The organism is Streptomyces sp. Isolate_45, assembly GCF_024721315.2.
GTDB lineage: Bacteria > Actinomycetota > Actinomycetes > Streptomycetales > Streptomycetaceae > Streptomyces.
The window spans coordinates 1-106,833 of the sequence record NZ_JANFAK020000008.1 but is presented as its reverse complement, the minus strand read 5'-3'; the positions used below and the strand labels follow the sequence as shown (position 1 = coordinate 106,833).

The following is a 106,833-nucleotide window of genomic DNA, read 5'->3' as shown; positions in this document are numbered from 1 at the left end:
CCCCCCCCCCCCCCCCCCCCCCCCCCCCCCCCCCCCCCCCCCCCCCCCCCCCCCCCCCCCCCCCCCCCCCCCCGCCCTTTCCCGAACGGAGGTCCCTCACCATGCTCTCCAACGTGCGCGACAAGGCCGGGCGAACCGCGACCCTGGCCGGGTCCACGCTTCTCACCTGGGGCCTGCTGGCCCCCGACGTCATCCCCGGCCCCGGCCTCCTCGCCACCACGGCGGCCGCCGGAATCGGGCTGGCCACGAACAGCAGGGTTCGGCGGGCCCCCAACGGCGTGCGGGGCACGGCCATCGCGCTCTACGCCGCCCCCCACGCCGGGGTGGCGGGCCTGCTGGTCTGTGAACTCCTGGCACCTGCCGGCGCGATGTCCCACCTCGTCCAGGCGGGCCTGATCGCCCTGTGGAGTGGTGCCACCTGGTGGATCCGTCCCGGTCTGCTGGCCCGGGAAGTCGCCGAGGAAGCGGTGACGCAGGAGGTCGCCGAAGTATCCGAGCCCGAGGAAGAAGCTGTAGTTGACGAGCCCGACCCGGTGTACGCCTCCCCCGAAGCCCAATGGTGGGCCGAGGAGATCGCCACCGACGGTGGCATCGCCCCGCACACCGTGCTGCTGGCATTCCGCAAACTGACCCCGGAATGCCTGGCGCTCATCATCGGCGCCGCCCAACGCGGAATGCCCGTACCGGAAATGTCCAAGGCCGGGCTGTCGGCCAAATTCGACGTGCCCGAGGAACTGATCGAGACCGGGCCCGTGCCCGGTCGTGGTGCCAACGTGGCGCTCGTCATCGTCGGCCACCGGCCGCAGCTCGCCGAACCCGAGGTGGACGTCGACCGCGACGAGGAGACCTGGGCCGAAATCGCCGAGGTCGCGATTCCCGGGGTCACGTTGGTGGAGGCCAACACCTACGAACTGCGAAGGGAACTGATCTGATGGCCGACGTGCTCAAGGAGTTCGTCCTGCGAACTCCCGCCGGCGGGGTGAAGAGATACGACCACGATGCGCTGTGCGACCTCCTCGAAGTCGACGACCGATCGCGGGTCATCTTCGAGCAGGGCGCAGGACGTGAGGCGGTCGTGCGGATCTACCCGTCGAATCCGCTGATGCATATGGCGGAGATCAGCGTCGATGACCTGCTGATGGACGACCGCGGCCGCATCACCCTCGGCACGTACTACGACGGAGCGCGCCTCCGATTCAGGCTCTTCGACCCCAAGACGGGCAACGCCCAGAGGGGCGCGATCTTCGGGACCACGGGCGCCGGGAAGTCCCGACTGCTTCAAGCGATCCTGGCCGCCTGCAAACGCTCTGGCATCGTCGTCCACCTGGCCGACCTCAAGTCGGGCCAATCGGTGCCCGAGGCCAGGGGGCAAGTCGCTACCCGGGTCACCACGCAGTACGAGACGATCCTCATGCTGCGCGGCCTGGTCGCCGAGGCGCAGCGCCGCATGGTCGCCTACGCCGAGATGGGCCGCTCGGGCTTCGTCATCAACTCCCCCGACCCGCTGACTTACGGCATCGTCGACGAAGCCAACCGGCTCCTGGAGAAGAACGCGCCCTTCCGCGCCGAGGCTGCCTACCTCATCAAGGAACTCGGTCGCACGGGCCGCAGCGTCGGCGTCGGCATCATCATCGCCGCGCAGGCGGGCCACCTCGACGAACTCGGCGGGTCGGACACCCTCCGCGCCATGCTCAAGGAAGGCGAAGTGATCCTGCTTCGCTGGAGCAGCAGCATGATGCAGCAGCTCGTCGGCGACGGCCTCATCCCGCGCGGCGCGGCACTCCAGCCGATCCCCAAGGTCGTGGGCGAAGTACGGCGCGTGCGCCGGTTCAACGAGTCGGCCGACGACGAGAACGACGACGTCAATAGTCAGGGGATGCTCTACCACCTGACCGGGACCCGCCCCACCAGCATGGCCCGGACCTACGTCGTCGGCTCCGTCGCCCCCTGCCCGGGCTACGACCCCCTGATCCTCGCCCTGTACGGCGACCGCCCGCCGCCCGGCGAACCGATCGACCTGATGGCGTTCGTGACCGAGCAGGAACTCGCGGCGGCCAACGGTGACGACAGCGCGAGCAACACCCCCGCAGACGCCTCGCCCGACGTCACGTCGATGACGACCGCCCAGCGGATCGTCGCCGTACTCGCCCGCACGCCGGACGGCCTGAGCGAGCCAGACCTCCTGGAAGCCCTCAACGCCGACGGCGGCCGCGAGATCCGCCGCGGGACCCTGCGCACCACCGTCAGCACCCTGCGAAACGAAAACCTCCTGGCCCGACCCGACGGCACGGGACGCATCGTCCCGGCCCCGGCCAGCTGATCCCACCGCAGCACCAGGGCCCCGGAGACCGCTCCGGGGCCCTCCTCACCCTCCGGCACGAAAGGAGCACCGGCATGGTGCCCGAGCGCAACACCCCGATCAGCGACGAGTCCGAGGCGGCCGCCGAGGCCCGGCGCCTCATCGAGGACGCCTACCGCCCCGCCCCCACCGTCCCGACCTCCTACCGAGACGACACGCCCCTCCCGCTCGTCGGCACCGCCCCGCCCCACCCCCAACCCGGGCGGCCGCCCATGAGTCAGCGCGCCGCCGACGCCAGCGGCATGATGCTCGCCGCCGGCTACACCTCCGTGCTGCTCGGCGGCTCCGCATCCCTCGTCCTGTGGGTCGCCGGCCACGTCGACCCGCTCGTCGTCGCCCTCGTCGTCGGAGCGCCCGTCGCCTTCCTCGGCGTACTCTCCCGCGTCTTCAAGAGCGCCAAGGCCGTCGTCGCGGCCGCCCCGACCGAGCACACCCACCTTTACACCGGCACGGTCATCCAGGACCACCGCCAGAGCACCGCGATCAGCACCACCCGCGGCCTGGTCGTCCGCACCCACAACGACCTCCACAACTGACACCCACCCACGCGCGGAAGGGCCGACATGTTCGTCATCCCCAGCACCCGCAAGAACCGTGAACTCAACACCACCATCCAGACCCTCCACGACCGGGCCGAAACCAACCGCCGCTGGCACTCGGAAGCCCAGCAGCGCATCGACCAAGCCCTGGAACTCCTGGAAGAGCAGGACACCGAACAGGCCCAGCAGCTCCGCGCCGTACGCAAGGGGGACGAACAGCAGTGACTGCCAACGCGAGCACCGAGACGGAGACCGTCTTATCCCTCGTCCTCAAGGCCCACGGCGGCACCTGCGCCTGCGAGGGCATCTGCGGCGAGCACGCCGGTCAGCGCTGCGGCTCCAGCAAGCTCAACCGCCACGGCAGGACCGGGCTGGCGGCAGCCCCATACCCGCCGCATACCACCGACGCGGCCAACGCCGCCGCCCCCCTCTCCGAACTCCGCCCCTGGTGCCCCACTTGCCTGAAGGGCGCCCTGAAGATCCAGCGGGAACACGTCGCCGACCGACGGCACCGCGAACTCGAAGAGAGTCAGCTCGACCTCTTCGACATCGGCAAGGGAGCTGCGGCATGAACGACCCGACGGACATCACTCCGCGCCTGGAAGCTGCAAGCGCGACCGTGCTCGCCGAGATCTCCCGCACCGACGCCAAGAGCGCGGTCCTCCTCACTGCCTTCAGCCTCCCCCTGGCCGTGCTCGTGGCGAGTATCCCCGGACGCTCCCTGTCGGGAGTCGCCGCCGCCCTCAACGCCGCCGGCGCGGTCGGCCTGATCCTCGCGATGCTCGTCGTCCTCATCGTCGTACGACCCCGCCTCGGCCGGGTCCTGCCCGGCAGCTACCTCTACTGGGCCAGCGCAACCCCCGAGGAAGTCATACAGGACCTTCAAAAGCCGACCCATCGAGTCGAGCACGTCATGCAGCTCTCCTCGATCGCGAGGCGCAAGTACCGGGGTCTCCAGATCGCCATCGACGCCACCGGCGCATCGCTGGTCCTCCTGGGCCTCGCGCTCTTCGCGACGCTGTACTGACGTCCCCCGACACACACAAAAGGCGGGCCCCCATCCACGGATGGGGGCCCGCCTTTTGTGTTTCGCACCTACGGGGCTGGCGTCTGTTCTTCCTCAGCGGTCGGGGGCCCGACCGCCGCCTCAACCGCAGTCGGGCTTTCGGTAAAGGAGACTGCCACGCCCCCCGCCGCAGCCAGTGTTTCGATCAGAGACCGCAGAGCTGGCCGAGTGCGTTCCGGGTCGTGCGCCAACGCTGCCTGGATCGTAGTGGCGTCGAAGGCCTTGGCAGCTCGGGCAAGTGCCTTCACCGCCTTCGCCGCGTCCGCGGAGATCGCGGGGGGATTCCCGTCCTCCTCCAGCGACCCGAGGTACGCCAGCACGGCATCCTCGGTTCTGGCCTTGTGCCCGGCGGCTTCCCTCGGGAGGGCTTGGACCGCACCCTGGACGTGTGCCGCCGTCACCGTGGCGCCCTTGACCTTGATCAGTGCCAGATAGAGGTAGACCGCCGCCTGCACGCCGTGTTCCTCAACCACGGGGACCAGCTCCCAGGCCTGCCCGTACCTCAGCTTTCTGGAAACAATTGTTTCCAGTCCCCCGCCGGGCTTCGCCGTGTGAAGCGCCTCGGCCACCCGCCAGGTGCGGATCAATTTGCCCGCGTACTGCGGTGTGATCTCCCACCGCTCCTGCGTGTACTCCTCGAAGGTGCCGAACTGCCCGCGGTACAGCTTGGCGTCGCGCACCACCTGAAGGGCCTTGCCGGCGGCGAAGAATGCCAGGTTCAGGTTCTCGATCGCGCTCTCGCACTTGAGGAGCATGTCTTGCTCCGGGGCGATGAGTGTCGGTGTGTCGGTGAGCTGCTTAGTCGGCAGCTTGTCAGAGGCTCCGAGTGCGCGCGCCAGCTGAACCGCGTTATCGGGCCGCCCGGGTGCTGCCGGTGCCCCGTTGATGGTGATCGGCTTCCCCATCAGAGCATCTGCTCCATCGTCAGGGCTACGCGCATGAAGTCCTCGCGGCCGTTCAGAGCGGTGCCGCTCATCCGGTACTCCGTAACCAGCGTGCCGTTCTCGTAGGCGTGCTCATGGAGGGTGTATCGCCGAATCGGGTCGGCGACCCTCGGATAGTTCCGCTCGTCGATCCAGGCCTTCACCTTGTTCAGCTGCTTCTCGCCCTTGTCCTTGCCCGGGTCGTGCATGTTGATGACGACCAGGAACGGGATGGCGCGCGGCTTGAGGATGCGCTCGATGGTGAACTCGCACTCATCCCACGTGATCTTCGACGGGGTGATCGGGACGATGGCCAGGTCGGCCACGTCCAGCACCTCGCGCAGGGCATCAGCCGTGCGACTCTCGCCGAGCGGGTCCGCGCCCCATTCTGCGTCGGGGTCGATGTCCAGGAAGCCCGGGGTGTCGATGATGATGCGACGACGGTCGGGGTCGGCGATGATCCCCGGCAGGATGCCGAGCTTGCTCTTGGTGACGACGTAGTCGAAGGGGAGGGCCTCCTCGCGCACGCCCGCACACCACTTCTCCAGGGTCCCCTGGACGTCGATGCCAGCCGCCACGATGGGCGCACCCGTCGCTTCGTCGGCGTTCGACATCACCGCTGAGCGACCCGCACACGCGGCCACGTTTACGGCGATGGTGGACTTTCCAGCCCCGCCCTTCTGCTGGATGACGACGACTACCTTCGCCGTTCTCATGCCAGTGCGGGCGGCCGTGTCGACGGCCGATTCAAGGGTTGCGGTCATTCTCTGGCGCCTTCCGTGATTTCACCGCCGGATGCGGCTACTCGGATCGCGCACAGCTTGCCAGATGATGGCGGTACGAGCGCGCACCGCTCCCGAAGAAGGCTCGTAGTCTCGTTCGGCCCGAGTCGCACGACCTGGAAACAATTGTTTCTAGCGATCAGAACTGCCGGGAAGTGTCTGTTGGTGATCCGGGATCAGAGGGGGTAATTACTCGCGGTGTTGGTGACCTTGGTCTGTAGGGTCCCTTGGATACGGGGTGGCGCGCGCACTCGTCCGCGCCGCGCCGAGAGTGTGGTGCAACGGGGAGGTCACACATGGGGGAGCGGTTCGCGACACCGGGGGAAGTGCGGGAGCACTGGTTCGGCGGTGGTGACACCTACCGGATCACGGAGACGAAGTCCGAAGCCGAGGAACGCCGAGCTGTCGCACGTTCCCGGGCCCACCGCTCTCGCGACGAGGAGCTGGTCGGGGAAGCCCTCGTCATTGCCAGTGTTCAGCGCACCACCCTTCCTGTGCCTGATCAGTACCGGTGGGGCGTGTTCCATGCCGGGACCGCACTGCCCGTGCTGATGACGGAGGCCACCGCCGGTGCCGCGCAGGCCCGGGCTCTCGCGGAGGCGCTCGATGCCTGGCGGGACCCCGAGAGTGGCGAGGCCTTCGAGTGGGGCAGCGATGGCCTGTCGGATCGGCTGCGGTCGCCGTACGGGCGCGGGATGCTCGATCAGGTCCGGGGTGTGGAGCCGGGGGAGCGGTGGGCGGCGGAGCCGCCGCCGGCCGAGACGGACGCGTACGAGACCGACGACGGGCAGACCTACACCTACGCCCAGGTGGACCGTGAGCTGAGGGTCTTCGCGCCCGGCGGCCTGCTGGTCGCGCACGGCACGAGCCGCTTCGATGCGAACACGAAGAAGGAAGCCTGGATCGGCGAGAGCCGCGACGGGCGCCGCCTGGCCGGTAGGTGGGAGCGCCACTTCGTCGAGCACGCCGTGCAGCAGCACCTGATCGCGCAGCGGGAGCCCGCCGACCGTGACCCGCTGTGGATCCACTACAGCTCCGGCCGTGCCATGGTCCACGGCAGCGACCGGTACGACCAGGACCTGAAGAAGCTGATGCGCTCGGCCGGGTTCACGTGGAGCGGGAACGCCAAGGCCTATGTGACCGCGAGTACGACACGGCCGGTGGCCCGGGCCCAGAGCGTGGACCGGCTGGCCCGGGCACTGTACGAGGAGGGCCGGGCGGTCGAGATCCGGGCTGACGAGGACCGGCTCCGCGGAATTTTCGCGCCCGCTATCACCCCTAACCCGGGCGCCGTCGGCGTGGCCGCGGCCGCCGCTGGGGGTGTGGCCGCTGCTGCTGCGGCTCCCGTGCCGGCGCCGGAGCCCGCCCCGGTGGTGGAACCGCGGGACCTGACGGACGATCTGCTTGCCGCGGAGCGGGCGCGGTTGACGCGCGAGCGGGACGCGGCCGTGTGGGGCGGCACCAAACGCCGCCGTCTCGACGAGCAGCTGGCCCCGCTGAACGAGGAACACAGCAGGCGGATCGTCGCCTCCTACCAGGGCCGGGCCGACCCGGACGGCATGAGCGAGGAGGAGCTCACTGCGGAGCGGGAGCAGCTCGCGCAGATCCTGCGGACCCCGGCGTACGGGCGTGACCCGGTGAACGCTGCCCAGCAGGAACGCGCCGATCTGCTGGAGGCCGAGTACGGCCGCCGTCTCGCCGCCGAACTCGAAGCGCGGCTGCCGGTTCTCCAGATGGGCGACGACGACCTGCACGCCGAGGGCGAGACGCTGGCCAAGGGCCGCTACGGCGCCTACCCGGGCCCGTCCCGCGAGGCCTTCGAGGCCCGTCGCGGGGCGGTCGGCGTGGAGATCGCTGACCGGAGCCTGAGGACCTGGGAGCCCAGGCAGACTCCGGCCGGTGAGCTCGACGACATCGAGCTCACCGAGGCGATCGAGGCCCTGCGCTCCGAGCGGCTGTACGACGCCGCGTTCGCCGGCCACTTCCCCTCGAAGCAGCGCGTTGAGAAGGCGCACGGGGCGCGTCTTGAGGTCTTGCGGGTCGAGCAGAAGAAGCGCGACACGGTTGCGTACGAGGCGCTACTCAAGGCGGACGGCCGGATCCGGACCGAGCCGCGCTCCTACAACGCGGCCCCCGACGATCCCGACGTCACCGTCTTCATCGACGGCCGCCGGTACGCGCATTTGACCGCGGGTTATCCGTCCTGGACGGCCTCGATCGACCTCGGGCGCGGCCTGAAGGAGAACACCGCGTGGCGCACCGAGGCGCTGACCTGGATCATCGCGCAGTACGAGTCGTCCCCCCATACCCGCGACACCCGCACCTGGGGGCCGGTGGCCGATGTCGAGCTGCCGCCCTCCCTCGTGGAGCACCTGATCACCCGCAACAGCAAGTACACGGGGGCCAATGAGTCGGAGAAGTACCTGCTGGACCGGATGGTCAACTCCCCGCGCACCCAGTCGTGGGACGAGAACAGCAACAAGATCATGGTGCACATCCTGGATCTGCCGGAGCGGACCCTGCCCGTGCTGGAGCAGATGGGCCGCCGCCTGGTCGCCGAGCTCGACAACGAGCTCGACTCCGAGGACCGCAAGACGAAGGAGCGGGCCAAGCGGGCCCGCCCCAACGTCCTGCGGGGCCTGGACGACATTCGCGAGACAATGACGACACGCGGCCTCGTGCCGCTGACTGACGTGGCCGCCGCACCGGCGCCGCAGGACGGGGAGGCAGACGGTGAGCGAGTACGAGCAGATGGCCCGACGTCACTGGACGACGTACCGGCCCCGGGAACTGGCGCAGATGCCGGACCCGGAGGAGTTCTTCGCGGAGTTGGCGGCCGCGGTGCAGGAGAGGATCGCGGAGCTGACGCAGCAGCGGATGGGCGAAGCGATGCAGGAGACGGATCACGAGCGGCGGGCCGGGAAGCTGAAGGCCGCGCAGCAGATGGCGAAGGAACAGGCCCTTCGGGAGATCGTGCTGGTGGAGCCGGAGGAGGAGAGCCGGGACGCGGAGCTGCCCCGGTAGCGGTACGCTTCCGCCCGACCTCGCAGGAAGACCTGGCGCCGGCGGGGGAGCGGGCCAAGGCCCACGCGAACCTGGCAGCCGTTCGCACGCTCAAGCAGGTGCAGGCCGCAGAGCGTCCGGCCACCGCCGAAGAGCAGCAGATCCTGGCCCGCTGGTCGGGGTGGGGCTCGGTGCCCGACGTCTTCGCCGCCCGCCCCCAGCAGGACGACCCGGCCTACGGCCCGGGTGGCGAGCGGGAAGGCGGCTACGCCGCGGCCGCCGCCCGCTGGGAGGCGCTCTCTGACGTCCGCGACCCGCTGCGCGAACTCCTTGACGGCGCCGAGTGGCGCGCGGCCGCAGCCTCCACGCTCTCCGCCCACTACACCCCGCCCGAGGTCACCGCCGCCCTGTGGCAGGCCCTGGCCGACCTCGGGTTCGACGGCGGGGAGGTCCTGGAGCCCGGCTCCGGCGCCGGGGTCACCTTCGGCACCGCCCCAGACAGCGCCCGGATGACCGGTGTCGAGATCGACCCCACCAGCGCCGCGATCTCGCGCCTCCTCGCGCCCGGCGTCACCGTCCTGAACGAGTCCTTCGCCGACACCATCGCCCCAGACGGCAGCTTCGACGTCACCGTCGGCAACGTCCCCTTCGCCCGCCTCACCCTCTTCGACCCCAAGCACAACAAGGCCCGGCACCGGATCCACAACCACTTCCTGGTGAAATCGGCGGCCCTGACCCGGCCCGGCGGGGTAGTCGCCTTGATCACCTCCCGGCACACGTTGGACGCCGAGCGTGACGCGGCCCGCCGTGAACTCTTCGAGAGCGCCGACCTGCTGGGCGCGGTCCGCCTGCCGAACAAGGCCTTCGCCCGCTCCGCAGGCACCGACGTGGTCACCGACATCCTGATCCTGCGCCGCCGTACCGCGGAGGAGATGCCCGGCGACGCGGGCTGGGTGACCTCCACCCGCCGCGACCTCGACGGCAACACGCTGCCCGTCTCCGACTACTTCACCGCCCACCCCGAGCATGTGCTGGGCAACCTCACCAGCCGCATGGGCGCGCACGGACCGGAGGTCGCCGTCGATGGAGACCCGGAAGTCGGCGTAGCCCTGAACACCGCCCTGCGGCAGATCACCGACAAGGCCGTGCTGGACCACCGCGGCTATCAGCCACACCCCGACGGCCCGCACCGGCCCCTGCTGCGGCTGAGGCCGGCCGCGCAGGTCACCGACTTCACCGGACGGCTCTCTGCCGATGCCGACGGCCAGCTGTGGCAGGCCAACAGCAACGGCGACCCCATCGCGATCGAGCTGCCCGAGACGGAGCACGCCCAGCTCACCGCACTCATCGCGCTGAAAGACCTGGTGCGCGGGCTCAACGACCTCGACCGCCGCGCCACCGACACCGGCCTGGCCGACGCCCAGCGCCGCCAGACCAAGGTCGCCTACCAGCGCTACGTCGGCGAGTACGGGGCCCTGTCCCGGCCCCGGCAGCAGCAGAACGCCACCGTCAAGGCCGACGACGGCGCCGAACAGAAGCGGCTGACCGGCTACGGCTACTTCCTCAACGACCCCTCCGCCTACGAGGTCCTGGCGCTGGAATGGTGGGAGGCAGACACCGAGACCGTCCACGTCTCCCAGCTCCTCGACCGGGCCCCGGCCACCCGCCGCAGTGTCCTCGGACAGCACACCGACGACCCACAGCAGGCCCTGACTGCGGTCGTCGCCGAGCGCGGCACCGTCGACCTCGACCACATCGCCTGGATGCTCCAGGTCGAACCGGCCGAAGCCCGCCGGCTTCTGGCCCGGAACGTGTTCACCGACCCGATCACCGGCGACCTGGTCCACAGTCCCGACTACCTCTCCGGCGATATCCGCACCAAGCTGGCCATCGCGAAGCAGGCGGCCCGCCGCGACCGGACGTACGAGACGAACGTCGCTGAACTCGAACGCGTGCTGCCGCGCGAGCTCCTGCCCGGCCAGTTCGCCATCCGCTTGGGCGCGGCCTGGATCCCCGATGACATGGTCCAGGACTTCTTCCGGGGCTATCTGGGCGACGCGCACCTGACGATCCAGCACTCCGGCGGCGGCAACTGGCACATCCTCAAGGGCCGCAACCTCGCCGAGGAGGATGAACTCCGCCACAGCGCGGGCGGGCTGGGCCCCCTCGCGATGGTGTCCAAGGTCCTCAACGGCGGGGCCATGGCCGGGCGGCCCTCGGACGACGAGGAAGCCGCACGGGCCGTCCGCGTGAAGGCGGACGCCTTCCGCGACGCTTTCGAGGCCTGGGCCCTGGACGACTCCCTGCGCGCCGCCCGGATCGCGGAGGTCTACAACACGCGGATGAACGCGCGGGCGGTGCGCGACTTCACAGGCTCCGCCCCCTCCCTGGCCGGACTCGATCCCGACTTCACGCCGTACGACCATCAGCTCGCGGCCGCCGCCCGCATGGCGCACGAGCGCTGCCTGGTCCTGGCACACGAGGTCGGCGCGGGAAAGACCGCGACCATGACCATCGGCATGATGGCCATGCGTAACACCGGGCAAGTCGACAAGCCGCTGGTCACGGTCCCGAACTACCTGGTCGAGGAGTGGGAGAGCACCGTCCGCCGGCTCTTCCCGACCGCCCGCATTCTGGCCTTGACCAGTGCCGACCTGGAAGACGGCAAGCGGGACCGGATGCTGGAGTACATCCGGGCCAACGACTTCGACCTGATCATCACCTCACACAGCCTCTTCGACTCGATCCCGCTCAGCCCGGAGTTTCACGAGGTCTACAACAACACCGAAGCCCGCCTGCTGCGCGAGCAGATCATCCATGAGCGCAAGCGCGAGGGGAAGTCAGTCAGCCTCAAGGCGCTCGAAGAGCGCGCCGCGCAGTTCGAGGAGGAACTCAAGGCCCGCGCGGGCGCCGTCCGTACCCCCGGCCAGGTCTACCTGGACGACCTGGGCATCGACTTCTTCGCGGTCGACGAGTTCCACGAGTACAAGAATCTCGCAGTCCGCTCGAAGATCCCTGGCGCCCGCGTTAAGGGCTCCGCCAAGGCGCAGCACCTGCACGGGGTCCTGGAGTGGGCCCGGATGAACAAGCCCACCGGCCCTATCGGAGTAGTGGCCACCGGCACGGTGCTGTCCAACGCGATCGGTGAGATTCACGGGGTCGGACGCATGGCCAACCCGGACCTGCTGCGAGACATCGACGCCGAGACCTTCGACGCCTGGGCCAGCATGTACGGCAAGACGGTCGAGCGGATGGAGATGACCACTGACGGCAAGGGCTTCAAGTCCGTCGAACGGTTCGCGTCCTTCCATAACGTCCCCGGCCTGGTGCGGCAGCTGTGGCACCCGCTCGTCGACTTCAAGAGCGCCGAGGAACTGGGCCTGGAGCTGCCCCGCCTCAAGGGCGGCGAGCCGGAGCTCATGCTTGTGCCAGCGACTGCCGACCAGCTCCAGCGCATGCAGGAGCTCGGCGAGCGCTACGCGGCCTTCCATGAGGGGGGCGTCGACAAGAGCGTCGACAACCCCCTGGCGATCAACAATGACGCCCGCGTCATCGCCATGGACGGCAGGCTGATCGACGCCGACGCCGAGCCCGGCAACAAGCTCGTTGCCCTCGCCGATCGCATCATCGCGACGTACGAGGAGACCAAGGACAACCGCTACAACTACAGCGCCACCGACGATCGCCCCCACCCCGTTCCGGGCGCGCTGATCGGCGTCTTCCTCAACAACGGCACCCCAGGCGGCAAGAACCGAGGCGGCTTCAACGCCTACCAGGAGCTGAAGGACCTCCTCATCGCCCGCGGCATGCCCGCCGAGAAGGTCGCCTTCGTCCACGACGCCGAGCGCGCCGACCAGCGCCTGAAAATGGCGCACCAGGCCAATCACGGTGGCATCAACGTCGTGATCGGCTCCACCATGCGCATGGGCAAGGGTGTGAACTGGCAGAACCGAATGACGAGTCTGTTCCACGTCGACCCGGACTGGCGTCCCTCCGACATGGCCCAGCGCGACGGCCGCATCGTCCGTAACGGCAACCAGAACAAAGAAGTCGAGATCGTCTGGATGGCCACGGAGGGCACCTTCGACTCCCGCATGTACGGGCTGCTGGCCACCAAGGCCAAGGGCTTCAATCAGCTTTACAAAGCCCGCCTGGACGACATGAACGACGAGATGATGGAGGTGGAGGATGCCAGCCTCCCCTACGAGGAAGCCATGGCGATCATCTCCGGCAATCCCTACCTGATTCAGCAGGAGGATCTCCGCAAGGAGCTGCGGACCCTGGACCTCGACCAGCGAAACCGGGCCACCCAGCGCGCCATCCTCGGCAAGCGGCTCAACGAGCTCCGCATCGACATCGAGAACCTGTCCTACGACATCCCCCGCCGGGCCCGCGCGCTGCCGCTGCTCGAACCGGTCCTCGGCGACGACTTCCACATCACCCTCGCCGGGACCCAGTACACCAAGCACAAGGACGCGGCCGGGCCGCTGATGGACCTGCTGACCGGCGTCGGGCAGAGCCTGCCCGCCGACCGAGACAGAACCCGGGACGCGAAGATCGGGCACCTGGGTGGCCTCGACCTGATCGCCGTGGCCTACCGCGAGGACGACGGCACCGTCTTCGTCCGACTCCACCTCGACGTCCTGCCCGGCATCGTCCAGCGCTCCACCCTCGCCGAACTCGCCGACCTCAAGGGGGAGACCGTCCTGGGTCGCTTGGTGAAGAGCATCACCAGCGCACCTGAGCGGCAGACCGAGAGCGAAGGGAACCTCGCGACCAAGCGCATCACTCGGGACAAGCTGCTCATCGAGCGGGAGCGGCTGCGCGGCCAGGTCCCGGGGCTGGGCCGTGTCCGGGAGCGCAAGAGCCTGGTGGACAACCTGGTCGCGGCTCAGGCCACACTCAACAAGATCAGCAAGCCGAAGAAGGACGAAGCGGCCTCCGTCACGACCAGCCGCCACGAGGCCACCGCCCGCCGCGACGACCTGCAACAGCGACTCGACAACCTCACCGCCGAACTTGCCCCCGAGGCCTCCACAGAGGCGGGTTCGGTCCTGCGCGACATGGACGACGTCGGTCCCCGACTCGACCCTGCCAACTACACCCCCGTCCAGCGCGAGGCCGAGGCCGCACTCCTGCGAGCCCACCTCATCGTTCACGGCCACAACCCCGAGGTCGCCGCCCGCCTCGCCGCGCTCGGCGGCACCACCGACCTGCTCCTGCCCGAACCCGCTCCAGAACTTGCTCCCACCCCTGCCCCCACTCCCGCTTCGGGTCCACAGCCCACCCCGGAACGCCCGCAAACTCCCCTGGAAGGCCTGATGGCAGGCTTCGGGGACCGTGTCGTACTCGGCCACGTCGGCGGCCCGCCAAAGATCGAAGAGGCCGGCTCAAGCGGCGGCGGCGCACCTGCCGATGAACAGGCCGAGCAGCAGCTCCCGGACCCCGAATCTCCGGCCCCGGAGCCCGCACCGGCACCGGCGCCGGACAACTCCGGCACGGCCGAAGGCGACCCCGAGCCGGACGCCGACCCGTACGGAACAGCCGACCTGTTCGACACGTTCGGACTTCCCCTGCCCGAACGCGGCCCGGCCCCGGACGCGCCTGCCCCCGAGGAATCGCAGGAGGAAGCCGAAGGCATCCCCGAAGGACAGATGACGCTGGAGGAGGCCGGTCCCCAGAGGGGTGACGACGGGCGGGACCGGCTCACCAGCACGGACGGCCGGCTTACCTTCACTCTCCTGAACGTGCCCGCCGACGCCGGTGTTCTGCCCGAGACCGTGGAGGCCTACCACCGGCGCCGCGAGGAGTTCGCCGCGGTCGTGGCGGCCCGTAACGCCCAGAGCGCCCAGAGCTCCGAGGAGCGCGACCGGGAGCTGGCGCGGTGGCAGCGCGGCTACAAGGCGGCCAACGGCCTGGAACTGTGGAAGCCGGTGCCCGCACTGCGCCTGACCCGGCGGACGGACGCCCCGGGCCTGACGCCTGCGGAGTACGCCCTGGGCTCCTGGGTGACCTGGCAGGACACGACGTCCGGCACACCGGTCACCGGACAGGTCATGTCGCCCGGCGCGGCCGCGAACACCTGGTTCGTCAGCACCGGACGTACCGCCGTGACCGGTGAATACCACGTGCTCGCCCGCGACGGGAAGAAGGCGACCGGCTACAGCTACAGCATCAACGGCGCCACGACCGACCTCCGTCCTGCGGCCGGGCCGCCCGCCCCGGCACCGTTCGAGAGCCTGCCGGCGGTGGACTCGATCCCCGCCCGCCCCGTCCCCTCCTACGCCGACTACGTGCCGAAAAGGGGCATGGCCATGGTGCGCGAGCCGGTGACGGTCCTCGTCGGCCCGGACGAAGTCCGCGGGGACGAAGTGGTCTTCCCGGTCACCGTCGACGGCATCCCCTTCGTCGTCACAGCCCACCCGCACGAGGCCTCGGGCACCCTGATCCACGTGCTGGGCGTCGAAGTCGACGGACAGCTCGTAGCGCGGACGGTATGGAGCGTCGAGAGCCGGGCCTCCGTCGTCGAAGCCGCGGTGCGGATCGCCCGTACCAACCGCGAACTCGCCGACAAGCCGCTCTACGCCCGCGGCAGCAACCACCGCCTGGACGTCGCCGAGGACGGCGTGTGCGCCCGCTGCAACCGACAGTTCGATGGCGACAGCGGGGAACAGGAGCTGTACCGGGTCGACGGCGGGGAGCCGACGTGTGCCCCGCACATCGCCTCCTCCCTCGACGTCGCCGTCCGGGAAGTGGAGGAACTGGGGCTCGCCCGCCGCATCCGGGCAGCCCGCACCGCACCCGAGCCGCAGCCCGACACTGCCGCCGCCCCGGCCGAAGAACCCCCGGCTCCCGACCCCGCGCCAGCGCCGGAGGAGCCCCGCCTCGTCGACCGCGCCACGGTGGGCCCCGGCGACCTGGTCACCATCCCCCTGGGCGTGCCCGGGGGCGGGCGCCTGGATCGGGAAGTGTCCGGCGCCGCCCGCATCAGCGGCATCCTCTACCCCGCCTACCGCGACTACCGCCCGCGCGCCGTCCTGCTCGACTCCGTCATCCACGACGCCGACGGCAACGAGCTGGCCACCGGCGCGGACACCTCCGTGCACGCACTGCCCGCCCAGGTCCACCTCACCCCGGCCGGACACCGCGCAGACCTGCGGCCGGAGACCCGCACCGCGGGACAGATCCGCCTAGGCGACCTCATTGCCGATGGCGGCACCCGTGGGGAAGTGGTCACGGAGGTTCACTACGCCTCGGACCCCCGCGGTTCCAGCGGCTTCTCCAGCCGCGACATCGCCAAGGGCACGGTCAACGGGTTCTCCCTGCGCAACAGGGAGGAGGTCTTGGTCGTACCGCGCGAGCGCCGCCGGCCGCAGGATGTGGCCGAGGTGTTCGGCAGGCACCAATGGCCCTCCGAAGTGGCCGTGCAGACCCGGTGGACCGTGGCGAGCCACGCCGACCTGGACCGGGAAGCCAACCGGCTGTGGCCGGACGGCGACGGGCCGCAGGACGAACTCCGGGCCCTGCGCGAGGCCGTGGCCGCGATCGACACCGACGCCTCGGGCAGGAAGGCCTACCGCGCCAACGCAGCCGCGATGACTACCGCAGCGGCCGCCGCCGCGACCCTCTTCGACGCGGTCGACGACACCATCCGCTACCGCGGACTTGGCAAACCCCTACACCGGCTGCGCCAGCACCTCGACGTGCAGATCCACCGGCTGCACGCGGATGTCACCTACCTCACCGAGCGGGCGGCCGCCGCTCCTGCGAACCCGAGTACCGCCGACGAGCCCACCCCACCCGCCCCAGAGAAACAGCGAACGCAGGACCAGACAGCCGAACGCACCCCAGGAGGGGAAGACATGGCCTCCAGGGGCGCAAGCGAGACGGAGCAGCTCGGGTTGTTCGGCGATCCGGCACAGGACCCGGCCGAGGGCCCGGCGGAGCCGACGACGGCCACAAGCAGCGGGGCCGTTCCGGCCGAGACCGCTGCGCCCCTCGGACTCGCCGGTACGGGGGTGGAGGGCAACAATGCGGCGCCGGAGCCCGCTGAGGAGGCGCCCGTGGTCGTCGACGTCAACACGCTGGCCGTCAGCCCGCGGGTCCGCGACGGGGAGCCGTCCTCGTACGAGTTCACCGTCACAGGCCCCGGGCTGACCGTCGGCGAGTACGAGATCTCCCACGACGCGCAGGGCAGGGGTGCGCGAGGGATCATGTGGCAGGCGTGGTGGCACGGCGTAGAGCCCTCGGGCCGGTGGGACGTGATCAACATCGGCTTCGGCAAGGGCAGGAGCGCCGTCCTGGCGGCCGTCACTGCACATGCGGCCAAGGCCGACGGGGACTTGGCCGCCGGGTTCACCGTCGCCCGCCGCATGGAATATGACGCCGGGCTGTGGCTACTGCCGGAGGTCGAAGAGTCGGAGGCAATCCAGTACCACCCTGACGGCTCGTGGACGATCACCGCCGCGACCGGCGCCCCCTACACGGTCCGCCGGGAGTGGCGAGGCCGTACCGCCTCCGGTGGGCTGTCGCCGCTCCTGATCGAGGACCAGGCTGGGACCTTGGTCGCATCCTGCACCGCCGTCGACAGCTACATGTCCGCATGGGAGCCGATGCTCGACCGACTCCGCCTCCACGCCACGGCGGTTGCTGACGAGGTGCAGCACGCGACAGCCGTCACCCTCGGCGGCCCGGGCCGGGACTGGGTCGAGGCGTGGTGTGTGTGCAGCTGGACCGAGCGCACCGACGTCGCCACGTACGCCGACCGGACCCCCGCCGGTGAGGCCCTGGCTCAGGCGCACCACTCGGAGACGTCGACAGCGGATGCGGCTCCGCAGCCCCTCGCAGCCGTGGTGGCGCCGACACCGGACGACGCCACGCAGACCGAAACCGCTCAGGCACCGCCCGCCGCTGAACTGCCGGAGCTGGATGTGGTGCTCCTGGACGTGGGCGTGCCGCCGCTCGACCCCGCCGAGCCGTACAGCACCGACGAGGAAGCGCAGGCGGATATCGACCGGCTGGGCGAGGCGTTCGCGCGGTGGGACGCGCTGCCCACGGTCCAGCGCTACTACGACACCGACCGGCAGCAGCGGCCCGACGGCAGCGGCGGCCCGACCAACCCCGTGGCCCAACTGTCGGCGGCGTACCAGGGAGCCGAGCAGTCCCTGCGTAATGGCCCGGCGGGCTCGCCGGACGACCTGGTGCGTCAGGTCCGCACGGTCGCGGTCTGGAGCGGCGCCCTGGAAGCTGCCGCTGGGGAGGAGCTGGCCGCCCCGCTCGGCGAGCTGAGTGCGGCGGCACACGGACTCGCTGCCCGCTCGCAAGCCACGATCGAGGCCTTCGCCGCCGAACAGACGTCGCCACAACCGCCGCCCGACCTGAGTGCCGTGGCGCCGGATCCCACACCGGCTCCAGCGCCAACCAAGGCGCCGGACACCGAACCCGCAGCAGAGCAGAGCATGGACGAAGTGGCACCCGCGGCCGCCGTGCCGGCCGCGCCTGAAGGCGAAGAGCAGACCCCGCTGGAGCTCCCGGCCTCAGAGCCGTTGCCCGAGGAAGTACCGGCGGCCCAGGAAGGCGCCGTCGGCGACGGCGCCGAGTTCGAGGATCCACCCGAGCCGCAGCGCTTCAGCACGTCGATCCCCCTGGACTACGAGGAGCACGTACTGGTCCTGGAAGGCGAGGACGGTGGCGGCTACGACCGGGGTGAACTGCGCCGAGAGGGCCAGAGCATCGCCACCGTCCACCGCACGTTCAGCGGGCAGTGGTACGCCCGGATGCAGCTGGACCCGCCAGACATCACGCGGGCGGTTGACGCTCCGCAGACCGCGGCCGAGCAAGCGGCCGTCATGTTCTCCGTCTTCACCAGCACCCCGTTGGGGCCTCCCGTGGTCGCCGCCCAGGGAGACGACGTCCAGGCCCGGCTCGACCAGGTCCGCGGTGAGCTGCGCGAGTTCGCCGCCGTCCACGCCCGCAGCATCGAGACTGCGGCGCGGCTGATCTCACCGGGCTACGCGCAGAGCCCCCTCTATGTGGAGCTCGCCGCCCGGCTCGCCGACGTTGCCAACTCGCAGGGGAGCGGAGTGCGGATGATGGCCGCCGACCTCGGCGGCGTCGAGCGGGCCGTGAACGAGTGGGGCGCAGCGCTGCCCTCGTCCGCGAGCAGCGAGATCCGGTCGGCCATGGTCTTTCCCCTCGCGCACGTGCTGTTCGACGTCCGCCAGCTCCAGACCCGCCTCCAGGCGACCGTGGAGACGGCAAGGCAGGAACCCACCAGTGCAGCAGCCGCGCAGCAGTCCGTCCCCGCACCCGACCCGGAGCACGCTGCAACCCCGACCTCGAACCAACCGCCTGCCCCGAGCCTCGACCTACCGGAGGACCCCCAGATGGCCACACCCGCACCTCCCACGACACCCGAAGGCGCAGACACCGCACCCCAGACTCCACAGGCCTCGCCGGTTGCTGTGACCACCATCGACGAACCCTTGGGCGCTGAGCCGGCCGAGGTCCGCGAGATCGATGTCGAGGACCCGCCCGCTCCCCGCCCCTTCACCGAGGTCTATCCCCTCCCCGATGATCCCTCGTACGAGCTCCACCTCTCCGGCCTGGACGGCCAGGCCGCCGACACGGGAGAACTGCGCCGTGACGGCATGGCGGTCGCTCACCTGGGTCTGACTGCCGAGGGGTGGTGGGTCGCGCGGCAGAGTTCTGACGGCATGGCGGCGGATGAGACGAGTCCGGCCGCCACACCGCAGGAAGCAGCAGCCCGGGGGGCCGTCATGTACGCAGTTCTCGCCGGAGCCCCCTACGGTGCCCCGCCAACCGCGGTGGACTCCACGGACCCCTCCACGGCGGCGGACATGATGCGTCAAGAACTGTCGGCCGCTGCCAAGTTGCACCGAGGGCGGATCGCGGACGCGGCGGGAAGCCTGACCCCGGATTACCGACAGATGCCCTACTTCCAGGCCGTGGACGGATGGCTTGCCCGCCTGGGGGAAGCGGTGGGCGACCAGCACGGGGCCGTGCAGATGAACGCTCACCTCGCGGCGGTCGAGCGCGCCGCCAATGGGTGGGGCTCTAGCTTGTCGGACACCTCCGGCGACGTAGAACGCCGCACGATGGCCTATCCACTCGCGCAGTTGCTGCATGACACCCGATGGCTCCAAGGGCGCCTCCAGACCACAGTCGACGCCCTACGGGCCGCAGGCGCCACGCCGCAAACGGCTGATGCCGCGCAGGCCCCGCAGAAGCCCCCTGTCGTCGAGGAGAAGGTCGCCGCTCAGGCAGAGCCCTCCGTGCCGGCAATCGCTCCCGAGGGACCGACCACCGGCACGCCCACCCCCGGGCCTGCGCACGAAGGTGCGGACACTGGGGCCGCAGTCCTACCCGAACCGCCAACCAACCCCTCCGCCCCCGTCGAGCAGGCAGCGGGTACGGCCGAAGCGAGCGACAGGCCCGCCGAATCCAACCGCGAGCGTGGTACGGAGGAACCCTCCGAGGGGCCCGGGGAAGCAGCTCCCGCCGACGAACAGGCGGACGCCGTCGTGGCAACCCAGGTCGCCCCTGGCACCGAGCTCCCGCTGACGGTCTCCGCCGCTGGAGCCGCCGACACACCTGCGCCGGATCCGAGCGTGGACCTGCTGGCGAAGTTCCGAGAGGTCCGGAGGGCTGTGGACGCCATCGTGGCCCGAGGGGAGGGTGCGGCCCTGGACGCCGATGTCCGGAACGACTTGATCACCCTTCAGACCCTCCTCGGCGAGACGGTCGACGATGCCCCGCCGGTCACCTCCGCGGGACCCGAGCCGGCGGACACTACGTCGGCGACCTCCGAGCCCGCGGGGGACAACCCGTCGGAACAACCCGATCCCCAACAGGCCGCCGCAGCGGTGAACACCGCGCTGCGGCACGCCGACGAGCACGCCGTCTCCCTCCAGGACCTGCCGGAGTGGCAGGGGATCCAGACGATCCGGGGCGCGTTCGGGCACCTCATGTCCCGCCTCAAGATCCGTGCCGGTGAGCACTTCGACCGGCTCATGGGCGACGAACGGGTCGGCAGCTTTGTCCGGGATCTGTCGGCACGTGTCTGCGACAAGATCGCGACACTCGCTGTAGCCGGGGCCGACTGGCTGCGCCGGGACCATGAGGGCGGCCGGAACACAAACCAACCCAGCGCGGAAGCGCTCCTACGGCTGGGCGACGCCGCGCACGCGTTCAGCACGCCCCAGGCTGACAAGCGCAAGCCGGGGGTGATCGTGGACGTTCCGGCCATGCGCAAGATGGGCGAAGCTCTTGCCCGCCCCATGCCAAGTGCCCGAAAAGTGTCCGCCTCGGCTGCCCGAAGCCGCTCCAAAACCGGGCAACGGCCGACGAAGAAGTCGCCTTCCGCAGGCACGGACCAGACGGCGCACCTGCGACGCGGCGGCCCGGATCAGCCGCAGTCCAAGAAGCCCCAGCGATAGCATTCTTGTCCCCGAGTGAGTGTGGGCCCCCGTGATCTCACGGGGGCCCACACTCACTCAACCCTTGGGGGCCGGGCGCTTTCGCTGCCGGTGCGCCGCGAGGTCCGCAGGCGCCTGAGGAAGGGCGCGGGCCGCTGCCTTCTGCTTCACGGCGGCTTCGTGCTCCACCACCGCGCGCTCGTAGCGATCCGCGAAGTCCGCGGTGTCCAGCCTGTAGGCCCGGTCCATGGTTCGGATCGCCTGGTCGGCTTCCGCGGCCGTCGGAAACGCCGCGACCATCGGATTCATCCGGTAGACGCCGTTACCCTCACGGAGAAGGATCCGGGCGAGCTGCAAGTGGTGCAGGCCCTTCTGGACGAGAGACCGGCTCACACCGAGCCAGTCCGCGATCTCCTGCTGACTCTGAACGATCCGCCCGCCCCATTCCTGGTGGCTGAGGCAGTGGAACAGCACCTTCGCCGCGAAGCCGGGAACGTCCGGGATGTAGGCGAAGATGTTGTAGTTCCCCCACAGAATGGGCTGTGGAGCCTTGTCTGAGGCGTGGACCGACACTATCCCTCCCTCCTTCCTTCGTCGGAGCTCGTACGCCCGCGCTTCCTCTGCTTCGGCGGCGGCGGCTTGGGCAGGACCAGCTCCTTGAACTCCTCAGCGACCTTCGGGTCGAGATCCAGAGCGCTGATCAGCTCCAGCTGGTCGACCCGCATCTTGGCCTTCCTCTGTCCGGCGAACGGTGTCGGCAGGTCGTTGACGACCAGTGTTCCACCTCGCAGTGTTGCCCGCGGATTCAGCTGGTACACACCCCGGCGGACCATGTGCACGATTCCAACTCGGTAGAGCGCCCCGAGCACTCTGTTCACGTGCACGCGCTCCACATCGAGCTCATCGCCGATGTGTTGCTGAGTCGCCTTCACGAGTCCGCCGGGCTCCTGGGTCCCCATCAGGAAGAGGATCACCCGCAGCGCCAGGATGTCCGTCGGGAAGTACTTCGAGAGCCATACAAGGAACTCCTGGCTGTCCATCGCGAAGGATTCACCGAGGAAGGCGTCGGACCTTGAGTTCTTCTCAACCGTGGCTCGATGCCCCGGGGGAAGGCTGAAGACAGGGGCCCGATCCCTCAGGCCGGAACCCTCGAAAGGGCTCCTCACGGGTGCGCGCCGCTTCTTCCGTGGCTCACCTCCCGTCGGATCCTGCCCGGGGGCGTTCAGGGGTTGCGCCATGCGCCCATTCGCTCCTTACCGTGGTTGCCAGACCGCCGGAGCCTATCGATTGCCACCATGAGTGGCAAAGATGCTCACCATGGTGGCAATCCGCGTGTCGAGTGTCTCGCTCCACGTACGTTCAAAGCCGCCAGCTCGCCTCCCCAGTAGCCCTTGCATCCACCTCAGTTTTGCCACTCATGGTGGCAAAACGGGTTCATCAGCCGTGTAAAAGCGCCCTTAGGGCCCGTCAGTTTGCCACCATGAGTGGCAAACTGACGGCTCGAAGTTACGTCACATGAGACGTTCGACAGGCGCAACGTCTCGGCACCAGTACGTTACCCAGCGGTAATAAGATGTCTGAGCTGCGCAAACGCCCGACGCCTTCTCTTCTAGATCAGGCACCGTCACTATCTGCGGGAGTCACGGGTTGGCTGCGCCCTCCGCTTCGCTCCGGTACTCGCGTCGTTTGGCAGGGCACCCACCTCACCATCAGGCCCCTTTTACCCCGGTGAGAAGCAAGCAGCACAGTGGCTGAGGCCGTCTCAGGTTCAGGTGGGCCACTGCGGACCGGATGTAAACGCCTGGTCGACCTAGGCGGACGTTCCGTGGCTCGGCCCAACCCCACCCTCGATCGCGGAACGCCGGTTTCGCGTCCACAGGTGATCGCTCCCTGATGGCTTCGCCGAACCTTGGATCTCGGTACGGACCCTCGTTATAAATGCGGCGGTCCTGGCCGTCATTGCTCGCCGTGGATGATCAGTGGGTTGGTACACACGCACCGTCTCGCGCCGCAGGTACTGCCCCTCCAGCTTGTTGCAGGAGCCACAGAGCAGACCACGCACGACACCCGTGAGGTGATCGTGGTCGATGGGGGGCGCCGTGACCGAGCGCCCCGGTTCAGTATGTGACGCCAGGTCCTGCCCGACTACAGAGTCAGGGCGAAGGCCCCTTCGCAGAATGCGTCGTCCGCGGCCCATGAGCGATAGGCCACGCCGGTCCAGTGGTTGAGGTCTTCGACGAGGTGGCTGGTCGCCAATTCCTCCAGGTAGTCCCGGATGCCGGCGGGTCCGGTGGCGACGAGTTGCCGGGTGAGGTGGTGGCGCATGCCGCGGAGGGTGTTGTTGGCGCGGGTGCTGTAGCGCTTGCCCAGGTCGAGGAACCGGAAGTGGTGTTCCACCCGTGCGGTGAGCACGCTGTCCCAGGTGGGGGGCGCGGTGACGAAGTACTTAAGCCGGCCGAAGCCGCCGGGGGCGACGGTCGCGTGCAGCCAGGTCTCGTGATCGACGCGGTCGTAGTACGGGTGCAGGAGCACCTCGCCCGCCTCGGTTGAGGCCTTGTTGCTCTTGGTGTGGTTGCAGGGGCCGCAGACCGGTACGAGGTTCTGCGGCGCGACGCACAGGGCGGGATGGTCGGCCTTGGGCATGACGTGGTCGAGCTGGGTCGCTTCGCTGTGTCGGCACAGGGGGCAGAGATCGTCCGTGGGCGCGTTCATCAGGGCGTCGTAGATCTCGCGCCCGGGAGAGGTGTCGCGCACCATGCCGCTCTCGTAGACGGTCGCCGCGACCGTCTGGTTCTTTATGTCGGCGCCGAGTCCGAGATCGGTCGGTTCGAGTTGGTGGAGGGTGCGGGCCCGGGCGGCCGTGATGTAGGTGTCCGCGGCCGTCTGTGCGGTGCCGGCGGCTGTCCTCAGCTTGTCGCCGAGGTCCTTGATGTCTTTGGTGCCCCGGGATCTGCTGGTGCACTTCGTCCAGCTTTCGCGGGCGGTGAGCGTGGGCGGGTCCAGGTGCCACATCACAGGCCCTCGTCTTCCCTGTCCGCGATCAGGATGCGAACGATGCCCTTGGCCTCGTCGCCGAGCTGTCCTCCGAAGTGGTCGAGGACCTGGTCGTAGGTGCCGAATTCGTGGACGGCCCGCTTGATCTCGGCGTAGAAGCCGGACTTCATCACTTCGAGCCCGAAGATCTCGTGGGTGAGCACCCCCACGTTCTCCCCGTACGTCTCGATCCTGGGGCGGCGGGCGCTGCCGGTCCGGCCGGTCCGGCCGATCTTGTAGACGCAGGAGCGGGGGACTTCCTGGAGTACGACGGGGGAGTGCGTCGCGGTGATGGCGACGCCGTTGCGCTCCGCCAGCAGGTCGGACAGTGCGCGGACGAAGGAGGCGAGCAGCGGGGGGTGGAGGTGGGCTTCGGGCTCGTCCAGCAGTACGAGCGTCTGCTCGGCGACCAAGTCCACGAGTCGGGTGAGGGTCAGGAGGACGATGGCGTGTCCGGAGCTGAGACTCACGAAGATGTCACGCCATGGACGTCCTGTCCCTGTCCTCAGCTCGCCGAGGACAGCACCGTCTCTTCCATGCTCAGGGCCAAGAAGTATCTCGATCGCCCTCCTGTCGGGGGGTTCGGGTACCGGCCCGTCGGTGGCGCCGATGACGGCGGCGGCGAATTGAGGATCGCTGGCCAGGGTGTCCACGGCCTCGATCCAGCGATCGAAGCGTCCGGCGGTCGCGAGTGAGCCCAGGCTGTCGCAGAACTCGTCCGCCAGTTCCTCCCGTCCCTTCATCCGCGGTGTTGGGCTGATATCCGTTTCGTGGTCGTCGGGGCCGCGCGTCAGGCCGACGTGCGTGTAACTGGCCGTCGCGTGGGAGGGAAGGATGCCGGCGAAGGGATCGAATGCGCTGAAGGTGACGAGCAGGACGTTGGCGAAGCCGACCTCCGTGTCGTAGCTGATCAGGCCGGCGTACTCGGGCCTGTCGTAGAGGCGCACGGCGGCTGTGGCCAGTGAGCGTAGGAGTGTGGTCTTCCCGACTCCGTTGCGTCCGATGAGGACGTGGATGTTGCTGGGTGGCACCGACTCGGGCATGACCTCGAATTCCAGCGGTGGGCGCCGTGAGGCCTCGGGTTCGCGTGGAGGATGGAAGCGGAATCTGTAGGTGGTGAGCCGGTCACCGCCCTGGATGATGCGGTTGAACTGACGGGTGACCGTTCCCGGGCTGACGCTCCGCAGGAGGGAGGTCGCGACTGATTGCTCTCGTCGGAGGAGTTCGAAGGTGGGCAGGCGTGCGGCTAGGTCGCCGAGGCTGCGCAAGATCTCGTGGGCCTCGTAACCGCCGAGAACCATGAGCTTCTCGTAGTACTGGGCTTCCTGTCCGAGGGAGACCCAGGTCTCCGGTCCTCCGGGCAACTGTCGCTCGAAGGTGCCGTGAGGCAGGCGGTCGTCGTCGGGTCGCTGGTTGAAGCGGGCGATCTTGACACGGCCGACCTCGATCGGCATCTCACCGTCGTTCGGGCGGATCCACAGGTCGTAGCTGGTTCGGTAGCCGTAGTCGTCCCAGCTGTCGGGGACCAGGATGGCCGCTCGGGGGCCGGGGTCGGACGGGAAGCTTCGGTCGGGTTGGACGATGATCCGCAACTCGGTTCCTCCATGCTCTCAGCAGCACTCGAACCCGTCGAATCCTATCCAGCCCCCGACCTCAAGTTTCTTGTAACAGACCAACCCCACCACCCACTCGCCGGCATGCCCGGCCCCGCCCCACGCCGTACCCGTGACCACCGGACGTTGGGGAAACCGCGGACAGGGGAGGGGTGGCCAAGGTCTGTTACAAGCAACTTCTAATCTCCTCGACCAGCGTCTCCTCGTCGCCCAGAAGGCCCTGGAGTCCTAGCTCAGACACCAGCCGCAAACTAGGTCGCGGGTAGCCGGACGAGCCCCGTTTCCCCCTCCTGGGCGCCGTCGTTGGTCTGATCGAGTGATCGAGGCCAAAGGGGCGGGCGTGCGGCAAGAGTGGTCGCCAGAGGAGCTGTTGGCGAACTGGACGCTGGTAGACGGTGACTGGGACCTGGTGGCGAACAAAAGCGGGACTACCCGGCTCGGCTTCAGCCTCTTGCTGAAGTTCTTCGAGCTGGAGGGCCGGTTCCCCGATGTGCTGGAGGAGGTCCCGCCGGCCGCGGTGGAGTACGTCGCAGATCTGGTGAAGGTCCCGGCCGGCGACTTCGCGAAGTACACGCTGGTCGGCCGGACTGCCGAGTACCACCGCAAGCAGATCCGTGAGGCCCTGGGCTTCCGGCCCTCGACAGTCGCGGACGAGAAGACGCTGGCCGAGTGGCTGGCTGTGGAGGTCTGCCCGGTCGAGCTGGTGGAGGACCGGCAGCGCGAGGGCCTGCTGGCCGAGTGTCGGGCCCGGAAGATCGAGCCGCCGGGCCGGACCCGGGTCGAGAAGGTCCTCGTCGCGGCGCGGGGCAAGTGGGAGAAGACATTCTGCGCCCGCACGATCGGCCGCCTCGGCGAGGCAGGCACGGCTCGGCTGCTGTCCCTCGTGACCGAGGACAACGAGGCGGGTACGGCGCTGCTGGCCGCGCTCAAGCGCGACCCGGGCGCGGTCGGCTTGGACTCCCTGCTCACGGAGATCACCAAGCTCAACGACGTACGGCGCGAAGAGGGGCCAGCACCCCTCACCCGCCACCGTCATGCGGATGCTGCGGGAGCACGACGAACAGGCCGCCACGGCGGCGGCAGGCGCGTGATCATCCGGCTAGTTTGCGGCTGGTGTCTGAGCTAGGACTCCAGGGCCTTGAGGGCCGCACCAAGGAGACGTCATGCGCTTGTCCAGAACCTTCACCGCCGGAGCCGCCCTCATAGCGCTCGCGTCCCTGACAGCCTGCGGCGGGGACGGGGACACCCTCGCCGGGAGCGGCGGCAAGAGCCTGCCGAAGGCCAAGGACGTCGCCGCAATGGAACGTTTCGTCAACACGTACACGAGCTGCACGGACCTGGAGACCTACGCGCCGGAGCGCAAGTACGGCGGCAACGAGTTCGAGGACATCCCCAAGGGCACCGAAGCGGGCGTGAAGGAGAAGATGTACTGCGACGCCGAAACCGGGCACATCGCCTTGGTGGCCATCTCCGACATGAAGAAGTTCCAGCAGGCACTCAAGGCGAACGACGCGGCAGAGAAGCAAGCGGTCGTATTGGTCGGGGTGGACTTCGCAGTCGTTCCCAATGCCGGCGACACCATGCGCGCGCTGAAGCCTTCGGGGCTACTCGTCGCGTCGTGCAGCGCCAAATTCAACAGTGAGCTTCCCAGTGGCTACACCAAAACCGATGGCAAGGTCGAGGGATGCATCCTCACGGACTACTTCCCCACGTAGCCGACACCACCGCCTGACCACTCGGAAGTGAACCAAGTCGCGGGCAGGCTCAGTGCCGGCCGCAGGGGCGGGGATACGACATGGCCGAAACGGGTCTACCAAAGGGAATAGCAGCAGCCGACGGAAGGCCCCGCATGAGTACCCCATCTCCAACTCCGCCGCACAGGGCAACGCTTTCGTGCTGCCCGTCCGGGAGCCCGAACAACTACCGGCCCGCGTCTCGCTTCGCCGCCCACACCACCTCGTCAGGGTGGGCGGCGATCCGCAGTCCGACCCACGCCGTGTCGTGATCGACAGCGGTCAGACGAACGAGCCTCCCCGCCTGCCAGGAGGTGACAGGCGAGAAGACCCATCGGCGCAGCGTCAGTCGGTTCACCCTCGTACCACCTCGTACGCCGTTGCGAAGCCGCCCGAGTAGGGAAATCCCTTGACAGGTTGAGCGAACCACGCCGAATTGTGAGTGGGAGGCTTCACCACCGGGGCTGGGGCTTCTCCCGCGCGGGCAAGTTCGGTGAGAAAGGCGCTCCCGCCGACGGCCGCGAGTTTTCCCCGCCGGTACAGGTGGACACCCACGTCGATCGGTCCGATGGCCTCCCCCGCGGCGTGAAGCATCAGGATCGAAGTGAGGATCACCGAGAGTGGTTCGTTCAGGTCCTCGGGCAGCAACGAGGCGGCGACGTGCGGGATGACTTCGGGGGTGACGAGCAGCCGGCCCACCAAGGCCCGCTGCGTTGCTTCGGTGTCCACCGGCTCCTCCAAGACGTCCGGTTCGGGAGCCAGTGGCGAGTCGGGTGTCGGTCGGGCCTCGGCTCCGGAAGCCGGTGATGCCCTGAAGGTCTTGGCGAGTTCCGAGACCCAGCCGACAGACCACCCTGTGGTCTCGGCGAGCTCACGGACGGAAGTTCCGTCCGCAACGCCGACGCGCACAGCCTCGGTGGCTGCGGACTGGCTCATCTTCACCCGAGGGTGGGCGTGTGTGTCCGTGGAGGAAGGCATGGGGCGAAGATATCGACGCTTCCCTGCCCGGCTGCGAAATGTCCCTCGGACGAGCGAAGGGCCTTCACGACTTGAACCGGGGATACCTCCCGGTCGATCGACGGCTGAACCGCTGAGGGAATCGAACCGGAGCCGGCGGGCGTTACGGGCCACCGAGCGGTTGCTCTGCACCCTTGGGTGGCGCCTGGGTTTGCTCACTGGGGCAGTACCCGCAGGATCTCTTCGACCAGGTGGTCGGGGTGCGCGGTGTCCAGGCTCGTGCCGAGTTCGGCGACGGAGTCGTAGATGGCGCTCCCGTCCGGCATCACGACCTTGAGGTCCAGGGACCAACAGCTGTCTCCTCGGCCGAAGCTGAAGACCTGGCCCTGGCTCTCGATGTCGATCTCGCAACCGCACCCGGTGGACAGGCTGTCCACAATGCCCTGCGTGGGCGTTGTGGGGTCGCATCGGGTCATCGGCGTGCGGGGGCCCAGCAGGCGGGCAACGGCTGCGACTGCTTCGTGGGCGTCGGCTGGCAGAGGTGCTGTGGAGGGCGTCCGAAGGAGGAGCTCGACGGACTGGGAGGCGTGGCCGCCCAGTACTCGGTCGAGCGCGTCAGCCGCCGCGGGAAGAGTCGTTCGTGGCCGCTCGTCGCCATGGTCAGTCTGGTGGCCCAAATCGCCACGGGCGGCCATGTGCGCCAGTACCCGGTCGACACCTCGCAGCGCCTCGGCCGCTGCTGAAACCTGTGCGAACAGTGCGGACACCACGGTCGCCGCCTGTTGCGGGGTGTATAAGGCCCACTGACTGCGGAGCAGCACGCACAAGGTCTCGGATGCCTCGGCGGCTGCGCACGCCATGTCGATGGCGTATCCGGGGTCGGTGACTCCGTGGTCCATCAGGGATCTGATCTCGGTCGTGAGGTCGCTGCCTTCCTCCTCGGCCTCGTAGGGTGATCGCCAGGAGTCGGAGTCGTCGCTGTCGGGAAGCGTCGTTCGCGTCGCATTGTCCACGGGAGTACCAACCCCGTCAGATGGGTCAGGTCACGGGGATGGGCAGCAGCTCCGGACGCGGTGAACGCCTCTCCGTATCAGGGCCAAGGTCTGTCACAACCGACTTCAAGCCTCCGTCCAACCGTTCCGGTGGTGCGTGTACCCGCTGCGTCCGGACGCCGACGCTCACATCCTGTCGACGCCCGTCATGAACCGAGCCATGTCCCGAACGCTGATGCGGCCCGGGCCCCGGCCTACCGGCGTCACGGTGACCCCGCCGCCGGCGCGCTGCTCGGGGACCTCCGACGCCTCGACTTCCAGGACGACGACCTGTTGCCCCCGAGGCGCCTGCCCCGAGATACGGGCCGCCTCCCGCTCCGTCGCGGCGAAGAAGACCAGCCCCTCCAGCTCCTGCCGCAGCGCCGGCAGGCGGCTGGCCACCGGGCAGATCACTCCGTACAGCTCACCGTGCACCGTCACCGGCAACCCCATGGCGAACGCGGGTTCCGGATCTCTCCCCGTACGGACGGCGGCGACAGGATCCCCAGTCTCCTGGCATACCCACGCACGGACAGGGCGGCGAAGGCCGGCCTGGCGGGCCTCCAGCTCCCGGATGCGCGCCAAGTGGTCGGCCTGGTCCTGCTCCCGACGCCGCTCGACGGCCGCGGCCCGCTCGGCCGCTCGTCGGTGCACCTCGGACGCCGCCAGCTGCTCGGCCTCCCACTCGAAGTAACGCCGGGCGATCCACCGGAGCACCGGTTCCCCGACCCGAAGCCGGTACGGGCGCACCGTGTTCGCGACCAAGGCCGCCACGAACCGCTCCAACTCCAGGTCGTCGACGTCCACCCACCGGCCGTGCCCACCGCACGGGAGCGCCCCTCGGGCCCGTTCGCACAGTGGCCGCTGAACGCACCACTCCCGTGCAAACCGGGCCGCCCCGGCGACGACCAGAAGCGGGCCGCCATCCTCGGCCCGGGCCACCTGGACCGCCGGCACGACGCCAAGCCACGGCACGGTCTTCCGGTCCGTGAACCAGCAGACCTCCACCCCGGCCGCCGAGTATCGGGCGGTGCGCCGCTCGATGTCCTCCACCGTGATGGTGGACATCTGCGCCTCCAGCGCCATCAAGCGGCCGTCCGGCATGGTCGCCAGCACGTCCGCCCGCCAGGACCCGTCAGGCGCTAACGCCTCCAGCTCCGCCTCCCCGCCGGCGTCCCGGACCGCCAGGGCCAGGTCCAACTTCAACAGGTGATGTGCCATCGATTCCCCGGCCGTCGGGCAGTGCGGGGCGCCGTCCGCGTGCCGCAGGTACCAAAGATCCCGACCGCCGTGGGTGACGTGCACCAGGTGCAGCGCCCACCCGCACTCCGGGTCACGGCAGATCAGCGGGGCCGGCCCGTCCTTCGGCCGATGAATCGCGGTCCGGTCCCGGCCGCATCCGAGGTCCGACAACGTGACGTCGACCCGCCCCCACTCGGCGTGGTTCCCGACGAACACCATGGGCAACTCCTTCTCCCCGGGCGGCCGCCCCCACGACCGCGTGCCACGTCCATGGTTGCGCCGGAATCCGCCCCGCGCATCGATGCCCACCCCCGTGTCGGAATCCTGGCCGCGATCCGCAGGTGATCAACACCCCCACGGCCGGCCCCTGCGTCTGCCCGACTCCGCGACTGAACGCCGCGTTCCCCGACGGCCCTGAGGCGGCACGCCGGCCGGCCCCGCAGGGCGAGGTCGGTCCTCAGGTGTCCCTGGCTCACCCCGTGCCTTGCCGGCGGGGCTCACTGCGAACCCCAGGGGTTCTCCCCCAACCACCCGGACTGCGGCCGACAGGGGCGGAGGGGGCGGCGCTAGTTTGGTTCGATGCATCACGACGTTGTCGACCAGGTCGAGGAGTGGCTGGCCGGCCCGAACTCCGAGGCGAACGGATACTTCGGCTACCAGGCCTTGGAGCACTATCGGCCCGCGGTCCTGCACTGGCTCACCGTCGGCTGCGGGCTCGACGGACGCCCGGACCCCGACCTGTACCTCCAGCCCACCCCCATGACGCTGCAAAACTGGGCCATCGACTACGCGACCGCAGCCCGATCACGCGACGCCGCCTGTGGGGCCGTCCGCTCCTTCTACCGCTGGGCGGAGACCCCGAGGACCGACGGCGGACCAGCCCTCGTGCCGCCCGGCACCGCGCGGTCCCTCCAGTTCCGGCGCGGCGGGAACTTCTCAGCCGGCCTGCCCGGTCGCGAACTCCTCACCCCCGATCAGTGCCGCTGGCTCGCGCAGGCCGCCGACCGCTACCCCGGCACCCGTCGCGAAGGGCCCCAACGCGCCCGCGCCCTCGTTTACCTCAGCCTCAACCACTACCTGTGGGGCAGGCACTCCGACGACGACGTCTTCCGCCCCGGGCAAATCACCTCCATGCGCCTGAGCGGCCGCCACCAGGAGCAGCACCGAACCACCTGGGACGTCCCGCAGAAGAACGCCGCCTCCGACGCCACCCGTCTCCAGCCCGTTCACCACGACGCCGTCCGCGCCATCGACGAGTACCTCGCCACCGGCACCGCCGGGAGACCCCACAGAGCGGCCGCCATTCCCGACACCGGCCACGTCTTCACCACGGTCAACGGACAGCCTCTCGACACCGTGAGCGTGCTGCGCATCCTGCGCATGGTGGCCGCCACCCACCCAGACTTGGAAGACATCGCACCGAAACTCTCTGCCGACGCGATCACCCATTCCCCGGCAAAGGATCCAGCCGCTGGGACTGTCCCCCCGTGAGTCGGTCACCTCTTCTCGGCGGCTGAGGGGGTGAACTCACCTCTTATGAGGTGAGTGAGAAGGTCATGCCCCACGGTCGGTGGCGATCCCTACCGCGCTGGCCTGCGGCCGTGCCGGACAAGGGGAGCCTCGCCCCGGGCGACCGCTGGCGTGTTCACCCCCTCCGGAATCCGGGGGCGGTGTCGGTGATGCTCGTCCGGGTCGTACGACCGGCCCCGGGGGTACCCGCGAACCGTGGGCGGGTCGTCAGAAGTCTTCGCCGCAGGCGATTTTGCGCGCCTCGTGTCCACCGCTGGGGCACGCAGTGGTCCACAGGCCCCTACTTGTCCACAGGGCCGCCAGCCGGCTGCTGCGGGGGTGCGACGATCAAGTCCGTTCCGTTTCCGAGGGAGGGATGTCAATGTCCGCGTCCGGCCTCGATCGCCAAGTTCCTGGACGTGTCGCCGACCACCCTCTACAAGTACGGGCCCGAACTCAAGGCCGGCGGACGTCCGATCATCGGTCTCCAATCAGGGCTTGGCACTGACTAGACGTCACAACCCCGTGATCACGCCGTACTTGGCTGCCAACTGCCCATAGAATCTGAGCTACCTCACGGAGGCTCCCTCCACGTGACCTACCAGATTGGTATGGGCCCCTCAGGGGGATCGCATGGGAGCACTCGGAGGTTCACATGGCGAATACGCAGGACACGGACGACGAGGACAAGGATCGTGAGCGCAGGCCTCCCTGGCAGCACGCTCTGGTCTTCTGGTCCCCGGTCTACGTGACGGTGATCGCCGAAGTGATGAAGTGGTTCATCCCCCAGGGGTGACCAGTGCGCGATGAGACGGCCGGAACGGGCAGCAAGAAGCCCGGCCGGATGAAGGTCGGCCGGGCTCGTTGCAGACACAGGAGGGTTCGGCCTGGTTGCACCCGGGTCGGGCCCTCCACTGCACCCCCGAAGCGAAGTTCCATGGGGGGCATGGAATACCAATCGTACCCACGTGACACATTAAAGTTGATGTCGTGACCGGATTGGTGTAATTAAGTCGCGTCAGGACGAGGGCTCCCATTGTTCGGGCCCGCCGCCTCTCCACTCCACGAAACCCGCGTCCGCCAGGTCCACGTCCTCGGCGTCCTCCAGGCTGGCCGCGGCGAGGAAGACACGGATGTCTGCCGGGCGGCGGCAACTCCGATGGCGACGCCGTCGTACCGCACCCGGCGCCAAGATCCGACTAAGCCTTCACAGTCTGAGTGATCCGGCTGGTCCGCGGGCAGTCCCGACCCCATGGTCGAGGGTGAGTTTCCTCTAGGGCCGGTTGCCGGGTCGTAGCAGGTCCGCGTACACCCGGACCCGGACGCCGGTCTGGCCCGGTACGCGCCGAATGCGTCCCGGTCCCGATGTCGCGTACAGCCGGCCCAGGGCGTCGACGGCGGCGCGCACGGTGTCCTCGTCCGCGCCGGTCACGTCGAACACGACCAGCCCGGGCTCCGCGAGATGCTGCTCGGCGATCTCCTTCACGATGCCGTCCCGGGCCCGCGGTCAGGGAGCCGGGGTGAAGGTGACCGAGTCGCCTCCGCATCCGGCGGCGATCTGCTGCAGGCGGTACTTCTCCAGCTCGTCGACGGCCAGGCCCCAGCGCAGCTTCGTCGCGGTCCACTCCGCCCCGTACCGGCACAGGGCGTCGGAGGACGGAGGCAGCCACTCGGCCGGGTCCTGATCCGACTTGCTCCTGTTGGACCGCGCGGTCACCGCGACCAAGCTCGATGCCTGGCCCTGGTCGTTGGCGTAGGCCTCGCGGCGGGCCGCCGTCCAGGAACTGGCGCCCGAGTCCCAGGCCTCGGCGAGCGGGACCATGTGGTCGATGTCCAGGCCGCCCGCGCCGTCGACCGTGCTCTCGTCGTAATAGGAAGTCCAGGTCCCGCCGGTCAGGGTGCAGCGAGGGCCGATCTCCGGGGCGACGACGGCCTCGGCGATCAGGACCTCCTGGCGCGTGTTGCACCCGTCGGTCGCGTTGTCGCCCGCGGTCCAGTGCTTGAACGCGGTCCGCGTGTACCCGACGCGGGACTCGTCGGCGACCTGGAGCGCCGAGACCGCGACGCCGATCGGAAGGACCTCCGGTGCGGCAGCCCGGGCATGGGCGGTTGTCGGAAGGGACAGCGGAAGTACGGCGAGGGACATCGCGGCCGCCGCGCGCTTTAACGTAAGCATCACACGGCGGTTCTATTGCCTGCTGACCGCCGTGCGTAGGTCCGGCGCCCGGCCGTCACCCGTTCAGCGGCGCCCGGTTCACCGCAGAAACGGCACGCCGGGGTCCGTGGCCCCAACGCTCCTGCGCCTCAGATGCATCACTCCATGGGCTGCTTCCGGGCGTCCGTGATGCCGCCCGGCACGTGCGGGTCGAACCGGCCGGCGCGCATAGCCTCGATGCACTGCAAGACGCGGCCGAAGGACGTCAGCCCCGGGTCGCGCGCGCGGGCGCCCAACCGGACAGGACGTCGTCAGAATCGTGCATGACATCAGTGTGCCCGGCCCAACGGGCCGATGCCGGTGGCCCCGTGCCCTTCGCCGGCGCGAGGTAGTCCCGCGGCGAAGGGGCGGTGCCGCCCGGAGGGCGGACAGCGTGAAGACGGCAAGCGGCTGTGGCGGCCGGTAGGCCGCCCCTTCGTGAAGACGCCAAGGCATATTTCAGCCAGGTGAGCGCCATGGAAAGATGATCTCCATAAAGGGGAGGGGATCTGACATGGGCTTTTATTCAGGCTGGTCGAACGGCAGAGGCTTCTACGGCGGATACAGGGTGCGACTGTCTGGAGGGGCGAGGCGGGCGACTGCGACCAGGCCCTTGCCGTCGCGACCGGGCGCCCGTCCGGCGGGTGATGTTCCCGAGTGGGTTGAGCTGTCGTACTTCCTCACGGCGGCCGTGGTCTTCTGTCTCGGCATGCTGTCCGCGGCGGTGTGGCTGTGGATCGAGACTGAAGGCTATTTCGACAGTCTGCCGGCGAGGCTCACGCTCATCGTCCTCCTGCTCATCCCGGCCGTGATCGCGAGTGCCATCGCGGCCATCGCGGCTGGGTTCCTGGCGCCCATGCTCGTGGGCCTGGTGAAGGCTGCCATCGCCGTGACGCGCTGGATCAAGCGAAGGCGTGCAGGTGAAGGAGTAGTACCGCCCGGAGGGCGGCCATAGAGCGAAGACGGCTTGCGGCTGTGGCGGCCGAAGGCCGCCCTTGGATTGTCAGCGCCCTGTCTTACGATCCCGCCTAGCCAGCTACGGGCAGGAGGGGTGCAGTGGAAGCTATTCGCCGAGGTGACAGAGGCAAGCAGAAGGCCTGGGTGTGGCTGATGGTGCTGACTGCGCAACGTGGCCTGTGCGTGTATTGCGGTCGCTCCCCGTCCACCACACTGGACCACGAAAGGCCGATCGCCGGGGCAGGCCACGACATCTGGTGGAACTTCGTCCCGGCCTGCAATCCCTGCAACCTCCGGAAGAGCAAGCACGAGAGCGCCGCGCATTGGGTTGTAGATATGGACATCTGCCACCGATATCCGGAGCTGACTCGCTCCAAGTGGAGGATGAGCCCGAAGGTCTTCGCCGGCATCACAAGACGCGTGGAACGCGTCCAGCGAGAGATAGCCGACGCGGATCGCCGCGAGTGGTTCGAGCTGCACTACGGCGAGGAGAAATGGGGGAACAAGACTGAGCTGTTCAAGATCCTTGATCGCTGCAAGGCGGAGCTCAAGGGGTACCCGCACTACCCATGGCGGACCCCGAAGGTCAGGGAGCTGAAGGGGTACTGCACGCGCCTGATCTGCTGCGGTTACTTCCATCCGCAGGCAAGGCTCCTGCACGCGTTCCTGAAGCGGGAGGAGGTCAGAGCCTTCCAGCGCGCCGTCTTCAACGAGCGCGCGCACGAGGGTGAAGTGCTCCGCCGCCTCGTCCGGGAGTACCTCGCTGACACGCGGCGCGATCTCGACGACGAGGCATAGTTGTGCAGGCGATCGAAGACGGGTGAGTTGCCTGAACCCCCGACTCGGGGGTGGTGTTCAAGGGGTCGGCGCGACCGCGAGCCCTGACCGGGCGGGCCCGCCACAGGGTCACCCGGGGCTGCCGGCCGGGGGACGAAGCTGGTGCCCCGCCCCTTGGACATGTGCACCAAGACCTCACGGGCCGCCGCGCAGTCGCCAGCCGCGCGGTGTCCGCCGCCCAGGGCCGGCCACCTGATGGAAAGGGATGGGGAAGGCCCCCGCTTCATCCGGCTATCCGGACGGGGCGGGGGCCTTCTGCGTCTCGGGGGTGGGCAGCCCCCGGGGGACTAGAGCGTGTCTCTTTGATGGGTTGATCAGTTGATCGGATGTGTCTGTCCGGTTGGTGATCAGTGATGCGATGTGGGACCGGATCGAGCCGTTAATGCCGGCCGATCCGGTCCGTGGACGGCGGTGGGCCGACCACCGTCGGACCCTGGAGGCCATCGCCTGGAAGTACCGAACTTGCTCGCCCTGGCGCGACCTGCCCGAGGAGCTCGGGTCATTTCAGACCGCTCACAAGCGCCTGATCAGGTGGGCCGTCGACGGCACTTGGGAACGGATCTTCGGTGCCGTCCTTGCCGCAGCGGACGCCGATGACGACTTGGACTGGACCGTCTCCGTGGACTCCACCGTCTGCCGGGCTCACCAGCATTCGGCCGGCGCCAGGAAAAGGGGGCTCCCGGTCGGCCCGAACCCGCAGATCACGCCCTCGGACGCTCTCGCGGCGGCTTGAGCACGAAGGTTCACCTGGCCAGTGACAGCCAGGCACGCCCGTTAGCCATCTACGTCACTGCAGGCCAGGCCGGTGATGCACCGGCCTTCGAGGCTGTCATGGCCAGGATCCGGGTGCCGCGAAGCAGAGCCGGGAGACCCAGGACCCGACCAGATGCCGTCCTCGCGGATCGCGCGTACTCCTCCAGGGCGATCCGCGGGCATCTTCGCCGGCGCGGGATCCGGGCGGTCATCCCGCAGCCCGCGGACCAAGTCGGTCACCGCCTGCGGCGAGGCCGCGCGGGAGGCCGCCCGCCGGGTTTCGATGCCGAGGCATACAAGCAGCGCAACACAGTCGAGAGGTGCATCAACCGCCTCAAACAATGGCGAGGTTTGGCGATGCGCACCGACAAGCTTGCCCTGGCCTACGGGGCGGCCCTGCATCTGGCGGCCATCTTGATCTGGGCCCGCCGCTGAGTCGGGAGGACCGGCCACACGCGGCGATCAGTACGGCTCGTGCACGACCAGTCGCGACTGCCGCCCCGTAAACGCGCTTCGCAGGGCACGGGCCTCACGGTTCCGCTCAGCGAAGACTCCTTGCTTGTCCACGTGAACCACGAGGACGTCGTAGCTGTCGATGACCTCGGAGATGCCTCGGGTCTGAATGGTGTCCCGCCAGGCATCGATGTTCCGGCCGAACCACTCCGGCAGTCCACAGGGCTCTGCGACAGCGTCCCAGAAGCTGTCGAGCGTCTCGATCGACCGCCCCCGAAGGTCAACCACCAGCTCCGACTCTGTCTTTTTGGCCATCGCAGCAGAGTAACCAACCCTCACCCAACGCGGCAGGCATCCAAAGAGACAGGCTCTAGGCGCGCGGGCGGACCACGAAGGCAGCGAGGCAATGGGGGATCACTTGAGACTGAGCAGGGCTGACTGTCAGGTGAGGAGGGCCGCCAGGGTGCCGGCTACGACGGCGGCGAGGGTGATGACCGCGGCGAAGGTGGTGGCGGCGCGGGTGAGGGCGGTGGGGTAGCTGGCGTTGTCCATGCGGGCGAGCTTGCCCGTGCCGGCGGCGGCCATCAGCGCGACGACGGTCACGAATGCGGTGGTAAGCAGGACGACGGCGACGGTCACGGCAATCTCCCGGTAAGTGGTGGGGTGTTGACGTGGTCCAAGGTCACGGAATCCGTGTTCGCCGGGGTCCGCCGGTAGGAAGATGAACACCGGCGAACACGACGGTCCTGGGGGCACGCACCGTGCACGACAAACACGACAGCCAGAATCCGGCGCTGACCGAGCTGCGGGAGAGACTGAGGGGCGGCATGGCCCACATGCGGCTGAACCAGACGGATCTCGCCACGCGTGCCGGGCTGGGACGCACGACGGTGTCGGAGGCACTCTCGCCGGTGAAGCCTGCCCCCTCGTCCGAGACGGTGGCGGCCCTGGCCCGTGCGCTGCAGCTGCCGGTCGAGGAGCTGCGGGACTTGCAGCGGAGCGCGGTCGAGGACACGTGGGGTGGGGTGCGGTCGGTGCCGGGCCGTTCGATCGGTGAGTGGGATCCGTACGACCTGGAGGTCCACCCGGCCGGTGACGCCGCCTCCGGGCCCGGAAGGTCGGGAGCCCGGACGATGCCCACGTATGTGCCGCGCGAGCATGACAGGGTACTGGCCGGGCTGGTGAAGGACGCCGCAGCCGGCCGTAGTCGGGCCGTGGTGCTGGTGGGCAGTTCATCGACGGGGAAGACGCGGGCGTGCTGGGAGGCAGTGCAGCCGCTCGCGGCGCAGGGGTGGCGGCTGTGGCATCCCTTCGACCCGACCCGCGCCCAGGACGCCCTTCAGGACCTGCCTCGTGTCTCGCCGCGGACCGTGGTGTGGTTGAACGAGGCCCAGCACTACCTCGGCGACCGCGCGGCGGGTGAGCGGATCGCGGCGGCCGTGCACCGGTTGCTGGTGACCGTGGAGTTCGGGCCGGTCCTGGTGATGGGCACGCTCTGGCCCGAGTACGCCGCCCGGTACACAGCCCTGCCCGCGTCGGGTGAGCAGGATCCGCACAGCCGGGTACGGGAGTTGCTGGCCGGTCGCGTGCTGACGATTCCCGAGTCGTTCGACGCTCGGGCGTTGGCTGCCGCGGCTGCTCTTGCCGAGGGCGGGGACCGGCTTCTGGCCGACGCCCTCGGCCGTGCCGGCGCCGAGGGGCGGGTCACTCAGGACCTCGCCGGTGTCCCCGAACTCCTCAACCGCTACCGGCACGCGACCCCGGCCGCCGCAGCGGTACTGGAAGTGGCGATGGACGCCCGCCGCCTCGGTGTCGGCATCCACCTCCCCCAAGCCTTCCTCACCGACGCCGCCGCCGACTACCTCACCGACACCGACTACGACCAGCTCACCGACGACTGGGCCGAGCAGGCTTTCGCCGAACTCGCCGCCCTGGTCCACGGAAAACAGGCCCCCCTGCGCCGCACCACCCCCCGCACCCGGCGACGTCCTCCCGCCCCGTCCCCAGCCATTCACAGCCCGGCCCCATCGATCACCAGACCGGTGTTCCGACTCGCCGACTACCTCGAACAGCACGGCCGCACCAGCCGCAGGCAACTGTGCCCGCCCGCGTCGTTCTGGCACGCCGCCCACACCCACCTCACCGACCCCGACAACCTCGGCAACCTCGCGAGTGAGGCTGGAAAGCGGCACCGCCTGCAGTGGGCCCACTCGCTCCGCCACCGCGCCGCCGACCGCGGCGACACCACCGTCCCGGACTACCTGGCCCGGAACCTGGAGGAGGCCCGGAACCTGGAGGAGGCCGGGAATCGGGAGGAGGCCGAGGCCCTGGCCCTGCAGGCTGCCGACCGCGGCGACACCACCGTGGTGCATCGCCTGGCCGAGATGCGGGAGGAGGCCGGGGACCGGGAGGGCGCCGAAGTTTTACTCCGGCACGCTCTCGACCACGGCAGCACCGACGCCCTGTATCGCCTGGTCGAGATGCGGGAGGAGGCCGGAGACCGGGACAGCGCCGAAGCCCTGGCCTGGCAGGCTCTCAACCACGGCCGCACCGCCGCCCTGTTCCGCCTGACCGAGATGCGGGAAGAGGCCGAGGACCGGGAGGGTGCCGAAGCCTTGGCCCTGCAAGCCGCCGACCACGGCGACACCAAATTCTTGTTCCGCCTGGCCTGGATGCGGGAGCGGGTCGGGGACCGGAAGGGTGCCGAAGTAGCGCTCCGGCAGGCTCTCGACCACGGCAGCACCGCCGCCCTGTTCCGCCTGGCTGAGATGCGGGAGGAGGCCGGGGACCGGGAGGGTGCTGAAGCCCTGCTCCGGCAGGCCGCCGACCACGGCCGCACCGACGCCCTGCATCGCCTGGCTGAGATGCGGGAGGAGGCCGGGGACCGGGACAGTGCCGAAGCCCTGGCCCGGCAGGCCGCCGACCACGGCAGCACCGCCGCCCTGCATCGCCTGGCTGAGATGCGGGAGGAGGCCGGGGACCGGGAGGGTGCTGAAGCCCTGCTCCGGCAGGCCGCCGACCACGGCCGCACCGACGCCCTGCATCGCCTGGCTGAGATGCGGGAGGAGGCCGGGGACCGGGACAGTGCCGAAGCCCTGGCCCGGCAGGCCGCCGACCACGGCAGCACCGCCGCCCTGCATCGCCTGGCTGAGATGCGGGAGGAGGCCGGGGACCGGGAGGGTGCTGAAGCCCTGCTCCGGCAGGCCGCCGACCACGGCCGCACCGACGCCCTGTTCCGCCTGGCTGAGATGCGGGAGGAGGCCGGGGACCGGGAGGGTGCTGAAGCCCTGGCCCGGCAGGCCGCCGACCACGGCCGCACCGACGCCCTGTTCCGCCTGGCTGAGATGCGGGAGGAGGCCGGGGACCGGGAGGGTGCTGAAGCCCTGGCCCGGCAGGCCGCCGACCACGGCGACACCGACGCCCTGTTCCGCCTGGCTGAGATGCGGGAGGAGGCCGGGGACCGGGACAGCGCCGAAGCCCTGCTCCGGCAGGCCGCCGACCACGGCCGCACCGACGCCCTGTTCCGCCTGGCCCAGATGCGGGAGCAGGCCGGGGACCGCGACGGCGCCGAAGCCCTGGCCCAGCAGGCCGCCGACCACGGCGACACCGACGCCCTGTTCCGCCTGGCCCAGATGCGGGAGCAGGCCGGAGACCGGGACGGCGCCGAAGCCCTGGCCCGACAGGCCGCCGACCACGGCGACACCGACGCCCTGTACCGCCTGACCGAGGAGCCTGGAATCTTCGCCAGGCTGTGGCCCTATGGCCTTGACCCAGATGGCACACCCACACCTCCATGGCGATGAGCGTCCGTGTCAATTCAGCTGAGTGGTGGGAGACGACGAGTCGGACAACCGGAACTTGCAGAACACAGACCGCCGACACCGACAGGTGAAACCGAGACGACCTCGGTGGGCGAGGCGCGCCCCAGAATCATCACCTCTTAAGAGGTGATGATTCTGGGGCGCGGGCCGATACGCCCGCATCCCCGACTCGCAGGTGGTGTTCAGGGAGTCGGCGCGACCGCAAGCACTGACCGGATGGGCGGGCCCACCACAGGGTCACCCGGGGCGGCCGGTCGGGGGACGAAGCTGGTGCCGCGCCCCTTGGACATGTGCACCAAGACCTCACGGGCGGCCGCGCAGTCGCCGGCCGCGCGGTGTCCGCCGCCCAGGGCCAGCCACCTGTGGGAGCCGAGCCACTGCGCGTATGCCTCCATGAGGCAGTACCAGGACTCCTGGGGCTCCAGGTGCAGCGGCTTCTTCCCGGCCCGCCGGACATCGCCCAGGATGACGGCCCGGTCGAACTGGGCGTTGTAGACGCAGATCACCCGGTCCTTGGTGACCTTCCTCAGGCGCGGTAGAACCTTCTCGAAGGGTCGGGCTCCGGCCACGTCCTCGTCACTCAGACCGTGCACGTACCGGGCCCTGTCGCAGATCGGCTCCGTGGGCTTCACCAAAGTGTCCTGGAGCACCTTGCCGGTAGCGGCGTCGATGACGGCCAGCTCGATCGTCTGCCCGTACAGGTCGGTGGTCTCGGTATCCACGATCACGGCCACGTCGGGCTCCAGCAGCCTGCGCGCCTGCCGGGTGATCCGACCCCAGGTGGGGCACAGGGTGATCTCGTCGGCGTACGAGCCGACGACCGGATCCGCTCCCAGCTCCCCCCGGACGGTCTCCTTCGTCGGGATCCCCTCCACCCGCTCCCAGTCCAGCTCCCACACGCCGGAATACGGGCTGTGCCACGCCCACACCGTCGTGGCGTGCCGGTCGGCCAGCTGCTGGGCGAAGGCCTTGACCGCGTCCGCGCGGGTGGGGGCGAGCTTGGCGTACTCGCGCAACGGCGACGGCACACCCTTGCCGAGACCGCGTGCGGCCTCCCAGTCCACGCCGGGCATCTCCCGAAGGTCACGGACATCGCCGAGTCGGTAGAGCACCACGGTGACGGTGCGGGACCGGCCGACTTCCCACTCGTAGGTGTCGGCGGGCTCGATCCACCCGGCCGCCTCCACGTACCGCCAGTCGGTGGGCCTGATCTCCAGGATGTCGGCTGCGGCCTGCGCGGTGACGTGCTGCTCGTTCTCGGCCTCTGCGGCGAGCGTGTCCAGGTCGGTGATCCGGTACCGGTCGCCGGGGCCGACCGTGATGCGGCCCTCTCGCGCCATCCGCACAAGGTCACGCCAGTGCCAGCCGATCCGCTCGACCGCCGCGTCCCGGGTCAGGCTCACCTCGACCCATGCCATCCGCGCGGCGACGATGGAAGCGACCAGGTCGACGTCGAGCTCGCGCGCGGCCGCCGTCGAATACAGCGGCCATCCCTTGTAGGAGTCGACGGCGACCAGATGTTCCCGGGCGACGAGCTCCTCGACGTCGGCGGCCGTCACCGGCTGGCCGGTGGTGTGGGCGAGCACGCCGGCCAGGCGACGGGCGCCCAGGGCCTCCGGCCAACTCGGCTCCTGCGAACTCGGCGCCTGCGGGATCGTCTGCGGCGCGGCCGCCGTCTCGGTGAGGGTGTCCGTCATCAGTGCGCCTCCATGGTCTGCGGATCGGTGGGATCGGCGGGCAACACGGTGCGCTGCCCGGTGGGCCAGATGAGCTTGAGGAAGTTCATACGGCCGCCCCAGCCGCTGATGTCGACGTGGGCGTTCGTCACCTCGAACGGGGCCTGACCGGGCAGGTCGATCCGGGCTGAGGCGGTGGGCCAGGGGATTCCGTCACGGTCGGGGGCGATGTAGCCGCTGAATGCCTCCTCGTCCGCGTAGCCGTTCCACGCGGGTGCCGTGTGCAGCTCGGGACCGTGCACCGTGACGGTGCTGCCGTTGGCGAAGGTCACGGTCGCGGGCAGCCGCGGCGTGTTGGGCTCGGAGGGGGGTGGGGGAATCCGGTCGTGGTTGCGCAGCCATTGCTCGGCGGCCGTCTGGAGGAAGAGGGGGCTGGTCTCGGTGCCGCCGACGGACGGCGGGAAGTCTTCGTGTCGGCGGCGCCAGTTGGCGACGGCGGCCCGGCCCACCCGGGCGAGCTGGGCGATCTGGGAGAGGTTCACGGTGGTCTCGGTCATGTGGACGCCGTTCGGGTCGGTGGGGTGGACAGGGGGCTGGGGCCGGTGGTCGCGGGGGCCTTCGCCGACCCCCGGACCCCCGCTCCCCCCGGCACCGCCCGGCGCGGTCGGGTCGAGTCGGGTACTGCCCGTTCGCGCCGGACGGCACCGGGGCCTGGATACTCCGTGCCGCTGAAGGGGTGGCGAGGGTCAGGAGAACCGGGCGCGGGCGACGACGGCCGTCAGCTGCCCGGCCTCGGCGGCCGCGCCGATCGCGTGCGGATCGGTGGATGCGACGGGACCGCACAGCAGGGTGTGCCCCGCGACGTCGAGCAGGTCCCACCAGTCGCGCGGCGCCTTTGCCTCACCACGCCACAGCCGGATGTCGTCCCAGCCCCCGGCGTCGGTGTGCGCGAGCTCCTCCAGCACCTGGGCGCCGATGCGGGCGCGGACACGCCAGTTGACGTCCAGCTCGGGGAAGGCATCCACCCGGCCGTTCCACGGCGACCACCCGCACCGGGTACGCAGGTCCTCAAGGCCTGCCCGCTCGGCACAGGGCTCAAGGGCGATCAGCGGCAACGGCCGTCCGTCCGGCAGTTCCACGTACCCTGGGTGCAGCGTGTAGTCCCCGCCCGCCCAGCCCTTGGAGTCGGCGAACTCGTTGAACAGGACGATGTCCGCGTACTTGTCGACCTCCTCGGCGCCCTCCTCCGGGTCCGAGCCGAGGTCTTGGGGGTGGAGGTCGACCACCTGGATCATGTCGGCGATCTCCTCAGGGCTCGCCCCGCCCAGGGCCCAGTGATCGAGCGCGTCCTCCAGCAACTCCGAGGCCTGCGGATCCGCCATCGCCTCGACCGCGGCGAGCGCCGCGTCACCCTGGCGCTCGGCGGTCGCCGCCCGCGCGAGCAGTGCCCATGCGCGGGTCGTCTCGGACGCGAACGAGCCGACAGAGGGCAGGATCCCGAAGGGGGTGCCCGCGAGCGCCGCCAGGGTCGCCCTGTTCTCCAGGAGGCGCATCTGCTGGGCCAATGACGTCTGGCAGGGCCTGCACGCGGTACGGCAGGCGGCCACCAGACGGGCGGCGAGCTCAAGGTTCAGCGGCCGCCCCCCGCCGTGCGGGACGGACATCAGGACGCCCATGTCGGGCAGCGGTGTGTGCTCGTGTGCGGTGCCGGCGGCCGCGGAGGCGTATCCGGCGCCGGTACGTCGAGCCTTGGCCCGTGCGCGCTGCTTCTTTCCGTGCTTCTTGACCACGAGATCTCCCCGATGGCGTACAGCGGTTACCCATGACCCGATGCACGCAGCAGGAAGTATGACTGTGCGGACATACGGAAGACGTTCGTCGACGAACTGGCGTCGCTCTCGCACTGATGCGCTGGGACACCGTCCTGGCACCTTCGCCTCAAAGCACCCCAAGTCATGGGCTGAGGCTGGCTTGGGCCCGTGCGGGGCCTGCCCTCAGGCTAGTACCCGGTACCGACTCGATGCCAGAGAACACGTGGTCGACTGCGGGTGCGGAGCAGACTGCGGCCGCCGACGGGAAAGCCGTCTCACGCATGTCACTCCTCCTCTGCCACCCCTTGCATGCAGTTCTGCTCGTTCACAGGAGAGGCGTGGTGAAGGTCGAAAGGACCGCCACGCTCCGACAGCACGGTCGGATGGGTTGTCACGGCCAGGACCTGAGCGCGGAATGCGGGGCCGCTGCCGTACCTGCGTGACTCAACTCCTTCAGGATTGGTTGCCCATTCCTCGAAGTGCTGCGCGATGGCATCCAGGAGGGCCGAGTCCGCGGGGGAGACTGTGGCTGGCGCTTCCGCTGCCCGCAGGACGCCAACGATGGTGCACGCAGTCGGGACAGCGATCCAGGTGCCGGCCTTGCCCTCCTCTTGGCTGGTCCGCAGCCGGGCAAGGGTGGAGTCCAGCGGATCCTTCTGCCACGACTCCGAGGACACGAGCCCGGGTTCCTCAGTCAGCCAGGTGAACAGCACGCCGCACTCGTAGGCGTTCAGATCGACTGCACTGCCGGCGAACAGGTGATGAAAGATGCGCAGCAGCACATCACGCCGCCGCGGCTTGTGGCGCCGCTCGTAGAGGCAGTGCTGACAGAGCCAGCCCATCGGTACATGGAGTCGGCTGTCCTTGGGATCCCGGGTTCGACCAACGAGATCGCCGGACTTGATCGGGTCGGCGCACAGGCCACAGGAGCCATCCGTGCTGGCCTGCTTGACCGTACGGGGGACAGGAAGCTGTCCGATCCCCTCCGGGCGCTGGACTCGGGGGCGGTGAACAGGCGGCTTATTGGAGGAAGGGTCGTTGAGCCACACCCGCAGGGTGTGCAGGCACTCCCTCAGGTCATCGTCGTCCGCGGCCTGCAAGACCTTGACGCCGGTGGACTTGGCAAGCTTGCTCTGAACTTTCTCGGCCGGCCTTCCGGTGGCCGCCGCGACGCCGCTGATGCCGGCTTCGACGGTTCTCCGCAGTGCGGGGCCGTGCAGGACGTCGATTTCCTCGTTCGATGGAAAGTTGATCGCAGCCATGTCCAGGGTTGCAGTTTCGAACATCATGACGCTGAACTCCCCGCGATTGAAGCCGTCCTTCGCCACAATGACGGCTCACCGAGTACCGGCTGGCTAACGTCACCTGTTTGGGTCAGCGTGATCGCGAACACGGGGGATACGGGCAAGCCGGTTGACGCCCATCGGAAAGGCCAGGGAAGCGTCTGACAGCGGGGTCGGTGCCCTCAGGCGCTTCGGCCCGGTGACCGCTTCGTGGTCTTCTTCGCCGGCTTCGCTGCCGCGGTCTTTCCGGCGGGGGGCTTCTTCGTGGCCTTCTTGACCGGGAGGTCGTGGACGGTGGCGTCGGCGGTGTCGCCGCGGGAGGCCTTGGCGTCGTTGACGGACTTCTCCAGCATCGCCATGAGGTCAACCACCTGTGCCGAAGCCTCGGGGGCGGCCGACTCCGGTAGCGCGGGGCGTGTTCCGGCAGCCTTGGCCTCGATGACCTTCTCCAGCGCTTCCCGGTACTCGTCGCGCATCTCGCTCAGGTCGGTGCCGGTCAGGGTCTCGGCCAAGGTGACGGCCGCGCCGACCTCCCGCTCGCTCACCTCGACGTCCGGCACTGTGACCTGGGAGGCGGATCTGATCTCGTCCGGCCATCTCAAGCCGTGAAGGACCATGACGTCGTCGATCACACGGAGGAGGCCCAGGCGCTCGCGGTCCCGGAGCGCGAACTTCGCGACCGCCACCTTGCTGCTCCGCAGGAGGGCGCGACGCAGGAGCTCGTACGGTTTCGCGGCCACGCCGGTGGCGCCCAGGTAGTAGGAGGCGCCGATCTGGATGGGGTCGATGCTCTCGGCCGGCACAAAGCCGACGATCTCGATGGCCTTCGCCGTGGGGAGCGGAAGCCCGTCAAGATCAGCGTCTGTCACCTCGACGAGGGTGCCGGTCGCGGTCTCGTACCCACGCCCGATCTCGTCGGCGCTCAGCTCCTGGCCGTCGATCTCGCACACCTTGCGGTATCGGATGCGGCCCCCGTCCGCTGTGTGGATCTGGCGGAAGGAGACGGTGTGCGACTCGACAGCCGGGTATACGGCGACAGAAATCGTGACAAGTCCGAAGGTGATCGCGCCGTTCCATGTCGCCTTCACGACGCCTCCGTGGTCGAACCCGACCCCTTCTTCCAGCCTCGCACCACCTGTCCGGGGCCGGCGTGTCACGTTGGTGCACCTGGCGGAGATATTCGAACACGTGTTTCACTTGGGGGATGAAATTCCGCTTTCCCACGGATCTCGTGGATCTTCAGGAAGAGTGGCTGCGGACCTACGACGCCCTGGCCGCTCTCCCCGGTGGCGCCGGGGCAACCGCGCTCCGGCGTCGCCTGATCCTGCTGTCCTGCCGGCTGCACGCTCACCCGTACTGGTCGGCGCCGGGCAGGTCCCGGGCGGCCGGAACGGCTCTGCGCCGTCAGGCACGACGTAGAACCTGGGTCCGAGCGGCATGACCGTCGAGACCTACCTTTCGCCCCACTCCGAGGAGCCTGCCGTGACCACTCCCACCGTCTCGCACGCGAGACCGCAGCCCGCCACCTGGGCCCGCAGCCAAACCGGTCCCTGCGCGTCCTGCGGAACTGAATGTTGCCGTTACGGAGTCGGGGCCTCACCGCTCTGCTTGCCGTGTAAGGCCGCCCGTCAGGCGGCCGCCCAGGACCGCTGATGTCCGAGCTCCCACCCGACGTTCCCCGCCTGTCGACCCTGGTCATCTACCTGCGCGGGGAACTCGGCCGCGCGGAGAAGGCCCTCGCGGTGGCCGAGGAACGCGCAGCCCTGGCCGCCCGCCGGCGTCCGCCTCCAGATCCGCCCGCGTGGCTGATAGAGCGCGGGATCGGCGTCGGCCGCCTGCCCGCCCGGATCCACAAGGGGGACTGCTGGGACACCCGGAGCCGCTGTGCGCCCGCACCCCCCGAGCAGATACGGGCCTTGCTCGCCCAGGGCGTGGCACCCTGCATCCACTGCCGCCCGGACACCGCCCTGGGAGTGCTGGAATGAGCGGCTGCGCGCCAGGTGACAACATTCCCGGGCACCCGAGGGTTGTCGTCCACCCGGTCGACGGGCGTGGCGGTCGCCGCGTCCGTGTCGGCGGGCAGGACCTGGGCCGCGCCTACTCCGCCCTCGACGTCCTTGAATTCCTCCGCCGAGCCGGCCTCGATCCCGACACCGTCGACCTCCACGACGAGGACCACTTCGACTGGCGCGGCGGCGACCCAACGGTCTGGACCCCCCTCTAGGGGGCACGGCCCGACCGTCCAGTCTCGGGCCACAATCGTCCGTTCACACCATCGCCGTGGGGTGGCGCGGAAGAATGGGCGCGTGACCGAACGTATTGAGCTCGACCCGTCCGATGGCCCGTGGCTCCACACCCTGGTAAAGCGCGTGCACGCCGCCCGCAACAACGGCAACGGGGAAGAAGCCGCCCGGCTCCTGGCCTACGGCAGGGCAGAGGGCGGGGAGGCCCTGGCGCGCCTCGCAGACCAGCTTCTCGCTGCCCTCGCCGAGCGCGACACCGCATCGCTGAACGGCGAGGCGATGGCCCCCTACGGCGTCAGCGCCGCCCCAGACGATTCCCTGGTCTGCGACTTCTGTGCCGCCTCCGGCCCCAACGTGTACTACGAGGTCAACGAGTTCGGCATCAGCGGCCTCGGTGGCAGCTTCCTATCCGGGGACAGGTTCTACGCATGCCCGCGTTGCCGTGAGCTGGTCGACGCGAGTGACTGGAAGGGGTTGCGGGACTGGATCGGTCCCAGCAGTCAGGCCATGGGCCACCGCATGCTGATCGTCGGCTTCAAGAAGCACCGAAAAGGCGCGCCCGTCGAATTCGAGCCCGGCACCAACCCCGAGGCGAACCGTAGGCCGTAGGGGACCCGCGATTCACTGTCAGGGCAACCGGTGGGGCTCATGCCACGCAAGTGACAGATGCTGCTTCGGGGATCCATGGACCGTGGTTGGCATTGGGATTGATCCCGAGGCCGTCCCCCGCAGGCGCGGCATGACGTGTCCATGTTTGGTGGTGAGTACCATGGCGGGCGCTTCTGCTCGCCCCCTGTTCGTCCGACGGAGAGGAAGAGTCATGCGCAAGCCCCTGATGGTGTTAGCTGCGGCCGGGATGACGGCCATCGCTTTCGCCACGCCGGCGCAAGCCACCGTGAACACCGTGGACATGCCCTTCGGCATGGCCTACGGCAACAGCACCACTTCCGGAACGATCCACTTCACCGACGGGTACAGCGCCAGCGTGTCCGGCACCGTCCACAGGGCGAGCGGCCTCCGCCAGGTCTGCGCCCATGGGGTGAACGGCAACTGGAGAACAGAGGACAAGTGCAGCCCGTACGCGACCGCGGGCGAGCCGGACCAGACCATCCGAGGAACGATGACGCTCGATGTCCCAGGGGGCGTCCAGCGGGTCTACATCACGATGTACGACGGGAACAACGTCGAGCTGGCCAAGGAGTTCTGTACCCGCATCGGCTGTACGCGGGTCATCTGAGATCAAGGCTGAGCGCCGCCGCGAGGAAGACCTGCTCCGAGAAGAGCGGGACCTACGCGACAAGGAGTTCTGACCCCCGCACCGCCCCCGCACGCAGAGCCCGGCCGGGACCGTAGTCACCCGGCCGGGCTCTGTCATGCCGCCTTCGCCCCGTACGGCAGCGGACACGACGTGGGCCCCGGAAGACGGGTCGCTGGCTGCCTGCTAGCTGAGCAAGTCGAGGGCGGCACGCGGATGCAAGCTGCCATCCGTCCCGGCTTGGAGGCGAACCGGCGGGCCACCTTCGCAGAGTGGGCCGAGTCGCGCTTTCAGCGGTTCCTTGAACATGGGCCGGAGCCGGACGGGTGGCAGAAGCGAAGTGACGGCGCCTGGCAGCTTTGGGCCCGGGGCGTCCAGCTGCCTACGTTCGACTAGGGACCCGCCCTCCTGTATGTGATCGGGACTGCCCGTCATGCGTTGTCCGCTACCGACGCTGGCGGGGGACGCGGCTACAGGCCGATGCCTTCGGTGGCGGGTGCGGATGGGGGCGCTCGCACCGGAAGGGCCGACGGGAACACTTCCCGTCGGCCATCCACGCAAGTAGCGCGGGCCAGGTCAGGCAGAGGCTTCGCCGGGGTCGGAAGCGTTCGGGGGGAGCGCCTCGCCGTCACCGCGTTCGGTCAGAGCGACGACGGCGGCGTGCTGGCTGGCCGAGAGGCCCATGGGCTGGTGCCCTTCGGACTCGGCAAGGAGGTAGAGACTGCGCTGTCCGTCGGCCCAGGCTTGCAGCCATGTGCGGGCGCGTTCGGTGTCGACGTCCAAGGCGAGGGCCACCTCGGCCCACGTCGCGCCGAGGGTGAGTGCCTGGTGGATGTCGACACCGCGGTGCTGCTCGACGGAGCGGCGCAGTGCGGTGCCCAGGGCAAGCAGGGTCAGGGCGTCGCCGGCGGTTCCGCGATCGACATCATGCGGGAAGTCGTCGGGCAGCAGATTGTTGAGGAGCCGATCGCCGTGGTGGGCGTGCTTGTCGGCAAGCCAGGTGAGGGGCACGATGGGTGGGATGTCGTCGGGGCGGCGGACGTTCGAGTCCATGAAGTGCTGGTGTCGGTCGTCGGTCATTGCCTTCTCCTAGCTTTCGGCTGCTGCGCGTTGGCGGAGGGCGGGGTTCCCGGCCCCGAGAGGACGGGGCGGTCACCCCGGGTAGGACTCCGGCGTCGCCGTCGGAGGTCCGGGGTCCTGGTTCAGCCGGCCGAGCGCCCGGCTGAGGTCCGGTACGGGATAGGGCTGACCGCCTGCGCCGGTGAGCCCCATGGCCCAGGCCCAGGCGTGGAGGTCAGTGGTCTGCGGATTGGGCGGAAGGTCTCGCAGGACGGCTGCGGTCACGGCTTCGACAGCCCAGTCTTGGGCAGCTTCGGCTTCGCTTGCCTCGACCGGGTCGTGGAGGGCTGCGCGTACAGCGCCTTCAGCGCAGGTCTCCTCGTTGCACAGCACGCGCGCCTGGACCGTGAGGCCTCCTTCGGCGTTCTCGATGAAGTCCGAATAGGCCGTATACCGGGCTGCGGCGCAGCCCAGGGACCGGCGCAGGCCCTCTCTCGTCGTGGCCTCCAGGATCTCGACGGAGCCGAGCCCGGAGCGGTCGTGGGCGGAGAGGGTCCCACGGTGGCTGTGCACGGTGGCTGTGCGGCCGTCGGGCAGTATGACGAGCACGTTCGGCATGATCACGCGCTTTGGTCGCTGACGGCGGCGCGCAGGTCTCCGACACTGAGCCGCAGGGGGTCGTTCTGCGGCGGCGACGGCTCGCTGGTCAGGTCCAGAAGATAGTCCTGCGTCACCCGGGGACGGTCCTCCAGGGCCAGGGGGCGCTTGGGGTCGGGGTGGGGCAGGACGGCGAAGGACAGAGCCTGGGCAAGGGTCTCGGGACCGGTGCCGCCGTAGCCCCAGGTGATGTCGTCGTAGGTGTAGCGGGGGTCGGTGGGCAGGATGTCGCATCGTCCGTCGGGCAGGCGGACGAAGGCGGTCATGGCGCGGGGGGTGGCCAGGATCTCGGCGCCGTCGGGGTACGCGGTGGCGGGTAGAGCACGGGGTCGTTCGACGGCGAGGGCGTCGGTGGTGGGGTTGTGCAGGACCAGCCGGCCGAACGGGTCGTACCCGGTGCGCAGGTCGTCGCGGTCCTTCTGCCAGACGTGGTCCCGCAGGGCTACGGCCCGGTGGGTGTCGCCGGCGGCCGGGCCCCACCAGGAGACCGTGGCGAGGTAGGCCTTCTCCGCGTCGCCGAGCGTGGAGATGGCGTGGAGGGAGGGGCCGGGGTCGTCGATGAGGGCGGGATCCAGGAGGTGGCGGATGCTGACGAGTTCGGGCTCCGCTGCGGCGAGGGCCTCGGTGAGGGTCGGGTCCTGGTGGGGGCCGCGGGTTGCGGTCTGCTCGGCCAGCGTGGAGGTGAGGGTGCGTACTTCGGTCAGGGCTCGGTAGACGGCGCCGGCGGACAGCTGGTCCTCGGACAGGCCGGTATAGGTGTCGAGCAGGGCCTGTTCGGCGGTACTCGGTCGACGCAAGCGACGTTCGACCAGCACCGTGCCGAGGTCCTCGGTGGTCATGCGCTGGTAGTCCTCGACCGCGACGACCGCGTCCGGGGTCAGCGCGCGCACGGCGATGGCGAGGGCCTCGGCGGTGCGGGCGGCGGGGGCGTGTCCGCCCTGGGCGAGCAGCCCGAAAGCGGGCAGGTCGGGGTGGTCGTGGCCTCCTGAGAGCAGGGCTTGGCGGTAGCCGTGCAGGCTCGTCAGGTGACGCAGTCGGGCGTCCAACTGGAGCGGGTCGAAATCGATCACGGCCGGTCGCTGTCCGGCGGCAAGGTCGGTGACCACGGCGGCGGTGTAGGTGTCGGGCGGGTAGTCCAGGTCCGGCTCGGTGCCCAGAATTCGGGCGAGGTCGGTCCGTTCCATCGGCTGCCAGATGGGATTCTCGAACTCTCCGGTCCAGGCATCCCTGCTGCCGCGGCGCAGCAGGGTATCGAGCAGACCACCGGATCCGCCGGAGTCGTCGGCGCGGGGGAAGGCGAACGAGACGTAGTCGATACTCAGTACGCGGCGAGGAAAGCCGCGGGGCCAGAAGCCGAACCACCAGGCGCTGCGGGCCTCGCCGACGGTGAGGTGCTGGGCCGCGATGGTGCGGGCCACGGTCTCGGCCCAGTTGACGATGATGCCGTGTGACTCGACGAGAGCACCGTAGAGGACGACCGTGCGTCGCGTACCTCCCACGGGGCCGCGCCAGATCCGCACGTGCACCTGCGGTTCGTCGTCGTACGAGACTCCGGGGATCGTGAGTACCGCGTCGACGTCCAGCCGCAACGGGGTGTCGGGGGCAAGTACGCGGTCCCAGTCGGGTGCGGCCGATCGACCGGTGCTCTCATCCCTGCTGGCGGCGGCCAGCTCGATGTCGGATGCCCGCCACAATCGGTTCCGTCCGGCTACGCCCATGGGCGCCGGCAACTGTCCCAGCTCCACGAGCTGATCGACGCGCTGTCGAGTCACCCCGAGGCGCTTTGCGACCTGGGGACTGGTGAGCAGCTCTTCCAGACTCATGCCGCATCCTCTCTTCTCGGCGCAAGCTCACGCCTCGCTGATTGACTGTCAGGCAACACGATGCCACTCGCACTTGCTTCAAAGCAAGTGATTACAGAAGGAGGTTGCAGCAAGACAGAGAAAGCCTCTCTGTGAAGTTCGGAAGCAAGCGAAGGATTCGCCGAGTGGCCATAAGGAAGATCGACCGGCCGCCCGAACGCGAGGAAGCAAGAACCAAATGAGGTCGGCCGGCGATCAGGGAATGAATGCACAGGATAATTACGGTTATCCTGTGGGTATGCTGACGCCGCCTCAAGATGCCCTGCAATCAGGTAATTCGACCGACATGCCGGGAGGGAAGTCGGCGCGAGGTCAGGATGTCCACGACCTCGACTTCCCGCCGATCCGCAATGGGATCGACTACCTCGTCTCCGTCGTCGACCACCTGACCGCCCAGGATGTCGGCCCCCGCTCCATCAAGTACGCGGTGCTCCACCTTCACGCCGCGACAGAGGTGCTACTCAAGGCCCGGCTTGTTCAGGAGCACTGGAGCCTGGTCTTCGACGACCCCGGCCACGCCACCGCGGACCGCTTCAAGTCTGGCGACTTCAAGAGCTGCACCGTCGAAGAAGCTGTGCGACGGCTGCGCAGTATCGCCGGAGTCACCATCACGGGTAAGGAAGAGTCCGCTCTCGCCGATCTCGGCCGGGACCGCAACGCCCTCCAGCACTACGGCCTGACCCACAACGCCCGCGCCGTCGAAGCCCGCGCGGGACGTCTGCTGGACTTTCTGGTCCGCTTCCTCGACGACATCCTTGTGCCCAACCTCGGTATAGACGAAGAGGACGATGTCGTCTTGGAAATGATGATCCACATCAAGGTCGGACTCGACGGCATCCAAACCTTCGGCGACCAGCGCCTGCGACGACTGCGCGGGACCCTGAGGGGCTACGAGGAGCGCACATTTCACTGCCCTGAGTGCAGTGAAATGACCATGGTCACGGACGGGACGTCCAGCCGCTGCCACTTCTGCGGCCTGGTGGTGCCCACTGCGGAGCAGATGATCCGCCAGTACCTGTTCGGCCACCCCGAGCCCGAGAGCATGATGGGCACCTGCCCCCGCTGCACGCAGCCCACCGCTGTGAAGTCAGTCCCTCTCGCCACCGGCGACTACGTGACCTTCTGCTTCGGCTGCCCGGGCCCCGTTCCCGGCGCCGATGCTCCTGCCGGCGCAGACGCGGAGGGCGCCGTCGCAATCCTGCCTGGGGAGGGCCGGTGAGCGACGCGATGCTCGCCCGCGCACCGCGCGCGGTCCTAGCCACTCTGCGCAGCGATCCGCGTGACCTGTGGCCCGAGCACGCCCGCAGGCTCTATGACCACCTCGTCAGCGTCTACGGCGAGGACGACCTACTACCCACCCTGGCCGCCGCGTGGATCGCCCACCAGCGGTCCGTGCACACCCAGAAGTCCTATGCCCGAGGGTTTAGGGCCTTCGAGGAGTTCGCCCGCGAGCACGGCGCTCATCCGATGCAGGTCAAGTTTGCCCTGGCGGACGCCTTCCGGCTGTGGCTGGAGCAGACCCCGACCTGGGTCCGGGTCCGCGGTGGCCAGCGCGGCGAGATGGCACGTACCGGGGCCCCGTACGCGGACGCGTCCCGGAAGAATGCCCTGTCAGCAGCGAGTTCGTTCTTTGCCTACCTGAACAAGGTCAGCGACGACGGGGTGAAGAACCCGTTCGACGCGGTCCAGCGGCCATACGTCAACCCCGACCACTCGCCGACCCCCGGCTATACCGAAGCCGAGTGGGCCCGGTTCGTGGCCATCGCCCGCGACGAGCACCGGGTAGCGGCATACCGCAAACGCGCCTACGCCCTACTGCTCATCCTCTACACCTGCTGCCTGCGCATCGACTCCCTGCTCAACGCCCGCGTGGAAGATCTCGGCTACGACAAGGGGCACCGTGTGCTGCTCCTGGAGAAGGTCAAGGGAGGCGGCCGCAAGAAGAAGCCGATCCCTCCCGTGGCCTGGGACGCCCTCCAGGACTACCTCGACGGCCGAACGACCGGCTGGCTGTTCTGCACAGCATCTGGCGCCCAGCTCGACGAACCAGCCGTGTGGCGTCTCCTCCAGTCCCTGGCCAAGCGCGCCGGGCTCCCGCTGCGCGGCCCGCACGGCGTGAAAGGTGACGCCGTCACCCACGCCCTAGCGAAGCCGGACGCCCGGCCGGACAAGGTCCAGCAGTGGGCCGACCACAAGGACTCCCGCACCACCCAGCTCTACAACCGGCGCAGGGAACTCCTTGACGACAGCCCCGGCTACAGTCTGGCCGCCGATGTCGCCAGCGCGTTGACTTATGACGCCTGACGCCAGGTCAGGCGTACCGAGGATGGATCGCCAGCTCAGTCCGTACACCGATCTTGGTCTCCATCAAACTGTCACAGGCAGCAACTAGTGTCGCCACCATGTTGAGCTCCGGCACCGTCCAGACCTACCTCATAGCGATGGACGGACACGACGCCGTCAAGATCGGTCGGACCAACCAACCTCCATTACAGCGGCTTGCAGCCCTGCAAACCGGAAACCCCAGCCGCCTGGAAGTCGTACTCACCGTGGACGGCGATTGGGAGGGGACGCTGCACCATGCGCTCCGCGAGTCCCGGCTGTCAGGCGAATGGTTCTGGCTTCCCGACCCCGACAGGTTCCAAGTGATCGCTCTGATACTTGCCTGGGCTGAAGCCCCCGAGCCAAAGAGATGGCCTACGGAGTTCACCTACGGCGGTTGGAACTGGGAATGGGCAACCGAGCTCGTGGATGAGGGCTGGAACCCTAACTGGCTCCAAGACCCCGCCGTGACGGGGTTCTGACCAGCGACTCGCCTCAGCCAAGCACGACCGCGGCCTGCCGGTCATCGACGCGATCTGCGGCAGCACCCGATTCATGGCCGAGATGATGTCCACGAGCGGCCGCACCGAGGGGTGGCTGTTCTGCACGTCCACCGGGGCCCAGCTCGACGAACCGGCCGTCTGGCGGCTGTGCGCCGCGCTCGCCCCGCGCGCGGGCCTGCCCGTACGCGGCCCGCACGGCGCCAAGGGCGACGGCATCACCCACGCCCTGACCAAGCCGGACGCTCGCCCGGACAAGGTGCAGAGCTGGGCCGACCACAAGGATTCGCGCACCACCCAGCGCTACAACAAGCGCAGGCAACTCCTCGACGACAGCCCCGGCTACGGCCTCGGCGCCGATCTCGCCAGCGCGCTGGCGCCCCAGGCCGACTGAGAACCGCCACAGCGTCCCCAGGGGCCTTGAGCTGGAACACACTCAGCTCAAGGCCCCTTTTCGCGCGGCGCACAGATCGCTCAACTCGCTCTGCGGGGGCGCCCGTTCACTCGTTCGTGCAGAATTCTAGCCAGATTCTCCCCGGGTCTGGACGGGCTGACCCCGGTTCCGGCATGCTCCTCCCATGCAGAACCAAAGTAAGAACCGGGCAAGAATTCACCGGAGGCCTTCGTGAAGATCACCATCGAAGGTGCCTCCCCGGACTTCGAGCGGAAGCTGCTCGAACTGCTCGCCGAGCACCGCGAGGAACTGGCGGTCACGACCGACACCGCGTGGAACGTCGAGCGCGCCGTCCAGTTCCTCGCCTCACTGCCAGCCAACGCGCTCACCTTCGCCCGGCTCGTCGTTGAGGCCGAGGGCGACAAGAGCGCCGAGAAGCTGCGCGAGCACTTCGACGGCAAGCTCCGTGGCCCGACCATCGCCCTGTCGCGTGCCCTCGGCCGCGGAGAGCGCCGGAAGTGGTGGCCCGCAGGGCTCGACGCCCCGATCTACCCGCACTACGACCCCAACCACACCAGCTGGGAGAAGGCCATCGCCTACCGGATGACCTCGGAGAACGTGGCCGTCTTCCGCGACGCCTTCCACAGCATCTTCAACCCCAAGTAGAGGAGAACGGCCCATGTCACACCCGCAGTTACTCACCCCCGAGCGTCACCTCGTCTCCGCGAAGCGAGGCCTCGGCCTGCCGGTCATCGTCGCCATCTGCGGCTCCACCCGCTTCATGAACGCGATGACCGAGGCGGACCTCCAGGAGACCGCCGCCGGCCGGATCGTCGTCCGCCCGGGCTGCGACATGAAGCAGCCGCACGCGCTGTGGGGCGACTCGGCGGACGCGGAGGACCTCAAGCGCCGGCTCGACGAGCTGCACCGGGCCAAGATCCGGCTGGCCGACGAGATCCTCGTGGTAGGTGACTACGTCGGGGAGTCCACCACCTCCGAGATCCGCTACGCGCGGGCCCTGGGCAAGTGGGTGCGCTTCACCCACCCCTCCGTGGACCCCGACCAGGACCCCGGACTGCCGGTCGTGGCCCACCCGCTGCGCTTCCTCGACACCACCGTCGACACCACCGTGTCGGCCGTCGAGCCGGTGCCGGGCCTGCGGGTGTACGAACTCCCGGCGGAGTTCCGTGCCGAGGGCGACGGCGTCACCCACCCGTGGCAGCTGGGACACCACGACGGCCGGGCCATGGTCGCTTTCCCCACCGAGGACGACGCCCTGCGCGCCGCCCGCGAAGTGGCCGACCTGGCCGACTGGACCCTGCCGGGCGCCGAGCTGAAGGCCTCCACGGCCTTCGACCCGGAGGAGTACCTCCAGCGGATGTACGAGCGGACGAACGCTGTGCTGATCCGCCCGGCGGCCAAGGGAGCGGCACTGTGACACTCCACGACCCGATGGTCACCGCCGACGACCTGTGGCGCCGGCTGGCCGCGCATCAGCCCGCCGTCGCGGCCGCGCTCGCCCTGAAGGTGCGGAACCTGCCCGGAGACTGGCCGCTGCGCGAACTCGGCGTCAGCCGCCCCGAGGCCGCGCTCACGCTGCCGTCTTCCGACCCGGAGCACCGGGTGGAGATCGAGCCGTGCGACACCGCCGACTGGGAGAACTGCCTCACCTGCGGGGAAGCCGTCGACGACTTCTGTCGCTACCACCGCGGCTACATGGCCGGGTACGACGCGTTGCACCGGCCCCTGTTGGACGCGGTCACGCTCGACCGTGACGTCCCGGTACGGGTGGCTCTCCAGCGCCTGACCGACGACGACAACGCCACGTACGACGGTGAAGCGGCCCCGCCCGCCGACCAGACGTCCAAGGAAGTGCAGGGATGACACGCCAGATCAGCACGCCCGAACCCGACGACGCGCTCACCGCTGCCGCGCGGGCTCTGCTCCTGGCCTCCCACCCGGCCGCGCGGTTCGACCGCACGCGCAAGGTGGCCGTCGCCGGATTCCTGTGCTCCCCCGGCGCACCCGGCCACGGGCAGGTCCGCGTAAGCCATCGCACCCCGTTCCCCAGCGTGTTGAACGGCCTCACGTTCGCCGACGCCGAGGCCGAGGAGTACGTCCTCGTGTCCGCCTACGCGGACCTCCTGCGGGAACACGGCTGGTCGGTCCTCGAACTGGGCTCCACCCGGCCCGGGCTCCTCCTCTCCCCGCCCGGGTGCCCGGCCTGCTCGGGCCCGACGGAGCCGTTCCAGGTGGAGGGCGAGACCGTCTGGCGCTGCCCGTCCTGCCAGCGCCGGACCTACGGCACGGCCGATCCGGACCGTGACGCCGACCTCCCGTCCTACACCGAGACGGACGCCGACGGCGGCGTCACCATCTACCACGGCACCGGGGAGGTCGACATCGAAGCGACCGCCGAATGGGCCGCCCAGGACGACCCCGAGGACGTCGACCTCGGCCTGGAGACGGCGACAACGCGCTTCCTGGTCATCCCGGCTCTCGACCTCGTCCCCGGCACGCTGCTGGTCGCGGTCGGCCCCGGGGCCTCGGGCAAGTCGACGTACGCCCAGACGGCGGCGGTCGACGCCGTGGTCTGCCTCGACTCCCTGAGGCGTGAGATCGGCGGCGACGCCGGCGACCAGTCCGTCACCCCGGCCGCCGTGGAACGGCAGAATGCCCTCCTGGAGCAGCACCTGAACGCCGGGACGACGGTCTTCCTGGACTCCACAAACGTGGAGCCCCACGTGCGGTCCGGACTGGTGGAGCGGGCCCGCCGGCTCGGGCGCCCCGTCGTCGCCCTGCTCTTCCTGCCTCACCTCGACATCTGCCTGGCTCGCAACGCGCTGCGGTCGGCCGACCGGCGCGTCCCCGAGGACACGTTGCGCTGGCAGCACGGCCTCGCGCGAGTGGCCACCCCGGACGTCCTGCTCGGAGAGGGCTTCACCTCCGTGCACCACATCGAACCCGTCCCGACAGGAGTCACCACGTCCACCGACGACGTCCTTGCCCCCGAGCGGATCGCGGATGCCGTCGCCGTACTGCGCAAGGCGCAGGAGGGCGACGAGGAGGCACACGAGGACCTCGGCAACTACTTCCCCCACTACGAGGGGCTGGTGATGCAGACCGATCACGTCCTCTACCTCGGGCTCGCCGCCCGCGCCGGTCTGGAGGCCACGCACCTCCTGATCATGCACATCGAGGCCGACACGTGGGGGGCGTCGGTGGACACCTACACCTCCGACCTCGGGATGCCGCTCGCGTCCGTGAACCTCGGGGACTACACCAGCAGGACCGAGGCGGTCCGGGAGACCGTGCGCGCGGCGACGGACAACGGCTGGGTGCTCGCCCCCGAGCACGAGTGGGTCGACTTCGACTGCGGCGGCGGGGAGATCCACATCCCGATCCACGCGCGGCCTGTCCTCGGGTGAGCCCGGCCACCGACGTACCGCGCCTGGACCGGGCGGCGACGTACGCGGAGACCACTCACCGGATCTACGGCGACCGGCGGGCCGCCCCGCCGGCGCGGGAGCTCCTGCTCGCCGTGGCGTATGCCCTCTTCATCGCCCCGGACGAGCCCGGGCGGGTGCTGAGCATCGCCGCACGGGCCCTGGGCCGGAGTTCGGGAACGGGTCGCCCTCGGTTCGACGCCTTGGTCGCCGACGACGCGCCCCGCTACGAGCCGCCCGACGCGGCGGGCGACTGGGGCCCGGGGCAGGCTCCGGGCTGCGAGGCTCCGCGCCTGCGCCCGTACGTCTACCGGCCCCACATCACCGTCACCGGGCCCGAAGAGAACGCGGTGCCGCTGTGGCCTCGTGACTCGCCCTCCCCGGTCTATGCCGCCGCCGCGCGGTTCAGCCCGCCGCCAGCCGACTTCCGCAACGCGCAGGGGGTGTGCGGGGCCGACTCCCACCACAAGGTGCTGGAGCTGGACCCGCGCACCGGCTGGACGACCGCACGGTGGTTCTGCCGGCGGCACGTCGAGCACGCCGAACGGGTCGCGGAGCAGGTCCGCGAGCAGAACGCGGCCGCGCCCGAACCGATCCCGAACCACGGCGGGCTGCTGCCCGCGTACTTCAAGGCGCCGTGGGAAGCGGTGTATCGCCACTACGCCCCGGCCCACTGGGATCCGCCGTCCTACGGGTTGTCGGCCGACGACTGGCCTGACCCGGGCAACCCGCCGCCGGCGCGAGCCCTGCGCCGCCTCCGCTCCGTCTGATCCGTTTTGTCTGGCCAGAAAGGCCACCATCCGAGTCGGGACCACCCCGGCCCGTACGAGAGGAGCCCCCATGGGCACATACGAGGAAGACGTCGCCATCGCGCTGCGGGAGCGGCGGGCGTCCACCTGCACCTGCGGCGCGAGCAATCCACCGCACTACGACGCTTGTCACGACTGCGGTGAGCCGCTGGTGACGTGTGCGACCTGCGGCACCGTCAGCCCGCAGCGGTACGGCGGCTGCACCGAGTGCGGCTGCGACACCGCCGCCGAGTCGCTGGGTGACCACGAGGAGGGCTACGAGCTCACGCACGCGGAGTTCGTGAACCTCCAGGTCGGCCCGCGCCGGATCGGCGGCCACTACCGCGTCGGCGCCAACGGGGAGGCCTACGAGGTCCTCGACATCGAGCGGGACCGCCCGCCGGGGTCGTGGCCGTCGTGGCAGATCACCGTCCGGTGGCAGGGCGACGGTCGCGAGACCACCCACTGCACGCGCTGGGACGACCGGCGCGACACCGTGGTCGAGCCGACCTGAGGCTCCCTCCCGAGGTCCCCGCAGCAGTAACGCGCACGGCGGCCCCGCCGGAGGGTTCCGAGGGGGCCGCGGTGCGATGGCGGCCCTGTTCTCGTATAGCTACGGTCAGGTGGTATCTAGCGCTGCGGACCGTCCCAAGCCTCGTTCCTCTTAGCTTGCAAGGCGGTCTATCCCGCTGGATCGCCCGGCACTGGGTATCGGGACCGGTCCGGTTCGACGCCGACCCCTACCTCCATACGCTTCAGCGGAGGATCCTGAAAACATGAATGCCGCGCTTACGAGCCTCATTGCCGTCTTCGCGACGCTGGCTGGCTCCACCCTCACCTTCGTGTTCCAACGAGGCATGGCCCGGCAGGCCGAACGGTTCACCCGAAACCAACAGCTCTGGCACGAACGGGTAGCCGCTTACAGCGCCTTCGCAGCGGCTCTCACCGACTTCCGCCGGAGTCAGAACGACCGCTGGCATTTGGAACAAGCCGATCCGAACAGCCCTCAATTCATCAGCGCTCGTGAAGCCTCCTACCAGCGGCGGGCGGAAGCTACAGCGGCGCTATGCCGAGTCCGCCTCATCTGTGGTGATTCCGACCTGGGCCAGTTAGCGCAGGAGGCTCTAGACGCCACAACCGAAATCCATGTGGCGCACGATGAGCAAGACCGCGCGGGACGAGGAGAGAAGGCCCGCCTTGGACTTGACCGGTTCCTTTCCGACGCCTCGCCGCATGTTCACTGACCACCACACAGCGCTACACGCCACCTGACCGTAGCTATACGAGAACAGGGCCATGGCGGGAGGTTCTACTCGTCACTGTCCTCGCTGCCGCGGCGGTCAGCGGGCGCTGTTTCCTGCGTGAAGGCGGTCTTGCAGTCGCCGCAAAGAATCTTGCGGCTGTCGAGCGTGCGTGGCGAGACCCGAATGACTGTGGGCGGGTCGCAGGCGCAGATCGCCTTGGTGTAGTTGCGGTCCTCCTTGTCCGCGCGGGGTGGCGGTACCTCGCCCTCCCCAGTCGCGTTGCCGCTGGCGGCGGCGGTGTCTCGCTTCTTGCGGGATCGAGAGGTGGGGATGGCGAGCGGGTCAGGCCTGCGGGTGGCCTTGATTGCCGCGTCCAGGGCGGCGATGTGGTCGGCGTACACCTTCTTGGCCTCCTCGCCAAGGTCCGTGAACGCGTATCCGTACTTCTTCCTGTCGTTGGGTTCGACCCCTTCGCGCTGCACGAGCCCCAGCTCGGCGGCCGCCTTCTTGAAATGCTTGTTGTGGTACTGACTGACCGAGCAGTCGTCGATCTCGCGGGTGAGGCACAGCCCGTGGGCGGCTTCGTGCACCAGGCTGCCGATGACTTTGGCGGCTCCTCCGGAGAGTGCTTCGGCGGTGACGAACACCTCGTGGTGGCGATCCTCCCCTTCGCGGGCAGCCCACTTGCTTCTCCAGAAGTGCGCGAGCTTGACTGAGCTCTCGCGGCCCCCGGTTGCCATGGTGATGATCGCTTCCGGTACATCGGGATGCCGCTCACGTACCGCGTTCCACGCGTGCACGAGAGCGGTGGTGACGGCGACTCCGAGCTCACCGATGGAGTCGAGCGGCAGGTCGGGAGCGGCCTGCAACGGAGCTGCGGGCGCGGGGACTTCGGCTACTGCGGCCTGTGCGGACATGACGACAGCCTAGAGGATCTCACCTCTTAAGAGGTGAGATCCGGGGTATGTTGAGGGTGAACCAGGGACGCCGCAACCCCGGCCGGCGCCTCTTCGCATACCGTGCCCGGCCGGCCGAAAGCGACGAGGCCCCGCCGGACCGTCGCGGCACTCCTGGCAGACTGATCCCCAAGATCATGAACATGGAAGGAATGATCTGATGGCTTCATTGCGCGCCTACCTCGCCAGCTACGCGGAGGGCGAAATCGCCCGGGCGGAGATGATCGAGACTGTCGCGGCATGGCCGCTGGAGGAGACCGCCTTCGATCCCGCCCACACCCTGCCGACCCACCAGGACAACACCTCGGACGTGCTGGCGACTGCACTCCTCAACGGCCAGATCACCGAGGCCGACTACCAGGAAATCACCCGGCGTCGGCAGCAGCCCTGACGACGCCGAGGCGGAGGGGGGAGGCCTGATGGACGTTCTGAAGCCGGAGTACCGAGGTGTCTACCAGCACCTGCAAGACCGTTTCACCCAGGGCGACCTGGCCACCGGCCCGTCGGACACCTACGGGCGGCATCAGGTCGGCGGCTCGTGGACCTTGGATCGCCTGCGGTTCCACCGGGTCATCCTGGAAGAGGCCAAGGACAAATGCGCGGGCCTGCCTCGCGGCGCCAAGGCGGTGCTACTGACGTCGGGACCGCCGGGTGCCGGCAAGGGGCAGGCGCAGACCCTGCTGCGCGCACGACAGGGCGACGGTACCGAGCTCGGTCAGGCCTTGGCCCAGGCGCATGGGGTGGACCCTGCCGAGTACGTAGTCCTGGACCCCGACAATTTCAAGGAAGCGATCCTCCGCCACGGGGGCGCTCCCACCCTGCCTGCGGAAGCCTATGTCCTGCCGGGGGGCCTGCGGCTGGCGCCCGCCGAGCTGGCTCCTCTGGTCCATCGTGAGAGCTCCTTCCTCCGCGACGCCTTCGAAAGCTGGGCTCGGTCGGAGGGCTTCAATTTGCTGTACGACGGCGTGATGGCGGACTTCGACTGGACTGCGTCCATGCTCGGCAATCTGGCGCGCGAGGGCTACACGGACCGCGTGGTGATGAGCGTGGAGGTACCGATGCGAACCTCCCTGGAACAGAACGCCTTGCGCTGGGAGCTGGGGCGTACGCGCTTCGACGAGGGCACCGACAGCTACGGGGGCCGTATGGCCCCCGAGCCTCTCATTCGCGCTCTGTACCCACCGGACCAACCCGATTCCGCGTTCTCGGTGGCCCGCACCAATGCCGAACGACTGCACTCCGAAGGGCTGCTGACCGGCCTCATCGAGATCGACCGCGGGGCCTGGGCAGGGACGCCCCAGCCGGGCCCGCACGCTCCGGCCATGCAGCACCGCAGCGTAGAGGGCGACATGAGCATCAGCAGCACTTCCGCTCCGGCGCCCCGGCCGTCGGCTTCGGCCGCACGGCTGAGGTCCACAGGCGTGCGCAAGCCCCCCGCCGGCGGTTCACCCCGCAAGCGGCAGGACAACACCGAGCAGCCGTCGCATCTACGTCGCAAGGGCATCGACCCGGGGCGCCGTCGCGGACCCACCGCATGACACCTTGTTGCTGAAGGCACCCTGACTGGTGAGACAGAGAGGGCAAGGGTTCCCCTCCATGAGGGGGCCGGGCCCTTCGCCTGGACCGAGGCCATGCTGCACGTCCCCTGGTCTGGTCGCGACTCCCGGGGCCTCACGACCGCGGCGGCCGCGACGAGCTGTTCGTTGATGGTGGGCGTCTTCGATATTGAGGACTGGAAGGCGACCGACCGGGGCGGTTCGTCATCCGCCCGTTGCGAGGAGGAGCATGTGGGCGGACATGTCGGCGGTGGCCGGGTGCGGGTCGGCGAGATGGGCCGCTTCGAGCGCCATGGCGAGCAGGTCGCCGGGCGATTCGCCGGTGTGTCGCTCGATCCCTTTGAGGATTGCCCATGCAGGGCCTTCGATTCCGTGGAGCACGGCATCGGTCAGACCGGCTTCGGTGGCTTCGGCGAGGAGTTCGTCGCCGGTGTGGAAGTGGGCGGCGGTGAACAGTCCGGTGGGGTCGGCGTCGGGCTCGGGTTGGTAGCCGCTGGCCAGGCGCGTACCGAGGCGTCGACGTACGTCCTCGTCGGTCAGGCTGGTGACGGTGCCGTGGTCCTGGAGGAGCGAGTACCGGCTGATGGCGGCGGCGGCGATCAGGCCGCCGGGGCGTACGACGCGCTGCGCCTCCCGTAGTGCGGTGATCCGGTCGTGCCGGTCGGGCAGGTGGTAGAGGGGGCCCAGGAGGAGGGCGGCGTCGTGGGAGTTGTCGGGGGCGGTGAGGCGGCGGGCGTCGCCGAGTTCGGTGGTGCAGCTCGCGTGTGCGCCGGCCTGTGTGAGGTGGTGGGGGACGGGGTCGATCAGGTGGACGGTGTAGCCCTGGTCGGTCAGCCATCGGGCGTGGATGCCGGGTCCGCCACCGACGTCGAGGACGCGGGCCGGGGCGGGCGGCAGGTGGCGGCGCAGGAGGTGCTGGGTGCGGGTGAGTTCGAGGCGGCCGGTGGCGGTGGCGTGCAGCCGGTCGGTTTGGTCGTGGGTTTCGTAGTGGGCGATGACGCGGGGGTCGATGCGGGGCACGTGGGTCCTTTCGTCGTGGTCAGGGCGTGGGGAGGAGGGCGAGGAGGTCGCGGTAGAGGCCGGCTTCGGTGAGGTGGCGGATGAGGGCGGCGTCGGTGTTGCCGTCGGCGTCGATCGCGGGTGCCTGGCTGTCGATGGGCAGGCGGATGAGGCGGGCGTCGGGCAGCAGCGCGTGCAGGCTCTCGCCGGCCGTGCCGGGGAACGGCGGCCAGGAGTGGGCGCAGGAAGGACAGATCGCTTCGGCGAGGTTTTCGACGATGGCGACGACCGGTACGGACGCTTCTTCGAGCATGCGCAGGGACCGTCGGACGTCGAGGAGGGCGAGTTCGTGGGGGGTGGTGACGATGACGGCCCCGACGACGTCGAGTTCGGTCAGTACGGCGAGCTGTGGTTCGCCGGTGCCCGGGGGCAGATCCACCACGAGTACGTCCAGGGGGCCCCAGTCGGTGTCGTGCAGGAGCTGGTGCATGGCGCCGCGTAGGAGTGGTCCGTGCCAGATGAAGGGCCGGTCGGCGTCGGCGAGGAGGCCGGTGGACACGACGGGGATGCCCGCGCTGATCGCGGGTTGGATGCGCTGGCCGGCGACGCGCAGGCGGCCGTCGACACCGAAGAGGGCGGGGGCGGAGGGGCCGGTGAGGTCGGCGTCGAAGTGACCGGGCCGGGCGCCGTGCGTCTTGAGGCCGCGGGTGACGGCGGCGCCCACGGTGGACTTCCCGACGCCTCCCTTGCCGCTCCAGACGATGACGGCCGGAATCGCGAAGGGCGGCGGGTCAGATGCCATGTCGGTCCTCCCTGGGGATGACGGCCGGTTCGGTGATCGTCAGGGTGGTGCTGTCGAGGGTGGCGGCCACGCCGAGGGGATAGGTCGGCATGGGGTCGACGTGGCCGCCCTCCATGCCGATCAGTACGGGGTAGGAGCCGCCGCGGGTGTGCGTGAACAGGACGTGGGCGTAGGCGGTGGCGTCCTGACGGGTTGGGGTGCGCAGCATGACGACGGCGGCCGGGTCGCGGATCAGGCCGGTTTGTCGCAGGTGGGTGAGGTCGGCGTCGAAGTCCTCGGGGCGGTAGGCGTGATCGCTCAGGTCCAGGAGCAGGATGTGGCCGCTCAGATCCGGTTGCCACGTGGTCCCCGTGAGGAGCCGCATGGACGGCAGGCAGAACGGGGCGAGCGGTCCCAGGGCGTGGCCGGGGCGCAGGGCCAGGCGCGGCGGCGCCGGGCGTGTCTTTCGGGCCCTGTGGGCGGCTTGGGCGGTGCGGTGGTCCTCGTCGACGAGGTAGCCGGAGACCGGAACGGGGCCGGGCCCGGTGGTGCTCGTGGTGACGGTGTGGAAGTGGCCGGCGGTGTAGGGGAAGGGGTGACCGTGTTCGCCCCACTGCGGGATGACCGCGGGCCCGTAGAAGCTGACCATGCCGGTCATGTGGTGGATGGCGTGGTGCAGGACGGTGGTGTCCGAGTACCCGCACAGCACTTTGGGGTTGGCGGCGATCGTGGCCCAGTCCAGGTGGGGCAGAAGTTGTGCGGTGTGGTTGCCGCCGATGGTGGTGAGGATTCCGTTGATCGCGGGGTCGGCGAAGGCGGCGTTCAGGTCTTCGGCGCGCTGGCGGGGGGTTCCGCTCGTCCAACCGGCGCGGCCGGTCGTGGTCGGTGTAGTCACCGTGCGGAAGCCCGCGGCGTGCAGGTGGGCGATGCCTCGGGCGTAGGCGTCGGGGTGGTGGGCGGGACCCGGGGAGGAGAGGGTGACCAACGCGAGGGTGTCGCCGGGGGCGAGTGCGGCCGGTCGGAGGAGAGCCGTCACGGGCACGCCTCCGCCAGGAGGCCGGTCATGTCGTCGGGAACTGCGGTGGCCCACATCGCCAGGCTGTGCGCGAGGTCTTGGGGGTAGTCGCCGCGCATGAGGCCCAGGCAGACCAGTCCCACCGCGACCGCGCCGGCGGCCGGCGGCAGGCAGGCCCGCTCCTGCGGGGTGAGGTCTCGTATCCGGGTGTAGGCGGTGAGGATGTCGGCGGCCTGGTCGCGGTCGACCGGGCCGGGTACGCAGGGGGCGAAGTTGGTGGTGTCCTGGCGGTAGCGGACGGCGCAGAAGGACAGGACGGCTTCGGCGACGTCGCGAAGGCTGGGGCCCCGGTGGGCGTTGTCGAAGTCGATCAGGGCTGCCGAGGTGTCGGTGTAGATGAGGTTCCAGGGGTTGGTGTCCCCATGGGTGAGCTGTCCGGTCAGCGATCCCCAGCCCGCCGCAGCCGCCTGGGCGGTCCAGGAGTGGACCGCGTGCCGCATGAGGTCGAGCGCGGCCGTCGGCACGGGCGTGAGGTCGGGGGTGAGGGCGATGTGTTCCAGGGCGCCGGCGAAGACGTCCTCGGCGGGACCTGCGGGGACCTCTGCGGGGGTGGAGTGGAGCAGGGCCATCGTGTGGCCGGCCTGGGCGCGGTCGCGGGGGGTGCCGGCGTAGCGGCGGCCGGGAACGTAGTCGGTGAGGGTGAACGATGAGCCACCGATGTCGTACCAGGCGCTGCCCTCGGTGGTGCGCAGGATCCGGGGGACAGGGAGACCGGCGTCGGTGGCCTGTGTCTGCCAGGCGCTGGCCAGCGTGAGGGTGTCCGTCTCGCAGTACCAGGGGATCTGCTTGAGGAAGAGGCGGGATCCGTCGGCGGCCTCGATGACCATCTTGCGGCTGGTCTGGGATCGGATGTCGATGAGGGTGACGTGATCGCCGTCGAGAAGAACCGGCCGGAAGCCGGTCAGGGGCCCCAGGCCGTAGGCGTCCGACAGCTGGTGAAGCAGGCCCCCGTCGAAGGCGAAGAAGCCGTACCGGTCGGGCTTGGCTGAGATCGGCATATATGTGCACCTCCGGCACCGGCTCCGCCGCTACCATCGGGCCCTCGTGCGGGACCGGTTGGAGGAGGAGCCGTGAGGTATTCGGTCAATGTGGACGTGGCGCTGCGCCGTGGCGATGAATGGCTGCTGATCGTGCGCGGGCTGAAGGAGGAGCACGCGGCGGGAACCCTGTCGCTGGTCGGCGGGACCGTCGACGCGGACACTCCGGGCGGTGACGTGATCACCGACACCGCCCGCCGGGAGGTCCTGGAAGAGATCGGCGTGGACCTGGACGGAGTGGAGCTGTCCTACGCGGAGTCCGCGTTCTTCGTCACGGACACCGGCAGTCCCGTCATCAACGTGGTCCTCGCCGGCGAACTCCCCGAGGGCGCCCGACCGGTGATCGCCTCACCGGAAGAGGTGGCGGACATCCGGTGGGTGACGCTGCCCGCCCTGGAGCTGGATGCCGCCTGTCCGCCATGGACACTGCGCAGTGTGCAGCAGGCCACGGCGGCACTCGGCCGGACGAGCGCGGCCGCCTAGGGAACGCAGTCCTGCCCGTTGACGCGGGTCAGGATCTGGAGGTCACGGATGTCATGGTGGTCGAGCGCCCACATCAGGAACCGCTCGACCCCCATCCCGAAGCCGGAGGTATGCAGCGGCCGCCGCTCGCGCATCGCGAGGTACCAGAGGTAGGAGTCCTCGCCGACGTGGTGCAGGGCGAGCGCGGCCCGCACCTGCTCGGCGCTGATGTGCCGCTCCCCCGCGCCGACGATCTCACCGAGGCCGAACAGCAGGTCGGCGTTGAGGGCGCTCTGCCGGCTGTCGTCGGCGAAGGCCTGGTAGAAGGGCACGGCCAGGTGGTCGTAGTGGGTGACCCAGACCGGGCTCTTGCAGCGTTCGATGAGGAGCCGCTCGGCCCGGCGGGTGAGCGTGCGCCAGGGGCGCCGGCCGGGCGCGGTTCCGGTACGGATCAGGTCGGGGTCGTGGCCCAGCAGCCGGGCCGCCGCGTCGAACGTCATCCGTTCGAACGGGCCGTGGCCGTCGGCGATCTCTTCAAGATGGGTGACCGTGCCCGCCGCGGCGCGGACGGTGTCCGGGCAGGCGGTGAGCAGGTGCCGGGCCAGGTGGCGGATGTAGTCCTCCACCGTGGCCATGGTGGTGTCCAGGCCGCCGGGCAGTTCTGCCTCGCTGTGGAAGAACTGGCAAAGGTGACTGTTGTCGGGGTCCTCGCCGCGGAAGGACGGCATGAGGTAGTAGCAGCCCGAGCCGGCCATGCGGCACCCGTACTCCAGCGTGAACTGCATGCTGTCCGCGAGGTACACGTCCTTGCCGAACATGCGGGCCTTGACCGGCTGGGAGTCGGAGCCGAGACCCATCGGGGAGGAGACCGCCCCGGTGGTCACCGGCAGGTGCAGGGTCGACACGCGCCGGTCCGCCCAGAAACGGGCGGTGGCGTAGGACAGGGCGTCCTGCATGGTGACCAACGTGCGCCCCCACGGGGAGTCCATGAGGTCCAGGTACCGGCCGGGATCCGACCACAACGGCGGGATGCTGGTGGCGGTCGTCATCAGATCGTCTCCGATTCCGTCAGGGGAACGAACCCGTGCTCGAAGTGGGGGTCGTACGCTCCCGGTTCGATGAACAGCTCCGGCTGCTCCGGGACGTCGTCGCGCATCGGCCGGCGCAGGACGAGCTCCATGACCCCCAGGTGCGCATGGTTGGAGTTGAACAGGTGGCTCACCTCGCGCCACTGCTCGCGAACCCGGGCACGCTCCTCGCCCGGCAGCGCTTCGATTCGGGGGGTGCCGGTCAGGGCGTCGACGTAGGCGTCGACCACGTGCGCGGGCCGGGCGGCCATGGGCCTTCGGTCCAGGTGGTAGATCTCCCAGCCGTCCGGAGCCAGGTCGCTCAGCCACTGCTCCCACCCGTAGACCGGGACCGTGAACCCGAGGATGTCGGCGAGGCGTCCGGACAGCTCGGGGGGTGGGGTGCTGCGGTAGTACAGGTGGGTGATCGACATCATGCCGAGCGGGCGTACGACGCGGCGGATCTCCGCGAACGCCGCGGGCCGGTCGGTGACGAAGCCGAGCGCTCCGCCGCACACGATGGCGTCGAAGGTGTCGGCGTCCCAGGGCAGGGCACGGACGTCGCCGGTGTGGAAGGCGACCCGCTCACCGATGTGGGCCGGCAAGCGGGCGGCGGCGCGGTTGGCTTCGGCGACGGCTGCCGGGTTGACCTCGATCCCGTCCGCCTGGCAACCGGTGAGCGCGGCCAGCTCGATCGAGGTGAACCCCGTGTTCGAGCCGACCTCCAGCACGTGGTGGCGAGGGCCGAGGTGCATCGTGTGGGCGAGACGGGAGATGGCCCGCTTGCCGCCGGGGCATCGATTGGTCTCGCCGACCAGGGCGAGCAGGTCGACGTACGGCATGGGCTCGCTGATCGTGGTCACTCATCCTCCTCGTAGGGCAGGTTGAACGGGGTGTTCGAGATGTGGGCGGCCGGAACCGGGACGGCTTCCGCGGTCGCGGTCGCCGCGACCAGAGCCAGGCCGACGCTGTTCGCCGCGATCAGGACCAGTCCCCCGAAACCGTTGCGCGGCGGGGTGCGCAGCCGGGCGTGCCCGCTCAGGGCTCGGGCCGATCCGTACGAGCCGAGCCCCGTACGGCCAGGCGCTGCTCTCGTCCGGACGCCATTCGTACCCACAGGTAGGCGATGTGGGCGTCCACGCCGTCCCAGCCGGATCCGACCTGGACCACCTCCCCTTCGCACTCCTCGGGCTGCTCGTGGCCGCCGGAGTCGGGCAGGGTCCAGCCCCTCACCCACTCCCCGACCCGGTACGGGGCTTGCAAGCCGGCGGGCTCCGCGCCGGTCTGTCGAGTCATTGACGTCGCCTCCCTGAATCGATTTGACGCAGCGGCCCGCGCTTCGCGCAGGGCCGCGCGAACCGCCGCTCGGCGGGTGCGTGCGCCACCCGGGACTTCTCCACCCTGGATGGCATGTATCGAGTGAACCGCCGAGCACGCAAAGTGAGTACGGTGGTGCCGACAGCAGGCCTTGAACACCTTGAATTCCGGGGAGACTTGCACTGTGGCCACTCGCGAGCGCACTCCGAATGAAGCTCTGACCAGGCTGTTCATCGAGACGGGCTGGACCAACGGCGACTTCATCCGAGCCGTGTCCCGCGTCGCCCGCGAGCAGGGCCGCGAGTTCGGCTATGACGAGTCGTCAGTGCGTCACTGGATGACCGGTGCCCTCCCTCGCCCGGCCGTGCGCCCTCTGATCCTGGAGGCGCTGTCGCGACGTCTCGGGCGGCCGATCACCGCGCACGAAGCCGGATTCGCCGCCGCCCCTGACCTGACGGACAAGCCGGCGGATACCGTGGAAGGGCTGATGGATCTGGGGAGGGCTGATATGGACCCGTCAAGGCGGACCACGATCAGGGGCATCGTGTTCTCGGCGTCCCTTGCGGTTCCCGGCTGGCAGGAGATCACCGCGCGCCTGTCCCGGCTGGATTCTGACCCGCACGCCCGCATCGGCATGCCCGAAGTGGAGACGGTGATCGCGCTGACGGAACGCATCAGCACCCTGGATGACGAGTACGGCGGCCGTATGGCCCGGCCGATGGCGGCCGCGCTCCTCGTCAATACGATCATCCCGCACCTCAAGGCGCAGGCGTCGGAACCGGTGCGGAAGGCGATGCTGTCGGCGGCCGCTGACCACCTCTACCTGACCGGGTTCATGGCGATGGACGAACGTGAGGACGGCCTCGCGCAGCGGTACTACGAGAAGGCCTTGGACCTTGCCCTGCGGGCCGGCGATCACCTCACGTACTGCACGACCCTGAGAGGGATGAGCGTGCAGGCCGTGGACCTCGGGCACACCCGACAGGCGGTGCGGCTGGCGGAATCAGCATCGTCGGCGTCCCCACAGGCAGGGCCGCGAATGCTCGCGTTCCTCTCCGGACAGCAGGCGCACGCCGCCGCTCAGGACGGTGACCGGCCGGCCGCCCTCGCCCACATCAAGACGGCCGAGACCGCCATGGAGAAGGCCGAGTCGCGGGCCAAGGCCCTTGGGTCCTACAACCCGAGCGCGCTCAGCTACCACATCGGTCAGGTCCGGTACGAGCTGGGCGACATCACCGGATCGATCGAGTCCATGGAACTCGCCGACCGGCTCCGCGAGCCGACCCACCGCCGGACACGTGTCCGGTACAACGCCATGCTCGCCGAACGACAATGGCAGGCCGGCCGCATGGAAGAAGCCGTCACCACCTGGGGCAAGGTCCTAGACGACTACCCGCACGTGCAGTCCGGGCGGTGCGACGACCGAGTCCGCACCCTGATCTCCACCGTCGCGCCGCGCACCACCAACCCGCTGGCCCGGGACCTGCACGACCGCGCGAGGACGCTGCTCCAGCGCTGAACCGCCGCCACAAGCGAGCCTGTCCCGGAGCGGGGACGGGCCCGCTGCGGTAACGGGGATCGAAAGGGCTGCCAGGGGACCAGGGCAGGCTGGCAGCGGCCGCGAATCCGTTGGACCCTGCGGCCGCCGACCGGTCAGTCCTCGGAGTGGCTCCATGCGCTCGGCACGATGCTGGGCAGTCGGTGAGCCACTTGGTGCTCGGACTTCGTGCAACCCGCGAACGGTCCGGTGGAGGGGCGGAGCTCCCTGAGACAGGGGTCGAGGTGGTCCCTGTGCCATGTGCTGGGGCCGGTGTATCCACAGGTGGCCGGGTCCGTCAGTTCCTGCCAGGCCAGCCACACGGCGTGCAGGCGGGCCACGGCGACTGGGTGCTCGAACCACACGTGACACCAGCGGGCGTCGGAGCTTGGTTCGGCGAGGTAGCCGGGCACCAGCACGCCCTCCACCCACTCGATCAGCAGCCGCAGTTCATCGTCGTACTGCGGGGGGTCGAGCAGCAGGATGAAGGGAGGAAACTGCTCCTCCTCGTCCTCGGGTTCATCACCGTCGGCCGCGTCGTCGTCGCCGTCATCGCCGACTCCTGAGGTCAGCTGCTGGATCTGGCTGGACAGGTGAGCGACCGTCGCCTTGAGGTCCTCCAGGTCCTGGAAGAGTCCGACCGGCACGTCGAAGTCGGGCAGTCCTTCGTCATCAGCCACGGCGTGCGGCCTTCCGTTGCTCGTACGCGGCGACGGCGCGCTTGGTGATCGCCGCCTCCTCTTCCTTCATCTGCGGTCCGATGTGCGCCATGGCCTTCTCGGCGTACCAGGGCCTCAGCGCGATCTGGGCAACGGGCATGCCGGTCGACATCAGCAGCGCTGTGCCCTTCCTCATGGCGCGGATCTCGGCGGGGTCGAGGACCTGCTCGCGCTGCTCGCTGTAGCTGCGTGAGTAGCCCTCCTTCCCCTTGGAGTAGGAGCCGCGCTCGACGTAGTGCGCGCCGGTCAGGGTGGAGATGTCCTGCGCGAACTTCGCGTCGTCGATACCCACACCGATGATCTTCTTCGTGGCGGCCGACCACATCGAGTCCATGCCGACCTCCCCCCAGGACTTCACGCCCTGACGGTAGGACTGGAGGATGACCATCGGTGTGATGCCTCGGGATCCGAGGTGGCTGTAGAGATCGGGCAAGTCGCCGATCTTGCAAATGTTGGCGGCCTCGTCCAGGACGGCGCGCATCGGCTCGGGCAGGCGGCCGCCGTTGCGCTCGCCCGCCTCGGTGCCGGCGGTGAACACGGCGTCGGCGACCGCGGCGACCAGCGCCGAGGACGGGCCGCCCTTCTTGCTCAGCAGGTACAGCGTGTCCTTGCTGGTGGCGAAGGCCTCGGGGTCGAAGCGCGGCCTGTCCTTGTCGGGGGTGACCCACGCGAGGACCTTCTCATCTCGCAGCGCGCTCATGGCGGTTCGGGCATTCTGGTAGATGCCCGACTGGGTTTCCTCGGCGATGTTGATCGAGGAGTCGACCTGCTCGGCGAGGACCGCCTCGTGCTGGTACAGCACGCGCAACGGGGCCTTCTCCTTCGGGTCCGAGAGCCACTGCATCACCTCTCGAATGGTGGCCCCCTCCCACCACGCGGCCCGGAACAGGCCGGTGAGGAGGTCTCCGGCAGCCTGACTCCAGAACGGGTCGCCCTGCTCGGACGTGATCTGATTGACGAAGTGCCCGGCAAGGCGCTCGGCGCCTTCCAGGGTCTCGGCCTGGGCCACGAGATCGACCCAAACGCCCCGCTCGGCCTGCGCCACCCCTTGGGTGTCGAACAGGAACGTCTCACCGATCTGGCCGCGACGGCGAAGAGTCGCCGCGTAGACATCGGCCTTGTTGCTGGTCATCAACAGGGCGCCCGGTGCCTCGTCGGCGACCGGGATCGCCAGCGCGGTGGACTTGCCGGCTCGCGGCGCCATGATGGCGACGTAGGTGTCCTCGTCGCTCCCGCGCAGCTCGACACCGGACGGCAGGTGGTCGCCCAGCAGCACGCCCCGGTCCCGGGCCGCGAGCTCCCTCGGCTTCACGTCCCTCAGGGAGGCCCGCAGCCGGGTTGCGGAGAGGGCCGCCCCCTTGGGCGCGAGCTCGCGCACCTGGTGCAGGGTGGCCAGGCTGCTGCCGTTGCGGAACCACTTCAGGCAGACCCGCAGACCCCAGACCACCAGGACGACGACGGCGACGTCGAAGAGGCCGGCGCCGATCGCGGAAGCGGTCTGGGAGTGGGGCCACACCGATGCCCACTCGGTGGCCATGCGGTAGACGGTCACCGGGGATAGGGGGGCGACTTCCTCCCCGGTCAGCACCGCGCCCGCCGCGGCCCCCGCCCAGGAGGCGGCGGCCAAGGTCACCGCACCGCCGAACAGGGTGCCCCCGAAGGCCCACATCCTGTCGTTCTCGGTCATCATCGGCTGCCCCCCGAGGTGGTGGTTGCACGTCGTTGGTTGGTGTCCGTGCGGTAGAGCCGCTTCTCGGTACCGGTCAGCTCCAGGGCGGCTGCGATTCCCGGACGGGTACCGATCTTGATCAGGTACTTGCCGCGCCCGGGGTGGCGGGTGCCTTCCTCCTCGACGGGCCGGGCCCCCTCCTCGTCGTCGTAGACGGTGGGGTCGATGTCCAGGCCGGTGGAGGTGGCCGATGACCAGGAGCCGATCATCATGCGTTCCTGCTCGGTCAGGGACCGCTTTCCGGTGACGCGCCGAAGCTCCTCCTCGGACGAGGCCCCGATCACCCACGTGTCGCAGCGGTCCATGAGCCCTCGGGCCTTGGCCCGGTCCTGCTCGGTCGGCAGGGCCTCGACGTCGAGGAGGGAGTGCGTCACGTAGATCGTCACGTCGTCGGTGGTGCGGTTCAGCCGCGAGATCGCGTCCATCGCGTCGACCAGGCCGGGACCGGACCGCAGCGCCCGCCACATCTCGTCCATCGGGAGGACCAGCTTGCGGTCCATCAGGCCGATCGAGCGGGCCGAGTCGATCGAGGAGTACGTGTACGCCCACGTGGCGATCATTCCTGCGGAGACGACGTCGTTGCCGCGGGCCCGCAGGGCGCTGATGTCCACCGACACCGCGGGGGCGTTGATGTCGAGGGGGGTGGTGGTCGGGCCGTCGAAAAGACCCCGCAGAGGCCCGCCGATGAGGTTGTCGAGCCCGGCGATGACCGAGCGGGTCAGGTCCTGGTACCGCTCGCCGTCGGCGGTCAGCTTCGCACGGAGCTCCTCCGGCGCGGCCCGCAGTACTCGTACGACGTCGGAGATGATCGGGTCACTGCCCGACTCCTGGCCGTCGGAGGCGAGGTGGACGGCCGTGTCCAGGGCGCTGCGCTCGATCTCGTCCGGCGAGCGCCCCAGCCCGTGCTTGGTCGACAGCAGCGCGACCAAGGTTTCCAGCCGACGCCCGTTGAGGACGTCGAGGAGGGACTGGCGCCGGTCGGTGGGCAGGGATTGGACGCGGCCCTTGAGCGGGCCGCTGTCGAGGGGGTTGAGGCGGCCGATGCCGTCCCCGATGCGGACCACGGATCCGCCGAGCTCCGAGATCAGCGTGGAGTACTCGCCCTTGACGTCCCCGGGGACGCACACCATGTGCCCGTACGCCGAGTACACCAGGCAGACGCGTTTGACCAGCGCGCTCTTCCCGGCGCCCGGCTGGGACATCACCCAGACGCCCGGGTTGGTCGTCAGCTTTCCGGTCCAGCCGGACGGGTCGACACACACCAGCTCGCCGGTGAGGAGGTCCCGTCCGACCGGCACGCCGCGCGGTGGCAGCCCGGAGCCGAGGAGGAACGGGTATATCCCGCCGGCCTGGACGGTGGGGCCGGTGTAGACGGTGCCCGTGTCCTCGACCGGGGAGCGGCCGCCGAAGCGGCCGCCCCAGCCCAGACGCGGCGCGAAACGCCCCTTGAGCTTCTTCTCGACCTGCCGTTCCTGGCGGGTCGGGCCCTGTTCGACCGACGCGCGGGTCACCCGCTTCGGCGTGGTCACCACCGGCGGTTTCGGCTTGCGTGCCATCGCTTCGTCAGTCCTTCACAAGGGGGTTGTAGCCCAGCGGCAGCCCGGCCGCGAAGACGGCGGCCTGGGCGCCGTAGGCCAGGCGCATGCGGATCCCACGCGTCGCCTTCTCCGCGCGCTCCAGCTCCTGGCGGGCAGCGGGCAGTTCGGCCGTGCTGCGGGCGGTGACGGTCACCATGAGCGTCCAGTCCACGACCTGGGCGCCGCCCGCCATCTGGGCGGCTGCCTGCTCCGCACGCCGGGAATCGGCCCGCTGAGACCACTTCGCGCGGCCCTTGATCTCGGCGGTCGCCTGCTCGCGCTGGTAGGCGTGGCTGATCTCCCGCTCCAGCACCGCCTCCCCCTCACGGGGATCCAGGACCCGGTAGGCGAGGGTGATGCGCCGCTGGAAACGGCCGGGCGCCAGCAGGGGCAGGAGCACGCTGTAAGGGATCGGGCGGCGCGGCAACTCCCGCAGGACCCACGACACCGACACACCGCCGTCGTGCGCGTACTCCTCCCAGCCGTCGTCGGCGGCCTGCGGCCCGCACTCCGACCACGACAGGTCCGCGAAATCGGCGTCGCGGGCATTGAAGACGTCCGGGTCGTACGCACTGCGCACCAGGCGGCGCAGGTCGATGTCGGTTGCCCGACGCTCGATGTCGGTGCCGGTGCCGGACAGGTCGATCGAGTCGACGACCTTGAGGGCCTCCCCCACCTGTTCGGCGAGGTCGGTCGGCGGGCTCGCTGCGGCGCTGGGATCCACCGTCACCGACATCCACGGCGCCACCGACGCGGTCGCGTGCGGCGTCGTACGCACGAGCTCGTCGATCAGCTGCTTCGCCAACTTCGGGGCGTTCGGATCCTTTCGGGCCCTCACGTCGTCGCCGAGGGCCTCGCCGGCGCCCGGGGTGATCTGCACCGTCACCGAGGCGCCCTTGATCTGCTCATCCGTGCTCATCGAGTCCAGGACCGACGACCAGGTGCGCAGGCTGCTCTGCACCGCCCCGGTGGGCGCCATCAGGCTCCCACCGGGCGCCAGCAGGGTGCTGATGGTCATCCGACCAGTCGCCCGGTCGTGGACGACACCGACGTCGCGGCCCGTGGTCGGGTCGTGCGCCTTGATCAGGGTGGAGGAAGCGCCCACTCCGGGCAGGTCCAGCACGTACGGGTAGGGCAGCAGCACCCGCCGGAAGGAGGTGGCGTCGAAGCGGGCCGCCCTCCTCCAGGACACCTTCGCCCAGTAGTAGACCAGCGCGGGCATGCCGTGCCGACGCGCGGCGGCCAGCCCGAGCACGATGGCCGTCATCGGCAGCGTGAGCAGCAGCGTGGCCGGGGCCTGGACACCGATGAGGCCGTCCGCCAGCAGCACCAGGGCCGCGATGATCGTGCCGCCCTTGGACAGCCCACCGAGTCCGAAGGAATGCCGGGCACGGAAACCCTCGACCATCAAGGTCTTGGGTACCTCGTGTGCACTCACTGCTGTCCCCCGCTTGCGTCGCTACTGGCGTGCTGGATGGCGTCATTGACCCCGTCGATGACCTGAATGCTGGCCGCGAGCACAATCGCCGCCGGGCCACCGGCGGCCGCGCCCGCAGTACCCGAGGCTTCGGCACCCGTGGCTTCGGCCTCGGCAGGAGCGCTGCTCGGCCCACCTCCGCGCGGGGCGGGAACCGGACTTCCGGCTCCGCTGTCCTCGTCGCCGTTGCCGCCCTGGCGACCCATGCTCTGCTCGACGTACTGGGCGCGCTCCACCGCGGACGGCGGCCCCGGGGGCGGCGGGGAGGGCGGCTGGGAAGAGGAGGAGGCGTCGGGCCTCGGGGGCGGCGGCGAGGACGGGCCGTCCTGCTTGCCGCCCTTGCCGGCGAAGTAGCCCGCCGCCCCGGCGAGGGCACCACTGGCTCCGCCTCCGCCGGCCATACCGCCTCCCACCGCCATGCCGAAGGGCATGAACACCTTCATGAGCGGGATGGGTGCGATGAGCCCGAGCACCAAGGTCGCGAGGCCGCGCAACCATTCGAGCAGGCCGGGCGCACCCATCTGTGTGAAGCCGGCGCAGATGATGATGGCCAGGAGGAATTTGTAGAAGACGATCACCAGGGCGCTGGAGATCAGCTTGGGCAACCACTGCCGACTGGTGTCCCCGCCCATTCGGCCGGCACCGGCGATGGGCAGCATGAGGCAGATGATGGGGATGGCCGCCTCCCGCAGGAACATCGACACCATCTGGAGGAACGTGACCGGCAGCAGAATCGCCACGATCCCCGCGGCGTGAATCGGGTTCGCAGTGTCCGGAACCATGGCGCGGTCGAGTTTTTCCCAGGTCGCGTTCGCATCGCCGATCGCCGATTCGACGATTCCTGCGGTCGCCGTGTCCAAGGTCCTGAGCAGCAGCACGAACAGGAACAGCCCGGCCACGGACAGCACGACGTTCTCGGCCCAGCCCGTCATGGACCTGCCGAGTTGCTTGGTCTGCCCGGTGAGCGCCATCCTTCCGACCTGCCACATCAAGCCGCCGACGGCCACCAGCAGACCGACCCACATCAGCATGCCCGCAAGACTGCTCTCACCGTCCCACAGGGTCGTGGCATTCAGGTCGATGGACGGCGTGAACAGCACGAAGGTGAATGCCTTCTTGAGCAGCCATCTCGTCACGTCCTGACAGGCCACTGTGAAGTCGCCGAAGAGACTGTTCTTGATGGACTCCCAAGCCTCGTTGACCACCTTGTCGACAGCCTTGGCGACCAGACCGCACGCTTCATCACTGCTGATGTCGGACACGAGCTCCACGAGCATGCCGACGGATCCACCCGACCCGACGTCACAGATGGTCTCGACGATCACCTTGGTCGTGCTCGGAGGATCCTCGGGCGCTGCCATCGCCGTCGTCGACACGGACACCGCGAGACCCAGAGCGGCTATCAGGGCGAGGAAGAGCAGAATCGGCCGACGTCTCACGAGGCCTCCCGCAGCGCGGTCCACCCAGCAGCGTTGAACTGGGCGTCCCCCGGAGCGACGATCTGCGGCTGCTCCTTGCCCTTGACCTCCTTGAAGGCACGCACCCCCGCCTCCACCGTGAGCTTCCAGTCGTTGTCGACCCACTGCGCTGCCACCAGCGTGCGGCTGTAGGCACCGCCCTCCTTCGCTGTCTCACCGAAGCGGGAGGTGGCGTTGGACAGCACCCACACGGCGACCTCGTCGTTCGACTGGGTGACGATCTTGAAGCCGATGGGGGTCACGCGTTGGTAGGAGCCGGCCGGCAGGGGCGAGCCCGGACTCACGCCCGCCTGCTGCGCCAGCCGATCATCCACCCCCTTGCCCTGCTGTTCGATCAGCCGCTTCCTGTCGTCGCTCTGGTCGCTCTTGGCGAAGTACGAGTGGTAGACCCGCAGCTGCTCCGTCCTGCCCGTCCTGCCATCGCCGATGGAGGTCTTGTTGCCCTCCAGCAGCATGGCGATGGCCCCCTCCTTCGTGTGCGGGTAGCCGACCTTGCTGCCGTGGATGTCGGTGTTCTGACCGCGCGGCAGGACCGCCCAGCGCTGAGGCTCGCTCCAGTCCTTGGGCGGGGCATACGTCGTCACCGGGCTCGGTGTCGCCTGCCCGGCGGCGCCCGGGGCGGGTGTACTCGCCGCCGGCGTGCCCGACCCGGCCTCGTCCCCGCTGAGCAGCGAGTAGCCGGTCAGGCCGAGTACGGCGGCGAGCGCGACGCCCGCCACCCACACGCCCGCGCTGTTCCATGTTCCCCTCGTACGAGACACGACCCGCCGCCTACGCCGCGATGCCGTTGAGAATGGTGATCAGGGATCCGGCCAGCAGAATGCAGGCCACCCCGCCCCCCATCCACTTGAAGGGCTCGCTGCCCCCGCCGCCGCGGCTCTTGTCGGAGACCGCCAGCTTGAAGACGCCGTAGCCCGTGCCGCCCACCCCGGCCAGGATCATCAGCCACATGCCGTACCCGAAGATCTCGGAAATGGCAGGGCTGAGCCCCGGGATCTTCGTCGGCGTGGCATCCGGAATACCGTCAGCAGCCACGATGAGGTCGCCCGCAAGGGTGAACATGTCATTCATCGTCAGTTTCCTTCCATCGCACGCCGCAGCTTCGCCGCTGCGGCCTGAACGTCTTTGAGCTCCAGGGCCTCCTCGGGCCCCTTGACCGCGCGCAGGACCGGCAGATACGCCACCCGCACCACCCCGGCCAGCCGCCCCTCAAGGGCACGCACCAGGTAGCGGGCATCGGCCACCGGCCGAACCGGTGCGTCGGAGACCAACACCAGCCACGGCTTCGGCAGGGCCCCCCACCGCCGCAGCAGTTCCTCGACGCGTGTCGCGCCGTACACGGTCGTATCGGCCACCAGCACCGGCTGCGCGCCGTACGGAAGCATTTCGGTCGGCCCCAGGACCCTCGCCTGCGCCCCGCCGGAATCCTCGTCCAGCATCATGGTTACGGTCGCCTCTGCAATGCCGTACCCCTGCACGGGAATCAGGGCGTACCGGAGCGGGGCGGCCTCCCGGCCCTCCTGAAGTGATGCCATCGGATGCGCAATCACGCCACAACTCCCCCCTAAACAAACGCTTTTCAGCCACGATCTTTGGTCCGTGGGACAGCTGAGGCTAGCGTGCCTGCAATAGCCCGACTCACGGTGCTGAAGGCAGGTCACAGATGTCTCACTATCCCGACGGGCGACAGCAGCCACACCACGCGACCGACACACCCCCCGGCGCGTCAACCCCCGTAGTCAGCCACCACTCGCGCGGGGCTCGCAACAACCTCGACCACCGGGCTGCATTCCACTGTCCGAAACGCATCGGTCGACGTTTCGTTGTGCGAACCGGCGGCGATCCAATGCGATCTGACACTACGTGAGACGCGACTCCGCCTAAAGCCCGGCCCGAGCTCGTATAGGGCACATGTCAACACGCCTCGCGAGCCGGCAATCCGGGCCCGTGGCCACAGTCGGACGGCAACCGAGACACGCAGTGGGGGATGACGAGTGAAGGTGTTCGCCGGCATCACCGGGGCGATCATGATACTGCTCACGCTGGTTGTGGGCGGAGCGATGCTGTTCATAGCCGCCGAAAGCAATGCCGCCGCGGTCGGCACCGACGGCGGCCACGGCCTTCAGGGCGTCCCTCAAGAGTTCCGCGAATGGATCCTGCGAGCGGACGCCGAGTGCCCCGACCCCGAGATCACCCCGGCACTGCTGGCCGCCCAGCTCTACCAGGAATCGAAATTCAAGACCAGCCGCGACGAAGCCACCTCCCACGCCGGCGCCCAAGGACCCGCCCAGTTCATGCCCGACACCTGGACCAGCTGGGGCCGCGACTCCGACGGCAACGGCCAGAACTCGCCCTGGGACATCGGCGACGCGGTCATCGCACAAGGCCGCATGATGTGCTCCCTCATACAGACCGCGAAGCGCTCCGGATACTCCGGTGACGTGCGCGCGCTCGCCCTCGCCGGATACAACGCAGGGTGGGGATGGGTCGACGAATACGACGGCGTCCCACCGAGGTCGTTCGCGGGCGGCGAGACCTACGACTATGTCCAGGCCATCCTCGCTTCCATCCCGCGGTTCGAGGGACAGGGTCGGCTCCAGGTCTCCGGCAAGGGCAACGGCCCGGACGCCCTCCGGCGAGCTGGCACTCGCCTCGGCACCCCCTACTCCTGGGGCGGCGGCAGCCCCGCAGGCCCCACCACCGGCTTCTGCGACGGCGTGAACGGATACCTCAACGGATCATGCTCCGCATCGCGCACCGCCGGCTTCGACTGCTCATCGCTCGTCCAGTACGCCTACTGGCCCAGCACCCAACTTCCACGCACCGCCGCACCACAGTTCGGGGCCACCTCCAGCCGCCCCGTCGCGCGCGCAGATCTGAAGCCCGGCGACCTCCTGTTCTGGTCCCACGGCAGCGCGGAATCCATCTACCACGTCGCTCTCTACGCCGGCGATGGCAACGTCCTGCACGCCCCACGCACAGGCAAGAACGTCGAGGTCGTCCCCCTGGCCAACGCCATGCCCGAGGGCGACTACTTTGGCGCCACCCGCCCCTGAGAACCGCTTGAGATCCATCAACCTCGCAGCGATCTCTCGTTTTCCTCCGGGCCAGGACTCGGGCCTGAGAAGTTCGTCCGTACGCAACAGTGTCAAGCCACCGTCTGACGAACGGGCCGCAGGCCCCCGAGGGACTGCGGCCCGCAAGCGCTACAGCAGTCGAACTACCTGGACCTGCCCTGCTTGGCAGGCTGCCCGACCGTCCGGTGCGCGGCCACGGCCGGCGTCGTGGGCGTCGCCGCCTTGGCCACCGGGGCCTTAGTAGGACCCCCGGACGACTTTGCCCTGGCCGCCGCAGAGTTCACCAGCCCGGCCGAATCCGACGGCCCATCGAGCGGACTCTGAAGCGCACGACTGGTGGCCCCCAGCAGGCGGGAGCTGAGCCCCGACGGAGACCCCTTCTCCCACGAGGTGTTCTCCGTCAACTTGTCCAGGTGGGGTTCCAGGTCGATGCCCTCGCCCTCCATCTTGGCCATTCGCGCGGCGATGAGCGGCCACTTCCTGGCCGTGATGAGCAGGGCCGCATCGTTCTCGCGGCCCGGGAGTGCCTCGCGCACCATGCGCTTGAAGCGGTCGTCTTCCTTGGGTGAGATGGACAGCTGCCGCATCGCCCGCTGCCGGTCGGCAAGGTCGAGATTGCGGGGCACGTCCAGGCCCGTCGTCAGCGGCCCGTATGCCGTCAAAGTGTCCCGACTGGCCCGCGGTCCCGTGCCCGCCCCGAGAACCTTGGCGACGGCCTGGTCGACGCCAAGGCCCTCATCGTGGGCCGACTCCAAAATCTCCCGGACATCCACCCCCCTCTCGTCAAGGCTTCCCATCTTCGCCGCGATGTCGGGCCACGTCGGCGAGCTCAGGATCGCCTCGCGCACCGGCCCTGCCGGCATCGTCTCCCGAAGCAGTTTCTCCCACTCGTCCGTGCCGTCCTGGGCCACCCGGGCGGCGTTGGCGGCCACGGCGTCCCGTACCGTCACCGCGATCTCGCCTACGCGCGGAAGGAACAGTTCCAGGTCCACGCCGGCGTCCTTCAACGCCTTCAGCTGCTGAGCCATCTGAGGCCATTCCGCGTCCTCCATGAGAGCCACGCCGAGGTCGGACGGAAACAGCTTCTTCGTCTCCTCCTTCACCTCGTCAACCGCCTCGTCCGGCGGCGGCAGTTTCCGCTCCACGCCGTTCTGGCTCTGCTGGTAGCGGCGTACCGCGCCCGCGATGGCCATGACCAGCTTCACGGCCATCACCGCGCTCTGCATCGCCTCCTTCAAAGACTCCTCAACCGGCTCCCCCTCGATCGGTGCCGGCGTACCTGCTGGTGTACCCATACCGCATCTCCCCTTGGTCAGCGGGCCCGTCTCGGGCCCTTGAACGGCTCATCACCGGGTGGACGGCGTCCAGGCTCGGACGGCGCCCTTCCGCGAATCGGACCCGACGGTCTCCCCTTGCCTCCCGTAGTCTCCGAAGCCGGTCTCGTGGTCGCGGCGACGGCCTCCTGCCTCTGCCTCTCCCACCCGTACAGTCGCCACACCAACACCTCGGCGACCGAGTCCGCCGAAGCCAGCTCGCGACTGGCAGCAACTGCGGTCAGCACCTCGACGGGGTCATTGCCCGACCTCTGGATCTCCAGCAGGCGCGCACGCAGCGAGGGCCAGGCCGCATCCACCAAAATGGCCGGGGCCTGCCGAGGCAGTGCTTCCTGAACCACAGCGGTCATGACGCTGCGATTGCCGGGTGCGGCCGCACCTCGCCGGGCGGAACCCGGTCGTGGAGTGCGCGTCCTGGGACGGAAGCCACGCGCGGCGTTCGCCCCGGCGGTCACCTCGACCGCCTCGCGCAGCAACCGTCCGGCTCTCCCGGCCGCCTCCGCCTGTGCCCGATGCGTCTGCGCCTGATGCCAACGGATTGCGGCGTCAACGGCTGTCACCAATGAAAGAAGGAACCCCAGTGCAGCCGCTGTGTCATTGCGGCCGACCGCGGACACCGATTGCGACAGCGTCCGTGCCGACTGTCGATACAGCCCCCGCGCCTGCCCCTCCAAGGCTCGGTCGCCAGGAGCTCGCGAGGCCCGCTCGAACTCGTACGCCGCTTCCTTCAGCTGACGGCGCACAAGGCGCGGAGCGGTCACGGCAGCGACCACGATCAAATCGCCGAGCGCAGCCACCTCTCCCGCACCCTCCGAACGCCCACCGGCTCCGAGTTCTTCGCCGGCCTCCCGAACCTTCGCCTCAGCCAGCCGCCAAAGCTGTCCCACGGAGGCCACCGAAGGGATCGGCGTCTGCCAACGCTCGCGTACCCGCGGAAGAGAGAGGTCCGGCGCGAGTTTGGACCCGGAGAAAAAGATCGGAGTGTGCGCGGAGTCGCGGTCGCCCGGCATCGCCACCGAGTAGCCCGTGATGTTTCCGTCCGGGGCGATCCTCTGCTGGACCCGGACTCCTGCGGTGCCGAGCCGAGCGAAGAAGTCCGTCTCGTTCGTGGCGGCGGCAGCTGCCTCCCGAACCACGCGCTGAAGGGTGACGCGCACTGGCTCCGAAAGTCCCCGCCGCTCGGCCTTCTCCTTCTCCCCGGTCTTCGGCCACTTTCGCGGCGTTCCATCACCATGCGTCAGCCGTCGCAGTCCCAGCTCGACCTCGAAGCCTCGCGCGGCGGCTTGCATTCGCAGCTTGCTCCAGCCGAGATCCGGCTGCTTCCCGTCCTCCCGCGCCCGAGTGGCCACGATATGGATGTGATCATCGGCGTGCCGGACCGCGACCCACCGGCAGGCCTGGTCATCACCGTGAGGGTGAATCCCGGAGGCGTGCATCATCTCCCGTGCGATCCGGGCCCATTCATCATCCGTCAGGATCCGGTCCTCGGGAGCATTCCGCACTGCCACGTGGAAGACGGGCAGCGGCGGCTTCTTGCCCTTCAACGCGTACACCGGCGCGTCCAACAACAGCGCGAGGTCTGCCAGCGAAGTACCCGGCGACCTAGCCGGGTCACCGACATACGGCGCCCACGCAGCGACCATGCGCGGGTCCACGTGCTCGTCCCGCTTTCCAGGACCGTACAGATACCTCAACAGCCCACAGGTGTCATCACCGTCCCGTGCCTGCTTCGGCATCATCCCCGCGGCCGCCGCTCACGCATCAGCACGAGCGTCGCCTCGTCCAGACGTCGCACAGCCGGCTCCACAGCCCGCAGAACGGCGGCCAGCTGCGCTGCGGTCACCTCGCCGTCGGCGTTCAAAGCCTTGGCGATCTGGTTGAGGTTGTTGCCGATCCTCGCGACCTGTTGTCTGGCCTGGATCAGCTCTGAAACCACGTCCTTCGTCGACGCCGCCACCGGAGCCACCTTCTCGGCAGCCACGGCCAGCGCCGCCTCACCCACGTAGGCGGCAACGGCCTGGCACTCGCGTCTCGCCGCCTCACGCACCACAGTCAGCTCGTCTTCGTTGTACGAGATCTTGATACGGGTACCGCGAGGGCCGCTGTCCTCGCGGCCGCGGCGGCTCACGGTGGTCTTCCGCCGCTCATCCGCCGATGCAGGCTCCGCCACAGCGCCTCTCCAACCCCCCGGTCCGTGCTCGGACCAATGATCACCGGGGCTCCCACAGTAGTGGGCAGAAACCGGGGATACGGATTACTGGGCCCAGTAATCCACAACTCGCTTCTGCTTTCCAAGGTCTCCATATCCGTGCGGGCATTCGGGTTTGACGCAGGCTCAAAAGCATTACCTCTGCGGCACGTTGTCGGAGTTTGGCAACGTTGCCAGGCTCAGGGCGACGTACGATACCCGCATGTCTGCACACGAGATTCTGCAACGCATGGAGCGGCTTCAGGCTGCTCGCGCCGAGGCGATCGCGCCTCTCGCGCAGATCCAGGACGAGCGCGCTGATCTGCTTCGACGCCTGGCCGCGCTCGATGAGCCGTACGGGAAGGCGTACGCCGACGCCGAGGTCGCCGGATGGTCGCCCCAGGAGCTGACGGAGATCGGCATCGACGAGCCGGTGAGGCGGCCGAAGGGCCGGCCCCGCACTCGGAAGGCTGTCGCCAAGAGGTCGACCGACGCCGCACCGGTGGCCACGATCCCGGCGCAGGAGACGGCCGTTGACGTGCCGCTGGTCGACGCCGGAGGTCAGGCCGGCTGAACTCACGAAGACGCACTGAGGGGCCCCGCTCAGCGGGGCCCCTTTTCGTTGTTGCGGTCACTTCCCACTCCGGCCTTGGCCAGCGGCATCCGGGCAACGGGCGCGTCTCTGCCCGGGCATCCGAGAACCGGCCGGCTGCCGCTTGAGGGTTGCGAGCCTGCACTCATGGTCCGTGGTCTCAGCTAGACCACTCGACGCACGAAGTGGCGGCCGACGTTCAGAAGAGACCGTCCTGGACCGGTTCGAACGGTGCGTGCGTCGATGGCGGCGAAACGTCGGTCGGCGCCGGCAGCGGAGTCGCTTCCACCTCGACCGCCTTCGCCCTCCTTCTCGGCTTCTCCGGCGCCAGCCCATCCTTCGGGCACGGGCAGCGACACCACCAGACACAGGGCCCTCCGTCGGGGCGGAGAATCAGGTCTGCGACCACTCGTCCGTCGGGAAAATACACGCCATCCGTCTCCACCGTCTCCACCGCGGGGCCACCCTGTTGCCGGTGGATGCAGAGGTCACAGCGGCCGTTGAGGCAGTTCCAGCAGGTGCCCCTCTCACACTGACTCCAGCGTGTGAATCCCCACGGGTAGCCCTCGTCGATCTCCTCGCCCTTCCGTAGGTATGCGGGCCACACCGTGCCGCGCACCCAGGCGGCAGTGGCCTCGCTCATCTCGCGGCCTGATGACGGCTTGGTCGCGACGGGGTCCACGATGCCCAGGTGGAGTGCGCGATGCAGAGTCAGGGCATCCATGTCGCGGACGATCTCCGTCTCCTGCGGCGTGAGCGTGCGCTAGGGGCGACGAATGACATCCTTGAGAGGATCGCGTCTGGGCGTGCTCTCATCACGTGGCGCGAACAGGTGGTGCAGCAGTACTTGGTCGGGCATGACGCTCCTGATGGTGAGGTTCGTGGTGTGTGTCGGCGTGGATTCCCGCCCATCCGACGCATCCAATACTCTCAATTTTTAGAGTGCGGGTCAAGGCCGCCAGTAACCCGGTACAGCCGCCCCCCGAGCGTTGGCGCGGCTCATAGATCGACATCTCCGGCGCCGCGCCACACCCCCGGGTCGGACCGTCCACTCGGCCCCGGTTCGCCCCCGCGCGCCTGCGCGCATCGTCGAACGGAGGGTGGCCCCCAGGATGGTTCTGAGGCACGGAAAAGGCCGGCGCCCGCCGTCTCCGGAGGATGCCGACCGTGTTCGATACGTGGCGCTAGCGGCTTCCTCGCCGAGCCTCGGTAACGACGCGTTTCCAGGTGTCGATGGACTGGCCGTGCCGGCGGGCGAGATCGGCGGCGACCTCTCCGGGCCTTCTGTCTGGGTCGGCCGTCAGGGCTTCGACGGCCAACTGGATGCGGGGGTCCGGCCCCTTCTCGGCGGCGGGCCCGGAGGGGCGACCGCCGGCTGTTCCGAACGCAGCGTTGGCGTCCACGAATCCCCAGAGCTGGCGCCGGGTCCGGTACTCGCGCACCCGGGTCGGCAGTTCCTCGACGCGCACGGGAGCGGGCCAGCCGGGCGGAGGATTCTTGCCGTACTGCGTGATCCGGCTCGGGTCGATTCCGAGCAGCCGCGCCTGCGCCGCCGGCGCGAGTTCCTCGTCCGGGTCACCGGTGCGGTCGACCCTGGCCTCGGCGTCCGACTTCTTGCGGTCGGCCTGATGCCGCTCGAACCATTGGGCCCACAACTCCAGGTCCCAGTGCATGACGCCGTCGATGGCGCGGGCCATGGGGTGGTTGTTGTCCTCGCGCGCGGACCACAGCTTCGCCAGGGTGGCCCGACTGTAACCGCTGTGCGTGATCAGGTCCTCGCGGGTCGCCCACAGGCGGCCGTCGATCGTCTTCACGGGAGTGCGCTCCTGATGGTGTCGGGTCGATGCGATAATGGTGCCCGATCTGGTTGACGGGCTTGTTGAGGGCCCTCGGTGGCCAGATCAAAGGCCCGGCGGGATTCCCACGCTTTTGCGCCCCGCCGGGCCGTCTGATGTCCGCATCCTGGCCGTTCAGCCGCGGGCGCGATCGACGATCTCCCACAGTTCCACGTGGAAGACTGCACCCCGTACCCCATCGCGAGGGTACGGGGCCTCTGCGGCGCAACCTGCTCCTGATTGAAGCGTTCAAGCACCAGGGGAGCGGGATTCCCTCCCCACTCCCCCATCGGACTGGCATCAGTCACCCGGTCCGGCGAAACCGGGCTCCGCCGTGGGCACCGTCCCTGACGGGGAACTTGGCTACCTGCTCCCAGATCTGCGGTATCGGGCGGTCGCCCCGGCGGAATGCGAAAGCACCCAGTGGTGACGACCTCCGCGCCGTCTTGCTCCTCGAACCGGGCGCGCGGGCCGGCCTGCTCGATGATGTCGAGGTCCTCGCGCTGGACCCCCGTCAGGCGGCTGGCCGGGACGTCGGAGTTGACGGTGAGGCCGCGGAAATACTGGAGGACCCGGCCGTCCTCCCGGTCGACGCCGTAGCTGCGGCTCACCGCGCGAACCAGGGTGGCACGGGCATGGGCCTCGGTGTGCGGGGAGTCGTTGACCTCGGTGGCTCCTCGGGTGCGGGTGGGCCGGTTGTGGTGGTGGGATCGGGTGAGCTGACGGGGGACGACGGGGAGGCGGGCCGGGACGCTGGGCGCGGCGGCCGATGCCTGCGGGGCCGGGGTGAGGCGGGCGGCTTCTGCGTGGAGCTCGGTGACGAGGTCCGTGGGGAGTCGGTGCTCCTCGACCTGCTCGGGGGTCGGGACCCATCCGGCCGGGCGCTTGGCGTAGGGGTTGCGGACCTCCTCGGCCTTGACCCAGACATCGCGGAGGAGGTCCTCCCGGTCCTCGGCGGCCCAGCGGACGGCGGCCTCCGCGTACCAGGCGTCGCGCTCGGCCTGGCGACGGGTCATCTCGGCGTCGAACGCGGCGGCCCGGCGGCGGGCCTCGGTGCCGTTGCAGAGGGGGCGGAGGGACTCGGCGTGCTGACCGCGGTTCTTGAGGACGGGGGCCGGGGTCTGGCGGGTCCACACGAGGTGTGCGCGGCGGCCGTCGGCGGTGAGCTCGACCGTGGCGCGGCCGGCCGGGTCGGGGGCGGTGACGGTGAGAAAGCCGGCGGCGACGAGCGGGGGGAGGAGGTAGGCGGCGACGCGGCGGCCGGTGCGGGAAGCGTCGGCCGCGTGGCGTAGTGCGCCGTCCTGGTCGAGGAACAGGCGGCCGGTCGCGGCGTGGTCGACGGTGCCGGCCTGCTGGGCGGACCAGCTGAGGGCCTTGGCCTGCTCCTGCTGGCGGTGCTCCTCGCGGTAGTCGATGACCTCGGCGGCCGGCTCCTCCACGGCCGGGGCGGCCGGCTCCTCGACGGGGGCGGCGGCCGGAGTGGCGGGCGGGGTCTCACGGACGCGGCCGGCCCGCACGTTTCGGACGGTGCAGATCGGGAGGCCGCCGCCGGTGTACCGGACGGAGACGGTGAAGGGGTACGGGCCGCGGCCGGTGCGCTCCTCGATCCGGTCGGCGTTCGCGGCTACGACGTTCTCGGCCTCACGTGAGAGGAGGACCACGTGCGTGTGGTCGCGCTCGCCGTTCACATAGAGGCCGATGATCCGGAAGTCCTTACTGCGGCCCTGCTGGAGGCCGAGCTCCCGAAGGACGCGGGCGATGGCGACGGTGGGGGTCTTGGCGGTCGGGACGAGAGTCACAGGTTTTCCCTTCGAGTTGAGGTTGACGGATGGGCCCGGGGGCCCGACGTCGGTTGGGGGATTCCCGCCCCCCTCCCGACGTGCCTAATACTCTCAAGTTTTGCCGGTTGGGTCAAGCTCACCCATGCAGGTCGGAGCACATTTCGCAGCGCGTCTCGGCACGTCGGGGGCTGGTCGGTCATCCCCGCCCGGCGCCGGCGCCGGGCGGGCGTCCCCGCGCGCAGAAGGGTCCGGGGCCGTCGAAGGTGCGTCGCGTGTGAGCGCACCCCCGACTAAGAGCTCCCGTTCGATCTCCGCCGGGGGCGCCCTCCCGGACGCCGCTCGCCAGGCAGGTGGCGATGTCAGATGGCGAGCTTCTTCCAGGCCCACAGACCGCCGATGCTGTAGCGGCCGTCGGCGTCGGGGCAGACCCGGTGAGCACCGTCCTCCACGAGGAAGGCGAGGTCGTCGCCCATCCACACGCCGGCGATTCCGCAGTCGGCGTCGAGCGTGTTGAGGTCGCACACGATGCGGCCGGCGGTGACGCGGTCGACGCTGATGCAGTCGTCGGGCAACCAGGACCCGGAGACCGGGAGCGCAGCGTAGGGGCCATGGGTGGTGCCGTCCACGCTGAAGAGTTGGGTCAGCATGCTTCTTCTCCTGAGGTTGTTCGGTGGTTCCCGGGTGGGCGGGGATTCCCGCCCCCGCCCTCCCGGGTGTTCTGGGGGTCAGCTCTGCCGCGTCAGGCGCTCTCGGACCGAGGGGGCCGCATGGTGCAGCCGGCACACCAGGGACTCGCTCACACGCGGGCCGTACCAGCGGCTCCCGATGTACCGGCCGGTGGTGTCCAGGGGGGTGTGGCGGAGCGCCACCAGGCCTTCCTGGCTTCCGCAGGCGACGCAACGCAGTTGCCTCGCCTCGAAGCCGTCGGAGACCTGCACGTACGCGAGCCCGGTCTCGGCATCCAGGTCGAAGGCGTTCGCCGCGGGCAGGAACGCGTGCTGGATCCGGCTGCCCAGGAGATCCGCGTACATCTCCGCGCCGTTGATCCGCCGCGCACCCGGCGCCGCGGAACGCTCGGCCAGGAGGGCTTCCTCGGCGCGGAAGAGATCCTCGACCGGGCCGGCGCCGCCGGCTACGGTCAACACCTGGACGGCCAGGGCCTCGGCGGCGCGTGCGACCTCCCCGGCGATGTCGGCGACGGTGTCGTAGCGGCCGGAGAAGATGTGCGGGGTGAGTGCCCACTGCTGGCTGATGAGGTAGAGGTCGTAGTCGTCGTCCACGCCGAGCTCGAACCGGGCGGCGTCCTCGCCCTCGTCCTCGCCGAGGAGGAGCTCGGCGACGGTCCCCCACTTCCGGGCCATCAGGTTCCAGCCCTCACCGAGCAGCCCCACAGCCACGCGGGCGATCTGACCGATGCTCACGTGGTCGACCGGCGGGTGGGACGACCCGCCGGCGGGGAGGGAGGTGGCGCTGCGGCCGGGCTTCTTGTGCGTGCTGGTCATGCTGATGCTCCATGGTGTTGAGGTTGAGGTGATTCGGCGTGCCGGCCACCGGTGCGGGCGGGGATTCCCGCCCCCGCCCGCACCGGGCCCGGTCAGCTGGTGGTGCGCTCCCAGGGCATGGCGTGCCTCTGTTCGGGGTCGACCTCCCACGACAGGCCGGGAAGGAGACGCTCGATCTGCGCACGCGCCCACTGCCAGGTGATCTCGGCGGCGGCGTCGCTCGGCTCGTTCAGGGACTCGTGCCAGCCCTCGGTGCAGATTGCGCCCTGCTCGCCGAGGTGGTGCAGGACGGTGTCGAGAGTGAGGTCGGCGGGGAGCACGTCGCCTTCGTCCTGGCGGTGGACGTAGTACTCGTAGAGGCGTGCGGCGAGGGTCTCGCCGTCCACGTGGGTGCCGCGAATGACCTGGGCCACGGTGGACCGGCCGTCCGGACTGGGGACCAGCACGCAGACGGCGGGCTGGAAGCGGGCATTCGACATGACGGAGCTCATCTTTCGCTGAAGGGGCTCTCGGTGTGACCCGGAGGCCGTGTCGGTCGGGGATTCCCACCCCCTTCCGACATGTCTAATACTCTCAAGTTTTCGGGCGGGGGTCAAGTCTGAACCCGCAGGTCAGAGCACTTTCTCAGCCGATTTCAGCAACCCTCGGGGCCGGCGGGCGGACGTCGGACCACGACGATGCATGGACGAGCGGAGCGAGATGGACGGCATCGGCCCCATCGCGGCAGCAGCCGGCTCCCCGCCGGCCAAGGCATCAGCGTCCGTGCGCCTCACGCTCCCGCATCCGTGACGGCGGGGGTACGGCGCCCAGCCCGACTCGACCCGCCGGCCCGGCATACCGGACAGCCACCCGGGCACCCCTCCCCCGCCGCCGGCCTTCTTTTCACAGCCCCGCGCGCCCGCAGCCGCCGTCCGCGCCGGCCACGCATGCCATGTGACAGTAGGCGGCCCCACGGAAGCGCTGCACCCATTGTCCGGTGACATCGATGTTGGACTGTTTGCCATCGAAGTTGGACCGGCCTGGAGCTCGGTGGCCTGAGGACCAAGGAAGATCGCGGATACCGAAGGGGCGGGGCCGTGGGGCTGGGGAACGAAGCGATCACGCGAGATCGGCACGGCGCTGGGCAGGGTGGTGCGGGCCGCTCTGCGCGGTGTCGGACCGTAATGGACCGGGCATGCCATGGGCGAAAGAGCGGTGACCACATGGGGGATGGACGATGACGAAGCTCGGCCAAGGGGCACTGTTCCTGTTCTACTACCTCGACGTTGTCGCTGTTCTCGCCATCGGGGACTGGATTTCCGACGTGGGCCCTCTGCTTTATGGCAGCCCGGTCGCTTTCGTCGCTGGGTTCGTCACCCAGGCGGCACATGACGTCTATCGGCGAAGTGCGGAGCGCAACGCGCTTCTGTAAGAGCCCCGTTGGACAGCGCAGCCTGAAACCGAGCTGGACGTAGTACAGAAGGCTTCCGCGCCGCGCTGCCGAGCGGTCCAACTTCGATGGCAAACGATCCAGCATCGATGTCACCGGACACCCATCCACCGGCCGCTGCCGCCCACCCAACACCCCGGGGCCGATGGCGTCACCGAGAGGCGTCACCGGGTGACGCCTGCCGAACGCGACGGCGCCATGCCCTGGTCCTGCACCGGTGCGAGCAGTAGCGACTGTCCGAGCGCTTCCGCACGCCGAAGGGGGTGTCTGCGGAGTACCAGGCCGAGCCGCATTCAGGGCATCGAAACCGGGGCCAGGGATGGCGGCGGCCCTCGATCAGGGCCCGCAGCGCTTCGCCGCCGGCGTCGAGCGCGGCCAGGCGGGCCCGCGACTGCCGCCACGACCGCGTGCGGCAGGACGTCGAGCAGAAACTCCGCGAGGACCGGGACCCCGGCGGGAGTGGGCGCGCGCACTGCGCGCAGCGCCGTACAGGGGGCTTCCTGGGCACAGCATCAGGATCCTCCTGACGGCCGTCACCGACCAGGGCTCTCTCCCTCCGCCGAACCTCACCGATCACGCCGCCTCCTCCACGAAACCCAAACTCACCTCTTAAGTGGTGAGACGGGCGGCCGGGGCGCCGTGCTCGGGTCCTCCCCGGCGGCCTGGGCACGGCACGCCGAAGGGCCCGGTGAGAGGGGGGCGTCTCGCCGGGCCCTTGCAGTCGGGAACGGTCGGTCAGTACAGCTGGACGCGGGTGAGGACGATCTGCGGCGGCTCGGCGTGGGCGACGATGACGTACTCGGCGACGCCGAGCGAGCCGTCCGGGCCGAGCGGCATGCGCCGCTGCTCGGGCCATTTCGCCGACATCGTGGCGCCGGGTACCTCGCCGCGCATCTCGTTTATCAGGACGGTGGCGGCCACCACCGCACCGAACACATCAGCAGGGAGCGCCGGGTCCAGGAGGAGGCTGGTGACCTCGTCGGACAGCACGCACGGCCAGCCCTCAGGCTCTTCGTGCGGCTCACTCAACGGGATTGCCTGCCTGACGTCGCCGGGCGATCAGGTCCTCGACCGTGGTCGTGCGGAGCGTGCCGTCGAGCGCGGCCGCTGCGAGTCGGTCGCCCGCCGGGTCCGCATCGAGCATCGCTTCGCACCACCAGTGGCGCAGGACGCCCTCGGCCTCCTCGGGGGCCGCGGCCAAGAGCTGGCGCAGGAACTCCACCCGCCGCGTGCCGGCCAAGGCCTCGGCGATGCCGTTCGCGTTGCGGGGCACCCTCGGGTCCGGGTCGTGCGGATGGATCGGCTGTGCGGTCATCGCGTCAGGCCCCTCTCGGTCTGCTCCGAGTCTGCCCTGTCCACCGGGCTCTGGTCGACTCTTCGCTTGGGAATCACGGTGATCTGCTCCCTCTGGAACACGGTGCGCGAGACCCCACACCCTCTTCTCACGTGTTCGCCATGTCGCGGAATCGGCTGTAGTGCAGCTGGCTCGCGACTGTGATGGTGGCGGTGGGGCCATTCCGGTGCTTGGCGACGATGAGGTCGGTCTCGCCGGCCCGCGCGCTCTCTTTCTCGTACGCGTCGGGGCGGTCAAGGAGAATCACCATGTCGGCGTCCTGCTCGATCGCTCCGGACTCGCGCAGGTCCGAGATCAGCGGCTTCTTGTCCGCGCGCTGCTCAGGTCCACGGTTCAGCTGGGACAGGGCAATGACCGGAACTCCCAGTTCCTTGCCCAGAAGCTTGAGTTTCCGGGACATGTCGGAGACTTCCTCCTGTCGGTTATCAGCGCGCCGGGAGGCCCCGGATTCCATCAGCTGAAGGTAGTCAATGACGATCAGCTTGAGGTCGTGGCTCTGGGCCAGCTTCCGGGCCTTGGTGCGGATCTCCAGCGCTGACAGGTTCGGGGCGTCATCCAAAAAGAGCGGTGCTCCGCTCACCCGCGGCATGGCTTTCGCGAGCCTCGCCCAATCCTCGTCGGTCATCGTGCCCGAGCGCAGGTGGTGCAGAGCGACGCCGCCCTCGGCGGACAGCAGACGAAGCTGGAGTTCCTCTCGGCCCATCTCCAGCGAGAAGAAGGCCGTGGCAAGCTCGTTCTTGATCGCGGCCGCGCGCGCGAAGTCCATGGCCAGGGTGCTCTTGCCAATAGCGGGACGAGCCGCGACTACGATCAGCTGTCCCGCCTGAAAGCCTTGGGTCAGCAAGTCAAGGTCGGTGAAGCCGGTGGGTACCCCAGTCAGCCCGGCGCCCCTCTTGCCGCGTGCCTCCACCCGTTCGATGGTGATGTCCATGCCCACCGAGGCGGGGGCGAGCGTGTCGTCGGTGCGCTGCTCGACGAGAGCGAAGATTGCGGATTGCGCCGCTTCGACTACGTCGGTCACCTCGCCCTCGGCTGCGTATCCCATCTGCGTGATACGGGTTCCCGCCTCGACCAGGCCCCGCAAAGTTGCCCGTTCTTTGACGATCTCGCCGTAGTACTGGGCGTTCGCTGCCGTGGGAACGGCCTGGACCAGGGCGTGAAGGTAGGAGGCTCCTCCGATCCGAGTGAGTTCACCGCACTTCTGGAGTTCCGCGCTGAGGGTGATGGGGTCGACAGGCTCGCCCTTCGCGTACATCTCCAGCACGATGCGGTAGATCGTCTGGTGCTTCGGGCGGTAGAAGTGCTCGGGCTTGAGCTTGATCTCGATGAGGTCGGCGATGGCGTCCTTGGACAGCTGGACACCGCCCAGAACGGACGCCTCGGCCTCCTCGTCGTTCGGCGGAACGCGATCGAAGCGGTGCTCGAACTCCGGCGGCTCGACACCGAAGCCGGCGTCCTCGGTTGCGAAGGAAGGTGCGACGATGGACATGTGATCTCTCCTGCTCAGGTGGGTCACCGCGGCGGCCGCCTCCGACCAAAGATTCGGCCGCCGCGTTCTCTTGTTCGGGGTTAAGCGCCGGTCTGCTCGTGCTGCATGAGCCCGGCCAGCTCATCGAGGTAGCGGGCCCGATCGGCCGACTCTTCGACCACTCGCTGCTGCTGCATCTTCTTGAGGCCCTGAGCGCGCCCGTTCCGGCTGCGGCTGCCTCGGGCTCCCTGGCTCAGCACGTTAAGAGCAACCCTCACGTCCTCGACGTTCCCGCCGGCCGCCGAGTCGTCGCCCCCGGACTCACCAGCCGCAGCGTCTGCGTCCGAGGGTTCGTTACCTGCGCGCTGGCACGGGCATTCGGCCAGGCTGCGAGACGGGTGGTGGGGGCAACGCTGGCCCTCGGGCTCAACCTGGACCGGGCTGGCGGACCTGCGCTTGAGGTCCTCCTCGATGCGCTTGGGAATCGCCCTCCAGGGCTGCTTGAGGCCGTCAGGGTTCTTGGTGAGCTCGGCAGCCAAAGCCGGACCCAGCTCCCAGCCGGTACGAGCACAAGCCTCGACCAGAAGCGGCGCGCTCTTCTTCGCAAGTCCGAGACCGCAAGCCCAGTTGCCGGGCAGGTCAAGAAGGAACTCGACCGCAGCCTCGAACACGGCGGGGTCAATAGAGGGTTTGGCTTGTCGAGCGGAGCGTTCCCTCCCCCTCCCCCCCGTCACTGCGTCGACCGAGACGGTCGGGACCGTTGTGGCTCCGGGGGTAAGGGGGGATTCCATCCCCCGGGGGGGTGTGGGGGGGAGAGCACTGCCGCTTCCCGGCACCCGGGAAGCGGGCTGACCTGCGGGAACGCGCTTCGCACCACTTCCCGGGAAGCCAGATCCCGGAACACCAGATCCCGGGTTCCGGGAAGTGGCCTGACCTGCGGAAACGTGATCCTTGCTGACCACTTCCCCGGTTCCGGGAAGTGGAGTCAAGGGGGCGCCTTGGTGGTCGGGGTTGTCGGCTACGAACTCGAAGACTTGGTAGACGACCTTCCCCTTGCGGCCCCCGCCGGCGGGGTGCGGGAGCCGACCGCGGCGGATGAATCCGGCCTCGATGATCCGGTTGAAGGACTCGTAGACGGAGTTCTTGCCGACCAACTCCTTGGAGTTCTTCGCCGACCGGATACCGAGGGCCTGGAGCCGCTTCCAGATGCCGGGAACGGTGATCTCCTCGTTCGCCGCGATGGCGAACAGGACGTGCGTCAGCACCACGTAGTCGAGGCTGTGTACGACCTGGCCACCGAAGGCCATCTCGCGATAGAAGGTGACCGATCGCGGTCCGGTGCCCCGGACGATGGTGGCGTTCGGATCGACGCCGCCGTACTCCTCTGCGCCCCCCGGCAGGTCGGTGGGGCTAGTCATCGGGTCACCTCCACGGCGGCCCGGAGCGCACGACTGCCGGACACGACCCATTGGGTTGTCTCGGCGCCGCGGCGTGTCGTGAATCGGGTGAAGAACATGGTGCTGGGTCTCCCCTGGATCGGGGAGTCGTGGGCGGCAATGTGACCAGACAAGGTTCGTAGATAGTGGCCTCAGTGTGAGGCACGCCTTATCCTGGGTACTGGTGACCGCGCGGGCCCTTGGGCTCACGGGAATCACCCCCGGCGAGGTCACCTCACCGGACACGACTCGGGCGCTGCTAGCTGGCGAGTCGGATTGCTGTAGTGGCCGCTCCTGTTGGCGCAGGGGCGGCCTTCAGCATGTTTAGGCCTCACACATGGACAGGACCTCCGGATATCGGCGAGCCAGGCCCTGGAGGAGGCGGCTGTAGGCGATGCGTCGTTCACCCGGCCGGGGCTCCACCGAACCTGCCTCCCAGCGCTTGACTGCCAGCGGCTGGACGCCGATCTCCCTGGCTACCTGTCGCTGCGTCAATCCTGCGGCCCGCCGAAGAGGGCCGCGGACGGAGGGCGGTAGAAGGGGTGCGTGGTTGTCCAGCAGGACGTCGATGGATGCCACGGGGTTAGGAACGGTAGTCACTCTTCACCTCTGCCGTCTGATCCTCGAAAGATACCCTGTGGGGGCTGCTGTTGGCCGCAGCCTTTGGATGTCGGCGCGGCGGCGGTGTGAGTGGGCCCTGTCGGTCAGGGAGTGTTGCTCCCGCCTGCGGGAGGGCGCCGTGCCGGCCGCCGGCGCTTCTTGAGGGGTAGGCCGTCGTAGATCAGCTCTAGGCGATCCGCCGCGCCCACAATGCGAAGGAGTTCGAGGGGGCGTCCGGTTTCGTCGCGGGTGACTCGCTCGATCGCGATGACGGGGACTCGGCTACCGATGGAAAGGCCGACCGCCTCCTCTGGCGTGGGTACCCAGGCGCGGATGCGCTCTTCGGCCTCGGTCGGTTCGATGCCTGCATTTGCCATGGCTCCCAGGACCCCACCAACGATCTTGGTGGGGCTGTCGAGTCCAGACTGGCGCGCGAGCCCGAGTGGGTACCAAGCGTCTTGCAGCTGCACTACCTCGTCGCCGATCAATGCATGCCGTCGCCGTCGAACGACCTGGGAGCCTTCGGGCAGCTCCAGGGATGCCGCGACATCACGAGGTGCGTCCAAAATCTCCGGTGCGAGCACCGCCATCCGTCCGTCCAGGCCTTGCTCGGCAAGGGCCGTCTCCCATGGGCCTCGTGACCCGCCCGGCTCCATGACCTTGGAGTACCGCGACAGGCGGATCCGGGCCATGGTGCGGTCGCGGACGATAGTCCCCCCGCGTCGACGCATGACCACATAACCGTCTGCTTCGAGCTCAGCGTATGCGCGGTGAACGGTCGTTGTGCTGCCTTCGCCGGCGGTGACCATCGCGGACACCGTTGGCAGTTTCTGCCCTGGTCGGTACTCCCCTGCATCGATTTGTGCCTTCAGTTGACTGACCAGGGATTCCCACTTCGAGGCCACCTCAGCCCACCTCCTTTCACGCGATCAGTCTTCCATAAAAGTTCCGGAAGACAAGCTCGCCGAGTCGGTTGACAGGCGCCGCTCTGCGGGCTCATAGTCATGCCATGCCCCGGAAATCTTCCGGAAGATAGTTGGATGGAAGGGGCGACGTTTTCCTTGCTGCTCCAGTGAACTCGCTCTACCGAGTGGGGTGATGGATGGCCACTTGTTCCTTCTGAACTCCACAGTGGACTGAATTTCGGGCGCGGCGCCCCTGCCGTCATTACGACGAGATACCCCCCTCACCTGCGGTTTTCTGGCGGGTGAGGCCTTGAGTGGGGGATTGGCCGCATGGCACCCGAGAGCGGATCTGAGCAGGGCCCCAGGGGTGGGGTCGGGGCTGGCGAACTCACAGCCAGCGTGTGCAACTCCCCATCCGCTCACCGCGCCGCACAGACGGCGCGACCCCCGGCACGGCGTTGGAGCGCCATGTGTGCCGGGGGTCTGCACGGACCAAACCCAATCTCACAGGGAGCTGATCCGCATGACCATCATGCCCTCCGACCTGCCGCTGAACTACACCGGCATCGTTGAGGACGTCACCGACGCCGTCGCCGACGCCTTCCCGCTGTTCGAGTCGGTCCAGAAGCTCGCCCGCCTCGGTGTCGAGCTCGCCTTCGAGGTCGCCCCTTCCACGATCATCGTCACCTTCACCGTGGCGCCGGCCGCCACGAGTGTGCTGCCGGCGCTGCTCGCCGAGATCGACAACGCTCAGCCGCTGCGGCTGTCCAGCGGTCGACTCGCGGTCACCGGGTCGATGTGCCAGGGCACCGTCACCCTCCGCGTGCTCATCCCGGAGGGGTGGGTCAGCGCCGAGGAGCTTGCGGTGCTGACCGGCATCGTCATCGCCGACCCTTCCACCCTGCTGTGAGCGCCGCCGAGGCCGCGGAAGCGGTGAGGAAGGCCGAGGAGGCCCGGCAGGCGGCGGAGGCGGCCCTGCGCCGCCACGCCCAGAGCGTGCTCGCGCTTGGAGGAATGAAGTGAAGTTCTGGCCGTACAAGATGCTTCGGGCCGGGCGGTTTGCCGAGCTGCTGGATGCCGAGGGCGCCGTGACGGTGGCTCTCTCTGAGTCGGTCGACATGGAGGAGAGCCGGGACGAGGCGCGCAAGCAGCGCGACGCCGCCCTGGCAGACGCCCACGAATTGCGCCAGATCTTGGCCAAGCAGGCGGTGGAGATGCGTGAACTCCGCAGCCGCCTGGATCTCGCGGACCACGGGGCCGGCCACGTCTGCGTCCTCCTGAATCACGGCGAGGCGATCAGTGCGCATCGGTCCGTGGACGACGCGAAGGGGGCCGCCCGGCTCCACTTCGGCATCGCCACCGGCGGGTGGGGCCGCGACGCCAGTCGCCCCCTGACCACGGGTGTGGTCATCTCGACGATTCCACTGGTCGCCGACACGACGGCCGCCCCGAACGCCCAGAAGGAGGTGACCGCATGACCACCCTGGCTACTTCGCCCGCCATCACCGCCATCGAGGAGTTCCAGCAGGCACGCGGTCCGATGGAGACCTGGTCGGCCGCCGACTTCGAGGGTCACCAGAACCTCGCGGCCATTGCCCTGGAGGCCCGACCGGTCGGGGGCATCGTCCGTACGATCCGCCGGCGGACCACGGTACTGACCGTGGTTGGCGTCGCCTTTGCCTTGTACGCCACGGCTGAGCTGCTGCGCATGCTGCGCGGCACCGCCTGGATGTGGCTGGAGCAGCACGTCGACGAGCTCGTCCACGGCCCGGTGACCGAGGCGGACAGGGAGCTTCGCCGTACCGGTGACCTGAGGTTCCGGCGCCGCATCGAGCACGCGGGGATGCGTCTGACCGGCGCGCTGGATCGACTCAACGCCGGCCTCGCCCGGCTCTGACGGATCACACGCCCCAGGGTGGCCGCCGTACGGCGGCCACCCGCACGAAAGGAGTTGGCGTGGCGGCCCGTACAGCCACCCGCAAAACCCCCCGGAAGACGGCGACCCGCAAGCCGCCGGCCACGACCCCACAGCTGCGGCGCTCCGCCGGCGCGGCTGCCGTTCCACCCAACCCGGACGTTCAGGAAGCGACAAACGCCCGGACAGCAGATCTTCGTGACCGCACCGCCGACATCCTCGACACGGCCCGATGGGCCGGTGCGCAGGAAGCGGCGGGCCTGATCCACGAGGCCGAGCAACACGTGCATCGGATCCGCCAGTCGGCGGCCGCCGATGCGCGCCGCGTGCTGGCCGAGGTGGCCGACGGAGCCGCGGAGCGACTGCTCCGGGCCGAGACGGAAGCCGCCGACATTCGCGCCGATGCCCGTGGCGACGCCCAGAAGCTTCTGGACGCCGCCCGGGCGGATGCCGACCGTGCGACCGAGGAGGCCGTCGTGGCCGCCGAGACACAGGTCGAGCAGCTGCTCGCGGATGCGGAGAAGCAGGTACAAGAGGTCCTCGCCGAGGCTGAGGAACGCGCGTCCACCCTGGTGGCCATGCGTCGGGCCTCATCGGAGGCCGCCTATGGCAAGGCGCTCGCCGACGCGGCCGGGATCCTGGCCGGCGCGCAGCAGACGGCCGGGGAGATCACCGCAGCCCGGACCGCCCTCGACTCTGAGCTCGATCTGACCCGCCGCCGCGCCCAGCTCGTCCTCGACGAGGAGCTGGCCGGGCGGCGCACGCAGATCGCAGCCGACCTCGACGTGGCCCGGGCCGAGTACGACCGGGCCCGGCGCGACCTCGAAGTGCGCTTCGCGGAGCTCGGCGAGCAGTACGCGCTGGAGCGCGAAACGCAGAAAGCGCGACTGGCCGAGGAGTTGTCGGCACTCCGCGCGAACGCGGAGGTCGCGGCCCGCGGTCGGGCGAGGGAGATCCTGACTGCTGCTGAACGGGAGAAGTCGGATCTGGTCCGTGAGGCCACCGCGGCGCTTGCCGCAGCCCGGCAGCGCGAGGCCGACGCGGAGAAGTACCTCGCCGACCTCCAGGCTGCGGCCCGTAGGACGGCGAAGCGGGAGGGGATCAGCACCCGGGCCTGGCGCGCCGCCCCGTGGGTCGCACTCGCCGCCGGCATCGGACTTGCCGCAACCGGGGAATACCAACTGGCCCGGCTGGTCGGGTTCCACGAATACGTCGCGCCGTTGTTCCCGCTCAGCGTCGACGTATACGCCGTCGTCGCCTTCAAGCAGAAGGCGGATGTGCGGCAGGCGCTCGCGATCATGGCGGCGTCGAACCTCGCCTACCACCTCGCCGAGCGAGGCGGGGTCCACGACCCCGCCAACCCCTACGGCTGGATGATCGTCCTGGGCCTCACGACCATCGTGGTCCTGACGTTCGTCTTCATCGTCTACCGGGTGCACCACCTGCTGGACGGCGACCACACCAAGAGCGGGACGGCATCACAGCCCGGTAGCCCCGCCGCCCCCCCTGCGGCGGTAGCGGCTACCGGTAAGCCGGGCGCCGGTACCGGTAGCCCGGGCGGTACTCCCGCCTCTACCGGTACCGGTAATCCCGCCGGTAGGCCCGCCTCTACCGGTAGCGGTAACGAGACCGGTAACCGGCCTCCTACCGGTACCGGTAACTCGACCGGTAGGCCCGCCTCTACCGCCACCGGTAACCCGGGCGGTACCGGGGGCGGTAAGAGCACCGGTAAGGCAGGGGTCAAGGGCGCCGGTAAGCCCGGCGGTAACCCGTCCACCCCCGAGCAGCGCGAGGCGGTCCGGACCCGGGTCGCCGAGCTCCTCCAGAGCGGTGAGACCCCCAGTCCTACCGCTCTCGCAGCGGAGTTCACCGCCTTCGGTATCGAGGGAACCGAATGGTTCCGCAATCAGATCCGCACCGTCCGCGAGACCGCGGCCGCGCGGCCGTAGAGCCGTAGCACTTACCGCTCTGCCTTCCCCGACCAACTGAGTTGAGAGGCACCTCATGACCGCCCAGAAGTGGACCCCGGACATTCTCCAGACGCCCACCAACCGCGCGATCCACCTGGAGCAGCGGCGGGCCCAGCTCCACCCGATCGTGGACGACCTGCGCCGGCTGGCGCGCGAGATGAAAGCCGAGGTCGGTGAGATCGAGCGTCTCCCGGGCGATCTGCCCGGGCAGCCCAGCCTGCGGGCCTGGCACACGCTGCGACCGCTGTTCAAGGCGGCCGACGACATCGAAGCCGCCCTCGCGGACCTGATCGCCTTCAACGCCCGCTACCAGCGCTCCTACGAGGAACTGCCGGAGAAGCGGGAGGAGAAGCGGGACGCGAAGCGCCAGCGCAAGGAGCTGGCCAAGGGCGTCCAGCAGCAGATCGAGGCCTCCCCGGCCACCGAGACCAACTCGGGCGGCGACAAGAGCCGCTTCGACGACGTCTTCAACGGCCTGCGCAAGGGCGCCTGACCCCTGTGGGAGCCCAGACCAAGGCCGAGAGGATGGCCGCCAACCGCTTGGCGCACTTCGAGAAGCGCCAGGCGGAGCGGGCCGCACGCGGCCCGCGCGGCCTGGCGGAGTCCTGGATGGAGCGGGCCCGGGCCATCGCCGCGGCCCGCGAGACGAACGGCGATCCGGAAGCGTGGAACGACCTCTCGCGCACGATCGCCACCTGGGTCAGTCGCTACGAAGCGTGACCAGCGAGTCAATCAATCAGTGGTTCAACCCGGACCGTGACCGCCTCGCGCGCGCATTACGCGGACGCGCGGACACGCGGGCGCGCGGACACGCGCGCGCGTACGCGAGGCGGTCACGTTCTGTCAACCCCCCTTGGAGGGAAAGTGACCGACGACGAAGGCCGGGTGCTCCCGTTCCGGCCCACCGGGGGCGCACCTCCGCCCCCTCCCCCGCCCCCACCTCCGCCCCCGCCGGTGCTACCCCCGCCGCCGCCGGCTGTCCCTCCGGCTCCCCCGGCCCCCGGTACGACAGCGGCCGCGGGCACGACTGCGACGCCCGTCGCCGCTCCGACTCGTACGCTGCCGACGCTCGCGGTTCCCGCTCCGGCCGTTCCTCCACCCCCGGTCCCGGCACTTCCGGGACTTCGAGTGGTGCGCGGCTCGGCCGGACTACGGTCCGAAGGCGCCGCCGTCGCAACGACCGGTGCCGGCGCGCCGGGCAGGGAGGGCGCGCGGGGCGCGATGGTGCTCGCCGTGGGCATCGCCGTAGCCGCCCTGCGTGGCATGAACCAGTGGATCGGCGACCGGCGTCAGCGCTTCGAAGAACTCGCGCCCGTCCGCCAGGCCGCGGTGAAGGCCAGGGCCGAGCGGATCAAGGCACAGGCGGAGAACGCTGCGGCATTACAGAAGATCACCGACGACGCTACGCAGGCTCGGGCCAAGGGACGCATCCAGTCCCCCACCGAGTTCGGCCGCAGCGCGACCAAGAACGGGGGGAAGCCCGGCTCAGGGTCCTCCGGCGGTGGGGGCGCCGCCTCCCCCAAGGGGAAGACGACGTCCAAGGGGTCGGCGGGCACGCCCTCCAGGAAGACGCCGGACCCCCACAAGCCGGGCAACGCACCGGGCAAGACCCCGGGGGCCCTGTCCTCCGGCGCGAGCCCGGGGGCCCGCAAGGGCCCCTCGAAGGGCGCCGGTAACAGTAAGGACCCCTCGTCGTCGGGGACAGGCCGTAACAAGGGGAAGGACCCGAAGGCGTCCGGGAAGGTCTCCGAGGGGGTCAAGTCCCCCAAGGGCGCGAAGTCCTCGAACGCCAGTGCTTCCCCGGCCGTCGAGCGAGCACGGGGCCGCCAGGAGCGGGCCGCAGCCCGGCAGACTGCTCGGTTGGACGGCCGGGCCAAGGACCGGGAGGCTGCCCGCACTCGTACGAACGCGGTGAAGGAGGCCCGGCAGGCGGCCCGGGGCAAGGTTCGCAACGAGCGCATCGAAGCCAAGGGCGCCCGCAAGGAACAGGAGCGCACGGCCCGGGCCGAGGCGCGAGAGACCGCTCGTAGGGCCCGGAAGGAGGCCCGGCAGAAGCAGAAGGAAGTCGCGGCCGCCGATCCGAATCGCACCACGCTGGCGCAGGCGACCGCCAAGGAAGCACAGCGCAGGCTCGCCGAGCGCCGCAAGAACCCCGGCACCCCGGTCATCAGCAGGCACAAGAAGCCGAAGACGGCGGCCCCCGGGCCTGTCGCGACGCCGGGCGCCACCGGCCCGAAGGTCAGCCTGGTGAAGCCGCCCAAGCCCGCCGGCGGGCCCGGCCCAACATCGTCGACCGCGCCGAAGGTGAACCTTCGCAAGCCACCGAAGCCTCAGCCCACCAGCACGCCGGGCCCCACCGCGGGCCCGAAGGTGAACCTCAAGAAGCCGCCGGCCGGGACGCGCTCCGCTCCGAAGGTGAACCTTCGCAAGCCACCGAAGCCTCAGCCCACCAGCACGCCGGGCCCCACCGCGGGCCCGAAGGTGAACCTCAAGAAGCCGCCGGCCGGGACGCGCTCCGCTCCGAAGGTGAACCTTCGCAAGCCACCGAAGCCTCAGCCCACCAGCACGCCGGGCCCCACCGCGGGCCCGAAGGTGAACCTCAAGAAGCCGCCGCCGGCGGGTAAGTCGGGCCGGTCGTGGGCCTTCTGGAAGAAGAGGACGCAGGCTCCCCGCTCCGGCTCCCAGGGACGGAGTAGCACCTCGACATCGGGCAGCGCGGCGCCCGGTGGGAGCTCGCGGCCCGGGTCGCGGTCTCGGAGTACGCGTCAGCAGCAGACTCCACCGCCCCAAACGCCCGACCCGGACGGCGCGTGGCTCAAGCCGCCGCCCGGCATGACGGCTACCTACACCCTCCACCGCCTCGACCCTGTCAAGCCCAAACCCACGGACTCGACGGCCGTCACCAGCAGCAAGCGGCTTGGGCTGCCCCCCGGCTCCTCGGGCTCTGCACCCGGGCAGGGCCCCGCGATCATCTGCAAGTTCCCCAACCCCAGAGAGGGGGCCCGGCCGATGGGCGGCGCTCCGGTGAGCACCCAGTTCAAGGACGCGGACCTCACGGTCTACGACGTCATCGAATCCGACGAGGACATGGCGGACGAGATCCTGCTGGGCGCCTCACACGCCACCCTCGTCGCCGAGCGTTGCGAGGGACTCGTGGGCGCCCTCGAAGCCCTCCGGGCCGAACTGATGGAGAAGAGCGTGCCCGGGGTCTTCGTCGGCTGGTGCACGAAGTTGATCGAACGGGCCGGGGTCGTGCAGGAAAAGGCCGAAGCGGTCGCACAGGGCCTGCCCCGCGCGGCCGAGGCCATCGCTCACGCCGGACAGGTCGCCGCCGAACACGACAAGCCCGCGGCCGATCTGGTCCGCGACCTCGGCCACACCGCACCCGCCGACGCCTCGTACCACAAGGAGTAGCAGTGGACCTCGCCACGATGGGCAGCAAGGTCGTGGATCTCTTCCACGACGGCATCACGTACACAGTCGTCACCGCCAAGCTCGGCATGGCCTCGATCGGCATGCTCCACCTGAGCGAGGCCGTGCGCGGCGCCTACAACTACGTCTCGGGCTGCGCGGCCTCGGTCGACAGCCTGGCCGACACGGCCAGCACCCTGTGGGTCGAAGGCGTCGTCGTCAACGCCCACCGGGACGCGGCGGCGATCATGCGCGGCGTCCTCGCCGACGCCGAGTCGCTCGCCGACGAAGCCGCCGAGATGGCCTCCGACTTCACCTCGGCCAAAGAGGACCACGAGACCGACTACGGGCCCATCGCCCACGAGCTCGCGGGCAAGGACACCGACCGCACGTACTACAGCAACCGCTAGCCGCCGGGGGGGGGGGGGGGGGGGGGGGGGGGGGGGGGGGGGGGGGGGGGGGGGGGGGGGGGGGGGGGGGGGGGGGG

The 106,833-nt window shown here is 69.5% G+C and carries 97 protein-coding genes and 1 pseudogene; 45 read left to right on the top strand and 53 right to left on the bottom strand.

Going from position 1 to position 106,833, the window contains the following annotated elements; translation table 11 throughout:
• Nucleotides 1–101: 101 nt before the first annotated feature.
• From NOD94_RS05110 to NOD94_RS05085, 6 genes are all read left to right on the top strand, one after another.
• On the top strand, nucleotides 102–932 hold the full coding sequence (locus NOD94_RS05110) for a hypothetical protein (protein WP_281204481.1): 831 nt from the start codon (nucleotides 102–104) through the stop codon (nucleotides 930–932).
• Nucleotides 932–2,320, top strand: coding sequence for a DNA/RNA helicase domain-containing protein (locus tag NOD94_RS05105; RefSeq protein ID WP_281204480.1), 1,389 nt, complete (start codon nucleotides 932–934; stop codon nucleotides 2,318–2,320). The genes NOD94_RS05110 and NOD94_RS05105 overlap by 1 nt, the downstream gene beginning before the upstream one ends.
• A 74-nt stretch (nucleotides 2,321–2,394) precedes the next feature.
• Nucleotides 2,395–2,895 (top strand): hypothetical protein, encoded by a 501-nt coding sequence (locus NOD94_RS05100; RefSeq protein WP_281204479.1) that lies wholly within the window; start codon nucleotides 2,395–2,397, stop codon nucleotides 2,893–2,895.
• Nucleotides 2,896–2,922: 27 nt separating this feature from the next.
• Complete coding sequence (locus NOD94_RS05095; protein WP_281204478.1) at nucleotides 2,923–3,123, top strand: hypothetical protein; 201 nt, start codon at nucleotides 2,923–2,925, stop codon at nucleotides 3,121–3,123.
• Nucleotides 3,120–3,470 carry a hypothetical protein gene (locus NOD94_RS05090; RefSeq protein ID WP_281204477.1) on the top strand — a complete coding sequence of 117 codons (351 nt, stop codon included), beginning with the start codon at nucleotides 3,120–3,122 and terminating at the stop codon, nucleotides 3,468–3,470. The genes NOD94_RS05095 and NOD94_RS05090 overlap by 4 nt, the downstream gene beginning before the upstream one ends.
• Nucleotides 3,467–3,925 carry a Pycsar system effector family protein gene (locus NOD94_RS05085; protein ID WP_281204476.1) on the top strand — a complete coding sequence of 153 codons (459 nt, stop codon included), beginning with the start codon at nucleotides 3,467–3,469 and terminating at the stop codon, nucleotides 3,923–3,925. The genes NOD94_RS05090 and NOD94_RS05085 overlap by 4 nt, the downstream gene beginning before the upstream one ends.
• 68 nt (nucleotides 3,926–3,993) lie before the next feature.
• On the opposite strand, the gene NOD94_RS05080 is transcribed toward NOD94_RS05085, so the two are convergent.
• Nucleotides 3,994–4,869 (bottom strand): hypothetical protein, encoded by an 876-nt coding sequence (locus NOD94_RS05080; protein ID WP_281204475.1) that lies wholly within the window; start codon nucleotides 4,867–4,869, stop codon nucleotides 3,994–3,996.
• Complete coding sequence (locus NOD94_RS05075) at nucleotides 4,869–5,651, bottom strand: ParA family protein (RefSeq protein WP_281204474.1); 783 nt, start codon at nucleotides 5,649–5,651, stop codon at nucleotides 4,869–4,871. The genes NOD94_RS05080 and NOD94_RS05075 overlap by 1 nt, the downstream gene beginning before the upstream one ends.
• Nucleotides 5,652–5,965: 314 nt before the next feature.
• Between NOD94_RS05075 and NOD94_RS05070 the strand changes: the two genes are divergently transcribed.
• Entirely contained in the window at nucleotides 5,966–21,130 is a 15,165-nt protein-coding gene (locus tag NOD94_RS05070) for an SNF2-related protein (protein ID WP_281204473.1), read from the top strand.
• 57 nt (nucleotides 21,131–21,187) lie between these two features.
• Here the strand turns inward: NOD94_RS05070 and NOD94_RS05065 are convergent, their stop codons facing one another.
• The 4 genes from NOD94_RS05065 to NOD94_RS05050 all read right to left on the bottom strand — a co-directional run bounded on the left by NOD94_RS05065 (nucleotide 21,188) and on the right by NOD94_RS05050 (nucleotide 25,734).
• Nucleotides 21,188–21,682, bottom strand: a complete 495-nt coding sequence (locus NOD94_RS05065; RefSeq protein WP_281204472.1) for a replication/maintenance protein RepL — start codon at nucleotides 21,680–21,682, stop codon at nucleotides 21,188–21,190.
• Nucleotides 21,682–22,347, bottom strand: a complete 666-nt coding sequence (locus tag NOD94_RS05060) for a helix-turn-helix domain-containing protein (RefSeq protein WP_281204471.1) — start codon at nucleotides 22,345–22,347, stop codon at nucleotides 21,682–21,684. The genes NOD94_RS05065 and NOD94_RS05060 overlap by 1 nt, the downstream gene beginning before the upstream one ends.
• Before the next feature lie 907 nt (nucleotides 22,348–23,254).
• Entirely contained in the window at nucleotides 23,255–24,124 is an 870-nt protein-coding gene (locus NOD94_RS05055) for a hypothetical protein (protein ID WP_281204470.1), read from the bottom strand.
• The gene (locus NOD94_RS05050) at nucleotides 24,121–25,734 is read right to left on the bottom strand and encodes an AAA family ATPase (protein ID WP_281204469.1); all 1,614 of its coding nucleotides are present in this window, start codon (nucleotides 25,732–25,734) and stop codon (nucleotides 24,121–24,123) included. The genes NOD94_RS05055 and NOD94_RS05050 overlap by 4 nt, the downstream gene beginning before the upstream one ends.
• 361 nt (nucleotides 25,735–26,095) lie before the next feature.
• Here NOD94_RS05050 and NOD94_RS05045 point away from each other — a divergent pair, with 361 nt between their 5' ends.
• Together NOD94_RS05045 and NOD94_RS05040 are read left to right on the top strand one after the other, a co-directional pair.
• Entirely contained in the window at nucleotides 26,096–26,881 is a 786-nt protein-coding gene (locus NOD94_RS05045; RefSeq protein WP_281204468.1) for a DUF4158 domain-containing protein, read from the top strand.
• A 37-nt stretch (nucleotides 26,882–26,918) separates the two neighbouring features.
• Complete coding sequence (locus tag NOD94_RS05040) at nucleotides 26,919–27,470, top strand: hypothetical protein (protein ID WP_281204467.1); 552 nt, start codon at nucleotides 26,919–26,921, stop codon at nucleotides 27,468–27,470.
• A gap of 205 nt (nucleotides 27,471–27,675) precedes the next feature.
• Here NOD94_RS05040 and NOD94_RS05035 read toward each other — a convergent pair whose 3' ends face one another.
• The 4 genes from NOD94_RS05035 to NOD94_RS05020 all read right to left on the bottom strand — a co-directional run bounded on the left by NOD94_RS05035 (nucleotide 27,676) and on the right by NOD94_RS05020 (nucleotide 30,937).
• On the bottom strand, nucleotides 27,676–27,846 hold the full coding sequence (locus NOD94_RS05035) for a hypothetical protein (RefSeq protein ID WP_281204466.1): 171 nt from the start codon (nucleotides 27,844–27,846) through the stop codon (nucleotides 27,676–27,678).
• Complete coding sequence (locus NOD94_RS05030; protein WP_281204465.1) at nucleotides 27,843–28,466, bottom strand: DnaB-like helicase N-terminal domain-containing protein; 624 nt, start codon at nucleotides 28,464–28,466, stop codon at nucleotides 27,843–27,845. The genes NOD94_RS05035 and NOD94_RS05030 overlap by 4 nt, the downstream gene beginning before the upstream one ends.
• Before the next feature lie 194 nt (nucleotides 28,467–28,660).
• Nucleotides 28,661–29,458, bottom strand: a complete 798-nt coding sequence (locus NOD94_RS05025; RefSeq protein ID WP_281204464.1) for a hypothetical protein — start codon at nucleotides 29,456–29,458, stop codon at nucleotides 28,661–28,663.
• A gap of 165 nt (nucleotides 29,459–29,623) precedes the next feature.
• Nucleotides 29,624–30,937, bottom strand: a complete 1,314-nt coding sequence (locus NOD94_RS05020; protein WP_281204463.1) for a competence protein CoiA family protein — start codon at nucleotides 30,935–30,937, stop codon at nucleotides 29,624–29,626.
• A gap of 360 nt (nucleotides 30,938–31,297) precedes the next feature.
• Here NOD94_RS05020 and NOD94_RS05015 point away from each other — a divergent pair, with 360 nt between their 5' ends.
• Complete coding sequence (locus NOD94_RS05015) at nucleotides 31,298–32,209, top strand: hypothetical protein (protein ID WP_281204462.1); 912 nt, start codon at nucleotides 31,298–31,300, stop codon at nucleotides 32,207–32,209.
• Between the two features lie 673 nt (nucleotides 32,210–32,882).
• A complete protein-coding gene (locus tag NOD94_RS05010; protein ID WP_281204461.1) occupies nucleotides 32,883–33,023 on the top strand; it encodes a hypothetical protein in 141 nt (46 codons plus the stop codon).
• 477 nt (nucleotides 33,024–33,500) lie between these two features.
• Here NOD94_RS05010 and NOD94_RS05005 read toward each other — a convergent pair whose 3' ends face one another.
• Both NOD94_RS05005 and NOD94_RS05000 read right to left on the bottom strand, forming a co-directional pair.
• Entirely contained in the window at nucleotides 33,501–33,713 is a 213-nt protein-coding gene (locus NOD94_RS05005; protein WP_281204460.1) for a DUF6207 family protein, read from the bottom strand.
• 21 nt (nucleotides 33,714–33,734) lie between these two features.
• The gene (locus NOD94_RS05000; RefSeq protein WP_281204483.1) at nucleotides 33,735–34,403 is read right to left on the bottom strand and encodes an HNH endonuclease family protein; all 669 of its coding nucleotides are present in this window, start codon (nucleotides 34,401–34,403) and stop codon (nucleotides 33,735–33,737) included.
• A 502-nt stretch (nucleotides 34,404–34,905) separates the two neighbouring features.
• Here NOD94_RS05000 and NOD94_RS04995 point away from each other — a divergent pair.
• The 3 genes from NOD94_RS04995 to NOD94_RS04985 all read left to right on the top strand — a co-directional run bounded on the left by NOD94_RS04995 (nucleotide 34,906) and on the right by NOD94_RS04985 (nucleotide 37,403).
• Nucleotides 34,906–35,376, top strand: coding sequence for a hypothetical protein (locus NOD94_RS04995; protein ID WP_281204459.1), 471 nt, complete (start codon nucleotides 34,906–34,908; stop codon nucleotides 35,374–35,376).
• Nucleotides 35,377–35,714: 338 nt separating this feature from the next.
• Nucleotides 35,715–36,176 (top strand): hypothetical protein, encoded by a 462-nt coding sequence (locus tag NOD94_RS04990; protein ID WP_281204458.1) that lies wholly within the window; start codon nucleotides 35,715–35,717, stop codon nucleotides 36,174–36,176.
• Between the two features lie 397 nt (nucleotides 36,177–36,573).
• Nucleotides 36,574–37,403 (top strand): IS5 family transposase gene (locus NOD94_RS04985; protein WP_281204482.1). Its coding sequence is split into 2 segments (ribosomal slippage): nucleotides 36,574–36,897 and nucleotides 36,900–37,403, totalling 828 coding nucleotides; the frame shifts between segments, so codons are not numbered across the junction.
• A 27-nt stretch (nucleotides 37,404–37,430) separates the two neighbouring features.
• Here the strand turns inward: NOD94_RS04985 and NOD94_RS04980 are convergent.
• The gene (locus NOD94_RS04980) at nucleotides 37,431–37,736 is read right to left on the bottom strand and encodes a barstar family protein (RefSeq protein WP_281204457.1); all 306 of its coding nucleotides are present in this window, start codon (nucleotides 37,734–37,736) and stop codon (nucleotides 37,431–37,433) included.
• Between the two features lie 126 nt (nucleotides 37,737–37,862).
• Nucleotides 37,863–38,060 carry a hypothetical protein gene (locus NOD94_RS04975; protein ID WP_281204456.1) on the bottom strand — a complete coding sequence of 66 codons (198 nt, stop codon included), beginning with the start codon at nucleotides 38,058–38,060 and terminating at the stop codon, nucleotides 37,863–37,865.
• Nucleotides 38,061–38,182: 122 nt separating this feature from the next.
• Here NOD94_RS04975 and NOD94_RS04970 point away from each other — a divergent pair, with 122 nt between their 5' ends.
• Entirely contained in the window at nucleotides 38,183–41,224 is a 3,042-nt protein-coding gene (locus NOD94_RS04970) for a tetratricopeptide repeat protein (RefSeq protein WP_281204455.1), read from the top strand.
• A 200-nt stretch (nucleotides 41,225–41,424) separates the two neighbouring features.
• Here the strand turns inward: NOD94_RS04970 and NOD94_RS04965 are convergent, their stop codons facing one another.
• The 5 genes from NOD94_RS04965 to NOD94_RS04945 form a co-directional block, all read right to left on the bottom strand.
• Nucleotides 41,425–42,939, bottom strand: coding sequence for a 3'-5' exonuclease (locus tag NOD94_RS04965; RefSeq protein ID WP_281204454.1), 1,515 nt, complete (start codon nucleotides 42,937–42,939; stop codon nucleotides 41,425–41,427).
• A complete protein-coding gene (locus tag NOD94_RS04960) occupies nucleotides 42,939–43,475 on the bottom strand; it encodes a hypothetical protein (protein ID WP_281204484.1) in 537 nt (178 codons plus the stop codon). The genes NOD94_RS04965 and NOD94_RS04960 overlap by 1 nt, the downstream gene beginning before the upstream one ends.
• Before the next feature lie 189 nt (nucleotides 43,476–43,664).
• Nucleotides 43,665–44,708 (bottom strand): hypothetical protein, encoded by a 1,044-nt coding sequence (locus NOD94_RS04955; protein ID WP_281204453.1) that lies wholly within the window; start codon nucleotides 44,706–44,708, stop codon nucleotides 43,665–43,667.
• A gap of 305 nt (nucleotides 44,709–45,013) precedes the next feature.
• The gene (locus NOD94_RS04950) at nucleotides 45,014–46,057 is read right to left on the bottom strand and encodes a hypothetical protein (protein WP_281204452.1); all 1,044 of its coding nucleotides are present in this window, start codon (nucleotides 46,055–46,057) and stop codon (nucleotides 45,014–45,016) included.
• A gap of 137 nt (nucleotides 46,058–46,194) precedes the next feature.
• The gene (locus tag NOD94_RS04945; RefSeq protein WP_281204451.1) at nucleotides 46,195–47,100 is read right to left on the bottom strand and encodes a Ku protein; all 906 of its coding nucleotides are present in this window, start codon (nucleotides 47,098–47,100) and stop codon (nucleotides 46,195–46,197) included.
• A gap of 564 nt (nucleotides 47,101–47,664) precedes the next feature.
• Here NOD94_RS04945 and NOD94_RS04935 point away from each other — a divergent pair.
• From NOD94_RS04935 to NOD94_RS04920, 4 genes are all read left to right on the top strand, one after another.
• The gene (locus tag NOD94_RS04935) at nucleotides 47,665–47,997 is read left to right on the top strand and encodes a DUF6233 domain-containing protein (protein WP_281204449.1); all 333 of its coding nucleotides are present in this window, start codon (nucleotides 47,665–47,667) and stop codon (nucleotides 47,995–47,997) included.
• Entirely contained in the window at nucleotides 47,994–48,236 is a 243-nt protein-coding gene (locus NOD94_RS04930) for a hypothetical protein (protein ID WP_281204448.1), read from the top strand. Before NOD94_RS04935 ends, NOD94_RS04930 begins: the two co-directional genes overlap by 4 nt.
• An 82-nt stretch (nucleotides 48,237–48,318) precedes the next feature.
• On the top strand, nucleotides 48,319–48,864 hold the full coding sequence (locus tag NOD94_RS04925; protein WP_281204447.1) for a hypothetical protein: 546 nt from the start codon (nucleotides 48,319–48,321) through the stop codon (nucleotides 48,862–48,864).
• A gap of 211 nt (nucleotides 48,865–49,075) precedes the next feature.
• The gene (locus NOD94_RS04920) at nucleotides 49,076–49,492 is read left to right on the top strand and encodes a hypothetical protein (RefSeq protein WP_281204446.1); all 417 of its coding nucleotides are present in this window, start codon (nucleotides 49,076–49,078) and stop codon (nucleotides 49,490–49,492) included.
• A gap of 594 nt (nucleotides 49,493–50,086) precedes the next feature.
• Here the strand turns inward: NOD94_RS04920 and NOD94_RS04915 are convergent.
• The 3 genes from NOD94_RS04915 to NOD94_RS04905 form a co-directional block, all read right to left on the bottom strand.
• Nucleotides 50,087–50,590 (bottom strand): hypothetical protein, encoded by a 504-nt coding sequence (locus tag NOD94_RS04915; protein WP_281204445.1) that lies wholly within the window; start codon nucleotides 50,588–50,590, stop codon nucleotides 50,087–50,089.
• A 72-nt stretch (nucleotides 50,591–50,662) separates the two neighbouring features.
• On the bottom strand, nucleotides 50,663–51,178 hold the full coding sequence (locus tag NOD94_RS04910) for a hypothetical protein (protein WP_281204444.1): 516 nt from the start codon (nucleotides 51,176–51,178) through the stop codon (nucleotides 50,663–50,665).
• Between the two features lie 11 nt (nucleotides 51,179–51,189).
• Nucleotides 51,190–53,049 (bottom strand): hypothetical protein, encoded by a 1,860-nt coding sequence (locus tag NOD94_RS04905; RefSeq protein ID WP_281204443.1) that lies wholly within the window; start codon nucleotides 53,047–53,049, stop codon nucleotides 51,190–51,192.
• Nucleotides 53,050–53,326: 277 nt separating this feature from the next.
• Here NOD94_RS04905 and NOD94_RS04900 point away from each other — a divergent pair, with 277 nt between their 5' ends.
• From NOD94_RS04900 to NOD94_RS04850, 11 genes and pseudogenes are all read left to right on the top strand, one after another.
• Complete coding sequence (locus tag NOD94_RS04900) at nucleotides 53,327–54,307, top strand: hypothetical protein (RefSeq protein ID WP_281204442.1); 981 nt, start codon at nucleotides 53,327–53,329, stop codon at nucleotides 54,305–54,307.
• Nucleotides 54,304–55,392 carry a tyrosine-type recombinase/integrase gene (locus NOD94_RS04895; RefSeq protein WP_281204441.1) on the top strand — a complete coding sequence of 363 codons (1,089 nt, stop codon included), beginning with the start codon at nucleotides 54,304–54,306 and terminating at the stop codon, nucleotides 55,390–55,392. The genes NOD94_RS04900 and NOD94_RS04895 overlap by 4 nt, the downstream gene beginning before the upstream one ends.
• A 98-nt stretch (nucleotides 55,393–55,490) precedes the next feature.
• Nucleotides 55,491–55,892, top strand: a complete 402-nt coding sequence (locus NOD94_RS04890; protein ID WP_281204440.1) for a GIY-YIG nuclease family protein — start codon at nucleotides 55,491–55,493, stop codon at nucleotides 55,890–55,892.
• A gap of 73 nt (nucleotides 55,893–55,965) precedes the next feature.
• Nucleotides 55,966–56,304 carry a hypothetical protein gene (locus tag NOD94_RS04885; protein WP_281204439.1) on the top strand — a complete coding sequence of 113 codons (339 nt, stop codon included), beginning with the start codon at nucleotides 55,966–55,968 and terminating at the stop codon, nucleotides 56,302–56,304.
• A gap of 231 nt (nucleotides 56,305–56,535) precedes the next feature.
• Nucleotides 56,536–56,970: a hypothetical protein gene (locus tag NOD94_RS04880; RefSeq protein ID WP_281204438.1), complete on the top strand. Its 435-nt coding sequence runs from the start codon at nucleotides 56,536–56,538 to the stop codon at nucleotides 56,968–56,970.
• 13 nt (nucleotides 56,971–56,983) lie between these two features.
• Nucleotides 56,984–57,367 (top strand): annotated as a pseudogene (locus NOD94_RS04875) (hypothetical protein); the annotation flags it as partial.
• 371 nt (nucleotides 57,368–57,738) lie between these two features.
• Nucleotides 57,739–58,188, top strand: coding sequence for a hypothetical protein (locus tag NOD94_RS04870; RefSeq protein WP_281204437.1), 450 nt, complete (start codon nucleotides 57,739–57,741; stop codon nucleotides 58,186–58,188).
• Nucleotides 58,185–59,732: an AAA family ATPase gene (locus tag NOD94_RS04865; protein WP_281204436.1), complete on the top strand. Its 1,548-nt coding sequence runs from the start codon at nucleotides 58,185–58,187 to the stop codon at nucleotides 59,730–59,732. The genes NOD94_RS04870 and NOD94_RS04865 overlap by 4 nt, the downstream gene beginning before the upstream one ends.
• The gene (locus NOD94_RS04860) at nucleotides 59,729–60,520 is read left to right on the top strand and encodes a hypothetical protein (RefSeq protein WP_281204435.1); all 792 of its coding nucleotides are present in this window, start codon (nucleotides 59,729–59,731) and stop codon (nucleotides 60,518–60,520) included. The genes NOD94_RS04865 and NOD94_RS04860 overlap by 4 nt, the downstream gene beginning before the upstream one ends.
• Before the next feature lie 70 nt (nucleotides 60,521–60,590).
• Nucleotides 60,591–61,052, top strand: a complete 462-nt coding sequence (locus NOD94_RS04855; protein ID WP_281204434.1) for a hypothetical protein — start codon at nucleotides 60,591–60,593, stop codon at nucleotides 61,050–61,052.
• A gap of 262 nt (nucleotides 61,053–61,314) precedes the next feature.
• Nucleotides 61,315–61,782 (top strand): hypothetical protein, encoded by a 468-nt coding sequence (locus tag NOD94_RS04850; protein ID WP_281204433.1) that lies wholly within the window; start codon nucleotides 61,315–61,317, stop codon nucleotides 61,780–61,782.
• Nucleotides 61,783–61,847: 65 nt separating this feature from the next.
• Here the strand turns inward: NOD94_RS04850 and NOD94_RS04845 are convergent, their stop codons facing one another.
• Nucleotides 61,848–62,699, bottom strand: a complete 852-nt coding sequence (locus NOD94_RS04845; protein ID WP_281204432.1) for a hypothetical protein — start codon at nucleotides 62,697–62,699, stop codon at nucleotides 61,848–61,850.
• 199 nt (nucleotides 62,700–62,898) lie between these two features.
• Here NOD94_RS04845 and NOD94_RS04840 point away from each other — a divergent pair, with 199 nt between their 5' ends.
• Nucleotides 62,899–63,129, top strand: coding sequence for a hypothetical protein (locus tag NOD94_RS04840; protein WP_281204431.1), 231 nt, complete (start codon nucleotides 62,899–62,901; stop codon nucleotides 63,127–63,129).
• Nucleotides 63,130–63,157: 28 nt separating this feature from the next.
• Nucleotides 63,158–64,276, top strand: a complete 1,119-nt coding sequence (locus NOD94_RS04835; protein ID WP_281204430.1) for a zeta toxin family protein — start codon at nucleotides 63,158–63,160, stop codon at nucleotides 64,274–64,276.
• Between the two features lie 222 nt (nucleotides 64,277–64,498).
• Here NOD94_RS04835 and NOD94_RS04830 read toward each other — a convergent pair whose 3' ends face one another.
• The 4 genes from NOD94_RS04830 to NOD94_RS04815 are packed head-to-tail and all read right to left on the bottom strand — an operon-like array spanning nucleotide 64,499 to nucleotide 68,147.
• Entirely contained in the window at nucleotides 64,499–65,314 is an 816-nt protein-coding gene (locus NOD94_RS04830) for a class I SAM-dependent methyltransferase (protein ID WP_281204429.1), read from the bottom strand.
• 19 nt (nucleotides 65,315–65,333) lie between these two features.
• Nucleotides 65,334–66,095 carry a P-loop NTPase gene (locus NOD94_RS04825; RefSeq protein ID WP_281204428.1) on the bottom strand — a complete coding sequence of 254 codons (762 nt, stop codon included), beginning with the start codon at nucleotides 66,093–66,095 and terminating at the stop codon, nucleotides 65,334–65,336.
• On the bottom strand, nucleotides 66,085–67,110 hold the full coding sequence (locus NOD94_RS04820) for an LD-carboxypeptidase (protein ID WP_281204427.1): 1,026 nt from the start codon (nucleotides 67,108–67,110) through the stop codon (nucleotides 66,085–66,087). Before NOD94_RS04820 ends, NOD94_RS04825 begins: the two co-directional genes overlap by 11 nt.
• Complete coding sequence (locus tag NOD94_RS04815; protein ID WP_281204426.1) at nucleotides 67,107–68,147, bottom strand: phosphotransferase; 1,041 nt, start codon at nucleotides 68,145–68,147, stop codon at nucleotides 67,107–67,109. Before NOD94_RS04815 ends, NOD94_RS04820 begins: the two co-directional genes overlap by 4 nt.
• A 72-nt stretch (nucleotides 68,148–68,219) precedes the next feature.
• Here NOD94_RS04815 and NOD94_RS04810 point away from each other — a divergent pair, with 72 nt between their 5' ends.
• Nucleotides 68,220–68,669: an NUDIX domain-containing protein gene (locus NOD94_RS04810; protein ID WP_281204425.1), complete on the top strand. Its 450-nt coding sequence runs from the start codon at nucleotides 68,220–68,222 to the stop codon at nucleotides 68,667–68,669.
• Here NOD94_RS04810 and NOD94_RS04805 read toward each other — a convergent pair.
• The 3 genes from NOD94_RS04805 to NOD94_RS04795 form a co-directional block, all read right to left on the bottom strand.
• The gene (locus NOD94_RS04805) at nucleotides 68,666–69,697 is read right to left on the bottom strand and encodes an amino acid--tRNA ligase-related protein (protein ID WP_281204424.1); all 1,032 of its coding nucleotides are present in this window, start codon (nucleotides 69,695–69,697) and stop codon (nucleotides 68,666–68,668) included. The two genes, NOD94_RS04810 and NOD94_RS04805, sit on opposite strands and share 4 nt — an antisense overlap.
• The gene (locus NOD94_RS04800) at nucleotides 69,697–70,578 is read right to left on the bottom strand and encodes a methyltransferase domain-containing protein (protein WP_281204423.1); all 882 of its coding nucleotides are present in this window, start codon (nucleotides 70,576–70,578) and stop codon (nucleotides 69,697–69,699) included. Before NOD94_RS04800 ends, NOD94_RS04805 begins: the two co-directional genes overlap by 1 nt.
• A 175-nt stretch (nucleotides 70,579–70,753) precedes the next feature.
• The gene (locus NOD94_RS04795; RefSeq protein ID WP_281204422.1) at nucleotides 70,754–71,011 is read right to left on the bottom strand and encodes a hypothetical protein; all 258 of its coding nucleotides are present in this window, start codon (nucleotides 71,009–71,011) and stop codon (nucleotides 70,754–70,756) included.
• Nucleotides 71,012–71,216: 205 nt separating this feature from the next.
• Here NOD94_RS04795 and NOD94_RS04790 point away from each other — a divergent pair, with 205 nt between their 5' ends.
• The gene (locus NOD94_RS04790; protein ID WP_281204421.1) at nucleotides 71,217–72,551 is read left to right on the top strand and encodes a tetratricopeptide repeat protein; all 1,335 of its coding nucleotides are present in this window, start codon (nucleotides 71,217–71,219) and stop codon (nucleotides 72,549–72,551) included.
• Nucleotides 72,552–72,685: 134 nt separating this feature from the next.
• Here NOD94_RS04790 and NOD94_RS04785 read toward each other — a convergent pair whose 3' ends face one another.
• The 8 genes from NOD94_RS04785 to NOD94_RS04750 are packed head-to-tail and all read right to left on the bottom strand — an operon-like array spanning nucleotide 72,686 to nucleotide 81,099.
• On the bottom strand, nucleotides 72,686–73,249 hold the full coding sequence (locus NOD94_RS04785) for a DUF4913 domain-containing protein (protein WP_281204420.1): 564 nt from the start codon (nucleotides 73,247–73,249) through the stop codon (nucleotides 72,686–72,688).
• A complete protein-coding gene (locus NOD94_RS04780) occupies nucleotides 73,242–74,978 on the bottom strand; it encodes a type IV secretory system conjugative DNA transfer family protein (RefSeq protein ID WP_281204419.1) in 1,737 nt (578 codons plus the stop codon). The genes NOD94_RS04785 and NOD94_RS04780 overlap by 8 nt, the downstream gene beginning before the upstream one ends.
• Nucleotides 74,975–76,573, bottom strand: a complete 1,599-nt coding sequence (locus NOD94_RS04775) for an ATP-binding protein (protein WP_281204418.1) — start codon at nucleotides 76,571–76,573, stop codon at nucleotides 74,975–74,977. The genes NOD94_RS04780 and NOD94_RS04775 overlap by 4 nt, the downstream gene beginning before the upstream one ends.
• A 7-nt stretch (nucleotides 76,574–76,580) precedes the next feature.
• The gene (locus NOD94_RS04770; RefSeq protein ID WP_281204417.1) at nucleotides 76,581–78,032 is read right to left on the bottom strand and encodes an SCO6880 family protein; all 1,452 of its coding nucleotides are present in this window, start codon (nucleotides 78,030–78,032) and stop codon (nucleotides 76,581–76,583) included.
• Nucleotides 78,029–79,510, bottom strand: a complete 1,482-nt coding sequence (locus tag NOD94_RS04765) for a hypothetical protein (protein WP_281204416.1) — start codon at nucleotides 79,508–79,510, stop codon at nucleotides 78,029–78,031. Before NOD94_RS04765 ends, NOD94_RS04770 begins: the two co-directional genes overlap by 4 nt.
• Nucleotides 79,507–80,310 carry a hypothetical protein gene (locus NOD94_RS04760; protein WP_281204415.1) on the bottom strand — a complete coding sequence of 268 codons (804 nt, stop codon included), beginning with the start codon at nucleotides 80,308–80,310 and terminating at the stop codon, nucleotides 79,507–79,509. Before NOD94_RS04760 ends, NOD94_RS04765 begins: the two co-directional genes overlap by 4 nt.
• A 10-nt stretch (nucleotides 80,311–80,320) precedes the next feature.
• Entirely contained in the window at nucleotides 80,321–80,620 is a 300-nt protein-coding gene (locus tag NOD94_RS04755; protein WP_281204414.1) for a hypothetical protein, read from the bottom strand.
• A gap of 2 nt (nucleotides 80,621–80,622) precedes the next feature.
• Nucleotides 80,623–81,099, bottom strand: coding sequence for a hypothetical protein (locus NOD94_RS04750; RefSeq protein ID WP_281204413.1), 477 nt, complete (start codon nucleotides 81,097–81,099; stop codon nucleotides 80,623–80,625).
• 444 nt (nucleotides 81,100–81,543) lie between these two features.
• On the opposite strand from NOD94_RS04750, the gene NOD94_RS04745 reads away from it, so the two are divergent.
• Entirely contained in the window at nucleotides 81,544–82,605 is a 1,062-nt protein-coding gene (locus NOD94_RS04745) for an NlpC/P60 family protein (protein ID WP_281204412.1), read from the top strand.
• Between the two features lie 164 nt (nucleotides 82,606–82,769).
• Here NOD94_RS04745 and NOD94_RS04740 read toward each other — a convergent pair whose 3' ends face one another.
• The 3 genes from NOD94_RS04740 to NOD94_RS04730 form a co-directional block, all read right to left on the bottom strand.
• Nucleotides 82,770–83,921 carry a hypothetical protein gene (locus tag NOD94_RS04740; protein ID WP_281204411.1) on the bottom strand — a complete coding sequence of 384 codons (1,152 nt, stop codon included), beginning with the start codon at nucleotides 83,919–83,921 and terminating at the stop codon, nucleotides 82,770–82,772.
• 17 nt (nucleotides 83,922–83,938) lie between these two features.
• The gene (locus tag NOD94_RS04735; RefSeq protein ID WP_281204410.1) at nucleotides 83,939–85,603 is read right to left on the bottom strand and encodes a mobilization protein; all 1,665 of its coding nucleotides are present in this window, start codon (nucleotides 85,601–85,603) and stop codon (nucleotides 83,939–83,941) included.
• A gap of 92 nt (nucleotides 85,604–85,695) precedes the next feature.
• Entirely contained in the window at nucleotides 85,696–86,130 is a 435-nt protein-coding gene (locus NOD94_RS04730) for a MobC family plasmid mobilization relaxosome protein (RefSeq protein WP_281204409.1), read from the bottom strand.
• Between the two features lie 241 nt (nucleotides 86,131–86,371).
• On the opposite strand from NOD94_RS04730, the gene NOD94_RS04725 reads away from it, so the two are divergent.
• A complete protein-coding gene (locus NOD94_RS04725) occupies nucleotides 86,372–86,722 on the top strand; it encodes a hypothetical protein (protein ID WP_281204408.1) in 351 nt (116 codons plus the stop codon).
• Nucleotides 86,723–86,939: 217 nt separating this feature from the next.
• On the opposite strand, the gene NOD94_RS04720 is transcribed toward NOD94_RS04725, so the two are convergent.
• From NOD94_RS04720 to NOD94_RS04695, 6 genes are all read right to left on the bottom strand, one after another.
• Nucleotides 86,940–87,464, bottom strand: a complete 525-nt coding sequence (locus NOD94_RS04720; RefSeq protein ID WP_281204407.1) for a DUF6248 family natural product biosynthesis protein — start codon at nucleotides 87,462–87,464, stop codon at nucleotides 86,940–86,942.
• Nucleotides 87,465–87,924: 460 nt separating this feature from the next.
• The gene (locus tag NOD94_RS04715; protein ID WP_281204406.1) at nucleotides 87,925–88,554 is read right to left on the bottom strand and encodes a hypothetical protein; all 630 of its coding nucleotides are present in this window, start codon (nucleotides 88,552–88,554) and stop codon (nucleotides 87,925–87,927) included.
• Nucleotides 88,551–90,374, bottom strand: a complete 1,824-nt coding sequence (locus NOD94_RS04710; RefSeq protein ID WP_281204405.1) for a hypothetical protein — start codon at nucleotides 90,372–90,374, stop codon at nucleotides 88,551–88,553. The genes NOD94_RS04715 and NOD94_RS04710 overlap by 4 nt, the downstream gene beginning before the upstream one ends.
• 341 nt (nucleotides 90,375–90,715) lie before the next feature.
• On the bottom strand, nucleotides 90,716–91,003 hold the full coding sequence (locus NOD94_RS04705; RefSeq protein WP_281204404.1) for a hypothetical protein: 288 nt from the start codon (nucleotides 91,001–91,003) through the stop codon (nucleotides 90,716–90,718).
• A 78-nt stretch (nucleotides 91,004–91,081) separates the two neighbouring features.
• Nucleotides 91,082–91,858: a hypothetical protein gene (locus NOD94_RS04700; RefSeq protein WP_281204403.1), complete on the bottom strand. Its 777-nt coding sequence runs from the start codon at nucleotides 91,856–91,858 to the stop codon at nucleotides 91,082–91,084.
• Nucleotides 91,859–91,950: 92 nt separating this feature from the next.
• Nucleotides 91,951–92,337, bottom strand: coding sequence for a hypothetical protein (locus NOD94_RS04695; RefSeq protein ID WP_281204402.1), 387 nt, complete (start codon nucleotides 92,335–92,337; stop codon nucleotides 91,951–91,953).
• Between the two features lie 737 nt (nucleotides 92,338–93,074).
• Between NOD94_RS04695 and NOD94_RS04690 the strand changes: the two genes are divergently transcribed.
• Nucleotides 93,075–93,269 carry a hypothetical protein gene (locus NOD94_RS04690; protein ID WP_281204401.1) on the top strand — a complete coding sequence of 65 codons (195 nt, stop codon included), beginning with the start codon at nucleotides 93,075–93,077 and terminating at the stop codon, nucleotides 93,267–93,269.
• 753 nt (nucleotides 93,270–94,022) lie between these two features.
• Here the strand turns inward: NOD94_RS04690 and NOD94_RS04685 are convergent.
• From NOD94_RS04685 to NOD94_RS04660, 6 genes are all read right to left on the bottom strand, one after another.
• Nucleotides 94,023–94,316, bottom strand: coding sequence for a hypothetical protein (locus NOD94_RS04685; protein WP_281204400.1), 294 nt, complete (start codon nucleotides 94,314–94,316; stop codon nucleotides 94,023–94,025).
• Nucleotides 94,309–94,602 carry a hypothetical protein gene (locus tag NOD94_RS04680; protein ID WP_281204399.1) on the bottom strand — a complete coding sequence of 98 codons (294 nt, stop codon included), beginning with the start codon at nucleotides 94,600–94,602 and terminating at the stop codon, nucleotides 94,309–94,311. Before NOD94_RS04680 ends, NOD94_RS04685 begins: the two co-directional genes overlap by 8 nt.
• 127 nt (nucleotides 94,603–94,729) lie before the next feature.
• Complete coding sequence (gene dnaB, locus NOD94_RS04675; RefSeq protein WP_281204398.1) at nucleotides 94,730–96,130, bottom strand: replicative DNA helicase; 1,401 nt, start codon at nucleotides 96,128–96,130, stop codon at nucleotides 94,730–94,732.
• 80 nt (nucleotides 96,131–96,210) lie between these two features.
• Nucleotides 96,211–97,527 (bottom strand): hypothetical protein, encoded by a 1,317-nt coding sequence (locus NOD94_RS04670; protein WP_281204397.1) that lies wholly within the window; start codon nucleotides 97,525–97,527, stop codon nucleotides 96,211–96,213.
• Between the two features lie 342 nt (nucleotides 97,528–97,869).
• The gene (locus NOD94_RS04665) at nucleotides 97,870–98,124 is read right to left on the bottom strand and encodes a helix-turn-helix transcriptional regulator (RefSeq protein WP_281204396.1); all 255 of its coding nucleotides are present in this window, start codon (nucleotides 98,122–98,124) and stop codon (nucleotides 97,870–97,872) included.
• 125 nt (nucleotides 98,125–98,249) lie between these two features.
• Nucleotides 98,250–99,050, bottom strand: coding sequence for a GntR family transcriptional regulator (locus tag NOD94_RS04660; protein WP_281204395.1), 801 nt, complete (start codon nucleotides 99,048–99,050; stop codon nucleotides 98,250–98,252).
• 523 nt (nucleotides 99,051–99,573) lie between these two features.
• Here NOD94_RS04660 and NOD94_RS04655 point away from each other — a divergent pair.
• The 8 genes from NOD94_RS04655 (at nucleotide 99,574) to NOD94_RS04620 (ending at nucleotide 106,756) form a co-directional block, all read left to right on the top strand.
• Nucleotides 99,574–99,960: a hypothetical protein gene (locus tag NOD94_RS04655; RefSeq protein ID WP_281204394.1), complete on the top strand. Its 387-nt coding sequence runs from the start codon at nucleotides 99,574–99,576 to the stop codon at nucleotides 99,958–99,960.
• Between the two features lie 109 nt (nucleotides 99,961–100,069).
• The gene (locus NOD94_RS04650) at nucleotides 100,070–100,528 is read left to right on the top strand and encodes a hypothetical protein (protein WP_281204393.1); all 459 of its coding nucleotides are present in this window, start codon (nucleotides 100,070–100,072) and stop codon (nucleotides 100,526–100,528) included.
• Nucleotides 100,525–100,947 (top strand): hypothetical protein, encoded by a 423-nt coding sequence (locus NOD94_RS04645; RefSeq protein ID WP_281204392.1) that lies wholly within the window; start codon nucleotides 100,525–100,527, stop codon nucleotides 100,945–100,947. The genes NOD94_RS04650 and NOD94_RS04645 overlap by 4 nt, the downstream gene beginning before the upstream one ends.
• A 59-nt stretch (nucleotides 100,948–101,006) precedes the next feature.
• Complete coding sequence (locus tag NOD94_RS04640) at nucleotides 101,007–102,914, top strand: hypothetical protein (RefSeq protein WP_281204391.1); 1,908 nt, start codon at nucleotides 101,007–101,009, stop codon at nucleotides 102,912–102,914.
• Between the two features lie 55 nt (nucleotides 102,915–102,969).
• The gene (locus tag NOD94_RS04635) at nucleotides 102,970–103,428 is read left to right on the top strand and encodes a hypothetical protein (protein ID WP_281204390.1); all 459 of its coding nucleotides are present in this window, start codon (nucleotides 102,970–102,972) and stop codon (nucleotides 103,426–103,428) included.
• Between the two features lie 32 nt (nucleotides 103,429–103,460).
• A complete protein-coding gene (locus NOD94_RS04630) occupies nucleotides 103,461–103,655 on the top strand; it encodes a hypothetical protein (RefSeq protein ID WP_281204389.1) in 195 nt (64 codons plus the stop codon).
• Between the two features lie 513 nt (nucleotides 103,656–104,168).
• Entirely contained in the window at nucleotides 104,169–106,349 is a 2,181-nt protein-coding gene (locus NOD94_RS04625) for a hypothetical protein (protein ID WP_281204388.1), read from the top strand.
• A gap of 2 nt (nucleotides 106,350–106,351) precedes the next feature.
• On the top strand, nucleotides 106,352–106,756 hold the full coding sequence (locus tag NOD94_RS04620) for a hypothetical protein (RefSeq protein ID WP_281204387.1): 405 nt from the start codon (nucleotides 106,352–106,354) through the stop codon (nucleotides 106,754–106,756).
• Nucleotides 106,757–106,833: the final 77 nt, after the last annotated feature.

Excerpts from the sequence above, each read along its gene's own strand:
- NOD94_RS05110 (WP_281204481.1), top strand. The coding sequence starts at position 102 with ATGCTCTCCAACGTGCGCGACAAGGCCGGGCGAACCGCGACCCTGGCC.
- NOD94_RS05105 (WP_281204480.1), top strand. The coding sequence starts at position 932 with ATGGCCGACGTGCTCAAGGAGTTCGTCCTGCGAACTCCCGCCGGCGGG.
- NOD94_RS05100 (WP_281204479.1), top strand. The coding sequence starts at position 2,395 with ATGGTGCCCGAGCGCAACACCCCGATCAGCGACGAGTCCGAGGCGGCC.
- NOD94_RS05095 (WP_281204478.1), top strand. The coding sequence starts at position 2,923 with ATGTTCGTCATCCCCAGCACCCGCAAGAACCGTGAACTCAACACCACC.
- NOD94_RS05085 (WP_281204476.1), top strand. The coding sequence starts at position 3,467 with ATGAACGACCCGACGGACATCACTCCGCGCCTGGAAGCTGCAAGCGCG.
- NOD94_RS05080 (WP_281204475.1), bottom strand. The coding sequence starts at position 4,869 with ATGGGGAAGCCGATCACCATCAACGGGGCACCGGCAGCACCCGGGCGG.
- NOD94_RS05075 (WP_281204474.1), bottom strand. The coding sequence starts at position 5,651 with ATGACCGCAACCCTTGAATCGGCCGTCGACACGGCCGCCCGCACTGGC.
- NOD94_RS05070 (WP_281204473.1), top strand. The coding sequence starts at position 5,966 with ATGGGGGAGCGGTTCGCGACACCGGGGGAAGTGCGGGAGCACTGGTTC.
- NOD94_RS05060 (WP_281204471.1), bottom strand. The coding sequence starts at position 22,347 with ATGGCGCAACCCCTGAACGCCCCCGGGCAGGATCCGACGGGAGGTGAG.
- NOD94_RS05040 (WP_281204467.1), top strand. The coding sequence starts at position 26,919 with ATGCGCTTGTCCAGAACCTTCACCGCCGGAGCCGCCCTCATAGCGCTC.
- NOD94_RS05030 (WP_281204465.1), bottom strand. The coding sequence starts at position 28,466 with ATGCCTTCCTCCACGGACACACACGCCCACCCTCGGGTGAAGATGAGC.
- NOD94_RS05020 (WP_281204463.1), bottom strand. The coding sequence starts at position 30,937 with ATGGTGTTCGTCGGGAACCACGCCGAGTGGGGGCGGGTCGACGTCACG.
- NOD94_RS05015 (WP_281204462.1), top strand. The coding sequence starts at position 31,298 with ATGCATCACGACGTTGTCGACCAGGTCGAGGAGTGGCTGGCCGGCCCG.
- NOD94_RS05010 (WP_281204461.1), top strand. The coding sequence starts at position 32,883 with ATGGCGAATACGCAGGACACGGACGACGAGGACAAGGATCGTGAGCGC.
- NOD94_RS05000 (WP_281204483.1), bottom strand. The coding sequence starts at position 34,403 with ATGCTTACGTTAAAGCGCGCGGCGGCCGCGATGTCCCTCGCCGTACTT.
- NOD94_RS04995 (WP_281204459.1), top strand. The coding sequence starts at position 34,906 with ATGATCTCCATAAAGGGGAGGGGATCTGACATGGGCTTTTATTCAGGC.
- NOD94_RS04990 (WP_281204458.1), top strand. The coding sequence starts at position 35,715 with ATGGACATCTGCCACCGATATCCGGAGCTGACTCGCTCCAAGTGGAGG.
- NOD94_RS04980 (WP_281204457.1), bottom strand. The coding sequence starts at position 37,736 with ATGGCCAAAAAGACAGAGTCGGAGCTGGTGGTTGACCTTCGGGGGCGG.
- NOD94_RS04965 (WP_281204454.1), bottom strand. The coding sequence starts at position 42,939 with ATGACGGACACCCTCACCGAGACGGCGGCCGCGCCGCAGACGATCCCG.
- NOD94_RS04960 (WP_281204484.1), bottom strand. The coding sequence starts at position 43,475 with ATGACCGAGACCACCGTGAACCTCTCCCAGATCGCCCAGCTCGCCCGG.
- NOD94_RS04935 (WP_281204449.1), top strand. The coding sequence starts at position 47,665 with ATGTCCGAGCTCCCACCCGACGTTCCCCGCCTGTCGACCCTGGTCATC.
- NOD94_RS04930 (WP_281204448.1), top strand. The coding sequence starts at position 47,994 with ATGAGCGGCTGCGCGCCAGGTGACAACATTCCCGGGCACCCGAGGGTT.
- NOD94_RS04920 (WP_281204446.1), top strand. The coding sequence starts at position 49,076 with ATGCGCAAGCCCCTGATGGTGTTAGCTGCGGCCGGGATGACGGCCATC.
- NOD94_RS04915 (WP_281204445.1), bottom strand. The coding sequence starts at position 50,590 with ATGACCGACGACCGACACCAGCACTTCATGGACTCGAACGTCCGCCGC.
- NOD94_RS04905 (WP_281204443.1), bottom strand. The coding sequence starts at position 53,049 with ATGAGTCTGGAAGAGCTGCTCACCAGTCCCCAGGTCGCAAAGCGCCTC.
- NOD94_RS04900 (WP_281204442.1), top strand. The coding sequence starts at position 53,327 with ATGCTGACGCCGCCTCAAGATGCCCTGCAATCAGGTAATTCGACCGAC.
- NOD94_RS04890 (WP_281204440.1), top strand. The coding sequence starts at position 55,491 with ATGTTGAGCTCCGGCACCGTCCAGACCTACCTCATAGCGATGGACGGA.
- NOD94_RS04885 (WP_281204439.1), top strand. The coding sequence starts at position 55,966 with ATGGCCGAGATGATGTCCACGAGCGGCCGCACCGAGGGGTGGCTGTTC.
- NOD94_RS04865 (WP_281204436.1), top strand. The coding sequence starts at position 58,185 with ATGACACGCCAGATCAGCACGCCCGAACCCGACGACGCGCTCACCGCT.
- NOD94_RS04855 (WP_281204434.1), top strand. The coding sequence starts at position 60,591 with ATGGGCACATACGAGGAAGACGTCGCCATCGCGCTGCGGGAGCGGCGG.
- NOD94_RS04850 (WP_281204433.1), top strand. The coding sequence starts at position 61,315 with ATGAATGCCGCGCTTACGAGCCTCATTGCCGTCTTCGCGACGCTGGCT.
- NOD94_RS04845 (WP_281204432.1), bottom strand. The coding sequence starts at position 62,699 with ATGTCCGCACAGGCCGCAGTAGCCGAAGTCCCCGCGCCCGCAGCTCCG.
- NOD94_RS04840 (WP_281204431.1), top strand. The coding sequence starts at position 62,899 with ATGGCTTCATTGCGCGCCTACCTCGCCAGCTACGCGGAGGGCGAAATC.
- NOD94_RS04835 (WP_281204430.1), top strand. The coding sequence starts at position 63,158 with ATGGACGTTCTGAAGCCGGAGTACCGAGGTGTCTACCAGCACCTGCAA.
- NOD94_RS04825 (WP_281204428.1), bottom strand. The coding sequence starts at position 66,095 with ATGGCATCTGACCCGCCGCCCTTCGCGATTCCGGCCGTCATCGTCTGG.
- NOD94_RS04815 (WP_281204426.1), bottom strand. The coding sequence starts at position 68,147 with ATGCCGATCTCAGCCAAGCCCGACCGGTACGGCTTCTTCGCCTTCGAC.
- NOD94_RS04805 (WP_281204424.1), bottom strand. The coding sequence starts at position 69,697 with ATGACGACCGCCACCAGCATCCCGCCGTTGTGGTCGGATCCCGGCCGG.
- NOD94_RS04795 (WP_281204422.1), bottom strand. The coding sequence starts at position 71,011 with ATGACTCGACAGACCGGCGCGGAGCCCGCCGGCTTGCAAGCCCCGTAC.
- NOD94_RS04780 (WP_281204419.1), bottom strand. The coding sequence starts at position 74,978 with ATGATGACCGAGAACGACAGGATGTGGGCCTTCGGGGGCACCCTGTTC.
- NOD94_RS04775 (WP_281204418.1), bottom strand. The coding sequence starts at position 76,573 with ATGGCACGCAAGCCGAAACCGCCGGTGGTGACCACGCCGAAGCGGGTG.
- NOD94_RS04755 (WP_281204414.1), bottom strand. The coding sequence starts at position 80,620 with ATGAATGACATGTTCACCCTTGCGGGCGACCTCATCGTGGCTGCTGAC.
- NOD94_RS04740 (WP_281204411.1), bottom strand. The coding sequence starts at position 83,921 with ATGGGTACACCAGCAGGTACGCCGGCACCGATCGAGGGGGAGCCGGTT.
- NOD94_RS04735 (WP_281204410.1), bottom strand. The coding sequence starts at position 85,603 with ATGGTCGCTGCGTGGGCGCCGTATGTCGGTGACCCGGCTAGGTCGCCG.
- NOD94_RS04725 (WP_281204408.1), top strand. The coding sequence starts at position 86,372 with ATGTCTGCACACGAGATTCTGCAACGCATGGAGCGGCTTCAGGCTGCT.
- NOD94_RS04720 (WP_281204407.1), bottom strand. The coding sequence starts at position 87,464 with ATGGATGCCCTGACTCTGCATCGCGCACTCCACCTGGGCATCGTGGAC.
- NOD94_RS04705 (WP_281204404.1), bottom strand. The coding sequence starts at position 91,003 with ATGCTGACCCAACTCTTCAGCGTGGACGGCACCACCCATGGCCCCTAC.
- NOD94_RS04700 (WP_281204403.1), bottom strand. The coding sequence starts at position 91,858 with ATGACCAGCACGCACAAGAAGCCCGGCCGCAGCGCCACCTCCCTCCCC.
- NOD94_RS04695 (WP_281204402.1), bottom strand. The coding sequence starts at position 92,337 with ATGTCGAATGCCCGCTTCCAGCCCGCCGTCTGCGTGCTGGTCCCCAGT.
- NOD94_RS04690 (WP_281204401.1), top strand. The coding sequence starts at position 93,075 with ATGACGAAGCTCGGCCAAGGGGCACTGTTCCTGTTCTACTACCTCGAC.
- NOD94_RS04680 (WP_281204399.1), bottom strand. The coding sequence starts at position 94,602 with ATGACCGCACAGCCGATCCATCCGCACGACCCGGACCCGAGGGTGCCC.
- dnaB (WP_281204398.1), bottom strand. The coding sequence starts at position 96,130 with ATGTCCATCGTCGCACCTTCCTTCGCAACCGAGGACGCCGGCTTCGGT.
- NOD94_RS04670 (WP_281204397.1), bottom strand. The coding sequence starts at position 97,527 with ATGACTAGCCCCACCGACCTGCCGGGGGGCGCAGAGGAGTACGGCGGC.
- NOD94_RS04655 (WP_281204394.1), top strand. The coding sequence starts at position 99,574 with ATGACCATCATGCCCTCCGACCTGCCGCTGAACTACACCGGCATCGTT.
- NOD94_RS04645 (WP_281204392.1), top strand. The coding sequence starts at position 100,525 with ATGACCACCCTGGCTACTTCGCCCGCCATCACCGCCATCGAGGAGTTC.
- NOD94_RS04635 (WP_281204390.1), top strand. The coding sequence starts at position 102,970 with ATGACCGCCCAGAAGTGGACCCCGGACATTCTCCAGACGCCCACCAAC.
- NOD94_RS04630 (WP_281204389.1), top strand. The coding sequence starts at position 103,461 with ATGGCCGCCAACCGCTTGGCGCACTTCGAGAAGCGCCAGGCGGAGCGG.